This window comes from Janthinobacterium sp. 17J80-10 (assembly GCF_004114795.1).
Classification (GTDB): domain Bacteria; phylum Pseudomonadota; class Gammaproteobacteria; order Burkholderiales; family Burkholderiaceae_D; genus Paucimonas.
Genome location: NZ_CP035311.1, coordinates 1,994,228 through 2,106,109 on the forward strand (window position 1 = coordinate 1,994,228; position 111,882 = coordinate 2,106,109).

At 60.4% G+C, this 111,882-nt stretch carries 105 protein-coding genes and 4 tRNA genes (2 of these 109 only partly in view); 61 read left to right on the forward strand and 48 right to left on the reverse strand.

The window, feature by feature from the left end; genetic code table 11:
* The 20 genes from EKL02_RS09095 to modC form a co-directional block, all read left to right on the forward strand.
* Positions 1 to 183, forward strand: partial view of a response regulator gene (locus tag EKL02_RS09095; RefSeq protein WP_128901745.1) — the end only. Its footprint begins 183 nt before the window's first position; 183 of the gene's 366 nt are visible here — the last part of the coding sequence; its start codon lies beyond the left edge, outside the window; it ends in the stop codon at positions 181 to 183.
* Between the two features lie 66 nt (positions 184 to 249).
* Positions 250 to 2,511, forward strand: a complete 2,262-nt coding sequence (gene cheA, locus EKL02_RS09100; RefSeq protein WP_128901746.1) for a chemotaxis protein CheA — start codon at positions 250 to 252, stop codon at positions 2,509 to 2,511.
* Positions 2,512 to 2,521: 10 nt separating this feature from the next.
* On the forward strand, positions 2,522 to 3,034 hold the full coding sequence (locus EKL02_RS09105; RefSeq protein WP_241687846.1) for a chemotaxis protein CheW: 513 nt from the start codon (positions 2,522 to 2,524) through the stop codon (positions 3,032 to 3,034).
* Positions 3,035 to 3,099: 65 nt separating this feature from the next.
* Complete coding sequence (locus EKL02_RS18665; protein ID WP_128901747.1) at positions 3,100 to 4,833, forward strand: methyl-accepting chemotaxis protein; 1,734 nt, start codon at positions 3,100 to 3,102, stop codon at positions 4,831 to 4,833.
* 40 nt (positions 4,834 to 4,873) lie between these two features.
* Positions 4,874 to 5,776 carry a CheR family methyltransferase gene (locus EKL02_RS09115; RefSeq protein ID WP_128901748.1) on the forward strand — a complete coding sequence of 301 codons (903 nt, stop codon included), beginning with the start codon at positions 4,874 to 4,876 and terminating at the stop codon, positions 5,774 to 5,776.
* A 10-nt stretch (positions 5,777 to 5,786) separates the two neighbouring features.
* Positions 5,787 to 6,398, forward strand: a complete 612-nt coding sequence (gene cheD, locus EKL02_RS09120) for a chemoreceptor glutamine deamidase CheD (RefSeq protein WP_128901749.1) — start codon at positions 5,787 to 5,789, stop codon at positions 6,396 to 6,398.
* A gap of 38 nt (positions 6,399 to 6,436) precedes the next feature.
* Positions 6,437 to 7,513, forward strand: coding sequence for a chemotaxis response regulator protein-glutamate methylesterase (locus EKL02_RS09125; RefSeq protein WP_128901750.1), 1,077 nt, complete (start codon positions 6,437 to 6,439; stop codon positions 7,511 to 7,513).
* 157 nt (positions 7,514 to 7,670) lie between these two features.
* On the forward strand, positions 7,671 to 8,069 hold the full coding sequence (gene cheY, locus EKL02_RS09130; RefSeq protein WP_128901751.1) for a chemotaxis response regulator CheY: 399 nt from the start codon (positions 7,671 to 7,673) through the stop codon (positions 8,067 to 8,069).
* Between the two features lie 42 nt (positions 8,070 to 8,111).
* Complete coding sequence (locus EKL02_RS09135) at positions 8,112 to 9,317, forward strand: HDOD domain-containing protein (protein WP_128901752.1); 1,206 nt, start codon at positions 8,112 to 8,114, stop codon at positions 9,315 to 9,317.
* 158 nt (positions 9,318 to 9,475) lie between these two features.
* Complete coding sequence (gene flhB, locus EKL02_RS09140; RefSeq protein WP_128901753.1) at positions 9,476 to 10,654, forward strand: flagellar biosynthesis protein FlhB; 1,179 nt, start codon at positions 9,476 to 9,478, stop codon at positions 10,652 to 10,654.
* Positions 10,651 to 12,756 carry a flagellar biosynthesis protein FlhA gene (gene flhA / locus EKL02_RS09145; protein WP_128901754.1) on the forward strand — a complete coding sequence of 702 codons (2,106 nt, stop codon included), beginning with the start codon at positions 10,651 to 10,653 and terminating at the stop codon, positions 12,754 to 12,756. The genes flhB and flhA overlap by 4 nt, the downstream gene beginning before the upstream one ends.
* Positions 12,757 to 12,944: 188 nt before the next feature.
* Complete coding sequence (gene flhF, locus EKL02_RS09150; protein WP_128901755.1) at positions 12,945 to 14,246, forward strand: flagellar biosynthesis protein FlhF; 1,302 nt, start codon at positions 12,945 to 12,947, stop codon at positions 14,244 to 14,246.
* On the forward strand, positions 14,239 to 15,084 hold the full coding sequence (locus tag EKL02_RS09155; RefSeq protein ID WP_128901756.1) for an antiactivator of flagellar biosynthesis FleN protein: 846 nt from the start codon (positions 14,239 to 14,241) through the stop codon (positions 15,082 to 15,084). The genes flhF and EKL02_RS09155 overlap by 8 nt, the downstream gene beginning before the upstream one ends.
* Before the next feature lie 20 nt (positions 15,085 to 15,104).
* Positions 15,105 to 15,836 (forward strand): RNA polymerase sigma factor FliA, encoded by a 732-nt coding sequence (locus tag EKL02_RS09160; RefSeq protein ID WP_128901757.1) that lies wholly within the window; start codon positions 15,105 to 15,107, stop codon positions 15,834 to 15,836.
* Positions 15,818 to 16,558, forward strand: a complete 741-nt coding sequence (locus EKL02_RS09165) for a flagellar motor protein (RefSeq protein ID WP_128901758.1) — start codon at positions 15,818 to 15,820, stop codon at positions 16,556 to 16,558. The genes EKL02_RS09160 and EKL02_RS09165 overlap by 19 nt, the downstream gene beginning before the upstream one ends.
* A 30-nt stretch (positions 16,559 to 16,588) precedes the next feature.
* On the forward strand, positions 16,589 to 17,365 hold the full coding sequence (gene motD, locus EKL02_RS09170; RefSeq protein WP_128901759.1) for a flagellar motor protein MotD: 777 nt from the start codon (positions 16,589 to 16,591) through the stop codon (positions 17,363 to 17,365).
* Positions 17,366 to 17,382: 17 nt separating this feature from the next.
* The gene (locus EKL02_RS09175; RefSeq protein WP_128901760.1) at positions 17,383 to 17,733 is read left to right on the forward strand and encodes a winged helix-turn-helix domain-containing protein; all 351 of its coding nucleotides are present in this window, start codon (positions 17,383 to 17,385) and stop codon (positions 17,731 to 17,733) included.
* Between the two features lie 93 nt (positions 17,734 to 17,826).
* Complete coding sequence (gene modA, locus EKL02_RS09180) at positions 17,827 to 18,570, forward strand: molybdate ABC transporter substrate-binding protein (RefSeq protein WP_128901761.1); 744 nt, start codon at positions 17,827 to 17,829, stop codon at positions 18,568 to 18,570.
* A gap of 5 nt (positions 18,571 to 18,575) precedes the next feature.
* Entirely contained in the window at positions 18,576 to 19,250 is a 675-nt protein-coding gene (modB, locus tag EKL02_RS09185) for a molybdate ABC transporter permease subunit (protein WP_128901762.1), read from the forward strand.
* On the forward strand, positions 19,247 to 20,335 hold the full coding sequence (modC, locus tag EKL02_RS09190; RefSeq protein ID WP_128901763.1) for a molybdenum ABC transporter ATP-binding protein: 1,089 nt from the start codon (positions 19,247 to 19,249) through the stop codon (positions 20,333 to 20,335). The genes modB and modC overlap by 4 nt, the downstream gene beginning before the upstream one ends.
* Positions 20,336 to 20,391: 56 nt before the next feature.
* Here modC and EKL02_RS09195 read toward each other — a convergent pair whose 3' ends face one another.
* From EKL02_RS09195 to flgA, 3 genes are all read right to left on the reverse strand, one after another.
* Positions 20,392 to 20,865, reverse strand: coding sequence for a flagellar protein FlgN (locus EKL02_RS09195; RefSeq protein ID WP_128901764.1), 474 nt, complete (start codon positions 20,863 to 20,865; stop codon positions 20,392 to 20,394).
* 2 nt (positions 20,866 to 20,867) lie between these two features.
* Positions 20,868 to 21,176, reverse strand: coding sequence for a flagellar biosynthesis anti-sigma factor FlgM (flgM, locus tag EKL02_RS09200; RefSeq protein WP_128901765.1), 309 nt, complete (start codon positions 21,174 to 21,176; stop codon positions 20,868 to 20,870).
* Between the two features lie 127 nt (positions 21,177 to 21,303).
* Positions 21,304 to 22,008 carry a flagellar basal body P-ring formation chaperone FlgA gene (flgA, locus tag EKL02_RS09205; RefSeq protein WP_128901766.1) on the reverse strand — a complete coding sequence of 235 codons (705 nt, stop codon included), beginning with the start codon at positions 22,006 to 22,008 and terminating at the stop codon, positions 21,304 to 21,306.
* A 191-nt stretch (positions 22,009 to 22,199) separates the two neighbouring features.
* Between flgA and flgB the strand changes: the two genes are divergently transcribed.
* From flgB to EKL02_RS09265, 12 genes are all read left to right on the forward strand, one after another.
* The gene (gene flgB / locus EKL02_RS09210) at positions 22,200 to 22,613 is read left to right on the forward strand and encodes a flagellar basal body rod protein FlgB (RefSeq protein WP_128901767.1); all 414 of its coding nucleotides are present in this window, start codon (positions 22,200 to 22,202) and stop codon (positions 22,611 to 22,613) included.
* Positions 22,614 to 22,615: 2 nt separating this feature from the next.
* Complete coding sequence (gene flgC, locus EKL02_RS09215; RefSeq protein ID WP_128901768.1) at positions 22,616 to 23,020, forward strand: flagellar basal body rod protein FlgC; 405 nt, start codon at positions 22,616 to 22,618, stop codon at positions 23,018 to 23,020.
* A 14-nt stretch (positions 23,021 to 23,034) separates the two neighbouring features.
* Positions 23,035 to 23,712: a flagellar hook assembly protein FlgD gene (locus tag EKL02_RS09220; RefSeq protein ID WP_128901769.1), complete on the forward strand. Its 678-nt coding sequence runs from the start codon at positions 23,035 to 23,037 to the stop codon at positions 23,710 to 23,712.
* A 34-nt stretch (positions 23,713 to 23,746) separates the two neighbouring features.
* The gene (gene flgE, locus EKL02_RS09225) at positions 23,747 to 25,027 is read left to right on the forward strand and encodes a flagellar hook protein FlgE (protein ID WP_128901770.1); all 1,281 of its coding nucleotides are present in this window, start codon (positions 23,747 to 23,749) and stop codon (positions 25,025 to 25,027) included.
* A 41-nt stretch (positions 25,028 to 25,068) separates the two neighbouring features.
* Complete coding sequence (gene flgF, locus EKL02_RS09230) at positions 25,069 to 25,809, forward strand: flagellar basal-body rod protein FlgF (RefSeq protein ID WP_128901771.1); 741 nt, start codon at positions 25,069 to 25,071, stop codon at positions 25,807 to 25,809.
* A gap of 82 nt (positions 25,810 to 25,891) precedes the next feature.
* Positions 25,892 to 26,674: a flagellar basal-body rod protein FlgG gene (gene flgG, locus EKL02_RS09235; protein ID WP_128901772.1), complete on the forward strand. Its 783-nt coding sequence runs from the start codon at positions 25,892 to 25,894 to the stop codon at positions 26,672 to 26,674.
* A 22-nt stretch (positions 26,675 to 26,696) separates the two neighbouring features.
* Positions 26,697 to 27,368 carry a flagellar basal body L-ring protein FlgH gene (locus tag EKL02_RS09240; protein WP_128901773.1) on the forward strand — a complete coding sequence of 224 codons (672 nt, stop codon included), beginning with the start codon at positions 26,697 to 26,699 and terminating at the stop codon, positions 27,366 to 27,368.
* A 53-nt stretch (positions 27,369 to 27,421) separates the two neighbouring features.
* On the forward strand, positions 27,422 to 28,522 hold the full coding sequence (locus EKL02_RS09245) for a flagellar basal body P-ring protein FlgI (RefSeq protein WP_164932070.1): 1,101 nt from the start codon (positions 27,422 to 27,424) through the stop codon (positions 28,520 to 28,522).
* A gap of 10 nt (positions 28,523 to 28,532) precedes the next feature.
* Entirely contained in the window at positions 28,533 to 29,552 is a 1,020-nt protein-coding gene (gene flgJ, locus EKL02_RS09250) for a flagellar assembly peptidoglycan hydrolase FlgJ (protein ID WP_128901775.1), read from the forward strand.
* Positions 29,553 to 29,676: 124 nt separating this feature from the next.
* A complete protein-coding gene (gene flgK / locus EKL02_RS09255) occupies positions 29,677 to 32,238 on the forward strand; it encodes a flagellar hook-associated protein FlgK (RefSeq protein WP_128901776.1) in 2,562 nt (853 codons plus the stop codon).
* 11 nt (positions 32,239 to 32,249) lie between these two features.
* Positions 32,250 to 33,458, forward strand: coding sequence for a flagellar hook-associated protein FlgL (gene flgL, locus EKL02_RS09260; RefSeq protein ID WP_128901777.1), 1,209 nt, complete (start codon positions 32,250 to 32,252; stop codon positions 33,456 to 33,458).
* A gap of 198 nt (positions 33,459 to 33,656) precedes the next feature.
* Positions 33,657 to 34,946, forward strand: coding sequence for an HD domain-containing phosphohydrolase (locus tag EKL02_RS09265; RefSeq protein ID WP_164931992.1), 1,290 nt, complete (start codon positions 33,657 to 33,659; stop codon positions 34,944 to 34,946).
* A 10-nt stretch (positions 34,947 to 34,956) separates the two neighbouring features.
* On the opposite strand, the gene fliR is transcribed toward EKL02_RS09265, so the two are convergent.
* The 13 genes from fliR to fliF all read right to left on the reverse strand — a co-directional run bounded on the left by fliR (position 34,957) and on the right by fliF (position 45,883).
* Entirely contained in the window at positions 34,957 to 35,733 is a 777-nt protein-coding gene (fliR, locus tag EKL02_RS09270; RefSeq protein ID WP_128901779.1) for a flagellar biosynthetic protein FliR, read from the reverse strand.
* Between the two features lie 11 nt (positions 35,734 to 35,744).
* Positions 35,745 to 36,014, reverse strand: a complete 270-nt coding sequence (gene fliQ, locus EKL02_RS09275) for a flagellar biosynthesis protein FliQ (protein ID WP_128901780.1) — start codon at positions 36,012 to 36,014, stop codon at positions 35,745 to 35,747.
* Positions 36,015 to 36,024: 10 nt separating this feature from the next.
* Positions 36,025 to 36,837 (reverse strand): flagellar type III secretion system pore protein FliP, encoded by an 813-nt coding sequence (fliP, locus tag EKL02_RS09280; protein ID WP_128901781.1) that lies wholly within the window; start codon positions 36,835 to 36,837, stop codon positions 36,025 to 36,027.
* On the reverse strand, positions 36,827 to 37,309 hold the full coding sequence (gene fliO, locus EKL02_RS09285; RefSeq protein ID WP_128901782.1) for a flagellar biosynthetic protein FliO: 483 nt from the start codon (positions 37,307 to 37,309) through the stop codon (positions 36,827 to 36,829). Before fliO ends, fliP begins: the two co-directional genes overlap by 11 nt.
* Positions 37,306 to 37,719: a flagellar motor switch protein FliN gene (gene fliN, locus EKL02_RS09290; protein WP_128901783.1), complete on the reverse strand. Its 414-nt coding sequence runs from the start codon at positions 37,717 to 37,719 to the stop codon at positions 37,306 to 37,308. Before fliN ends, fliO begins: the two co-directional genes overlap by 4 nt.
* Positions 37,712 to 38,710 (reverse strand): flagellar motor switch protein FliM, encoded by a 999-nt coding sequence (gene fliM, locus EKL02_RS09295; RefSeq protein WP_128901784.1) that lies wholly within the window; start codon positions 38,708 to 38,710, stop codon positions 37,712 to 37,714. The genes fliN and fliM overlap by 8 nt, the downstream gene beginning before the upstream one ends.
* Positions 38,711 to 38,717: 7 nt before the next feature.
* Positions 38,718 to 39,257, reverse strand: a complete 540-nt coding sequence (gene fliL / locus EKL02_RS09300; protein WP_128901785.1) for a flagellar basal body-associated protein FliL — start codon at positions 39,255 to 39,257, stop codon at positions 38,718 to 38,720.
* Positions 39,258 to 39,504: 247 nt separating this feature from the next.
* The gene (locus EKL02_RS09305; RefSeq protein ID WP_128901786.1) at positions 39,505 to 40,677 is read right to left on the reverse strand and encodes a flagellar hook-length control protein FliK; all 1,173 of its coding nucleotides are present in this window, start codon (positions 40,675 to 40,677) and stop codon (positions 39,505 to 39,507) included.
* Positions 40,678 to 40,725: 48 nt separating this feature from the next.
* Positions 40,726 to 41,166 (reverse strand): flagellar export protein FliJ, encoded by a 441-nt coding sequence (gene fliJ, locus EKL02_RS09310; RefSeq protein WP_128901787.1) that lies wholly within the window; start codon positions 41,164 to 41,166, stop codon positions 40,726 to 40,728.
* A 33-nt stretch (positions 41,167 to 41,199) separates the two neighbouring features.
* The gene (gene fliI, locus EKL02_RS09315; RefSeq protein WP_128901788.1) at positions 41,200 to 42,603 is read right to left on the reverse strand and encodes a flagellar protein export ATPase FliI; all 1,404 of its coding nucleotides are present in this window, start codon (positions 42,601 to 42,603) and stop codon (positions 41,200 to 41,202) included.
* Entirely contained in the window at positions 42,603 to 43,256 is a 654-nt protein-coding gene (locus EKL02_RS09320; RefSeq protein ID WP_128901789.1) for a flagellar assembly protein FliH, read from the reverse strand. Before EKL02_RS09320 ends, fliI begins: the two co-directional genes overlap by 1 nt.
* Positions 43,249 to 44,244 carry a flagellar motor switch protein FliG gene (fliG, locus tag EKL02_RS09325; protein WP_128901790.1) on the reverse strand — a complete coding sequence of 332 codons (996 nt, stop codon included), beginning with the start codon at positions 44,242 to 44,244 and terminating at the stop codon, positions 43,249 to 43,251. The genes EKL02_RS09320 and fliG overlap by 8 nt, the downstream gene beginning before the upstream one ends.
* Positions 44,237 to 45,883, reverse strand: a complete 1,647-nt coding sequence (gene fliF / locus EKL02_RS09330) for a flagellar basal-body MS-ring/collar protein FliF (protein WP_128901791.1) — start codon at positions 45,881 to 45,883, stop codon at positions 44,237 to 44,239. The genes fliG and fliF overlap by 8 nt, the downstream gene beginning before the upstream one ends.
* Before the next feature lie 214 nt (positions 45,884 to 46,097).
* Here fliF and fliE point away from each other — a divergent pair, with 214 nt between their 5' ends.
* The gene (gene fliE, locus EKL02_RS09335) at positions 46,098 to 46,463 is read left to right on the forward strand and encodes a flagellar hook-basal body complex protein FliE (RefSeq protein WP_128901792.1); all 366 of its coding nucleotides are present in this window, start codon (positions 46,098 to 46,100) and stop codon (positions 46,461 to 46,463) included.
* Positions 46,464 to 46,484: 21 nt separating this feature from the next.
* On the opposite strand, the gene EKL02_RS09340 is transcribed toward fliE, so the two are convergent.
* From EKL02_RS09340 to EKL02_RS09400, 13 genes are all read right to left on the reverse strand, one after another.
* A complete protein-coding gene (locus EKL02_RS09340) occupies positions 46,485 to 47,255 on the reverse strand; it encodes a flagellar brake protein (RefSeq protein ID WP_128901793.1) in 771 nt (256 codons plus the stop codon).
* 61 nt (positions 47,256 to 47,316) lie between these two features.
* A complete protein-coding gene (locus EKL02_RS09345) occupies positions 47,317 to 47,607 on the reverse strand; it encodes an EscU/YscU/HrcU family type III secretion system export apparatus switch protein (protein ID WP_128901794.1) in 291 nt (96 codons plus the stop codon).
* On the reverse strand, positions 47,591 to 48,721 hold the full coding sequence (locus EKL02_RS09350) for a flagellar hook-length control protein FliK (protein WP_128901795.1): 1,131 nt from the start codon (positions 48,719 to 48,721) through the stop codon (positions 47,591 to 47,593). The genes EKL02_RS09345 and EKL02_RS09350 overlap by 17 nt, the downstream gene beginning before the upstream one ends.
* Positions 48,722 to 48,724: 3 nt before the next feature.
* Positions 48,725 to 49,063, reverse strand: coding sequence for a flagellar protein FliT (locus EKL02_RS09355; protein WP_128901796.1), 339 nt, complete (start codon positions 49,061 to 49,063; stop codon positions 48,725 to 48,727).
* A gap of 3 nt (positions 49,064 to 49,066) precedes the next feature.
* Positions 49,067 to 49,555: a flagellar export chaperone FliS gene (fliS, locus tag EKL02_RS09360; RefSeq protein WP_128901797.1), complete on the reverse strand. Its 489-nt coding sequence runs from the start codon at positions 49,553 to 49,555 to the stop codon at positions 49,067 to 49,069.
* Between the two features lie 13 nt (positions 49,556 to 49,568).
* Complete coding sequence (fliD, locus tag EKL02_RS09365; protein ID WP_206732371.1) at positions 49,569 to 51,011, reverse strand: flagellar filament capping protein FliD; 1,443 nt, start codon at positions 51,009 to 51,011, stop codon at positions 49,569 to 49,571.
* Positions 51,012 to 51,138: 127 nt separating this feature from the next.
* Positions 51,139 to 51,498, reverse strand: coding sequence for a flagellar protein FlaG (locus tag EKL02_RS09370; RefSeq protein WP_128901798.1), 360 nt, complete (start codon positions 51,496 to 51,498; stop codon positions 51,139 to 51,141).
* 79 nt (positions 51,499 to 51,577) lie between these two features.
* The gene (locus EKL02_RS18670) at positions 51,578 to 54,040 is read right to left on the reverse strand and encodes a flagellin (protein WP_128901799.1); all 2,463 of its coding nucleotides are present in this window, start codon (positions 54,038 to 54,040) and stop codon (positions 51,578 to 51,580) included.
* 396 nt (positions 54,041 to 54,436) lie between these two features.
* Entirely contained in the window at positions 54,437 to 56,077 is a 1,641-nt protein-coding gene (locus tag EKL02_RS09380; RefSeq protein WP_241687668.1) for a GGDEF domain-containing protein, read from the reverse strand.
* A 203-nt stretch (positions 56,078 to 56,280) separates the two neighbouring features.
* A complete protein-coding gene (locus EKL02_RS09385) occupies positions 56,281 to 56,931 on the reverse strand; it encodes a response regulator transcription factor (protein ID WP_128901800.1) in 651 nt (216 codons plus the stop codon).
* 31 nt (positions 56,932 to 56,962) lie between these two features.
* Positions 56,963 to 58,057: a sensor histidine kinase gene (locus EKL02_RS09390; RefSeq protein ID WP_128901801.1), complete on the reverse strand. Its 1,095-nt coding sequence runs from the start codon at positions 58,055 to 58,057 to the stop codon at positions 56,963 to 56,965.
* Between the two features lie 26 nt (positions 58,058 to 58,083).
* Positions 58,084 to 58,569, reverse strand: a complete 486-nt coding sequence (locus EKL02_RS09395) for a YbgC/FadM family acyl-CoA thioesterase (protein ID WP_128901802.1) — start codon at positions 58,567 to 58,569, stop codon at positions 58,084 to 58,086.
* A 243-nt stretch (positions 58,570 to 58,812) separates the two neighbouring features.
* Positions 58,813 to 58,889 (reverse strand) — tRNA-Arg (locus EKL02_RS09400).
* 239 nt (positions 58,890 to 59,128) lie between these two features.
* Here EKL02_RS09400 and EKL02_RS09405 point away from each other — a divergent pair.
* Genes EKL02_RS09405 through EKL02_RS09415 form a run of 3 tightly spaced genes read left to right on the forward strand, consistent with a single transcriptional unit; the run spans position 59,129 to position 63,230 of the window.
* Positions 59,129 to 61,381, forward strand: coding sequence for a trehalose-6-phosphate synthase (locus tag EKL02_RS09405; RefSeq protein ID WP_128901803.1), 2,253 nt, complete (start codon positions 59,129 to 59,131; stop codon positions 61,379 to 61,381).
* A gap of 2 nt (positions 61,382 to 61,383) precedes the next feature.
* Positions 61,384 to 62,247 carry a trehalose-phosphatase gene (gene otsB / locus EKL02_RS09410; protein WP_128901804.1) on the forward strand — a complete coding sequence of 288 codons (864 nt, stop codon included), beginning with the start codon at positions 61,384 to 61,386 and terminating at the stop codon, positions 62,245 to 62,247.
* Positions 62,244 to 63,230 carry an ROK family protein gene (locus tag EKL02_RS09415; RefSeq protein WP_128901805.1) on the forward strand — a complete coding sequence of 329 codons (987 nt, stop codon included), beginning with the start codon at positions 62,244 to 62,246 and terminating at the stop codon, positions 63,228 to 63,230. The genes otsB and EKL02_RS09415 overlap by 4 nt, the downstream gene beginning before the upstream one ends.
* 6 nt (positions 63,231 to 63,236) lie before the next feature.
* Here the strand turns inward: EKL02_RS09415 and EKL02_RS09420 are convergent, their stop codons facing one another.
* The gene (locus EKL02_RS09420) at positions 63,237 to 63,911 is read right to left on the reverse strand and encodes an OmpA family protein (RefSeq protein WP_128901806.1); all 675 of its coding nucleotides are present in this window, start codon (positions 63,909 to 63,911) and stop codon (positions 63,237 to 63,239) included.
* Between the two features lie 363 nt (positions 63,912 to 64,274).
* Here EKL02_RS09420 and EKL02_RS09425 point away from each other — a divergent pair, with 363 nt between their 5' ends.
* A complete protein-coding gene (locus tag EKL02_RS09425) occupies positions 64,275 to 64,796 on the forward strand; it encodes an ImmA/IrrE family metallo-endopeptidase (protein ID WP_128901807.1) in 522 nt (173 codons plus the stop codon).
* Positions 64,797 to 64,878: 82 nt separating this feature from the next.
* Here the strand turns inward: EKL02_RS09425 and EKL02_RS09430 are convergent, their stop codons facing one another.
* A complete protein-coding gene (locus EKL02_RS09430; protein ID WP_241687669.1) occupies positions 64,879 to 65,859 on the reverse strand; it encodes an AI-2E family transporter in 981 nt (326 codons plus the stop codon).
* Between the two features lie 497 nt (positions 65,860 to 66,356).
* Between EKL02_RS09430 and EKL02_RS09435 the strand changes: the two genes are divergently transcribed.
* On the forward strand, positions 66,357 to 67,652 hold the full coding sequence (locus tag EKL02_RS09435; RefSeq protein ID WP_164931993.1) for a GGDEF domain-containing protein: 1,296 nt from the start codon (positions 66,357 to 66,359) through the stop codon (positions 67,650 to 67,652).
* A gap of 118 nt (positions 67,653 to 67,770) precedes the next feature.
* The gene (locus tag EKL02_RS09440; protein WP_128901810.1) at positions 67,771 to 67,974 is read left to right on the forward strand and encodes a cold-shock protein; all 204 of its coding nucleotides are present in this window, start codon (positions 67,771 to 67,773) and stop codon (positions 67,972 to 67,974) included.
* Between the two features lie 58 nt (positions 67,975 to 68,032).
* Here the strand turns inward: EKL02_RS09440 and EKL02_RS09445 are convergent, their stop codons facing one another.
* The gene (locus tag EKL02_RS09445) at positions 68,033 to 68,953 is read right to left on the reverse strand and encodes a LysR family transcriptional regulator (protein WP_128901811.1); all 921 of its coding nucleotides are present in this window, start codon (positions 68,951 to 68,953) and stop codon (positions 68,033 to 68,035) included.
* A gap of 133 nt (positions 68,954 to 69,086) precedes the next feature.
* Between EKL02_RS09445 and EKL02_RS09450 the strand changes: the two genes are divergently transcribed.
* Positions 69,087 to 69,845 (forward strand): sulfite exporter TauE/SafE family protein, encoded by a 759-nt coding sequence (locus EKL02_RS09450; protein WP_128901812.1) that lies wholly within the window; start codon positions 69,087 to 69,089, stop codon positions 69,843 to 69,845.
* 58 nt (positions 69,846 to 69,903) lie between these two features.
* Here the strand turns inward: EKL02_RS09450 and EKL02_RS09455 are convergent, their stop codons facing one another.
* The gene (locus EKL02_RS09455) at positions 69,904 to 70,758 is read right to left on the reverse strand and encodes an SDR family NAD(P)-dependent oxidoreductase (protein WP_128901813.1); all 855 of its coding nucleotides are present in this window, start codon (positions 70,756 to 70,758) and stop codon (positions 69,904 to 69,906) included.
* Complete coding sequence (locus EKL02_RS09460) at positions 70,758 to 71,816, reverse strand: MerR family transcriptional regulator (protein ID WP_128901814.1); 1,059 nt, start codon at positions 71,814 to 71,816, stop codon at positions 70,758 to 70,760. The genes EKL02_RS09455 and EKL02_RS09460 overlap by 1 nt, the downstream gene beginning before the upstream one ends.
* A 182-nt stretch (positions 71,817 to 71,998) precedes the next feature.
* Between EKL02_RS09460 and EKL02_RS09465 the strand changes: the two genes are divergently transcribed.
* Both EKL02_RS09465 and EKL02_RS09470 read left to right on the forward strand, forming a co-directional pair.
* Positions 71,999 to 72,250 (forward strand): AbrB/MazE/SpoVT family DNA-binding domain-containing protein, encoded by a 252-nt coding sequence (locus EKL02_RS09465; protein ID WP_128901815.1) that lies wholly within the window; start codon positions 71,999 to 72,001, stop codon positions 72,248 to 72,250.
* Positions 72,247 to 72,660 carry a Fic family protein gene (locus tag EKL02_RS09470; protein ID WP_128901816.1) on the forward strand — a complete coding sequence of 138 codons (414 nt, stop codon included), beginning with the start codon at positions 72,247 to 72,249 and terminating at the stop codon, positions 72,658 to 72,660. Before EKL02_RS09465 ends, EKL02_RS09470 begins: the two co-directional genes overlap by 4 nt.
* A 6-nt stretch (positions 72,661 to 72,666) precedes the next feature.
* Here EKL02_RS09470 and EKL02_RS09475 read toward each other — a convergent pair whose 3' ends face one another.
* The 4 genes from EKL02_RS09475 to EKL02_RS09490 all read right to left on the reverse strand — a co-directional run bounded on the left by EKL02_RS09475 (position 72,667) and on the right by EKL02_RS09490 (position 76,193).
* Positions 72,667 to 73,512 carry a DUF4123 domain-containing protein gene (locus EKL02_RS09475; RefSeq protein ID WP_128901817.1) on the reverse strand — a complete coding sequence of 282 codons (846 nt, stop codon included), beginning with the start codon at positions 73,510 to 73,512 and terminating at the stop codon, positions 72,667 to 72,669.
* Between the two features lie 151 nt (positions 73,513 to 73,663).
* Positions 73,664 to 74,089: a thioredoxin family protein gene (locus EKL02_RS09480; protein ID WP_128901818.1), complete on the reverse strand. Its 426-nt coding sequence runs from the start codon at positions 74,087 to 74,089 to the stop codon at positions 73,664 to 73,666.
* 22 nt (positions 74,090 to 74,111) lie between these two features.
* Positions 74,112 to 75,464 carry a response regulator gene (locus EKL02_RS09485; protein ID WP_128901819.1) on the reverse strand — a complete coding sequence of 451 codons (1,353 nt, stop codon included), beginning with the start codon at positions 75,462 to 75,464 and terminating at the stop codon, positions 74,112 to 74,114.
* A gap of 39 nt (positions 75,465 to 75,503) precedes the next feature.
* Positions 75,504 to 76,193, reverse strand: coding sequence for a HAMP domain-containing sensor histidine kinase (locus EKL02_RS09490; RefSeq protein ID WP_128901820.1), 690 nt, complete (start codon positions 76,191 to 76,193; stop codon positions 75,504 to 75,506).
* A gap of 140 nt (positions 76,194 to 76,333) precedes the next feature.
* Here EKL02_RS09490 and tsaB point away from each other — a divergent pair, with 140 nt between their 5' ends.
* Genes tsaB through EKL02_RS09510 form a run of 4 tightly spaced genes read left to right on the forward strand, consistent with a single transcriptional unit; the run spans position 76,334 to position 79,341 of the window.
* A complete protein-coding gene (gene tsaB / locus EKL02_RS09495; RefSeq protein WP_128901821.1) occupies positions 76,334 to 77,029 on the forward strand; it encodes a tRNA (adenosine(37)-N6)-threonylcarbamoyltransferase complex dimerization subunit type 1 TsaB in 696 nt (231 codons plus the stop codon).
* Positions 77,026 to 77,517, forward strand: a complete 492-nt coding sequence (rimI, locus tag EKL02_RS09500; protein ID WP_241687670.1) for a ribosomal protein S18-alanine N-acetyltransferase — start codon at positions 77,026 to 77,028, stop codon at positions 77,515 to 77,517. Before tsaB ends, rimI begins: the two co-directional genes overlap by 4 nt.
* Positions 77,514 to 78,374 carry a uracil-DNA glycosylase gene (locus tag EKL02_RS09505; protein ID WP_128901822.1) on the forward strand — a complete coding sequence of 287 codons (861 nt, stop codon included), beginning with the start codon at positions 77,514 to 77,516 and terminating at the stop codon, positions 78,372 to 78,374. Before rimI ends, EKL02_RS09505 begins: the two co-directional genes overlap by 4 nt.
* On the forward strand, positions 78,358 to 79,341 hold the full coding sequence (locus tag EKL02_RS09510) for a DUF1853 family protein (protein WP_128901823.1): 984 nt from the start codon (positions 78,358 to 78,360) through the stop codon (positions 79,339 to 79,341). The genes EKL02_RS09505 and EKL02_RS09510 overlap by 17 nt, the downstream gene beginning before the upstream one ends.
* Here the strand turns inward: EKL02_RS09510 and lplT are convergent.
* A complete protein-coding gene (gene lplT, locus EKL02_RS09515) occupies positions 79,338 to 80,600 on the reverse strand; it encodes a lysophospholipid transporter LplT (RefSeq protein WP_128901824.1) in 1,263 nt (420 codons plus the stop codon). The two genes, EKL02_RS09510 and lplT, sit on opposite strands and share 4 nt — an antisense overlap.
* A gap of 152 nt (positions 80,601 to 80,752) precedes the next feature.
* Between lplT and alr the strand changes: the two genes are divergently transcribed.
* Entirely contained in the window at positions 80,753 to 81,853 is a 1,101-nt protein-coding gene (gene alr, locus EKL02_RS09520; protein WP_128901825.1) for an alanine racemase, read from the forward strand.
* Between the two features lie 25 nt (positions 81,854 to 81,878).
* Positions 81,879 to 83,252, forward strand: coding sequence for a DNA repair protein RadA (gene radA, locus EKL02_RS09525; protein WP_128901826.1), 1,374 nt, complete (start codon positions 81,879 to 81,881; stop codon positions 83,250 to 83,252).
* Between the two features lie 40 nt (positions 83,253 to 83,292).
* Here the strand turns inward: radA and EKL02_RS09530 are convergent, their stop codons facing one another.
* The 4 genes from EKL02_RS09530 to hpnC form a co-directional block, all read right to left on the reverse strand.
* Complete coding sequence (locus EKL02_RS09530; protein ID WP_128901827.1) at positions 83,293 to 84,465, reverse strand: MFS transporter; 1,173 nt, start codon at positions 84,463 to 84,465, stop codon at positions 83,293 to 83,295.
* 211 nt (positions 84,466 to 84,676) lie between these two features.
* A complete protein-coding gene (gene hpnE, locus EKL02_RS09535; protein ID WP_128901828.1) occupies positions 84,677 to 86,005 on the reverse strand; it encodes a hydroxysqualene dehydroxylase HpnE in 1,329 nt (442 codons plus the stop codon).
* Between the two features lie 12 nt (positions 86,006 to 86,017).
* Positions 86,018 to 86,851, reverse strand: coding sequence for a presqualene diphosphate synthase HpnD (hpnD, locus tag EKL02_RS09540; RefSeq protein WP_128901829.1), 834 nt, complete (start codon positions 86,849 to 86,851; stop codon positions 86,018 to 86,020).
* A 110-nt stretch (positions 86,852 to 86,961) separates the two neighbouring features.
* Positions 86,962 to 87,780: a squalene synthase HpnC gene (hpnC, locus tag EKL02_RS09545; RefSeq protein WP_128901830.1), complete on the reverse strand. Its 819-nt coding sequence runs from the start codon at positions 87,778 to 87,780 to the stop codon at positions 86,962 to 86,964.
* Between the two features lie 182 nt (positions 87,781 to 87,962).
* Between hpnC and EKL02_RS09550 the strand changes: the two genes are divergently transcribed.
* The 11 genes from EKL02_RS09550 (at position 87,963) to EKL02_RS09600 (ending at position 101,417) form a co-directional block, all read left to right on the forward strand.
* The gene (locus tag EKL02_RS09550; RefSeq protein WP_128903453.1) at positions 87,963 to 89,117 is read left to right on the forward strand and encodes an efflux RND transporter periplasmic adaptor subunit; all 1,155 of its coding nucleotides are present in this window, start codon (positions 87,963 to 87,965) and stop codon (positions 89,115 to 89,117) included.
* Positions 89,114 to 92,224 (forward strand): efflux RND transporter permease subunit, encoded by a 3,111-nt coding sequence (locus EKL02_RS09555; protein WP_128901831.1) that lies wholly within the window; start codon positions 89,114 to 89,116, stop codon positions 92,222 to 92,224. Before EKL02_RS09550 ends, EKL02_RS09555 begins: the two co-directional genes overlap by 4 nt.
* A gap of 132 nt (positions 92,225 to 92,356) precedes the next feature.
* Positions 92,357 to 92,443: transfer RNA gene (locus EKL02_RS09560), tRNA-Leu, on the forward strand.
* A 30-nt stretch (positions 92,444 to 92,473) separates the two neighbouring features.
* Entirely contained in the window at positions 92,474 to 93,823 is a 1,350-nt protein-coding gene (tig, locus tag EKL02_RS09565; protein WP_128901832.1) for a trigger factor, read from the forward strand.
* A 34-nt stretch (positions 93,824 to 93,857) separates the two neighbouring features.
* Positions 93,858 to 94,484, forward strand: coding sequence for an ATP-dependent Clp endopeptidase proteolytic subunit ClpP (gene clpP / locus EKL02_RS09570; RefSeq protein ID WP_128901833.1), 627 nt, complete (start codon positions 93,858 to 93,860; stop codon positions 94,482 to 94,484).
* A 166-nt stretch (positions 94,485 to 94,650) separates the two neighbouring features.
* Entirely contained in the window at positions 94,651 to 95,916 is a 1,266-nt protein-coding gene (gene clpX, locus EKL02_RS09575) for an ATP-dependent Clp protease ATP-binding subunit ClpX (RefSeq protein WP_128901834.1), read from the forward strand.
* A gap of 243 nt (positions 95,917 to 96,159) precedes the next feature.
* A complete protein-coding gene (gene lon, locus EKL02_RS09580; protein ID WP_128901835.1) occupies positions 96,160 to 98,568 on the forward strand; it encodes an endopeptidase La in 2,409 nt (802 codons plus the stop codon).
* A gap of 246 nt (positions 98,569 to 98,814) precedes the next feature.
* Positions 98,815 to 99,087: an HU family DNA-binding protein gene (locus EKL02_RS09585; RefSeq protein ID WP_128901836.1), complete on the forward strand. Its 273-nt coding sequence runs from the start codon at positions 98,815 to 98,817 to the stop codon at positions 99,085 to 99,087.
* A 133-nt stretch (positions 99,088 to 99,220) separates the two neighbouring features.
* Positions 99,221 to 99,296 (forward strand) — tRNA-Val (locus tag EKL02_RS09590).
* Between the two features lie 29 nt (positions 99,297 to 99,325).
* Positions 99,326 to 99,402 (forward strand) — tRNA-Asp (locus EKL02_RS09595).
* A gap of 98 nt (positions 99,403 to 99,500) precedes the next feature.
* Entirely contained in the window at positions 99,501 to 101,417 is a 1,917-nt protein-coding gene (locus EKL02_RS09600) for a SurA N-terminal domain-containing protein (protein ID WP_128901837.1), read from the forward strand.
* An 81-nt stretch (positions 101,418 to 101,498) separates the two neighbouring features.
* Here EKL02_RS09600 and mnmH read toward each other — a convergent pair whose 3' ends face one another.
* Positions 101,499 to 102,569, reverse strand: coding sequence for a tRNA 2-selenouridine(34) synthase MnmH (gene mnmH / locus EKL02_RS09605; protein ID WP_128901838.1), 1,071 nt, complete (start codon positions 102,567 to 102,569; stop codon positions 101,499 to 101,501).
* Between the two features lie 11 nt (positions 102,570 to 102,580).
* Positions 102,581 to 103,195 carry an arylesterase gene (locus tag EKL02_RS09610; RefSeq protein ID WP_241687860.1) on the reverse strand — a complete coding sequence of 205 codons (615 nt, stop codon included), beginning with the start codon at positions 103,193 to 103,195 and terminating at the stop codon, positions 102,581 to 102,583.
* Between the two features lie 37 nt (positions 103,196 to 103,232).
* Between EKL02_RS09610 and EKL02_RS09615 the strand changes: the two genes are divergently transcribed.
* The gene (locus EKL02_RS09615) at positions 103,233 to 103,916 is read left to right on the forward strand and encodes an ABC transporter ATP-binding protein (protein WP_241687671.1); all 684 of its coding nucleotides are present in this window, start codon (positions 103,233 to 103,235) and stop codon (positions 103,914 to 103,916) included.
* Positions 103,917 to 103,934: 18 nt separating this feature from the next.
* Here EKL02_RS09615 and EKL02_RS09620 read toward each other — a convergent pair whose 3' ends face one another.
* Entirely contained in the window at positions 103,935 to 105,440 is a 1,506-nt protein-coding gene (locus EKL02_RS09620) for an NAD(P)H-hydrate dehydratase (RefSeq protein ID WP_128901841.1), read from the reverse strand.
* 35 nt (positions 105,441 to 105,475) lie between these two features.
* The gene (locus EKL02_RS09625) at positions 105,476 to 106,741 is read right to left on the reverse strand and encodes a D-amino acid dehydrogenase (protein WP_128901842.1); all 1,266 of its coding nucleotides are present in this window, start codon (positions 106,739 to 106,741) and stop codon (positions 105,476 to 105,478) included.
* Positions 106,742 to 107,057: 316 nt separating this feature from the next.
* Between EKL02_RS09625 and purL the strand changes: the two genes are divergently transcribed.
* Entirely contained in the window at positions 107,058 to 111,068 is a 4,011-nt protein-coding gene (gene purL / locus EKL02_RS09630; protein ID WP_128901843.1) for a phosphoribosylformylglycinamidine synthase, read from the forward strand.
* A gap of 84 nt (positions 111,069 to 111,152) precedes the next feature.
* On the opposite strand, the gene EKL02_RS09635 is transcribed toward purL, so the two are convergent.
* A protein-coding gene (locus EKL02_RS09635) for a peptidylprolyl isomerase (RefSeq protein ID WP_128901844.1) crosses the window boundary here: on the reverse strand, positions 111,153 to 111,882 show its 3' portion. Its footprint extends 47 nt past the window's final position; only the last 730 of its 777 coding nucleotides appear in the window; the start codon falls outside the window, past its right edge; the stop codon is at positions 111,153 to 111,155.

Below are 111,882 nucleotides of genomic sequence, written 5' to 3' on the forward strand. Positions count from 1 at the left end.
CTGACCCTGATCCGTTCGCTGCGCACGCTGCCGGCCTACCAGTCCGTGCCGATCCTGATGCTGACCACCGAAGCCAGCGATGAAATGAAACAGAAGGGCCGGGCCGCCGGCGCCAATGGCTGGCTGGTCAAACCATTCGATCCACAGCGCCTGACCGAGGTGGTCAAGAAAGTCATTGGCTGAGTGATTTGGCAGGAATGATGGCGCAAAGCCTGCGGGGATGGTGCTAGTGAAAAATGGAGTCCGATAATGACTGTTGACATGAGCCAGTTCTACCAGGTGTTCTTCGAAGAGACCGAAGAGCTCCTGGCAGAAATGGAAAGGCTGCTCCTGGCCATCGACGTCGCACAGCCCGATTCGGAAGATCTGAATGCGATTTTCCGCGCCGCACATTCGATCAAGGGTGGCGCCAGTACGTTTGGCATCACCGACCTCACCGAAGTCACGCATGTCCTCGAAACGCTGCTCGACCGCATTCGCAAGGGCGAGATGGCACTCACCGGCGAGCATGTCGACGCTTTCCTTGCAGCCAAGGATGTCCTCAAGATGCAGCTCGATGGCCATCGGCACGGCGCTGCGGTGGACCGTGGCCAGGTAGATGAAATCCGCGCCTCGCTTCAGCGCATGGCGCAGCAGGGCGACGGCGGCAATGCTGCCAGGGCGCAGCCTCCAAAGTCAGGTGCTCACCGCGCCGCAGCGGCGGTTCCAACAGGAATACAGCGTTACCGCATCGAATTGCCGGCGCTGGAAGAGCGCGATGTCAAGGCGCTGGCGGGCGAAATCGGATTGCTCGGGGCGATCACCGAGTCGCGCCTGCCTGACGGCCGCGGCGTATTCGTGCTGGATACCGAAGACAGCGTCGACAATATTGTCGCGATCTGTTCGTTCATCATGGACGCGTCGGACCTGAAAATCACTGCCGAAGCAGCCGCCGGTGCGGGCGATGATCCGGGCTACGGATTTTTCGATCCGCTGCCAGGGCGCTCTGCCAGTACTGAAGATACGCAGGGTTACGGCTTTTTTGAGCCATTGCAGTCTGCCGTGCAGCAAAACGCCATCGAGAATGCGCAGGGCTATGGCTTCTTCGAGCCCATGCAATCGGCGGCAGCGCAAAATGCAATGGAAAATGCCCAGGGCTACGGTTTTTTTGCGCCATTCGTGCCAAACGGTATTGCCGCGCCTGGCAATGTGGAAGGGGTAAATGCCTTAGCATCAAGCACGGACGATACTGCGGCAGCGGCAGAGCCGGCTAATGCCGCTCCGGCGCGCAAGCCGCCACCGAAGCGCGATGCGGACAAGCCGGTTGCCGGCCATGTCGAGGCATCGACCTCGATTCGCGTCGGCATTGAAAAGGTCGACCAGTTGATCAACCTCGTTGGCGAGCTCGTGATCACGCAGGCCATGATCGAGCAACGCGTCGGCTCGCTCGACCCGATGCTGCACGAGCGCCTTCTCAACAGTGTCAGCCAGCTGACGCGTAATACACGCGATCTGCAGGAGGCGGTCATGTCAATCCGCATGATGCCGATGGATTACGTCTTTTCGCGATTTCCGCGCATGGTGCGCGACCTGGCCGGCAAGCTTGGCAAGAAGGTTGAATTTGTCACGCATGGCGCCGCAACCGAGCTGGACAAGGGCTTGATCGAACGCATTGTCGACCCGCTGACCCACCTGGTCAGAAACAGCATCGACCACGGCATTGAAATGCCCGATGTGCGCACAGCCGCCGGAAAGAACGAGACCGGGAGGCTGTCGCTGTCGGCGGCGCACCAGGGCGGCAACATCATCATCGAGGTCTCGGACGACGGCGGTGGGTTGAGCCGCGAGAGGATCCTCGACAAGGCGCGCCAGCAGGGCTTGCCTGTGGTGGACACCATGCCTGACACGGACGTCTGGCAGCTTATTTTTGCGCCGGGATTTTCAACGGCGGAGGTCGTGACCGATGTCTCCGGCCGCGGCGTGGGCATGGATGTCGTCAAACGCAACATCGAGTCCATGGGCGGCGTGGTGGAAATCCGCTCGTTGCGCGGCTTCGGCACGACCATCTCGATCTCGTTGCCGCTGACGCTGGCGATCCTGGATGGCATGTCGATCAAGGTTGGCCCGGAAATCTATATCCTGCCGCTGGCCTACGTTATCGAATCGCTGCAGCCACGTGTCGAGGATATCAAGGAAATCAGCGGCAGCGGTCGCGTGATCAAGGTGCGCGGCGAGTATCTGCAGCTGATCCCGCTGCACCAGATGTTCGGCATCGATTCCGCATGCACCGAGCCATCCGACGGCATCGTCGTCATACTGGAGTCCGACGGCAGGAAGGCGGCGCTGTTCGTCGATGAACTGGTCGGGCAGCAGCAGGTCGTGGTGAAAAATCTCGAATCGAATTATCGCAAGGTGGCCGGAATCTCCGGCGCGACCATTCTCGGCGACGGCGGCGTCTCCCTGATCGTCGACGTCGCCGCGCTGTTGCGCTCAAGCCGCCAACTGAATGACGAATCAATCTATACCGAATAAGGACAAGGCCATGCAGACACCAGACCATAACAAGGGATTTTCAAGCGGTGAAAAGGCCGCAGCGGAAATCGCCGGCAATGAATTTCTCGCCTTTACATTAGGCAAGGAAGAATATGGCATCGATATCCTCAAGGTGCAGGAAATCCGCGGATACGAGACGGTCACCCGCATCGCCAATGCGCCGGAATTCGTCAAGGGTGTGATCAACTTGCGCGGCATTATCGTGCCGATCGTGGATATGCGCATCAAGTTCAACCTGGGCGAGCCGACCTATGACCAGTTCACCGTGGTCATCATACTGAACATCGCCGGGCGCATCGTCGGCATGGTGGTGGACAGCGTTTCGGACGTGATTACCCTGAATGCCGGCCAGATCAAACCGGCGCCGGAAATGGGCACGGCATTCAATACGGACTATCTGATCGGCCTGGGCACGCTGGAAGAGCGCATGCTGATCCTGATCGATATCGACAAGCTGATGTCGAGTGCCGAAATGGGCCTGATCGACAAGATTGCCGCATAAAGTGTCATTGGCGGCGGCTTTCTGCCGCGCGTTTTGCACACCCTCAAGTAGCCCGGAGTAAGCACATGTTCAAGAATATATCCATACGTTCGCGCCTGATCTTTGTCATCGCATTTCTGTCGGTATCCCTGATCGGCGGCGGCATCGTTGGCCTGGGCAGCCTGCACCATTTCAATAACTCGCTCACCTCGATGTATCAGGATCGCCTGGTGCCCCTGGCGCAGCTGGACCTGATTGTGCGGGCGGTCGATCGCAACCGCCTGGCGCTGACCGAGGCTGTCAATGGCAGTCCGGAACTCGTTACCACGCGCCTGGCTGAAGTCGACAAGCGCATCGGCGAAATCACTGCCAGCTGGAGTGCCTACATTGCCAAGGTCAAGAATCCGGAAGAGCGTCGTCTGGCCGATCTCTTTGCCGAGTCGCGCGGCAAGTTCGTTCAGGAAGGTCTGAAGCCGGCGATTGCCGCATTGAGCAGCCAAAACCGGGCGCTGGCCATGGAAATCATGCAGGGGCCGCTGAGCCAGCATTACCAGCCGCTGGAGCAGAATGTCGACGCCCTCATCAAGCATAATCGCGACACAGCGGAAAGCGAGTTTGCCAGCGGCCAGGAGCTGTATGTGCTGGTGCGTAACGCTTCGCTGGTTTCGCTGGCTGGCGGCTTGCTGATCGGCCTGTTCATGGCTTACTGGCTGGTCGCTTCGATCTCGCGGCCGCTGGAAGAGGCGGTGCTGGTTGCCAAGAGCGTCGCCGACGGCGACCTGACACAATCTTTCGATACCGATGCCCGCGACGAGACCGGCCAGTTGCTGGTGGCATTGCGCGACATGAATGACAGCCTGGCGCACACGGTGGGCCAGGTCTTGACGGCGATCGAAACCATCGGCGTGGGCTCGCGCCAGATTGCCTCCGGCAATGCCGACCTGTCCGCGCGTACCGAATCGCAAGCCAGTTCGCTGGAAGAAACCGCGTCCTCGATGGAAGAGCTGACCACGACGGTCAAGCAAAATGCCGACAATGCCCGCCAGGCCAACCTGCTGGTGGTGTCGGCGTCGGATTATGCGGTCAAGGGTGGCCAGGTGGTGGGGCAGGTCGTGGAAACGATGGGCTCGATCAAGGAAAGCTCGCGCAAGATCGTCGATATCATCGGGGTGATCGACAGCATTGCCTTCCAGACGAATATCCTGGCGCTGAATGCCGCGGTGGAAGCGGCGCGCGCCGGCGAGCAGGGCCGCGGCTTTGCCGTGGTGGCGGCGGAAGTGCGCAGCCTGGCACAGCGTTCGGCAGGCGCCGCCAAGGAAATCAAGTCCCTGATCGGCGATTCGGTCGAACGCGTCGATGTCGGCGCAAGGCTGGTCGACGACGCCGGCAAGACCATGGATGAGATCGTTTCTTCAGTCAAGCACGTGGCCGACATCATGGCCGAAATCACGGCTGCCAGCCAGGAGCAAAGCAGCGGCATCGAAGAAGTCAACCGCGCCATCGCGCAAATGGATGAAATGACCCAGCAAAACGCCGCGCTGGTGGAGCAGGCTGCCGCAGCCGCGCAGAGCATGCAGGACCAGGCGGCTGCGCTGGCCAAGGCAGTGGCGATCTTCAAGCTGAAGCAGGGCAAGATGCACGGGCGCGCACGGGCGTTGCCGCCGGCGTCCCCGAGCACATCTGCCGCGCCGCGACCGGCCGCGCAATTGCCGGCAGCCAGGCCGGCAACGCGCGAGGTCGCCCCGAGGCCGGCGCAGCCTGCACCCAGAATCGCCAAGCCTGTCAATTCCGGCAATGGCGACGATTGGGAGGAGTTTTGATGTGCCCTGACGGAGTGACAAGCAAGCGATGAGCATGGCAATGTCAAAGAGTTCGTCCGGCATCCTGCTGACTGCAGCTGGCAGGCCGGAAGGCGTCAAGGAATTTGAATTCACTGCACGTGACTTCGAGCGCGTGCGCACGATGATTTACCGCAAGGCAGGAATCGCGCTGGCCGACAGCAAGCAGGAAATGGTTTACAGCCGCCTTGCACGGCGCCTGCGCGCCACCGGCGTGGGCACGTTTGCAGCGTATCTTGATGACCTTGACCGCCAGGCGGACAGCGCCGAGTGGGAGGCGTTCACCAATGCCCTGACCACCAACCTGACGTCGTTCTTCCGCGAAGCGCACCATTTTCCGCTCCTTGCCGAGCACGTCGCCGGCCGCAAGGAGCCCGTGACCATCTGGTGTTCGGCAGCTTCCACGGGGGAGGAGCCGTATTCGATCGCGATGACCCTGTGCGAGGCATTCGGCAGCATGACCCCGCCGGCGCGGGTGATTGCCACCGATATCGATACCAATGTGCTCGCGACCGGCGAGAAGGGCGTGTACGGCGTCGACCGCATCGAACGCATGGCGCCGGAGCGGGTCAAGCGTTTCTTTTTGAAGGGCAAGGGTGCCCAGGCCGGCATGGTGCGGGTGCGCGACGAATTGCGCGCGATGGTGACGTTCCAGCGCCTGAACCTGCTGGCGGATCACTGGCCGATTTCGGGACCTTTCGATGCGATTTTCTGTCGGAATGTCATGATTTATTTCGACAAGCCGACCCAGGGCAAGATACTGTCGCGGTTTGCGCCGCTGATGAAGCCTGACGCATTGCTGTTTGCCGGACACTCGGAAAACTTCCTCTACGTTTCCGACATGTTCAAGCTGCGTGGCAAGACCGTCTACGAGCTGTCCGACAAGAACACCGCTGCCAGCTCGCCGCTGGTGCGCAAAGCATGAGAAGCGAGAGATGAGTAGCGCAAGTGTCGAACAGTTGGCCAAGAATATCTATTACGATCGCACCTTCGATTGCGACGCGGCGAAGATTTTGCCAGGAGAGTATTTCGTCACGCCCAAGGACATGATGATTGTCACGGTGCTGGGTTCCTGCGTCGCCGCCTGTATTCGCGACCGCGTCACGGGTATCGGCGGGATGAATCATTTCATGCTGCCCGATAGCAGTACCGATGTTGACAGTCCGGTGTCAGCTTCCATGCGTTATGGCACCTATGCAATGGAAGTGTTGATCAATGAGTTGCTCAAGGCGGGTGCGCGGCGCGAAAATCTGGAGGCCAAAGTGTTTGGCGGCGGTAATGTCCTGCGCGGTTTCGTGGCGATCAACGTGGGCGAACGCAACGCCCAGTTTGTCCGTAATTATCTGAAAGCCGAAAGCATTCGTATCGTCGCCGAAGATTTGAATGATATACACCCGCGCAAGGTCTATTTTTTCCCGCGCAGCGGCAAGGTGCTTGTCAAGAAGCTCAAGCAACTCAACAACAATACCCTGGTCAATCGCGAACAGGACTACGCTCATCGTCTGCAATCCAAGCCGGTGGCTGGCGATATCGAACTGTTCTCTTGATACGGAGCAGCTGGGCACATGGTTCGGAGAATTAAGGCATGAAAACGAAAGTGTTGATTGTGGATGACTCGGCGCTGATTCGCAGCGTCATGAAGGAGATCATCAACAGCCAGCCCGACATGGAGGTGGTAGGGGCCGCGCCAGATCCGCTGGTGGCGCGTGAATTGATCAAGCAGACCAATCCGGACGTGCTGACGCTGGACGTGGAAATGCCGAAGATGGATGGCCTGGATTTTCTCGAAAAACTGATGCGGCTGCGTCCGATGCCGGTGGTCATGGTGTCGTCGCTGACCGAGCGCGGGTCGGAAATCACCATGCGTGCGCTGGAGCTTGGCGCAGTTGATTTTGTCACCAAGCCCAAGATCTCCATCCAGCATGGCATGCTGGAATATACGGAGTTGATTACCGAGAAGATCCGCACGGCCTCGCGCGCTCGCGTCAAGGCGGCGCCACCGCGTACTGCCACCAGCGGCATTCACGCTGCGGAAGGCTTGCCGCTGTTGCGCAATCCGCTTACCAGTAGTGAAAAGTTGATTATTATCGGCGCCTCCACCGGCGGTACCGAAGCGATCAAGGACTTTCTGATTCAAATGCCATCCGATTGTCCGGGTATCCTGATTACGCAGCATATGCCCGAAGGCTTTACGCGCTCGTTCGCCAAGCGGCTTGATTCGCTTTGCCGGATTGCCGTTTCGGAAGCGGCGGGAGATGAGCGTATCCTGCCGGGGCATGCCTATATTGCGCCGGGCCATTCGCATTTGCTGCTGGCGCGCAGCGGCGCCAACTATGTCACAAAACTCGACCAGGGGCCGCCGGTCAACCGGCACCGCCCATCGGTCGATGTGCTGTTCAGGTCTGCAGCCATTTGCGCCGGCAAGAATGCGGTGGGCGTGATCATGACGGGCATGGGTAAGGACGGTGCCCAGGGCATGCTGGAAATGAAGCATGCCGGGGCATTCAATTTTGCCCAGGACGAAGCCAGTTGCGTGGTGTTCGGCATGCCGCGCGAAGCCATTGCCATTGGTGCCGCCGACGAAGTCGGTCCGCTGAATGAATTGCCGGCGCGCGTGCTGCACTACCTGGCGAGCCAGGGCAGCCGTGCGCTGCGCGTGTAATAGGCAATCCGGCAATGGTTGATAATGCAATTAATATGCGGAATTTGTTGGGTATTAGTAATATTACTCATATTACCCATCAGCAATATGACTACTTCGGTGCATAATGGTGCCATGATCCTTTGGCTTGCTTTTTTAAAGAATTGATGGAGTAAACATGGTTAATCCGAATACCAAATTTCTGGTAGTTGACGATTTTTCGACGATGCGACGGATCGTGCGAAACCTGTTGAAGGAGTTGGGCTATACCAACGTCGATGAAGCCGAGGACGGTTCCATGGCTCTGACCAAGCTGCGCAGCGAGCAGTTTGATTTCGTCATTTCTGACTGGAACATGCCGATCATGGATGGCCTGACCATGCTGCAGAACATCCGCGCCGATGCCGCGCTGTCGAAGTTGCCAGTGCTGATGGTGACTGCCGAAGCCAAGAAGGAAAACATCATTGCCGCAGCCCAGGCTGGCGCCAATGGCTATGTGGTCAAGCCGTTTACCGCGGCGACCCTGGATGAAAAACTTTCCAAGATTTTCGAGAAAATGGACAAGGCCGGTGGCTGATTGCGCGTTGTTTTTTATTGATTCGATTGCCAGGTCCTTCCAATGCATGACGTGAATTTTCTGGTGCGCGAGCCATTGCTCGATCCAAAGCAGCGCATCCTCGGCTATGAGCTGAGCTGGGAAGCTCCTGCGGGCGAGCGCATCGAGGCGGCCGTGGACCTGGTGCGCTTTGCTGCCGAATCCCTGCATGACGGTGAAGGTAACTGGTTGCTGGGTGATGGTTTGCTCTTTCTGCAGGCAACGCCTGCTCTGCTGACAGAACCTGCCTTGCTTGCCTTGCCGCCGCAAAAAACGGTATTGAGCATGCTCTCGCACGACCTGGCAAATACCGAAACTGCCGCGGCGGTAAAGGAATTGCGCAGCGCCGGCTACAGTTTTTCGCTGCGCGATGCGGAGTCGCTGATACACGACAAGAACCTGCTCTTGCTGGTATCACACGTTGAAATCCGCTTCGGCGAGGCGGAATTCGCCTCCCAGGCAAGAATCTATGCCGGTCTGAAGCAATCGACCATCCGCATGGTCGGTCGCGGTATCAGCAACTGGAAGGAGTTTGACTCCTGCGCTTCGCTGGGGGTCGATGCCTTCGTCGGCAACCTGTATTGCACCGAACGCCCCGGCGTCCAGTCCACCGGACTGAACCCGGTGCAGAGCATGATCCTGCAACTCATGGACATGGTGCGCAAGAACACCGATGTGCGCCAGCTGGAAGCCGTCCTCAAGCGTGACGCCGCACTGTCCTACAAGCTGCTGACTTACATTAATTCCGCCGGATTTGGCCTGGGGACCGAGATCCAGTCATTGCGTCATGCGGTGACCATGCTGGGTTATTCGCCGTTGTATCGCTGGCTGTCGGTATTGCTGGCGACCGCAGGTACCAGCGCGCAGTCGCCGGTGCTGATGCAGACGGCCGTGGTGCGCGGGCGGTTTGTCGAACTGCTGGGCACGGGGCTGTTGCCGCGGAACGAAGCGGAAAATCTCTTCGTCGCTGGCATGTTCTCCCTGCTGGACCGCCTGGTCGGCATGCCGATGGAGCAGGTGCTGGAAAACATTCCCTTGTCGGAGCAGGTGACCGAGGCGCTGCTGCGCCGCCAGGGCATCTACGGGCCTTTCCTCACGCTGGCCGAGGCTTGCGAGCAGGGCAACCACACGGCGATCGGGCCCTTGGCGGATTCGCTTTTCGTCAGCGCCGAGCAGGTCAACCAGGCGCACATGGCTGCATTGACCTGGGCCAAGAGCCTGAAGCTGTAGGCGTCCCCATCCGGCGTCGCAGTCGGCAGGCAAATACAGGGGGTTTTCACCCCCTGTTTCATTGATGGTATCCCCTCCCTCTAAGCAATAATCTTGTCCAATGGCTGGTCAGTGCGTCATGTCGACCGCGCGGCACAGTCAGCAGGGGGATAGCGGCCATGGCCGACGACAGCGATCTCGAAAGAACCGAACCAGCCTCACCGCGGCGCCTGGAGCAGGCGCGCGAAGAGGGGGACGTTCCGCGTTCGCGCGAGCTGGCGACCTGTACCGTGCTGATGGCTGCCGGTGTCGGCCTCTGGGCGCTGGGCGACCATATGATGCGGCCGCTGCGGCGCTTGCTGGTTGCCGGCCTGTCTTTCGAGCGCGCCCAGGCTTTCGACCCGGAATTGCTGCTGGCGGCTCTGGCCGCCAAGCTGGGCGATGTCCTGCTCGCGTTCGCGCCGCTGGCTGGCCTGCTGATCCTGGTGGCGTTGGGATCGCCCCTGCTGATCGGCGGCTGGCTGTTTTCCACCAAGTCGCTGCAGCCGAATTTCGCCAAGCTCAATCCAATGACGGGCATTGGCAACATGTTCTCCGCCAACTCCGCCGTAGAACTGTTGAAGGCGATCGCCAAGACCCTGCTGGTTGGCGTGGTGGCCTGGAAGGTGGCTGCAAGCCAGATGGATGCAGTGATGGGCCTCGGCGTTGAATCGATCACCCAGGGCACGGCCCACCTCGGACATATTCTGATTGTCAGCTTCATTTCCATTGTTGGCGCGCTGGTGTTGATTGCCTTGATCGATGCGCCTTATCAGATGATTCATTACGCCAACAAGCTGAAAATGACGCGCGAGGAATTGCGCCAGGAAGCCAAGGAATCCGACGGTAACCCGGAAATCAAGGCCAAGATCCGCCAGCAGCAGCGCGAGATGGCGCGTCGCCGCATGATGAGCGAAATCCCCAGCGCTGACGTGGTGGTGACCAACCCGACGCACTATGCGGTGGCGCTGAAGTACACCGACGGCAAGATGCGCGCGCCGCAAGTCGTCGCCAAGGGTGCTGACGAAGTCGCTGCGAAAATCCGTGAAATCGCCCGGGAAAACAATGTGCCGCTGCTGGAAGCGCCGCCACTGGCGCGTGCCCTGTTCCGTCATGCCGAACTGGGCGACGAGATCCCGGAAGCCCTGTATACCGCTGTCGCCGAGGTACTGGCATATGTGTTCCAGTTGCGCGTCTACCGCCAGCAGGGCGGTTCCCGCCCCAGTGCGCCGACTGCTGTCGATGTGCCGCCAGAACTTGATCCGCTGAATCCCCTCAGCATGCCAGCGCAAGCCCCCAATAATGGAGTGATGCAATGAATAGCCTGAAGCTACCCATCTGGCTGTCCGGCCCGAATTCCAAGGCGCTGGCAGCGCCGATCCTGATCATCATGATGCTGGCGATGATGGTGCTGCCATTGCCCGCATTCGTGCTTGACATGTTTTTCAGCTTCAACCTGGCGCTGTCGATCATCATCCTGCTGACTTCCCTGTACACCATCAAGCCGCTCGATTTCATGGCGTTCCCGGCGGTGCTGCTGGTGTCGACCATGCTGCGGCTGTCGTTGAACGTGGCTTCCACACGTATCGTCCTGAGCGAGGGGCATACCGGCCCGGATGCTGCCGGCAAGGTGATCGAAGCTTTTGGCCATTTCCTGATCGGTGGTAACTACACGGTCGGTATCGTGGTCTTCGTCATCCTGACCATCATCAACTTCGTGGTGGTGACCAAGGGTGCCGGCCGTATCGCCGAGGTGGGTGCGCGTTTCGCCCTGGATGCGATGCCCGGCAAGCAGATGGCCATCGATGCCGACCTCAACGCCGGCCTGATCGGCGAAGCCGAGGCGCGCAGCCGTCGCCAGCAGGTATCGCAGGAAGCCGAATTTTACGGTTCGATGGACGGTGCCAGCAAATACGTCAAGGGCGATGCGATCGCCGGCATTATCGTTACGCTCGTCAACGTCGTCGGCGGCCTGATCGTCGGCGTCATCCAGCATGACATGGCCTTTGGCGATGCCCTGGAAAACTACACGCTGCTGGCAATCGGCGATGGCCTGGTCGCGCAGATCCCTTCGCTGGTGATTTCGGTGGCCGCCGGTATCATCGTCTCGCGCGTGGCCAGCGACGAGGACATCGGCACCCAGTTGATCAGCCAGCTTTTCGCCAAGCCGCAGGTCATGTACATCACGGCGGCGATTGTCGGCGGCATGGGCATCATCCCAGGCATGCCGCACCTGCCGTTCATTTTCCTGGCCTCGCTTCTGGCGGGCGGCGCCTATATGGTGTCGCAGCGCAAGCAACAGGCAGCGCAGGAAGCTCCGGAAGCGCCCGAAGCTGCCGCTGCCGCTGCAGCAGCAGTGGCGCAACCGGAAGGCGAGGAAGCGTCCTGGCAGGATATCGTGCCGGTCGATACGCTCGGCCTGGAAGTCGGCTATCGCCTGATTCCCTTGGTGGACAAAGGGCAGGGGGGGGAGCTGCTGCGCCGCATCAAGGGCATCCGCAAAAAATTCGCCCAGGAAGTCGGGTTCCTGTCACCGCCGGTGCACATCCGCGACAATCTCGAACTGAAGCCGTCGGCCTACCGGATCACCCTGAAGGGCGTGGAAGTGGGCAGCGGCGAGGCAAATGCCGGGCAGTTCTTGGCGATCAATCCGGGCATGGTGAGCGGCACCTTGCCGGGCGCCGCCACCACCGATCCGGCGTTCGGCCTGCCTGCAGTCTGGATCGATGCCGGCATGCGCGACCAGGCGCAATCCATGGGGTACACGGTTGTCGACGCTGGCACGGTGGTCGCTACCCATCTGAATCACCTGATTACGACCCACGCGGCCGAGTTGCTGGGCCGTCAGGAGGTGCAGCAACTGCTGGACCATCTCGGCAAGGATTCGCCGAAGCTGGTGGAAGACCTGGTGCCCAAGCTGCTGCCGATTTCGACCTTGCAGAAAGTGCTGCAGAACCTGTTGATCGAAGGCGTGCATATCCGCGACATGCGCACCATCATCGAGATCCTGGCGGAGTTCGCGCCGCAGTCGCAGGACCCGAACGAACTGACTGCGCAGGTGCGCATCGCGCTGGGTCGCGCCATTGTGCAGCAAATCTTTGCGGCGTCGAATGAGCTGGCCGTCATGACCCTGGATAACCGTCTCGAACGTCTGCTGATGCAGGCGTTGCAGACCAGCGGCCCGGACGGCGCCGGCATTGAGCCAGGCCTTGCCGACACGCTGGCAATGCAGACCGCGAACGCTGCGCGTCAGCAGGAGCAGATGGGGCTGACCCCGGTGCTGCTGGTGCCGGGGCCGCTGCGTCCGCTGCTGGCGCGCTTCCTGCGCCGGGCGATTCCGCAGTTGAAAGTGCTCTCGCATGCTGAAGTGCCGGAAACCAAAACGATCAAGGTCACCAGCCTGGTTGGCAATGTCGCCTGATAAGGAGGGGGAATACCCGGCTATTCCTTCGATCGGTACACTTCCTTCCGATCAATAATTCTACCAACACATATTGCAAAGTCCGGCAGTCCATTCGCAGTGCGGCACGAACGTGGCAGTCCTGCGAATCAGGTTCCGGATTTTGTAATCAGCACCATTGAAGTCATCTGCCTAGTTGGAGGCCAAGCATGAACGTAAGAAAATTCACCGCTACCACATCACGTGAGGCATTGCGCAAGGTGCGCGATGCACTCGGCGCGGACGCCGTGATCCTCTCCAACCGCAGCGTCGACGGCATGACTGAAATCCTGGCATTGGCGCCGGAAGACATGTCTGCGCTGGCCGAGCCAGTGGCTGATCTGCCTGCGGCAGCGCCGGCGCCAACTCCGGCAATTTCACAATCGACCCTGGCCGCGCTGGCGCCGCGCCACCTGGCAGAGAACAACCAGGCCGCGCGCCTGGCAGAATCTCTCAGCGCGGCGCGCGAGATGAATGTGGCAGCTGAACAGTCGGCCAGCAGTGAAATGGCCAAGATGATGGCCGAGATCCGCGCCATGCGCGGCATGCTCGAGTCGCAGCTGGCCGAGATTTCCTTCGGCAGCCAGCAGCAACGCGAACCGGCGAAATCGGCGGTGTTGCGTGAAATGCTGGCAGCGGGATTCTCCGCCAGCCTGGGCCGCTTCCTGACGGAGAAAATGCCCTCGGGCGCAACCGTGGATTCGGGCATGAGCTGGATCCGTATGATCCTGGCGCGCAATCTTGCCGCGCTCGACAATGAAAACGATATTCTCGACCAGGGCGGGGTCTTCGCCCTGGTAGGGCCGACCGGCGTCGGCAAGACCACTACGACGGCGAAACTGGCTGCGCGCTGCGTCATGCGCCATGGCGCCGGAAAGCTGGCGTTGATCACCACCGATGGCTACCGTATCGGCGGCTACGAGCAATTGCGCATCTACGGCAAGATCCTCGGCGTGATGGTGCATTCGGTCAAGGATGAAACCGATCTGAAGATTGCCCTGGCCGAACTGAGGAGCAAGCACATGGTCCTGATTGACACCGTTGGCATGAGCCAGCGCGACCAGATGGTGGCGGAGCAGATCGCCATGTTGTCGGGGACCGATACCCACGTCAAGCGCCTGTTGTGCATGTCTGCGACTTCGACCGGGGAAACGCTCAATGAAGTGGTGCGGGCGTACCAGGGCGGCGGCCTGTCCGGCTGCATCATGACCAAGCTGGACGAGGCGGCGACGGTGGGCGGCGTGCTGGATGTGGCGATTCGCCAGAAACTGAAACTGTATTATGTGGCCAATGGCCAGCGTGTGCCGGAAGACCTGCATGTGGCCAACAAGGATTACCTGGTCGATCGCGCCTTCAAGCTCAAGCGCGAAACTGCGCCGTTCCAATACCAGGATTCCGAGTTGCCGCTGGTGGTCGCCAATGCGGCGCGAGGCATGAATGACGCCAGCCTGCGCGAGGTGTCCCTTGGCTAATTTTCATAACGATCAGGCCGAAGGCCTGCGCCGCATGCTGGCCGGTCCCCGGCCACGGGTGTTTACCTTCCTGTCGGCGTTGCCAGACGAGGAAAAAAATGCGATGCTGACGAACCTTGGCGCCTCCCTTGTGCGTTCCGGCAGCGATGTGCTGATGCTGGATGCGCGCGCTGCTGCCGGCGGCATCGCCGCGCAACTGGATGCGCCGCGCCGGGCGAGCCTTCTGGATGTGGCCCGCCAGGAAGGCAGGATGAGCGAACTGGTCCAGAGCATGCCGCAGGGTTTTGGCGTGGCCAGGCTGGCGCATGCAACCGTGCAGGCACGATCGCAGTTGGAGGCCGCCGTCCAGGATGATTTGTTGATGCGCCGCCTGGGACAGGCGTTTGGTACGCTGGCCAGGGAGCACGACATCGTTGTGGTCGATGGCGAGCTTGGCGTCGATGACGGATTCGCGCTGCCGGCGCTGGCGGGTGGCGAGATCGTGGTGCAGGTGTCGAACAGTGCGGCATCCATCAAGGCAGCCTATTCGATGATCAAGCGCCTGACTTCGGCGCTCGGTCGCCGGCCCATCAGCGTCGTGGTGAGCGGCGTCGATGAACGGCAGGCAGGCGTGGTGCATGACAATATCGCCCAGGTGGCCAGCCGTTATCTGGCGACCCGGGTCGAATTGCTGGGGTCGGTGCCGGCGGACGAACATGTTGGCCGCGCGGCCCGCCTCGGGCGCAGTGTTGTCGAGGCGTTTCCGCTGGCCGGCGCGTCCCTGGCGTTTCGCAAGCTGGCGGGGCGCTGCTCGATGGCGGACCTGGCGCCGGCGGCCGGCATGCGGATGGCGGGTTAAATAAGGATAATGAAATATCGATGTATACCGCGCATGGAAAATCTGACAAGAATCACCTGCTGCAGGAACATGCGCCGCTGGTGAAGCGGCTTGCGCACCAGATGAAGGCCAAGCTGCCGCATAGCGTCGAGGTCGATGACCTCGTGCAGGCCGGCATGATCGGCCTGCTGGACGCAGTCAATCGCTATGAGGACAACCACGGCGCCCAGTTCGAGACGTACGCGGTGCAGCGCATACGCGGCGCCATGCTGGATGAATTGCGCAGCAGCGACTGGCTGCCGCGCAGCATTCGTCAGAACATGCGCAAGATCGAGGATGCCATGCACAAGCTGCAGCAGCGCCTCGGCCGTCCGCCGCTGGAAACAGAAGTAGCCAAGCAGCTCAAGATGTCGCTGGATGAATATCAGGATCTGCTGAGCGACAGTGGCGGCCACCAGCTGGTGTATTACGAGGATTTTCACGAGAGCGAAGACAACGACCATTTCCTCGACCGTTATTGCACGGACCAGTCCGAGGATCCGCTGCAGAGCCTGATGAATACCGGATTCCGCGATGCCGTCATTGATGCCATCGGCGCCTTGCCGGAGCGGGAAAAGATACTCATGGGCCTGTACTACGAGCAGGAAATGAACCTCAAGGAGATCGGCGCGGTGATGAATGTATCGGAATCGCGCGTGTCACAGCTGCATAGCCAGGCGATCGGGCGCCTGCGTACCTTTTTGCGGGAGCAGGCGTGGACTGGGCTAGCGTAGCCGGCATCGCGCTTGCGCTGGGCGGCCTTCTGGCCGGCCAGTTGCTGGAGGGCGGCCACCTGAGCTCGCTGCTGCAGCCGGCCGCTTTCATCATCGTCGGCGTTGGCACGGTGGGCGCCGTGCTGCTGCAAAGCGGCATGCCGGATTTCCTGCGCGGCGTACGCATGGCCAGAACGGTTTTCGTCGCGCAGCCCGATGCCGGCGCCGCACTTGAGCAACAGGTCATCACATGGAGTTCGCAGGCGCGGCGCGAAGGATTGCTGAGCCTGGAGCGCTATCTCAATGGCATCAGGGACCCGTTCAGGGCCAAGGGGTTGCGCATGCTCGTCGACGGGATCGATCCGTTCAAGCTCAAGGAAATCCTGGAAGCCGACGTCGACAGTTATGAACGCGCCGAACGGCGGGCCATCAAGGTCTGGGACGCTGCCGGGGGCTACGCTCCGACAGTCGGCATCATCGGCGCCGTGCTCGGGCTGATCCATGTCATGGAAAACCTTGCCGACCCCGCACAGCTCGGCAGCGGCATCGCAGTGGCATTCGTTGCCACGATTTATGGCGTGGGGCTGGCCAATCTCGTATTCCTGCCGATCGCCAACAAGCTTAAATCCCTGCTGGCGCAGGAGGTTGCGCAACGCGAGATGCTGATCGGCGCATTTTTCGGCATCGCCCTGGGCGACAACCCGCGCATCATCCAGGAGCGCATGAGCGCCCACCGGCGCTAGCGCTGGGCGAGCAGGCAAGGATACCACGGCATGGCGCGAAAAAAACAAGAGGAAGAACACGAAAATCACGAGCGCTGGCTGGTTTCCTACGCCGATTTCATCACGCTGCTGTTTGCTTTCTTCGTCGTGATGTACGCCATTTCTTCGGTCAACGAAGGAAAATACCGGGTATTGTCCAATTCGCTCGGCTCTGCCTTCGGTACCGGAGCAGCGGTTTCCGTCACCCAGGTTGCGCCGGAGCGGCAACAAGCTTTCCCGTTGGCGCGCCAGGCCCGGCCGGACCGCCAGCAGATCGAAGCCCTGCGCCAGAAACGCACGGCGATGACTGATATGGCGCGCAAGATCCAGGTGTCGCTGGCACCGCTGGTGCAACGCGGCATTGTGCGTGTGACCCAGACCAGCCGCGGCGTCAAGGTCGAAATCAATGCAAGCATCCTGTTTGCGCCAGGCGATGCCAGGTTGAGTACGACATCGGGCGAAGCCCTGACTGTCATCGCGGAAATCGTCAAGGATGACAGTCATGCCTTGCAGGTCGAGGGGCATACGGATAACGTGCCCATCAGTAATGCCTTATTTGCCTCCAACTGGGAATTGTCGAGCGCACGGGCCAGCAGCGTGGTACGCCTGTTTGCAGATAATGGGGTTGGCCAGCATCGCCTTACCGCGGTCGGCCATGCCGACAATGTACCGGTCGGCACGAACGCGACACCTGAAGGACGCTTGCGCAACAGGCGGGTGGAAGTTCTGATCCTGGCAGACTTGCCGGAAAAAGAGACCGAGGTGCCGATAACACCGGCTAATCCATAAAAGGGCATCACCACGTCATGGAAAACCGGCTCGATTTCAAGTTGCGGGTATTGCGAGGCGACGAAATCGCCCTGGGTCCGGGCAAGGTGGCGTTGCTGGAAGCCATTGCGGCATGTGGCTCCATCAGTGGTGCTGCACGCGCCATGGGTATGTCCTATCGCCGAGCCTGGTTGCTTGTCGATACGATGAACCGGAGTTTTTCAGAGCCCCTGGTGATTACGTCCCCTGGGGGGAGCAAGGGCGGCGGCGCTTCGGTGACGCAAACCGGCGAGTCCGTCATGGCGATTTACCGTGCCATGCAACGAAGATCAGAGGCGGCAATTCAGGACGATGCGCAGGCTATCCTAAAATTGCTGCACCCTCTCTGAGATTCATGACAGAAAAATAATGTAAATCGATCCATGGACGTGATTCGCTATATCTGGCAGTATATAGCGAATCAATTAACTTCTGACAAGGCGATGATACCGAATCTCATTGTACTGGCGGTCACGCTGCTTGCCGTGTCTGCTCAAGCTGGCGAAGTACAGGTTGCTGTCGCAGCCAACTTTACCGCGCCCATGCAAAAGATCGCCGCGCAGTTTGAGAAAGATACGGGTCATAAGGCAGTGCTGGCGTATGGCGCTACGGGCAAGTTTTACGCGCAAATAAGGAATGGCGCGCCGTTTGATGTCTTGCTGGCGGCAGACGACGAAACCCCGGCAAAGCTGGAAAAAGAAGGCGCCGCGGTGCCCGGCAGCCGCTTTACCTATGCCATCGGCAGGCTGGTGTTATGGAGCGCGAAGCCGGAACTGGTCGATGGCAAGGGCGACGTGCTGAAGAAAGGTGATTTCACCCATCTGTCGATCGCCAATCCCAAGATCGCCCCCTACGGCGCCGCCGCGGTCGAAATATTGAAGGCGCTCGGCTTGCTCGATGCCGTGCAGCCGAAATTTGTCCTGGGCGAGAGCATAGTCCAGGCTTACCAGTTTGTTTCCACCGGCAATGCGCCGCTCGGTTTTGTGGCCATGTCCCAGGTCTATGAAGACGGCAAGCTGAAATCCGGTTCGGCGTGGCTTGTGCCGCCCAATCTGCATAGCCCGATCCGGCAAGATGCCGTCATTCTTGAAAAAGGCAAGGGCAAGCCTGCGGCGGAGGCATTGATGCGCTTTCTGAAAAGCGATCAGGCAAGACAGATCATCCGTCCCTACGGCTACGACTTTTAAGCAAGATGCCTAGGCCGGAAGATTGGGGCGCGATTCTGCTGACGCTTAAGTTGGCAACGGTCGTCATGCTGCTTTTGCTGTTGCTTGGCACTCCCATTGCCTGGTGGCTGGCGCGCACCCGCTCGCGCTGGAAAGGCGTCATCGGCGCAATCGTGGCGCTGCCACTGGTATTGCCACCCACCGTGCTCGGCTTCTATTTGCTGGTAACAATGGGGCCGAATGGTCCGATCGGAAACCTGACACAGTCGCTCGGCATCGGTTTGCTGCCATTTAGCTTTCCCGGCCTGGTGATCGCATCAGTCTTCTACTCTTTACCGTTTGCCGTTCAGCCTTTGCAAAATGCCTTTGAGGCGATCGGCAATCGCCCGCTGGAAGTCGCCGCTTCGCTGCGCGCCAGCCCGCTCGATGCGTTTTTTACCGTGGCATTGCCGCTGGCAAAACCTGGCATCATCAGCGCGGCGATATTGAGTTTTGCCCATACCGTAGGCGAATTCGGCGTGGTGCTCATGATCGGTGGGAACATACCGGACAAGACACGGGTCGTTTCGGTACAAATTTACGATCATGTGGAGGCGCTGGAATACACGCAGGCGCACTGGCTGTCTGGTGGCATGCTGGTATTCAGCTTCCTGGTGCTGCTGGCGCTTTACACTTTCAACCCCTCCCGTAAATTGCAATGAGTACGCACGGCATCCACGCTGGCTTCACTATCCGCCGTGACGGCTTTTTCTTGCAGGCGGAACTGGCATTGCCCTCGCGGGGCGTCACGGCAATCGTAGGGCCGTCCGGATGCGGCAAGACCACGTTGCTTCGGGCTATCGCGGGGCTGGAACGGCATGCCGGTTATTTAAGCGTTAATGGCGAAACCTGGCAGGATGATGAAAATGGCATATTCGTGCCGATACATCTTCGCGGCGTCGGCTTCGTCTTTCAGGAAGCGAGCCTGTTGCCGCATCTGACGGTACGGCGCAATCTTGAGTTCGGCTGGAAGCGGACAGCGCCGCCGCTTCGCAAGCTCGAACAGGAACAGATGCTTTCCTTGCTTGGCATTGCACACTTGCTTGACCGGCATCCGGCGGGGCTCTCTGGCGGTGAGCGCCAGCGCGTCGCGATTGCGCGAACCTTGCTGACCAGTCCGAGCCTGTTGCTGATGGACGAGCCCATGGCCTCCCTTGACATGATGCGCAGGCACGAAGTCTTGCCCTATCTCGAGCGCATCCATGATGAACTGGCGATCCCCGTCATTTATGTCAGCCACGCGCCAGACGAAGTTGCACGCCTGGCTGACCACATCGTCGTGCTGGATTGCGGCAGGGTGGCGGCCAGCGGGCCGATTGCCGAAATCACGGCGCGGCTGGATTTGCCCATGGCGTTTGAAGACGATGCGGGTGTCGTCGTTACCGGGGTTGTCGAGTCTTATGATGAACAATATCAGCTGGCGTGCGTGCGCATTGCGGACGGCCTTATTCGGGTGGCACACCGCAGACTGCCTTTGGGCGCGTCGCTAAGGGTGCGCATACTGGCGCGTGATGTCGTGCTTAACCTGGGTCCCCATCAAGACACGTCGGCACTCAATCAGTTGCCGGCGGACGTAGTCGCGGAAATGCCGGCCAAGACGCAGATGCATGCGATTATCCGACTGGACGCCGCCGGGATACCATTGCTCGCCCGGATTACGCGGTTGTCCCGTGATTGCCTGCATATTGCAGCAGGTAAAAAAGTATGGGTACAGTTCAAGGCGACGGCGCTTCTAACGCCAAGTTGATTTGGGAATATTTCCCGTGATGCGCCCGTTCGCCGTTTGAAACCGGCGGATGGCGCCTAGCCGATTGCCAGGCCGCGTCCGCCGGCAGTCACCGAGGATTGCCCGTTGGGGCCGTAGAGTGCCTGGCCTTGCGGGCCACCCTTCAGAACGTTCAGGGCGCTTTGATTGCGGTTCAGGTGCTTGCCGATCAACAGGCCATTGCTGCGGTTGACTTCCTTGGCTGCCCTTGCCAGCTCCAGCAAATTCTGCCACGACTGGTGAATAACTTCTGGCTGGCGGCTTTCCAGCCAGGCTTGCATGCCTGCCTCGGTAGCGGCAAAACCTATGGCGGCCAGGGCCAGGTGGCGCTCGGCGGCAAGTTCGGACATGCGGGTCACCAGCCGGGTTTTTTCCTCGGTCAGGGCCGTCAGTGCATCGATATCGGCGGTAATCAGCTGGGCCTGTTCCTCTTTCAAGAGTTCGAGCAGGGTGCGCGCCGTGCGGAGTTCTTCTTGCAGTTGGTGCGCTGGGCTGGTGCCGGATGCGGTCATGTCTATGCCTTACGGGAATGAATCAAATCCTTGACGGAATCGAGCAAGCCATTGGCGACCTTTTCGGGATCAACCTGGAATCTGCCTTCGGCAATTGCCGCCTTGATTTCCGCCACTTTCTGGGTGTCGAATACGCCTTCGCCGCCGGCCAATGCCTGCAATTGCGAAGAAATCTGTACGCCTTGCTGCGCCGTGCCGGCAGAGCTTGCCTTGGCCGCACCGCCGGATTTTTCCGCGCCCTTGCTGCCGCGGGCTTCCGTCGTGCCGACCGGCAGGCTGCCGGTTTTCTTGATCGAGTTATCGATTTTCACGATAGTTCCTTGTCCGTTCGGGGTGGATTACCCCTGTCCATGCCCATATAACGGCATGGCGAGAATAAACTTTAGGAACCAATCTAACATTATTTAATGGGTGCGGCCAGAAAAATATTCCATGTTTTCAATAAGTTACTTCCACAATGCCACCGTTTTTTGCCACGCCGCTGACCACCTGGCCGCTGGGCGTACGGGCCTGGACGACTTGGCCGTCCGCCGCATTGTTCAAGGCCTTTGCCTCTGCCGAGATGCGGAAGCCCGCGCCGGCCGATGTCAGGCGCACGGTCTGGCCCTGCAGGACGGCGGCCTGGGCGCGCAGCGCATCGCTGCGCAAGGGCGCGCCGGCAGGCAGTGACACTGCAAGTGCGCGTCCGAGCGCTTGCGACGTTTCGGTCAGGATGCCGGCAGGCAGCTGGGTCAGGTCACCCCGGGCTTTCGCCAGGTGTTGCGGCATGACCACCTGTCCCTGGGCCAGTGGCGCAGCTGTCGTGAGGTATTCAGCCACGACCTTGATGGTTGCAGGAATATACACAGTCCAGGTAACCGGCACGGCGCACCGTACCCCGACCGTGGTGCGCCCCCACACCCGGCTGCCAGGCGGCATGAAGGCTTCCGGGGCGGCGCAGGCCGCGAGGTTGGCGCGCTCGTCCAGGGCGCTGGCGCTGATGCTGACTTGTCCGGGCAAGCCTGCGCTCTGGATGCGCAGGAATTGTTCAACCACCTTGCGGATGGTTTCCGGATCTTGCCTGGCGGGGGGCTGCTGTGCGATTGCCGTCCCGGCAAGCGTCAGGACGATGGCGAACAGGCTTGCCTTGATTGGCTGATGCATGGTTTTTGCGGGAAGATGTCTTGTGCTGCCCATGATAACGGCGTCACCTTCGGGCAAAGCAGGGAACAGGACGGGGTTTTGCGCGCTTATCTTCCGATCGGAGGCGGCATTGACTGCTTAATATCGAGCCTGTACAAAACCATTATCGGCCCAAAGCGCAATTTCTTTAGGCCGGTGTCGCGGAGGCGGGCATGATCGGAAAACTGGATGAATACCTGCGGTTCAATGAAACCGCCCTGAATTTGCGCGGGCAGCGCCAGCAATTGCTGGCGTCGAACATCGCCAATGCGGACACCCCGAATTTCAAGGCGCGCGACATCGATTTTAACAAGGCGCTGCAGGGGGCGATGGCCAAAGGTGGGCCGACCCAGGCGCCGGCGCTGGCGAAAACCTCTACGGTACACCTGAGTGCAGGCGCTGGCAATGCGGTGGGTGATGCGCCGCTCCTGTACCGCAAGGAACAGCAAGGCAATATCGACGGCAATACGGTCAACATGGATGTGGAGCGTAACCAGTTCACCGATAACGCCATCCGTTATGAAGCCGGCCTGACTCTCATTAACGCGCAAATCAGAAAAATGATGAGCGCCATCCAGGGGCAATGACCATGTCACTCTTTAATATTTTTAATGTCGCCGGCTCCGCCATGAGCGCGCAGTCGCAGCGGCTGAATGTGGTGGCCAGCAATATTGCCAATGCCGACAGCACCACCAGTTCGACCGGCCAAACCTACAAGGCCAAGCAGGTGGTATTCCAGGCCGTGCCGATGGCTGCGCCGGAAGCCGCCGGGGTGCGGGTGCAGAAAGTGGTGGAAGATGCTTCGCCGCCGAAAATGCTGTACGACCCGAAGCATCCGCAAGCCGATGAACAGGGTTATGTGGCCATGCCAAACGTGAATGTGGTGGAAGAGATGGTTAACATGATTTCGGCGTCGCGTTCCTACCAGACCAACGTCGACACCATGAATGCAGCCAAGACGCTGCTGATGAAAACACTGGCAATCGGTCAGTAAGAAAGGGAGTTCGCATGACGACCATACAAAGTAACAGCGGCGTGTCAACAAGCTTGATGGACGCGGTCAATGGCAACAGTTCGGCCAAGGCCAAGGATACGGTCGTGGAAGCGCAGGATCGCTTCATGACCCTGCTGGTGACGCAGATGCGCAACCAGGATCCGCTGAACCCGATGGACAATGCGCAGATGACCAGCCAGCTGGCGCAGCTGTCGACCGTCAGCGGTATTGAGAAATTGAATGCAGCGCTGGAGAACCTGATGGGCAGCTACCAGGCCAGCCAGACGCTGCAGGCGACCGGCATGATCGGCCACGGCGTACTGGCCACCGGTAACAGCGTGCAGCTGAGCGAAGGCGAGGCCCTGATGGGCGTCGAACTCGCCGGGCCGGCCGACAAGGTGCAGGTGACGATTCGCGACGCCAGCGGCACCGCGGTCCACAGTTTTGCGCTGGAGAACCAGGCCGCAGGCACCTATCCGCTGGCCTGGGATGGCAAGAACGATGCCGGCACTACGCTGCCCGACGGCAAATATACGTTTGACGTCAAGGCCACTGCAGGTGAGCAAAGCGTCACCGCCACCGCCCTGAGCTTCGGCCAGGTTGCCAGCGTTTCCACGGGAAGCGGGGGCATCAAGGTCAATGTACCGACCCTCGGCGCCCTGAATTTCGCCGATATTCGTCAGATTCTCTGACTGTTGCGCACACCATCGTTATAAGGGGAACATCATGAGTTTTCAGCAAGGTTTGAGCGGTCTGAGCGCAGCATCCAAAAGCCTGGACGCGATCGGCAACAATGTTGCCAACTCCAATACGGTCGGATTCAAGGCGTCGCAGGCGCAGTTTGCCGACGTCTATGCCAGTTCGCTGACGGGTGCCGGCACCGGCCAGGTGGGTATCGGCGTGCAAGTGGCTGCAGTTGCCCAGCAATTCACGCAAGGTAACATCACCGGCTCCAATAATCCGCTCGATGTCGCCATCAATGGCGGCGGGTTTTTCCGCATGAGCGATAACGGCACGATCAACTATGCGCGCAATGGCCAGTTCCAGCTCGACCAGAATGGCTTTATCGTCAGTTCCAGCGGTGCGCGGCTGACAGGCTACGTCGCCAATAACGTCGGTGTCCTGTCCACCGGCGCGCCGGCCGACCTGAATATCAACACCGCCGACTTGCCACCGAACGAGTCATCGGAAGTGAACGTTCTGCTCAACCTGGATTCCCGCAAGCCGGCAATCGACCAGACGGTCGATCCTTTCGACATCAACGATCCGGCGACCTACCACAATGCGACCTCGGTATCGGTGTTCGACAGCCTTGGCAATTCGCACGTGATGCAAACCTTTTTCGTGAAGACTTCGCCGTTGCCAGCCGATCCTCCGGGAACCCTGGCAACCTGGCAAGTATATGGTGCGGTCGATGGCGCGCTGCTGCCGGCGCCGGCTGGCGGCAATATCGGTTCGTTGACTTTTGCCTCTGACGGCAGCATCGACACGGCCGCAACCACACTGCCGCTGGCGAATATCCAGTTGCCGGTGTCCACCGGCGCAACCACGCCGATCGGCGGCGGTGCCGGCATCAGCGTTGATTTTACCGGCACGACGCAGTTTGGTTCGGCCTTCAGCGTCAATACGCTGAACCAGGATGGCTATGCTTCCGGGCGTTTATCCGGTTTCAACATCGGCGATGACGGCATCATCACCGGCCGCTATACCAACGGCAAATCAGCGACGCTTGGACAAGTGGTGCTGGCCAATTTCACCAACCCGAACGGCTTGCAACCACTCGGCAACAACGTCTGGGCATCGACCTCCACATCCGGCCCGGAACTGGTGGGCGGCCCCGGCTCGGGAAGCCTGGGATCGCTGCAATCGTCGGCAGTGGAAGACTCGAACGTCGACCTCACCGCCGAGCTGGTCAACATGATCACCGCGCAGCGCTTTTACCAGGCCAATGCGCAAACCATCAAGACCCAGGATCAGGTGATGCAGACGCTGGTCAATCTGCGCTAATGACGCCCATCGTTCGCAGCTGACAGGCCACAGGAGAAACCATGGACCGCATGATCTACACCGCCATGACTGGCGCCAAGCATATCCTGGAAAAGCAGGCCACCACTTCGCACAACCTGGCCAATGCCACGACCAATGGTTTTCGCGCCCAGCTGGACACCTTTCGCGCCGTGCCGGTGCAGGGCGCGGATCTGCCCACGCGCGCCTTCGTGGTCGATTCGACGGTAGGCGCGGATTTTCGCGCCGGGCCGATCCAGCAGACCGGGCGGGAACTGGATGTGGCGGTGCAGGGGCAGGGCTGGATCGCCGTGCAGCTCGAAGACGGCAGCGAAGCCTATACCCGCAACGGCAGCCTCAAGCTTAGCGAGAACGGCATCCTGCAGACGCAATCCGGCCTGAACGTGCAAGGCGACGGCGGCCCGATCACCGTGCCGCCGGATGCCGCCCTGGCGATCGCCAAGGATGGCACGGTGTCGGCGGTTTCCACGGCGACCAAGCCGGCGATCAATACCGTGCTCGGACGCATCAAGCTGGTCAATCCTGAGCAGGCTGAACTGGTGCGCGGCGACGATGGCCTGTTCCGCCTGAAAAGCGGCGAGCCGGCCGACAACGCAGAAAACGTCACCCTGATCGGCGCTTCGCTGGAGGGCAGCAACGTCAATGTGGTTGATGAAATGGTCAACATGATCAGCCTGGCGCGGCAGTTCGAGATGCACATGAATTTGTTGAAGAACGCCGAGAATAACGCCAACAAAGCCGCGCAGCTCCTCTCTTTGAGTTAGACCGGGGTGGCGGATAATTGAATTATGGGGTGTCTTCCCTGGAAGGCGCCGATGGACAGGCAGCAGTCAGCTGGAGAATGAAATGATACGCTCACTATGGATAGCCAAAACCGGTCTGGAAGCCCAGCAGACGCAGATGGATGTCATCTCCAATAACCTTGCCAACGTCGGCACCACCGGCTTCAAGCGTTCGCGCGCGGTATTCGAGGATTTGCTTTACCAGACCATTCGCCAGCCGGGCGCGCAGTCGTCGCAGCAAAGCCAGCTGCCGTCGGGCCTGCAACTGGGCACCGGCGTGCGCCCTGTTGCAACCGAGCGCATTCATACCCAGGGCAACCTGCAACAGACCGGCAACGCCAAGGATGTGGCAATCCAGGGCGCGGGCTTTTTCCAGGTATTGATGCCGGACGGCAGCGCCGCCTACACCCGCGACGGCTCTTTCCAGGTCGATAACCAGGGCCAGCTGGTGACTTCCAGCGGTTTCGTGCTGCAACCGGCGATTACCATTCCGGATAATGCCCAGTCCGTCACCATCGCCCGCGACGGCACGGTGTCAGTGCAGGTCTCGGGAGCAGCGGCGCCGACCGCGGTAGGCGCATTGCAGCTGACGACGTTCATCAATCCGGCCGGCCTGGAAAGCAAGGGCGAAAACCTGTATGCGGAAACCGGCGCATCGGGCACCCCGAACACCAATACGCCTGGCACCAACGGCGCCGGCACGCTGTTGCAGAGCTATACCGAAACTTCGAACGTCAACGTGGTCGAGGAACTGGTCAACATGATCCAGACCCAGCGCGCCTACGAAATCAACAGCAAGGCCATCAGCACCTCGGACCAGATGCTGCAGCGCCTGGGTCAGCTGTAATCGGCTTGCAGGAGATTCAGCCATGAAAAACGCATTCAGGGTATTTTTTTCCATTCTTGCCGCCGGCTATCTTGCTGGCTGCGCAATGACGCCTGATTCCATCGTGCAGGGACCGACCTCGGCAAGGCCCATGCCGCCGGTGGCGAGCGGCCAGGCCAATGGCGCGATTTTCCAGTCTGCTTCGTATCGGCCGATATTCGAAGACCGCCGCGCGCGCTTCGTCGGCGATATCCTGACCATGACCATCAGCGAAAAAACCAGCGCCAACAAGGCTGCCGGCAATTCCGGCAGCAAGAGCGGCAGCGTCGAGACAGGCGTGACTGCACTGTTCGGCGCCCCGGCTTCACTGCTGGGACGCACGAATGCGGCGGCGTCGTCCGCCAACGATTTCAGCGAAAAGGGCGCGACCAGTTCGAGCAACAATTTCACTGGCACCATTGGCGTCACGGTGGTTGATGTTCTCCCCAATGGCAACCTCGTGGTTAGCGGGGAAAAGCAGGTCGCGTTTGACAAGGGCACCGAATTCATCCGGGTTTCAGGCGTTGTCAATCCTGATCAAATCCGTCCTGGCAACAACATCCTGTCGAGCCAGGTCGCCGATGCACGCATCGAATACCGCACCAACAGCCATGTCGATGGCGCAGAAATGATGGGTATCCTGACGCGTTTCTTCCTGAGCGTTTTGCCGCTGTAATGCCAGGCCGCCCGGAGCTGACCATGAATATCCTGTCCAACATCTCTTCGCCGATGAAACGCAGCCTGGCGTTGCTGGTTGTCGCAGCCTGCATGGCGGCGTCGCCGGCGCATGCCGAGCGCCTCAAGGACCTGGCCAGCATCCAGGGGGTGCGCCAGAACCAGTTGCTCGGCTATGGCCTGGTGGTCGGCCTCGACGGCAGCGGCGACCAGACCACGCAAACGCCGTTTACCGTGCAAAGCGTCATGAGCATGCTGCAACAGATGGGCGTGAACCTGCCGCCGGCGTCGTCGCTGCAGCTGAAAAACGTCGCGGCAGTCATGGTGACAACGTCGCTGCCGGCCTTTGCCCGGCCGGGCCAGGCACTGGATGTGACGGTTTCCTCGATGGGCAATGCCAAGAGCCTGCGTGGCGGTACCCTCCTGATGACGCCGCTGAAGGGCGCCGATGGGCAAATTTACGGTATCGCGCAGGGCAATGTGCTGGTTGGTGGCGTCGGTGCGGCAGCCAGCGGCAGCAAGACCCAGGTCAACCACCTGAGTGTGGGCCGCATTTCGAATGGCGCCACCGTCGAGCGCGCCGTGCCAACCGTGCTGGGGCAGGGCGATTCGGTGTACCTGGAGTTGAACGATACGGATTTTTCCACTGCCAGCCGCGTGGTGGATGCTGTCAACCGGCGCTTCGGCGCGGAAACGGCGGCAGCGCAGGATGGCCGCGTGATCCGCGTGCGCGCGCCAGCGGACAGCAGCGCCCGCGTGGCTTTTCTCGGTGCGCTGGAAAGCATCGACCTGGCGCCGGCGCAATCTGCCGCCAAGGTCATCCTGAACGCCCGCACCGGTTCGGTTGTGATGAACCAGGCGGTAACACTGGAAAGTTGTGCCGTATCGCACGGTAACCTGTCGATCGTCATCAATACCGACTCGGCCGTCAGCCAGCCAGCCCCCCTGTCGGGTGGACAGACGGTGGTGACCCAGACTTCGCAGATCGATATCCGCAAGGAGCCAGGGCAAGTATTAATGCTCAAGGGAGGCGCGTCACTGGCGGAAGTGGTCAAGGCACTGAATGCGATTGGCGCCACGCCGCAGGACTTGCTGGCGATATTGCAAGCCATGAAGGCGGCAGGCTCACTGCGCGCCGAACTGGAAATCATCTAAGACCGGCACCATGAGCAATTCCGTCGATTTCTCCGGCAAGCTCGCCCTGGACTCCAGGGGGCTGGGTGCGTTGCGCGAGTCGGCGCGGCAGCAATCGCCGGAATCGATCAAGGCCGCCGCCAAGCAGTTCGAGGCGCTTTTCATGAACATGGTCATGAAAAGCATGCGCGAAGCCACGCCGCAGGATGGCATGTTCGACAACCAGCAAACCAAGATGTATACCTCCATGCTGGACCAGCAGCTGAGCCAGACACTGGCCAATCGCGGCGTCGGCCTGGCCGATGTGCTGGCGCGGCAGTTGTCGGCCAATCGCGGGTTGCCGCCTCCAGCGCCGGGCGAGGCGGGCGATGCCGGCAATGCCGCCACTGGTGGGGCCGCAGCCGATGGTATCTCCGGCATGGCGCCCGTGCGCCAGTTGAACCCGCAGCGGCAGGCCCAGATTGCTGCATTCCAGGAGCAGCTGCGGCTGCAAAATGAAGAGGGCGGCAGCGGCATGACCCCGGGTGGCATGCCTGGCCAGGCGGGTAGCGCAAGCGGCGTCGCCGAAGCCGGCAAGTCGAGGTCGCGCCATGCCCATGTGCGGGCGTTCGAGGACCGCCTTGCGCATCACGCCGATGAGGCCAGCCGCGCCACCGGCATTCCCGCCAAATTCATGCTGGGCCAGGCGGCGCTCGAGACCGGGTGGGGCAAGCGCGAGATTCGCGGCGCCGACGGCAGCAACAGCTTCAACCTGTTCGGCATCAAGGCGACAGGCGGCTGGAAGGGCAAGGTCGTCGAAGTGGCGACCACCGAGTACGTCAATGGCGCGCCGCAGATCAAGCGGGAAAAGTTCCGCGCTTACGATTCCTATGCCGACAGTTTCCGCGATTACGCCCGCCTGCTGGGGCAGAATCCGCGTTATGAAAATGTCATTGCCAATGCCCAGGATGCCAGTGGTTTTGCGCATGGCCTGCAACGCGCCGGCTACGCGACAGACCCGCAGTATGCAGCCAAACTGACGCGCATCATCCAGCAAACTCTGTCGGCGTGATCAGGCAGCGCCAAGCTGCGGCCACCAGGATGTTGTAAAAAATATATTGTTCTTTCGGCAGCGCGCTAAAGTTTGTCGAAAGTCTGCCGAAAACATAAGTAACGCGTTAATAGAAAAGACCATCATGGCGAACATTCTGAGTATTGGCCAATCAGCACTGAACGCGGCGCAGGTGGGACTGGCGACCACGGGCCACAATATCGCCAATGCCAGTACCGAGGGGTTCAGCCGCCAGGTGGTCGTGCAGAGTGCGCTGGCAGGCGCGCCAGCCAGTTTCGGCTCGCTTGGCAAGGGCACCGAAGTCCAGTCGGTCAAGCGCGTTTACAACGAATTCCTGACGAACCAGGTCCTGAATTCGCAAACGTCGCAGAACGGGCTCAGTTCGTATTACAGCCAGATCAAGCAGATCAATAACATGTTTGCCGATCCGACGGTCGGCGTGACTCCGGCGCTGCAGGAATTTTTCAAGGGCGTGCAAAACCTCGCCGCCAATCCCAGTTCCGGCGCGGCGCGGCAAACCGTGATTGCGTCGGCGCAAACCCTGGCGGGTCAATTCCAGGATGTCAGCGGCCGCCTCGATTCGCTGCGTGAAGGCGTCAACAGCGACATCAGGTCCGGCATCGACAGCATCAATTCGCTTGCCACCCAGATTGCCAAGCTCAACGATTCCATCAGCACGGTGCAGGCCAGTAACAGCGGCAAGGCGCCCAATGACTTGCTCGACCAGCGCGACAAGCTGGTATCGGATCTGAGCAAGGAAATCAAGGTTACTGTGGTCAAGCAGGGTACTGACTATAATATTTCGATCGGCAACGGCCAGTCCCTTATCGTCGGTGGCAAGACGTTTGAGCTGACCCCCGTGGTATCGGCCACCGATCCGTCGCGCATCCAGGTGGGCTACAAGAGCAACGGCAACACCATTTCGCTGGCGGAAGCCGCGCTTTCCGGCGGCAAGATGGGCGGCGTGCTGGAATTCCGCTCGCAAACACTGGACAAGGTGCAAAATGAACTTGGCCGGATCGCCATCGGCCTGGGTAGTGCATTCAATGATCAGCACCAGCTTGGCCAGGATTTGAACGGCGACCTCGGCGGCGATTTTTTCAAGGTGGCGGTGCCCCGGGTGAACTCGAGCTCGCTGAACACCGGCACTGCCCAGGTCGCGGCCAATATCACCAACCCGGGCGCGATGACCGCCAGCGATTACCGCTTTGAATTCATCGGTCCTGCCGAATATCGCGTAACCCGCATGACTGACGGCGCCCTGACTAGTTCCACCACGCTGCCGATCTCGATCGACGGGCTGGAGTTTCAGGTCGCCTCGGGCACCATGGCCGCCGGCGATGTCTTCATGGTCAAGCCGACGATCGATGGCGCCAGTGGATTTGGCGTGCTGATCAGCGATACTGCCAAGATCGCGGCGGCGGCGCCGGTTCGTACCGGCGCCAACAGCGTCAACGCCGGTTCAGGAAAGATCAGCGCCGGTTCGGTCGACGACAGCTATACCCTCGCCAGCGTGTCGCCGCCGATAACGCTGCAATATGACGCTGCAACCAATACCTTCAGCGGCTTCCCGGCTTCGACGAGCGTCACGGTGAGCAGTCCGCTGCAGGCAGATGGCAAGAACGTCGGCGGGGCGGCCAGCGCATTGGACTTCAGCATTGCTAATGTAAATGGCGGCCTGGGCTTCAACGACAGCGTCACAGTGACCGACTTCGACTACTCGGGCGGCGGCGCAAATATCGCACAGCTTGATATCGACGGCATGGGCATCACGCTGACGGCAAATTACGGCGACGCAGACGGCGTTGCAGCTGCAATCGAATCGCAACTCAATGCCACTGCAGGAACTGGTGCTTACACTGTCACTAATACTGCAGGAAACCTCAAGATCCAGAATAACAGCGCTGCCACCGCGGTTGCCATTACCAATACCGATGTCAACGCAGGTTTGGCTGGTTTCGCAAACGATACCGGTACGGCAGGTGTTGTCGGTACTCAAGCTACCTTCACGGTCGATGGCAGCCCGGTCAGCCTGACCGGCAATTACGCCGACCGCGATGCGCTGGCCGCGGCGATCCAAAGTCAGCTTTCCGGATATGCCGTGACAGCAGGCAGTGGCGGTGCGCTGACGATCACCCATACCGGCAATCAGCAGCCGGTTGCGGTGGCCGGATTGAGTGGCAACGAGCTCGCCAATCTTGGCTTGAGCAACTCGCCGGGCACCGGTTCGCTCAGCAGCTATGCGCCCGGCGCGCCGGTGAGCTTTGTCGAGGGCGCGACCATCAGTTTTGGCGGCGTCAGCTTTGCCATCACCGGCAACCCGGCCAACGGCGACCGCTTTACCATCGGCGCCAATACCAACGGCGTTGGCGACAATCGCAACGCCTTGCTGCTGGGCGCGCTGCAAACCGCGAAAACCCTGGCCAACGGCACCGCTACCCTGCAGGGCGCATTCGGCCAGATGGTAAACATGGTTGGCAACAAGACGCATGAGCTGGACGTCAACATGACTGCAGAAAATACCATGTTGGAGCAAGTCGTCGCGGCGCAGCAATCCGTCTCGGGCGTCAACCTGGATGAGGAAGCGGCCAACCTGTTGCGTTACCAGCAGGCGTACCAGGCCGCCGGCAAGGTGATGCAAACTGCCAGTAAAATGTTCGACGTGTTGCTGTCATTAGGACAGTAAGGGCCAATATCATGCGTATAAGTACCAGCACCTTGTATGAAACCAGCACATCGAAGCTAAGCGATCTGCAGGCCAGCCTGATGCGCACGCAGCAGCAGATTGCGACCGGCCGCCGGGTCATGACGCCGGCTGACGATCCAGTGGCTGCGGCGCGTGCCTATGACGTGAGCCAGGCGCGGGCCACCAACGACCAGTACGCCATCAACCGCCAGAACGTCAAGTCCTCGCTGGGACTGGAAGAGGGCGTGCTGGCCAGCGTAACGACCTTGCTGCAGGACGTTAAGACCCAGGTGGTCGCTGCTGGCAATGGCGCCTACAGCGACACCGAACGTCAATATCTTGCTACCGAGCTGAATGAACGCTTCCAGGAATTGATCGGACTGGCCAATTCCGGCGATGGTGTCGGCGGCTACCTGTTCGCCGGCTTTCAGAGCGGCACCCAGCCTTTTGCGCAAAGCGGCAATGGCGCTGTCTACAGCGGTGACCAGGGGCAGCGCATGCTGCAGGTTGCCGCTTCCCGGCAACTCGGCTTCAGCGATAACGGCAATGCCGTATTTGAGCAAATCAAGACCGGCAATGGCAGTTTCACTCTCGGCGCCGCAACTGGCAATGCCGGTACAGGGGTATTTTCGGCCGGTGTCGTGACAGATGCGTCGCTCCTCGATGGCCATGATTACAGCGTGACTTTTTCCGTGACTGGTGGCGTCACCACCTACGACGTGACCGATGTCACCACCGGCACAGCCCTGTCTACGGGTAATGCCTACGCCAGTGGCCAGGCCATTGCATTCAACGGCATCCAGTTCGACATCAAGGGTGCGCCGGCCAATGGCGACAGTTTTGCCATAGGTCCAAGCACCAACCAGAGCGTGTTTTCGACTTTGAAGGACTTGATCGGCGTCCTCAATGCCCCGGCCACTGGCGACGCGGGCAAGGCAAGGCTCAGCAATGGGTTGGTGGAAGCGCATTCCAACCTCGAGAATGCGCTGGACAATGTGTTGACGGTGCGTGCCTCGGTAGGGACGCGACTGAAGGAAATCGATTCGCTTGACAGTAGCGGGGAAGATGCAGATTTGCAGTTTGCCCAGACACTGTCGGATTTGCAGGATCTCGACTATACCAAGGCGATTTCCAGCCTCATGCAGCAACAGACGACGCTTTCTGCGGCGCAGCAATCCTTTGTAAAAATCAGCGGACTGTCGCTTTTTAACTTCCTTTAATCCGGCTAAATTCGGGAGAAGCCTGCAGCAACTGCTGCAGGCTTTTTGTTTTTCCGGCGGACGTCGTCGTGCCGCCACGTCCCGGTCTTTCGATTATTTTTTTCTTGGGTATTGTATCTACCCCATGGTAATGTTTTGCCATTATAAAAAATGGCAACGACAGGCAATTCACTGGCCTTCGGGACAAGAAAAAGACACATGACGGACGAGATTTCGATCAATCAGGTCAATCAGCATTACCTCGATAAGGTAATGAATCTGGCGCAGGAACGGGATGTCGAGGCAACCGAGGATATTTTCGATGCGCGCGGCATGAAACTGGTGGCCAAGGGGTCGCGCATTTCGAGCGGGATGCAGGAACGCCTGATCGTGCACAAGTTGCGCAAGCCGCTGGAGTCGAGCATCACGGTAGCGGATGGCATCGACAACAATATCATCGTAAGCGAGGCCAGGCGGCTGGCCGAAACATTGGCGCCGGTGGGGTCGATGCACCGCATCGTCGGCAGTAAGGGTGTATCGCCGCTGGATATCCTGCAACAGGCGCGGTTCGGCAAGGCCATGAGCCTGATGCTGACCATTACCGAGCGCGGCGGCACGAGCGCCTTGGCACACAGCGTCATGGTCAGCCTGGTGTCGGTTTGCCTGGCTAAAAAAATGGGCCTTGGAGAAACCGAGCAATCCACGGTCGCCCTGGCGGGCTTGCTGCATGACATAGGCGAGCTGTATATCGAGCCGGAATTTTTGGACAGCAAGCGCCGCCTGTTGCCGCACGAGTGGCGCCATGTGGTGGTACACCCACGCATCGGCCAGATGCTCATCAAGGAGCTTGAGAATTTCCCGCCGGCGGTGGCGCAGGCGGTATCGGAACACCATGAACGCTTCGATGGCGGCGGCTATCCGCGCCAGCTCAGCGGCAAGAATATCAGCATCGCCGGCCAGGTGGTTTCGGTGGCGGAAATGATTTCCGGCGTATTCATGCGGCAGGACCGACCGCTGGAGCGGGCGGAGCTGGCCATGAAAATCATTCCCGGTGAACATGCCCACGGGCTGGTTTCGGCAGTGTCGAGCGTGCTGCAACTCAGCGGCGAAGAGGATGGCTTGCAAGGCGCCGTCCGCAGCGAAAATATTTTTGGCGATGTGCAGGCCTTGCATGCCAAGATCAACGGGGCACTGGAACTTGGCCGTGAATTGATGGATTCGCCGTTTCTCGATTCGCGCGCAGGCAAGGACTTGTTGCTGCTGGCGCTGCAGCAGGCGCAAGCGGTCAAACGGGCATTCACCAGCACCGGGCTGGATATCTGCATGCAGGAAAGCATGGCAGACTTTGCCGGCCTCAACACTGAAATCCATTTTGAAGTCGCCGTGGCCAGCAAGGAAATCCAGTGGCGCTTGCGCGATATCGCGCGCAACATGGCGTTGCACTGCGTGGCGCTGGATCAACAGGAGGCAAAGCTGCTGCAGCCACTGATTGCGCTGCTCGACGAGTGACGTAACGCGCTCAGCGCGGCTTGACCAGCAGGGTCGCCATGTCGAGACCTTCCTGCAACAGCCGTTCCATGGGCACGGCGAGGTAAGGAATCGTCAGCGCGATCATGATGAAGCCGACGCCAATGGCGACCGGGAAGCCGATGCCGAAGATATTCAATTGCGGGGCGGCGCGTGTCAGGATACCCAGGGCGATATTGTTGATCAGCAGGGCGGCCACGATCGGCAGCGACAGCTGCACGCCCGCCGAAAAGATCCGCCCCCCCCAGGCAACCAGCTGCTCCATGCCAATGCCCAGGGATCCGGCGCCGATGGGCATGGTGGTGAAACTGTCGACCAGGACGGAAAGCAGCATCAGGTGAAAGTTCGCCGCCAGGTAAAGCATGAGCAAGATTAGCGACAGGAACTGGCTGATGGCGGATGTATGGGCCGCCGATTGCGGGTCATAGAACGTCGCAAAGCCCAGGCCCATGGTCATGCCGATAATTTCACCGGCCATTTCGATGGCGGCAAATACGATCCGCATCGCCATGCCCATCGCCAGGCCGATCAGCATCTGCTGCGCCAGGATCAGCAGGCCGGGAAGGGACATCGGGTCGATGGCAGCCTGCGCCGGCACTGCCGGCGCCACGATCAGGGCAAGCAAGACCCCCAGGGCGATCCTGGTGCGCGCCGGTATCTTCTGATTGTTGAACAGGGGGGCCGTGGCGATCAGGCCGAGGATGCGCGCGAGCGGCCACATCAGGCCGGCGATCCAGGCATTCAGTGCCGCGCTGGAGATGCTGATCATCCGCGTCCGGCTTAGCTGATCATGCCGGGAATGCCGGTGAACATTTGCCGCATGTAGTCGAGCATGACCGACAGCATCCACGGCCCGGCCAGGATCAGCGCAATGAATATGCCAAGCAGCTTGGGAATGAAGGACAGCGTGGTTTCATTGATCTGGGTCGCGGCCTGAAAGATACTGATCGCCAGGCCGACCACCAGTGCCACCAGCAGCATTGGTGCGGCGATCATCAGTGTAACTTCCATGGCCTGGCGGCCCATGGTCATGACGGTTTCCGGTGTCATTGCAGTTTCCCTAGTAAAAGCTCTGGGCCAGCGAGCCGATCAGCAATTGCCAGCCATCGACCAGCACGAACAGCATCAGCTTGAAGGGCAGCGCGACAATGGCCGGGGATACCATCATCATACCCATCGACATGAGCACGCTGGCAACCACCATGTCGATAATCAGAAAGGGAATGAAAATCGCGAAGCTGATCTGGAAGGCGGTCTTCAGCTCGCTGGTGATAAAAGCCGGCACCAGCACCCGCAGCGGCACCTGCTCGGGCCCCTGCAATGCTGGGGTGTTGGAAATCTTCACATACATCGCCAGGTCCGACTGGCGGGTCTGCTTGAGCATGAATTCCTTGAGCGGCGCGGCACCCTTGTCGAGCGCCTGCTGCATGGTGATCTTGTTTTCCGACAGCGGCAGATAGGCGTCCGTGTAGACCTTGTCCAGCACCGGGCCCATGACGAACAGCGTGAGAAACAGCGCCAGGCCGATCAGCACCTGGTTGGGCGGCGCGGATGGCGTGCCGAGCGCCTGACGCAGGAGGGACAGGACGATGACGATGCGGGTAAAGCTGGTCATCATCAAAAGCGCTGCCGGCAACATCGACAGTGCGGTCAGCAGCAGCAGGGTTTGCAGGCTCAGGGTGTAGGTTTGTCCGCCGCCTGGCGCAGGCGTACTGGTCAGCGCCGGCAGGCCGGCTTGCTGGGCAGTCGCCAGGAGCGGCAGGCCCAGCAGCAGCAATGGGCTCCAGCGCACTGCCTGGCGCGCGAAGCCCTTTGCCGCGGTAGTGAGCGCAGGCAGGGCGGGATTGCCGGAGGCGATAGGATTATTCGGCATTGCGTTTGTCGATTTTCTGCTTGAGCCAGGTTGCAAAATTTTCACCACCCTGCAGCGGCTTGTCCTGCTGCTGGATCGGCGCATTTTCCGGGCGCGCCAGTGTGGACAAGGCATTTACCTGTCCAGGTGCGACGCCGACCACAATCCACTGGTCGGCAACTTCCACGACAACCACGCGTTCGCGGTTGCCGACCGATACGCCGCCGACGATCTTGACAGGTGCATTGCCGGTGACGCGGGCAAGATTAAAACGCTTGAGCACCCACGCGATCGCAGCCAGCAAGGCCAGCACCAGCACAAGGCCCAGCAAGACCTGGAAAAAGCCGCCGGCCGAGGCAGTGGCAGCGCTCTGCGGCGCCGTTGCCTGGGTGCCCTGCGCAGCTTGTGCGGCGCAGGTCGCAGCAGCACCGAACGCCAGGCCAGCGGCGAGACAGGTTTTGAGGAAGGGGAGGAGCCGGCGTGCGTGGATCATCGGTTGAGCTTGCGGATGCGTTCCGAGGGAGAAATGATGTCGGTCAGGCGGATACCGAACTTGTCGTTGACCACCACGACCTCGCCCTGGGCGATCAGGCAGCCGTTGACCAGCACGTCCATCGGTTCCCCGGCAAGTCCGTCAAGCTCGACCACCGAGCCTTGCGCCAGTTGCAGCAGGTTCTTGATGGCGATTTTTGTGCGCCCCAGTTCGACCGTCAGCTGTACCGGGATGTCGAGAATGAAATCGATATCGTTGTGGGTTGCCGTTTTGGTGCCGCCGGCGAAGTCCTGGAATGTCGGTGCAGTCGGCTGTGCAGCTGCCGCGGCGGACTCGCTGCGCGTTTGTTCGGCAATTGCGGCGGCCCAATCGTCTTCGGCACTGGTCTGGTTATTGATGTCGTCAGCCATTTTCTTCTCCTTGCGCAAACTCGTTGCCGTGTGTCAGTAATTTTTCCACTCGCAATGCGTACTGGCCATTGAATTTGCCGTAGCTGCACTCCATCACCGGCACGCCATCCACTTCGGCGGCAATAGAGGAGGGAACCGTGAGCGGAATGATGTCGCCCACTTTCATGTTCAGGATGTCGCCAAAGGTGGCGCGGGCCGTGCCCATGTTGGCGACCAGTTCCACTTCGGCGGTCTGGATCTGTTGCGTCATCAGGCGCACCCAGCGCTTGTCCATTTCCAGCGTTTCACCCTGCAGGCTGGACGTCAGCAAGTCGCGGATCGGCTCGATCATCGAGTAGGGGACGCAGAAATGCAGTTCACCGGAGACTGGTCCGAGCTCGATGGTAAAGGTAGTGGACACCACCACTTCATTGGGGGTGGCGATATTGGCAAACTGGGTGTTCATCTCGGAACGGATGTACTCGAATTCAACCGGGTACACGGGCTCCCACGACTTGGCATAGTTTTCGAAGATGATGCCCAGCACGCGCTGGATGATGCGCTGCTCGGTCTGGGTAAAATCGCGTCCCTCGACCCGGGTATGGAAGCGGCCGTCGCCGCCGAACAGGTTATCGACCAGCAGGAATACCAGGTTGGGGTCGAGCACCATCAGCGCCGTGCCCCGCAGCGGCTTCATGTGGATCAGGTTCAGGTTGGTTGGCACCACCAGGTTGCGGATGAATTCGCTGTACTTGGAGACGCGCACCGGGCCGATCGATACTTCAGCGCTGCGGCGCAGGAAATTGAAAAGGCCGATGCGCAACAGGCGCGCAAAACGTTCATTGATGATTTCCAGGGTCGGCATGCGTCCACGGACGATGCGCTCCTGGGTCGCCAGGTTGTAGGGGCGGACTCCCGACACATCTTCCTGGGCCGGGGAATCGTCCAGGTCGCCGTTGACACCCCGGAGGAGGGCATCAACTTCTTCTTGTGAAAGGAAATTGTCAGCCATGGCGTCCTTACTGGATCACAAAGGAGGTAAAGAAGACATTGGCGGCATTTTGCGGTGCACCGTCCTGGATCAACGGCTGCCGTACCTGAGCCAGGATTTCATCGGCAAGCTTTTTCTTGCCCTCGACAGTGGAAATTTCCGAAGCCTTCTTGCCCGACAAGAGCAGCAGCAGGCGACTGCGTACCTGCGGCAAATACAACTTGATCGCCTCGACGTCTTTCGAGTCACCCACCTGCAGCGAAAAGGCAACTTGCAGGTATTGCTCGCCCTGGCCATCCGGCTGCAGGTTGACGGTAAAGGGATCCATCACCAGGAACACTGGTGGCTTGCCCGGATCAATCGTTTTTTTGGCATGCGTGCCTGGGGCGGCAGCGGGCTGACCGAGGAAGTACCAGGCAGCGGCGCCGCCGCCACCGGCCAGCAGCAAGATCATGAGAATCAGGATGAGCTTTTTGCCAGACTTTTTGGGCGCAACTGCGGGATGCTCCGCCGCTTCCGCGCCGCCTTTCGCGGGTGCTTTCTGAACTGCCTTGGGTGCTGTTGCCATGGGAATTCCTTGTGTACTGCCTAATCAGTTAATTGCATTATCGGGAAAAATACGTCGCCTGGATGCGTCGAACAGAGAGGGGAAGCGGGCGCATATTGCGGCTTTTAATCCGCCGTCTGCCTTACATTCCCCATGCGGTATCGCTGCCGGCAGCGTATGGTAAACGCAAACACGTGCCGTGGGGAACCCATGTGCAGATTCGTATCGAGAATGGGGAGCGCCCCGGCGCCTGGGCGCCGGTGGTGATTCAGGCGAAGGTATCGACCAGGCCCTGGCCGCCAATGACCCTGCCGACACGGGGCGCCGGCGCCGATACGGCCTCTGCGTCACCATTGCCAGCGCCGGCACCGGGTACGGACCTATGCGCGGCATGGCTGCCCGGCTGGTCATGCCGGTCGGGCATGCCTGCGCTGATCGAAGTCTGGCCCAGTGCCACTCCAGCCTCGCTCATCATGTCGCGCAAGCGGGGAAGCGCTGCTTCCAGTGCTTGCCGGACTTCGGGTTGCGCTGAGAAAAAGCTGGCGTCTGCCTGGCCGTTGCTGACGTTCAGTACGACCTGCAGCGGGCCAAGGTCTGGCGGATTGAGCGTCAGCGAAGCCGATTGCTGCGCACCGGCGACCATCCAGACGACTTTTTGCCCCAGTGCCTGATCCCACGCCGGGCTGCCGAAACGCGGTGCCAGGCGATCCGTGGCTTCGGCGCCGGCCGCTTGTGACGCGCTCAGGGCGGCAGGCTGCGTTGCGGCGCCAGTCGTGGCCAGGGTCGACGCATCCTGCAGGCTGGTTGCCGCCGATAATTCTGGCAATGCCTCGGTCATTTGCTCGTTGCCGCTGCCTGCCGCATCTGCAATGGCAGCTTGCAGCGGCGTGTCCTGCGGCTCGGCGGCCTGACGCAGCGCAGCCAGGAAATCGCCCTGATCGCCTGCAGTGGAACCTGGCAACTCCTTGCCTGGGGCAGCGCTGGCCAGCAAGCCTTGTTCGCGCGCCAGTGCCGCACCATTGACGGCAGCAATTGCATCGCCAGCGGTTGCACTTGCCTCTGCCGTGGCCTGTGGCAGCAGCAGATTCGCCGCCACCTGTGTCATCAATTCAGTTGCCGTTGGCGGAATGGCGGCGGTTTCGTCCGTTTGTTCCTCGGTTTCGCGCGATTTGGTACCGGCGCTGCTACCGGCGTTATTGGCGGCTTGAGACGATTCAGGCTGCTTGGCATTCGTTTGCTTCGTATCTGCCTGCTTGCTTTCGTTTTTGCCAGTTTGCCCAGCTCCACGGGGCTGCGCGGATTTGTCGGCCTCGCGCCGATCGGCAATCTGCTGCGACAGCATCTGGTTGAAGCCACCATTGGAGGCGCCTGCAGCAGGCTTGGTGGAGACGGCCTGGTTGCCTGCCGGGCTGGAAACATTCAGAATTGCTGGAGTTTGCATGCTGTCATCACCATTTCGTTGATCATGTCGCGGTGGCGTCGTGCCGCCCTAGCGCTTGAAATTTGCGCTACGTGCCGCGTACTCGTCCATCTGCTTCTGGTCGCGCTTGTTTTCCTTGTGCAGCCGTGCGGTCTCCGCCCGGCTTGCCAGCGTATCGTACGACATCCGCTTGCGCTCGCATTCCTGCCATGACTTGCGTTCGCTGTCGACACGGTGCCTGGCGTTTTGCACGATTGTTTCCTGACCGGTGATGGCGGTATCGAGCTTGTCGATGAAAAGCTGGAAATTGCGGTATTCCATCGCACTGATGCCATTCGCCTGGTTATTCTGGAAGCGGGCGGCATATTCATCGCGGTAGCCGAGCAGCATCGTCAGCTTCTTTTCGGTATCTTCCGCAGCGCGCAGCGCTTCGCCCAGCCGCTTGGCAGCCTCGTCGCTGTCCTTTACGGCGAGCTCAATCAGGGTCAACAGGGCGGATGGATTGGCCATATTGGTATATTAAACCAGGCAACCCCTCGTCAATCAGGGGAATAGCGTGGCAAGTTGCTGCAAGCTCTCGTTTATGCCCGCCCGCTCGGTGATGTCTTGTTGTAAAAATTTCTCTATTTTCGGGAAGAGCGCAATCGCCTGGTCCAGCACCGGGTCGCTGCCATGGGCATAGGCGCCGACACTGATCAGATCGCGGTTGCGCTGGTAGCGCGAAGTCAGCTGCTTGAGCTGCCGGGACAGTTTCTGGTGTTTGGCGTCGGTGATGTTGTGCATGGCGCGGCTGATCGATTGCTCGATGTCGATCGCCGGATAATGGCCGGCTTCGGCCAGCGTGCGGTTGAGGACGATATGGCCGTCAAGGATCGCCCGGGCCGAGTCGGCGATCGGATCCTGCTGGTCGTCGCCTTCGGTCAGTACGGTATAGAAGGCCGTGATCGAGCCGCCGCCGGGCTTGCCGTTGCCGGCGCGTTCTACCAGCGCCGGCAGCTTGGCAAAGACGGAGGGCGGATAGCCCTTGGTCGCCGGCGGCTCGCCGATGGCCAGGGCGATTTCACGCTGCGCCATGGCATAGCGGGTGAGCGAATCCATGATCAGCAAGACATGCTTGCCTTCGTCCCGGAAATGTTCGGCAATCGCCGTAGTGTAGGCGGCGCCCTGCAGGCGCATCAGCGGCGGGGTGTCGGCCGGCGCTGCCACTACAACGGAGCGCGCCAGGCCTTCCGGCCCGAGGATCTGCTCGATGAATTCCTTGACTTCGCGGCCGCGCTCGCCGATCAGGCCGACCACGATGACGTCCGCGGTGGTGTAGCGCGCCATCATCCCAAGCAATACCGATTTACCCACGCCCGAGCCGGCAAACAGGCCCATGCGCTGGCCGCGGCCGACCGTCAGCATGCTGTTAATGGCGCGCACGCCGACATCGAGAATATGGGAAATTGGCTCGCGCCCGAGCGGGTTGGCAGCGCGCACATTCAGAGGGGCCGAGTGCCGATGGTGCAGGGGGCCGAGATTGTCGAGCGGGCGCCCGGCGCCGTCCAGGACGCGCCCCAGCAATTCATCGCCGACCGGCAGATGGCGTCCACGGTCGCTTGGCCGTCGGCGCGGATGGTTGACTGCGCCAGCGCGCGGCAGCGATTGCACTGCTTCCACAGGAAATACCCGGCTACCGGGGATCACCCCCTCGACATCGCTTTGCGGCATCAGGAACAGCTTGTCATCGTTGAAGCCAACGACTTCCGCCTCGATTTTCGAGCCATTCGGCAGCGGGATGGTGCAGGCGCTGCCTACGGCAAGTTTGAGGCCGACGGCTTCCATGACCAGCCCCGCGACCCGGGTGACGCGGCCGGAAACCTGCATCGGCTCGGCGATTGCGGCCAGTTCGCCGCAATCACGCAGGAATGCTTGCCAGCGGCCGGTGCGCGTGGACAGGTCGCTCATTACACAAGCCACTCCGACTGCTTGCCGAGCGCTTCAGCCAGTCGCTGCCAGCGGGTATCGATGCCGGCATCGATCTGGTTCGTGGCAGTGTCGATGCGGCAGCCGCCGCGCTGGATGTGGCCATCCTCGACGATGCGCCAGCCGGCCTTTTCCAGTTCGTCGTGCATCTGCGCCTTGATGACAGCAGCATCCTGCGGGTTAAGCATCAGCAGGGCAGGCTGCTGCAGGCTCGGCAAGTAGCGGATCGCCTCGCTGACGATGGGCGCCACCAGTTCGGGACGCACTGTCAGCGCGGTTTTCAGCATGGCTTTGGCCAGGTCCAGCGCCAGTTCCAGCACATCGTTGGCAATTGCCTGGTCTGCGCGCGTGGCTTCCTCGCCCAGTTGCTCGGCAACCTGCCGCAAGTGCTTCATTTCTGCGGCAGCGGCGGCGCGGCCCTGCGCCAGGCCTTCTGCGCGGCCTTCCGCAAAACCCTCGGCGTGGCCGCGGGCGCGCGCCTCCTCGCGGATGGCGGCAATTTCCTCGACGCCGATCTTCGGCGGCGGCGGGGCAACCGGGACCGGCTGCGCTTCGGGCCGGGTATCGCCGAATGAGCGCATTTCCCAGCGTTCGAAGGCGGATTGCTGTTCCTTGGGCAGGATGGCATTAGACATACGCATCCTCGCCCTTTGCACCGAGGATGATCTGGCCTTCGTCGGCCAGGCGGCGGACGATCTGCAGGATTTCTTTCTGCTGGGCCTCGACTTCCGACAGGCGCACCGGCCCTTTCGATTCGAGGTCTTCGCGCATCATCTCGGCGGCGCGCTGCGACATGTTCTTGAAGAACTTCTCGCGCAAATCCTGGCTTGCGCCCTTCAGTGCAACGATCAGCGATTCCGACTGGACTTCGCGCAGCAGGATCTGGATGCCGCGGTCTTCAATATCGAGGATGTTATCGAATACGAACATCTCATCCATGATCTTTTGCGCCATGTCGGCATCGTAATTCTTCAGGTTGGAGAGGACGGATTGCTCGGTGTCGCTGGAGAGGAAGTTGAGAATCTCGGCCGCCGCGCGCACGCCGCCCATCGGTTTTTTCTTGATGCTCTCGTTGCCGGACAGGAGCTTGGTCAGCACTTCGTTCAATTCGCGCAAGGCGCTCGGCTGCACGCCGTCCAGCGTGGCAATGCGCAGCACCACGTCGTTGCGCAGCCGTTCCGTGAAATGGTCCAGCACTTCGCAGGCGTGGTAGCGCTCAAGGTGCACCAGGATGGTGGCAATAATCTGCGGATGTTCGTTGCGGATCAGTTCGGCCACCGATTGCGCATCCATCCACTTCAGGCTTTCGATGCCGGAGGAGTCGCGCGTGCCGAGAATGCGGTTGAGCAGTGAGGCCGCCTTGTCGTCGCCCAGCGCCTTGGTCAGCACCTGGCGGATGTATTCATCCGAATCCACGCCGAGCGCCGACGCCTGTTCGGTCTCGGTGCGGAAGTTTTCCAGAACTTCTTCCAGCCTGGCATTGGCGACGCCTTTCATACCGGACATGGCGGCGCCCAGCTTCTGCACCTCGCGCGGGCCCAGATACTTCATCACTTCGGCGGCTTCATCCTCGCCCAGTGCCAGCATCAGGATCGCGCCTTTTTCTATGCCTGCATCACTCATTTGTTCCCACCCAGGACTTGACTACGTTTGCGACCAGCTTCGGATCGTCGCGCGCCAGTTGCTTGGCGCGGTTCAGGTTATGCTCATAGCCGCGCGGCTGGATCTCAACGATGTCATCGTCAACCTCGACCGACTGCTCAAGGGCCGGCGGCGGAGGAGGCTGCAGGCTGGCGTCGATGCGCGCCCAGATTGGCTTGAGGATCTTAAAATACAGCAGCAGGAGCAGGACGATTCCGAGCAAATACCGGCCCACATCCTTGGCCAGTTGCAGCATCGTGTCCGGCTGTTTCCAGATCGGCAGCGGTTCGATCTTTTCCTTGTCCATGCCGGCGAACGGACTATTGACGACGTTCAGCGTGTCGCCGCGGTCGCGGTTGAAACCCATCGCTTCCTTGACCAGGTCGGCGATCTGGGTTTTTTCCGCCTCGGACAGCGGCTTCATCGTCACCTTGCCATCCTTGGCCACTTCGCGCTTGTAGTTCACCACCACCGCGACGGAAAGCCGCTTGACGCCGCCCATGGGCTGTTGCACGTAGCGCACCGTCTTGTCGACTTCGTAATTGACGGTGACATCCTTTTGCACGCTGGCGCCCGGGGCGATATTCGCGCCGGTTGTGCCGGCAGCACCTGAGGCCGGGACGGTGAGGGGGGCAGTGGCCGGTGCCGGCGGCTGGTTCGACAGCGCACCGGGGACGCCACCGGGGCCGCCCTGGGCGCCGTTGAGCGCTTCGCTGGATTGCTGGCTGCGCACCGTGCCGCTGTTGGGCTCCTGGTTGGGCTTGTAGATCTCGGCTGCCTGTTCGGTATGGCTGAAATCGACGTCCGCGGTGGCTTCGGCGCGCACATTGTCGGCGCCGACGATTGGCGTGATGATCGATTCGATGCGCTTGACAATGCTTTGCTGGAGTTCCTGCACATATTTCAGCTGGCTGGGATCGAGGCCGTTGGTATCACGCGGCTTGTCGTTTTGCGACAACAGGTTGCCGTTCTGGTCGATCACGCTGACGTTCTTGGGCGGTAATTCCGGCACGCTGCTGGCAACCAGGTGGACCACGGCGTTGACTTGCTGCTGGTCGAGGCTGCGGCCGGGATGCAGGTTGATCAGCACCGAGGCCGTCGGCTTCTGCTGGTCGCGCAGGAACACGGAAGCCTTTGGCAGGGCCAGGTGCACGCGCGCAGCGGCGACCTGGGCGATGGCCTGGATCGAGCGTGCCAGTTCGCCTTCCAGGGCGCGCTGGAAATTGACCTGTTCATGGAATTGCGACACGCCCAGTTTTTGGTTTTCCATCAGCTCGAAACCGACGTTGCCGCCCTTGGGCAAGCCTTGCGATGCCAGCTTCAGGCGGGCGTCATGCACCTGCGTTGCGGGCACCAGGATGGCGCCGCCGCCTTCGGCATACTTGTAGGGGATGTTCATCTGCTGCAGGGACGCGACGATGGCGCCACCGTCGCGGTCCGAGAAATTGGAAAACAGTACCCGGTAATCCGGTTGCTGGCTCCACATCCAGACGCCTGCCATGACAGCTACTGCGACTGCAGCGCCGACCATCAGGATAATGTTGCGTCCCGCCGCCGATTGCGCGAATCCTGCCATGCCGGTGGATGCGGGAGCCAGGGCGCCGTCGCCTGCTACTGCCATGATGTGCCTCCCTGTTTGCTGTTATTTACGATTGTATGCGTCACGGAATTCCCCAAATGCCAATCCCTTTTCGGGTTTTGGGTAATTGTCAGGGTGGACGGTAAGTTTTGATCCTTAGAATAGAGCAATATTTTCATAGCTTATCAGAGCGCCGGATCTTTGTGCGAATGCTAAGGTAGCGCTGTGAAAAAGTCGTACCCCAGAGGAGTATTCCATGAAAACCCAGATGATCGACACCGGCCGCATTGAAGCCATGATGGCCCAGCTGAAGGCGGCTGCCAGCCGGCCCCAGGGTGCCCAAGTCCCCCAGGGCATCAATGGCGCGGCCGCCGCCGGCGCCACCGCCTCGACCAAGAAGGTCGACTTCGGCGATGCCCTCAAGGCCTCGCTCGACCAGGTCAACCAGTCCCAGCAAAAAGCCGAACAGCTGGGACAAGCCTTCATGACCGGTGACGACAAGGTGAGTCTTTCTGATGTGATGATTTCGATGCAGAAGGCAAATATCAACTTCCAGGCCACGGTTCAGGTACGCAACAAGCTGGTTTCAGCTTATCAGGACATCATGAACATGCAGGTGTAAGCCGGCAGGGGCCGGCCGGCATCACTTCAGATTGCCGGTGATCTTGGCGTTTTGCTCGCGTTCCAGCTTGGTGATGTAGCGCTGGATCGCTGACAGCATGGAAGGGGGCAGTTCAATGAACAGGCAACCAATGCGGCGCACCGATTTCCCCGTCGGCAGGTTGATATCCTGCCAGTTGCGCACCTCGAGCGCAGTCACCACGACCGTATTGCCCGGTAAATGGATGCGGCAGTCGCGATAAATGGTGCCGAAAGTCGTATCCAGGGCTTTTTTCTCATCCACCAGCGCCACGCCGCCGCCGCTGACGTTTTGTAGCGTCAGAGTGACGGTTTCGACACCCAGTTCATGCTGAAGCGGGACGGTGCAGCGCACCGGATTGCTGATCGGGGTCGGTACGCGGTAGTATTCGCGCCGCTGCAAGCGGATTGCCGAGCCCGGAACGGCCAGGGAAAGCGCCGGCAAGCCCTCATACGTACATTCCTGCACGCTTTCAGAAAAAAACAGGATGCGGATCCGGTCGAGGACCGTTTCGAATGAAATGTTGTTGCTTTCGGCGATGCGCCGGTTCATCGTCGGGTTCGAGGCGCAATCGATGAACAGGGTATTGGTTTCCTCATCGACGCCCAGCACCGAAGTGATCACGGCTTCCGCACTGCCGTTGACCAGCATCGTGATCAACTGGCGTTGCTGTTCCAGCGAGCGCAGCAGGGTGACGATTTCCCGGCGCGAATGCACCTGATAGGGACTCAGTTCCTCTTCCCTGGGGTTGTCCGGATTGATGATGGTTCGCATCTAGCTTTTGTTATGTTGAATCTGGGCGGCGCGCCAGCCGTCTCCTGGCGCCGGTGGCGTATCATACCTCGTCATTGCGACGTTGCCCAGAGTCAAGATGATAAAGCCACGCCAGCAGTTCTGCAACGGCACGGTACAGGGCGGGCGGGATGTGGCTATCGAGATCCACCTGCATCAGCAGGGCCACCAATTCTTTCGATTGATGCACGAATACGCCGTTTTCGCGGGCGCGCCGGATGATTTCCTCGGCGATCAAGCCGCGCCCCTTGGCCAGCACCTTGGGGGCGGGTTCTCCCGCGAGATAGGCCAGGGCAACCGCGTTCTGCGGCCGCGGATCAGGTTTGCTCGTCATCGTTGACAATCAAGGCATCCAGGGGCGATCCGGCGGCATCCAGCGCCAGTGCCAGTTCGCCGCCGTGCGCACGCAACAGCGCCGCGCTATCCGGCGAGGCGGTACGCACCAGAATACTCACGCGTTCGCCGCTCAAATGGATGGTCGCGGAAACATCTCCCAGTTGCGGCAATTCGAATTTCACCGTGCTTTGCCAGTTCTCCTGTTGCTCCTCTGGCTGCCCGTGTCGGCCATCGGCAGCGTCGCGACTGACTTCCCATGCCATTTTCTGGCCTGGCCACAGCTCGCCTTGCCACATGAAGCGCTGGGTTTCCAGCGCATTGAGCTGGGCGTTGAGGATTTGCGCGGTTTGCGCCGTCTGCGGCGCCATGCTGTCGGCTTCGCCCAACAAGCCCAGCAGCGCGCCGGCATTGCCTGCGCGGGCTTCCAGTTCCTGCGCCAGTTCGGCGATGGGACGTCCGCTGTCAGTCCAGCGCTGGGCCAGATGGCGTAACAGCGCGGCGTCTGGCATGTTGTTTGTCGCCTGGCGTGCCAGGCTTTCTGTCGCTTGCGCCTGAGGCTCCTGCTGCAAGGCGGCGAGGGGGCGCGTGCCCTCTGCCCACTCGGCCAGGTGCGATTCGTAAAACAGGCCGCTGGCGCTCAGCGTATTTTGCAGCGCCGAGGCCAGCAAAGCCGGATTGGCGCCGGGGCCAGGCAATACCGGTGTGCTGCCCAGTGCCGCGGTGGACGTGCCGTTCTGCTGCGAGGATTGCAACAGCTGGTCGATCAGGCGGCCGGCTGAACTCAGGGTGGTGCGGGCGCCGCCGTTGGCAGCGGCATCCTGCCCCAGAATGAAGGTTGGACGGGGCTGGCGCGCCAGCAGCGTCATGGCGAGCGTGTCGCCGGTCTTGGTGCCTTCCGGCAGTGACATGCGCGCCGTGGTGTCGGCCAGGCGCACCATGAAGCTGCCGTCCGGCTGGCGTTCCAGTACCTTGGCCTGGACCTGCTGGCCAAGGTTGATCTGGTTCAGGCGGTGAAAGACCTCCTGGCGGGCATCGCCGCTGCCGCCCACCGGGATGGGCGCCTCGACATAGGCGACGGGCCGCGTGGCATTGAGGTCGGCCCGCGGCAACATGGCTTAGCCCGAATGGCTGGCGCCGTAGGCTTGCGAAAGCTTGCGTTCGTTGCCAGTGCTGTTGATGAGCTGGGACAGTTGGGCCATCCAGGGTTCGGTCAGATTACGGATCTCGCGGTCATCGGCAAGGATTTTCTTGATGATCTTGACCTTGCGTTCGCGATTGGCGCCGGTCAGGGGGACTGGCGGCTCGCCAGCCTTGAGCGTTTCAACATGGCTTGCGCAACGCGACTCGAGGGCCACCAACTCATCCCAGTCGCCGTTGCGCGCAGCGGCCAGCATCTGGTCGGTAATGACGGCAACGGTTTCGTACAGCGATATGACTTCTTGGGTGTTGAGCATGATTCAGGCACTCGCAAAAGTGGTTGAACGTGGCGCCAGAGCATCGTAGCCTGCCGGGGCTTGCGCTGCCTGCTGCGGCGCTTGTTGCTGCGCTGGCTGGCCGTTGGCGCCGATTTCACTCCATGCACCCTTGAGATCCTGCAGACGCAGCAAAACTTCCTGCAACATGCCCAGGTCATTGCGCAGGTTGGCAGTCAGCAGGCGGCGGCTCATGTATTCATACAGGGAATCCAGGTTCTCGGCAATTTGTCCGCCGACTTCCTTGTTCAGGCTGGCGCGCAAGCCGCTGTCGATGATCATGATTGCCTTGGAAATGGCATTGCCCTTGGCCTCGATATTACCAGCTTGCATGTAGTCGACTGCGTTCTTGACTGCCGTGATCGCGCCGTCGAACAGCATCACGATCAACTGGTGCGGGTTGGCGGCAACCACGCCTGTTTCGACGCCGACCTGGGCGTAAGCGTTGGCGCCCTTGGGGCTGGATCCAAACATTGTCATTCTCCTCTCAGGAATTATTCGCACTTAGCGCGTCGAGCTGTTGTGTCAGGAAGGTGCTGGTGCTCATCATGCGTGAAATGGCGGTGTCCAGCGCCGAGAACTGGGCGTTGTAACGTTTCTCAATGGTGGCCAGGCGAATGTTTTGCGCAGTCATCTGGCTGCCGATACTCTTGATCGAGGTATTGATGCCATCGATGCGGCCGTTCAATATGGCGTCAGAGCCAAAAATCATGCCGCTGACCAGGGTATTGAGGCGCGAGCCGATCCCCGTCACCGTATCGCTGCTGGTGAAGAGTTTGCTGATGTCTTTCAATGGATCGGCCAGGACCTTGTCAAGCTTGGCAGAGTCGAGCGACAGCGTGCCGTCTTTCTGAAAGCTGATGCCCACGTCCGACAGTACCGACATGCCCACCGGTGCCCCGGAAACTGCGCCGGACATGGCGTTGCGCAATTGCGCCTGGATCGAGCGCGTGGTGGCGTCGCCGGTCAGCACGCTGGAGCTGCCGGTCGCGCTGTTATAGGCAGTCGAGTCGGTGATCTGCTTGTTGACGGCGTTATAGGCCTTGACGAAATTATCGAGCGCAGACTTGACGGCGGCATTGTCCTGCGCCAGTGTCAGCTTGGTGGTGACATTGGCCTCGGTCTCCTTCGTCAAGGTCAGCGTCACGCCCTGGATCGCATCGGTAATCTTGTTGCCGGGCTTGGTGACGGTGATGCCGTCGACCTTGATGACGGCATCCTTTGCCTCGACGTTCTGGCTCATGTTCGAGGTGCCGCCGGTGCTGGCGTCATATGCCAGCTGCGCCAGTCCGGCGCCGCCGGTTTCTGCCACGCCGATACGCACGGCATTGGCCGTGCCGGTATCTTTCGAGGTCACCGACAGGCGAAAGCCTGCGCCGTCATTGATGATGGTGGCCGACACGCCCGAGTTGGCCTTGTTGATGGCGTCGCGCACGCCTTCCAGCGTGTTGTTGCCCGAATCGATCGTGATGCTGGTCGCGGTACTGCCGGACTTGGCGGTAAAGCTGACAGGATCCGGCGCAGTGCCGCTATAGGCGCCGATATCGATGGTCAGCGTGCCTTTGCCGACCACTGTACCGGATGCGGCATAGGATGACGAGATCAGCTTTTGCGATTGCGCCAGGCTCTTGACTTCAATGTTGTAGGTGCCTGCAGTAGCTGCCCCTGAGACGCTCGCGCCCATGATCGCCGAATCTGCGACGCTGGCTTTGACGGTCGAGTATGTCGTGGACAGGTTGAGGGTTTGCGCGGCCGACTGGAACGACGACAGGACGCTCTTGAGCGAGCCGAATGCCGACAGTTTCGCCTGGAAGCTTGCCTCCTTTTTGGCGAGCGCCGTGAGGGGCTGTTTTTCGACCGCCATCAGCTGGCTGACGATAGTCTTTACGTCCAGGTTTGAACCGACTCCGGGGGACGAGATCGTAGCCACTTGACCCTCCTAATGAAAACCACAATATACCTGTTTAACGGCGCATTTCATTGGGACTTTAGGGGGGGATTTACCCGTCAATTCCGCGCCCGCGGCGTTCGCCGGGGACGTCCGGCGCGAGTTTGCATCAGGCTTGTTGCTTGATCAGCAAGCCCTGGAACTGGTCGAGCACCTTCGCAATCGCGAGCGCTTCCTCGGAGGGCATTTGCCGCAGCACTTCCTTGGTCTGCTGGTCGACGACCTTGACGATGGTGCGCTTGCTCTCGTCATCGATGGAAAATTCAACGCCGCGCGCCTGCGATTCCATTGCCTTGTTGATTTTCTTCAGCGCGTCGCTGAGTTGTTCCAGGCCCGGGACCGACGCCGATTGTTGTACTGCATCGGGCAGTTCGACTGGCGCTGCAGTCTTGGGAGAGGGCGGTTGCGCTGCAGCTTCATTCAGCACGGGGTTGCTGGAAGCGGCATTACCCACTGATCGGATATCCATGATTGCTCCCTATAAGGAGAAAAACCCGGCCGGGAAATCCCGGCCGGGTGCTGCACTTACTTCAGTTTTAAGCCGGGGATCAGCCGCGCAGCAGGGCCAATACGCCGTTCGGCAGCGAGTTGGCCTGGGCCAGCATCGCGGTACCGGCTTGCTGCAGGATCTGGCCGCGGGTCAGGATCGCGGTTTCTGCGGCAAAGTCAGCATCCTGGATGCGGCTACGTGCAGCCGACAGGTTTTCGCTGGTCGAAGACAGGTTCGAAATCACCGACTCGAAACGGTTCTGGATCGCGCCGAAGGTGGAGCGCAGGCCATTCACCGAAGTCAGGGCGGCATCGACGCGCTGCAGGGTGCTCAGTGCGTCATCGACGGTCAGGGTGTTGGCATCATCCAGCGAGCCGTTGGAGGCGGCTGCGGTGGTCGAGGCAAAACCGAGGCTGCCAGTGGCTTGCGAACCGCCCAGTGTCAGGTCGGAAGACGAGGACAACACCAGCTTGCCGGCCGATTCCGAAGCATACACGCCCTGGACGTTCTTGTTGATCGACTCAGCCAGTTTTGCAGTGGCAGTCTTGCCGCCGGTGGCGCTGTCATCGGTGAAGTTGCCGGTGATGGCAGTGCCGTTGACGCTGAACTGGCCAGCTGTCAGGTTGATGCTGCCGCCTGCCACGCCTGCCACGCCGCTGCCGAAGGCGAAGCCGCCTGCGGTGGCATTGGTGTCAGCGCCGGTGATGTTGACTGCTGCAGCCGAACCGGTCTTGGCAATCGAGATCACGCCGGCGTTGTTGGTGGCGGTATAGCCGGTCAACTGGCTGGTAATGTCCGCTGCGAGAGCAGTCTGGTCAGCATAGTTTTGATCCAGCGTGACGGAGTTGCCATCGACAAAGAACGTGCCGTTGGTGGTGGAGACTGCGTTGGCGCCCGCATTGCCCGAAACCGATGCGCCGCTGAGCGCCAGGTCAGACTGTGCGTTTGCATCGGCGCCGGTGATGTTGATCGCCGTCGAGCCTGCACCAGTCGATGTCCGGGCGATGTTGATGGCGCCAGCGGTGTTGGTGACGTTGTAGTTGACGCCGAGTGCGGTCTGGAGTGCCGATTTCAGGCCATCGAAGCTCGTGTAGTTGGCATTCAGGTTCACCACGTTGCCGTCGATCGTCAGCGATGCCGGGTTGCCTGCTGCTGCGGCGGTACCGGCAGTACCGGTCGAGTTGGCGAAGCCTGCCGCAGATGCGAGTGCATCGACGTTGGTGATGGCCACCGCGGTGGTGTTGGTGCCGCCGGTGGCATTGGTGATGACGATATCGCCGTTGCCGTCGAGCCCTGCGCTGTAGCCTGCACCCAGAGCGGAGCCCTGCATCTTGGTGGTCAATTCCGCGGCAACCGCTGCGGCATTGGCGTGGTTGCCATTCAGGGTGATATTTTGGCCATCGATGGTCAAGGTGGCGTTGGTGGTGGCAACAGCGCCAGAACCAGCGGCACCGGCAGAGTTGGCAAAGCCAGCGGTTACGGCATTCGCATCAGCATTCGAGATCGCCACAGCGCTGGTCGAACCGGCATTCGTGAACGTGATGCCGGCGCCAGTACCCGACACGCTGATCGCGCTGCCGGCGGTGGTCAATTGCGAGTTGATCGCGGTGACCATTGCAGCTTCCGAGCCATAGTTGCCAGTGAGCGTGATCTGGTAGCTGTTGGTGCCGTCATTGAGATCGAACTGCGCCAGATCAGCACTGAAGTCATAGCTGGCTGCGCCGCCGGTAGTCGTGTTACCGGTTACAGCAGCCTGGACGTTCGTGCCATCGACCTGTGCAGCGCCTGCAGTGCTGAAGTTGTGCGCGCCGTTGACATCCTGCGCCGTCGACGTGCCGGCAGCATAAGGCGTTGCTGCGGAGAAGTTGAAGGTCGAGGCGGTAAAGCTGATGTTGCCTGAAGTGGCTGCGCTGCCAGCCGTGCCGTAGTTCAGGGCAGTCGAAGTGACATCGATATGGCCATTCGTGGCGCTGGCGCCCAGTGCAGCCGATTCGGTCGTGGCGATCTTGCCGATCGAGGCGTTACGCATGCTGGTGCCCAGGTCGATGCCGATGGTTTCGCCGGCATTGGCGCCAACCTGGAAATTAGCGGAGCCGAAGGAACCGTCGAGGATCTTCTGGCCGTTGAACGAGGTTTGCGACGAGGTGCGGTCGATTTCCTGGAGGCGCTGTTGCACTTCCTGGTTGATGGCGGCGCGGTCGGAAGACGAGTTGGTCGAGTTGGCTGCCTGCACTGCCAGTTCGCGGATACGCTGCAGGTTGTTGCCGATTTCGCCCAGAGCGCCTTCAGCGGTCTGCGACAGCGAGATGCCGTCGTTGGCGTTACGCACAGCCTGATTCAGGCCGCGGATCTGGGTCGAGAAGCGGTCTGCAATTGCCAGGCCGGCGGCGTCATCTTTTGCGCTATTGATACGCAGGCCGGAAGACAGACGCTGCAAGGAAGTTTGCAGGGCGCCCTGGGACGAGTTCAGATTGCGCTGAGCGTTCAGGGAAGAGATGTTGGTGTTGATAAAAGCAGCCATGTTGTTTCTCCTTTAAGGGTCCGATTTTTCCGGCTCGGGATACTGTCAATGCGGTTTGTTTCGTCTTGTGTCGCGAATCCAACCGTGTTGTTAGCTTTATCGGGCGGTACTGGAAAAAGTTTAGGTCTGGAAACAACTTTTATTTTTCCAGTCTCGCTCGAACATGAGCCAGACAACCCGTTGTCGGTGCCTTTTAGAAATTTCTTTAAGGTAATTACGTGGTTTTTCGAGAAATATATTTTTGTGTCTTTTTGTGAAATGGCCTCAAGATTTCCCGAAATGCGTCGTGTGAGGCGCGCTTTCAGGAGGGCTCCCGGCGCCTTCTTGTCATTCACACATAAAAAAACCCGCCGTCAAGGCGGGTTATCGGCGAGGGCGCGGAATACGCCGGAAAACTCATTCCGCGGGGACGACGCGATTCTTGCCAGCCCGTTTTGCCTGGTACAAGGCATCGTCGACGCGCTTGAACAGGTCTTCCTGGCTTTCATTATCCTTGCGCAGGGCGACCCCGGCGGAGAAAGTAATCAGAACGCGTTCATGCCGGTGCATGAAAATCTGCTTGGTCAGCTCGCGCTGCACGCGGGTCACGGTTTGCATGGCGGCCGGCAAGGCCGTATCCGGCAGCAGCAGCATGAACTCTTCGCCGCCGAAACGGCCGATCACGTCCATGGTGCGCAAGGTATCCTTGACGACTCGCACCAGGTGGATCAGCGCTTCATCGCCGGCCTGGTGGCCATGGGTGTCGTTGATGCGCTTGAAGTCGTCGAGGTCAAGCAGGGCGATGCACAGGGGCGCCTTGCGGCGGTCGGCGCGCGCCACCTCGCGCTCGAAGACATCGTCGAGGCCGCGGCGGTTAAGGCTGCCCGTCAACTGGTCTTCGCGCACCAGTTCGCTCATCTGTTCCAGTTCTGCCTGCAGCTTCTGGATGCGGCTTTCCGCTTCCTGCACCTGCGCGCGCGCGGCCAGCATTTCATCGCGCGAGCGCAAGGCTTCCAGCTGGGCATTGCGCGTATCGTGCATGACATCGCCCAGGATCGCGTTCAGCGACCGGATGTCGGTCGTCTGCGTGATCTTTTGCGAATATGCGCTCATTTTCGCGTGGTAGTCGCCCGTGCTATTGGCAACGGCGCTTAGTCTGTCGATAAACGTAATCATCATGTTTTTCACCGTCAGTTTAGCTTCGGCCAGGCTATGCTTGAGCATGCTCTGTTTATAAATGACTTCCTTCATGCTGCGCGTGGCATCGTGCAGGGCAGACGGGTTGATTGGCCCGGTCAGCAAGTTCTGCACGCTATCGATCTGGCCACGCAGCCAGCTATCGTCTTCCAGCAATTCGCCGATGTTTTCCAGCAAAAGCTTAAACAGTCGCAACAGCAACGCCTGTTGTTCGCCCAGGTCGGCGCTTTTCATCTCGATCTTGAAATACAGCTGCTTCAGTCGTCCTGCAATATCATCCAGTGCACCGTTATTCCTGGCGTCCTTGACTGCGTCGGCCAGTTGTTCCGTTTCGCTGCGCAATTCCGCATCGTTCTGCAAGAGCGAAACGACGGCAAAATTCAGTGTCCGCGCCAGCATCTCGCGCAGTGAATCTGCCTGCGCGTCTGCCTGCATGATGCGGGTAGTGCTTGTCGCCGGTACGGCGACTGCCGGCGCGGTCGCTGGCGCCGCAACTGCCGCGCCAGTGGCGCCTTCCAGGGCAGGGTGCGATACTTTTTCGCTCAACTGCACAAGATGGCGGCCGTAGTCTTCCCAATCCTTCGCTTCCACCGCGCGCCGCAACTGGTGGCCCAGGTCCGTCAGGTCCGGCGACAGGATCAGGCTTTCTGCAAATGACCCCAGCATTTCCGGCGCATCCGCCTTGCTGCCAACACCGGCAATCTCTTCGTAAATTTCCCGATACGCTTGCGGCGTCGGCGCCATGCGACGCATTCCTAGTTGCCGGATCGTCTCTCGGGCGATTTCCGCCGGATTTTGACTATTCGGCTTGTCGGATTGCGGCGGCATTGCAGCTTTGGCTTGAGCGGACCGGTCTTTCATATGCTTTTCCTGATAATAGGCGGGGCAACCTTGCAACGAAGGGCCGAAAAGGAACGGAAAGCAGGCTTACTTCGGGGCTTGGAAACGTCGCAGGGCTCCGGTCTTGCGACTGGAGCCCTGTGCGAGATTGCTATTTGGGCATTTTGCCAGAGATGATGGCAGAAAAGTTGGATTGTTGTATCGCAGCAAAAACTATTCTTGCCTTACTCTTCCACCAGGTGATTCTTGATCGCGTAATGGGTTAATTCCGCATTGTGACGAAGTTTCATCTTTTGCAGCAGGCGTGCCCGGTACATGCTGATAGTTTTTACTGACAAGACCAGTTCGCGGGCGATATCGCTGACGGTCTTGCCCGACGCGATCATGGTCAGCGTCTGGAATTCGCGGTCGGACAGCGTTTCATGCAAGGGGGCCTCGCGCTCTTCGTTGACCTGGTTGGCCAGTTCCTGCGCCAGCGTCGGACTGACGTATTTACGGCCAGCAGCAACTTGCCGTATGGCATTAACAAGTTCGACAGGGGCGCTTTGCTTGTTCAGGTAACCCGCCGCGCCTGCTTTCAGCGAGCGGATGGCGTACTGGTCTTCCCGGTGCATGGTCAGGATGAGGACGGCCACAGCAGGGTATTCCTTGCGTACCTGTTTGAGAACTTCAATGCCATTACGGTCAGGCAGGGAAATATCAAGTAACAGGACATCGCCTTTTCCCTGGCGCACCAGCTTGATTGCCTCCAGACCGCTATCAGCCTCTCCTGCGACGGCAATATCTTTCGTATCGGCAAGAATTTGTTTCAATCCTTCACGAACGATTGCATGATCGTCCGCGATCAAGACCTTAATGGTGTTCTTGGTGCTCATGCTCGCCATTATTGCCGATTGGCAGCATACGTCAAGGGATAGCCAGGGGGATTCGGATCCTTACAACACAACCGCGCGTGCTTTGATCGGCTTGCTGCAAATGCAATGTGCCGCCCAGGGCATGGGCGCGTTCGGTCATGCCGCGAATGCCAAAAGAGTGCGGCTTGCCCTGGTCATTCGAGGAAATGCCCTTGCCATTGTCGGCGACTTCCAGCAGGAGACTGTCGCTGTCGGCGGCCATCCTGACTTCGACCAGGGTGGCGCCGGCATGCTTGCTGATATTGGTCAGCGCTTCCTGGAAAATGCGGAAAAGCGCAGTGGATTGCTCCGCCGGCAGCGCGATGTCCCCGGCGTCCAGCATCAGCGCGCAGCCGATGCCGGTCTGTTTCTCGAACTCCCGCGCCTGCCATTCGATGGCGGCGACGATGCCGAAGTCGAGCACGCCGGGCCGCAAGTCCCCGGCGATGCGGTGGATCGATTCGAGTGTGCGGTCAACCAGCGTGTCGACATAGTGCGCCTTGTCTGTGAGGTCCTTGCCCGCGTCCGGTGGCAGGCGCCTGACCAGCAGCGCCAGCGCCATCTTGATGGCGGTAAGGTTGCCGCCCAGGTCATCGTGGATTTCGCGGGCGATGCGGGTGCGTTCCTCTTCCTTGACCTTGTCGACGTGCGCCGACAGTTCTGCCAGTTGCGCACGCGAGCGCTTGATTTCAGCTTCCTCGAGCTTGCTCTGGGTAATGTTGGATATGATGCCGTCCCATTGTGTCTCGGCGCCGGCGGGCAGGCGCGGGGTGCAGCGCAGGTTGATCCACTTGATATCGTTCCATTCAGCGATGCGGATGCGGCCTTCCCAGTTCCAGCTTTTTCCGCTCGCAGCCGATGACCTCATCGATGCATCGAATCCGGGACGGTCCTCCGCAAGCAGCAGTTCGTAAAAACGCACCGGGGCCTCATGCAGTTGTTGCGGAGTGAGGCCAAGCAGAGCGTGACAGCCTTCGCTCAGGTACGGGAAATCCAGCAGGCCATCCGGATGCAGGCGGCATTGGAATACCAGGCCAGGCGTGTTGGATACGATGGCCTGGAAGCGCGATTCCCAGTCGGCGGAATCAGGATTGTGTGGGCTGGCCATGAGGGGGGGACTGCTGCGCGCCGGCTCTAGACGGTTGCCTGCAGCGCGGCTTCGGGCAGCACGCGCCGCTCGAATTCGGCCTGGAATTTTTCACGCACCTCAGGCGGCATGGCCACCGGTTTGAGGCTTTTCAGGTCGACCCAGACTGCAGTGAGGTCGGCGCTGGCAAGAATGCCGTCACGTTCAATCGTATGCGCCCAGACCATCTTGGTGCGGCCGAGCGACTTGACGCGGATGCTTACTTTCAGCACATCGTCCAGATAGGCGGGGCTGAAACAATCCAGATGCAAGTCGCGTGCTACAAAAAACGCCCGGTAATGGCGCTCGACAAAGCGCTGGTTGAGTCCCAGATGATGAAACCATTCCGTGCGCGCCCGTTCCATGAAATTCATGTAATTGCCAACATAGACCATGCGGCCGGCATCGATATCCTGGTTATAAACCCGCAAGACAATTGAAAAGTGGCCAGGAGTAGAGGAAACATTAATGTTGGAAAGCGCAGAATTTTGCATGCTGGTTCGATCGGTTGCAGTCGGGGCCGGATTTTTTATGTTGCCACCGGGGCAGCGCGAAAGAGCCAGGTGGTTTGCTGCGATGCAATGATTATAGTCGGCCTTGCTTTGCCGAAGGAAACGCGCTGCGTGAATTCGAGGTAATTATGCAACGTGCTCGCCAGAACGACGGCATGGGAGCCTGGTGGCGAAAGAAATGAAAAAAGGCTTACGTCTTGTGAACGTAAGCCTTTTTTGTATTACTGGTGCGGCTGGCAGGAATCGAACCCACGACCCCTTGGTTCGTAGCCAAGTACTCTATCCAGCTGAGCTACAGCCGCGTTGAAGACGAAATTATAACGGCCTTTTGCAAAATTTGGAAGAGCTTTATTTCCAGAGAATAAAAAGGCGGGATTTTGCTCCTGCATGGTGGAACGTGATGCAGGACAAGTTGCCATGTTGAGGGAATGAACGCTGCCATGGCGTGTCTATCTTACTAATTGTTACAGACGGGATCGGGCCTGGCTGAGATCCCCGATGTTGGAAGAAGGTCGTCGAATTAATTTAACTTGGGGAAACCATGCAATCTGGATCATTTCGTCTTTCCCTGAAATTCATATTGCCCGTGGCGCTGGTATGGGCACTGCTGGCTTATGCGGTGGTGCCCTGGGTCGAGCGGCAGACATTGCAATGGTTTGTGCGCGACCTGGATACGCGCTCGCAAATGCTGGCCGCAGCCTTGCAGGAGCCGTTGCAGGAATATGTGCCGCAAAAATCGCAAAAAAAGATCGCCGAACTGTTCGATCGCGCGGTACAGGACGATCGCCTGTTTGCCCTGGCATTTTGCGATACCAATGGAAAATTGCTGTACCAGACACGTACCTACCCGCAATCGCTCGGATGCCAGGATGCCGGCTGGGGCCAGTCCCTGCGGCAAAGCATGGTGTCTTTGCCCCAGGGGTCGGTGCATGTCACCGAAAGTCCCCTGAAAGTCGACGGGGCAGACGAAGGCAAGCTGATCCTCGTGCATGACGCCAGTTTTATCGAGCGGCGCAGCGCCGACGCGCGCAAGTATGTACTGGCCCTGTTTGCCGTGCTCGCCGTGGTGATGGCGCTCCTGACCATCCTGATCGCCCACCTGAGCTGGCGCGGTGTCGTCAGCGCGCTCAAGGAAGTGTTGATCCGTGATGCCAGGCCTGCCGCCCGCCGCGGACCGAAGCCGCGAAACGAGCCTTTGGCAAGCGATTTGCGCTCATTGTTGAACGAATACACCATGGACCGGCGTGCACGCGATGACGGCTCCCGCCAGTGGACGCCGGAGAAGCTGCGCACCATCCTGCGCGAGGAACTGGCGGGCGATGAAATCCTGGTGGTTTCCAACCGCGAACCCTACATCCATGCGCAAACTCCCACTGGCCTGCAGGTCAGTCGTCCCGCCAGCGGCCTGGTGACGGCGGTAGAACCGGTCATGCGGGCCTGTTCCGGTACCTGGATCGCCCACGGCAGCGGCTCAGGCGACCGTATCGCAGTGGACAGCAACGATCGCGTCAAGGTGCCTCCTTCGCGCCCAAGCTATACCTTGAGGAGGGTCTGGCTCAGCAAGGAAGAAGAGCAGGGGTTTTACTATGGATTTGCCAACGAGGGCTTGTGGCCGCTCTGTCACATTGCCCATGTGCGCCCCGTTTTCCGCTCTGCCGACTGGCAGCGCTATGTCGAAGTCAACCAGCGCTTTGCGGATGCCGTGGTGCAGGAGGCGCACACGGACGATCCCGTGGTGCTGGTGCAGGATTACCACTTTGCGCTGTTGCCCCGCATGGTGCGGGAAGCCTTGCCGAAGGCGACGATCATCACGTTCTGGCACATCCCCTGGCCAAATCCGGAATCCTTCGGGATTTGCCCGTGGCGCGAGGAAATACTCGAAGGCCTGCTGGGGAGTACCATTCTCGGCTTTCATACCAGTTTCCATTGCAAGAATTTTCTTGAAACCGTGGACCGTTATCTTGAAGCGCGCATCGAACACGACATCTCGACGATTTCCTACGGCGGCAAGATGACCCAGGTGGAAAGCTATCCGATCTCGATCGCCTGGCCGGAAGCCGACAATGGCCAGCCGGATGTGGCCGCGTGCAAGCAGGCCGTGCGGCGGGAACTGTCCTTGCCTGAGAATCATTTGCTGGGACTGGGCGTGGACCGGCTTGACTACACCAAGGGCATCATCGAACGCTTCCAGGCAGTCGAGCGCATGCTGGAAGATTACCCGGCGCTGGTGGGCCGGTTTTCATTGCTGCAGATTGCCGCGCCAAGCCGTTCGTCGCTGGATGAATACCAGAATTTCGAATCCCGTGTACGTGGACTGGCGCAACGCATCAACAAGCGCTTCGGCAGCGGCGCCTATTTGCCAATTCTGCTGAAAATCGAGCACCATGATGCCGAGCAGGTCAATCGCCTGTACCGGGCCGCCGACGTCTGCGTCGTGACAAGCCTGCACGACGGCATGAACCTGGTTGCCAAGGAATTCATTGCCGCGCGCGAAGACGAGCGCGGCGTACTGGTCCTCTCCCAGTTTACGGGGGCTGCGCGCGAACTGCATGAGGCCCTTGTGGTCAATCCTTACCACATCGAACAAAGCGCCGAAGCCCTGTACCGGGCGCTGACCATGCCCGAGATCGAACAGCGAGAACGCATGCGCAGCATGCGTTCGCTGGTCAAGGATTTCAATGTCTACCGCTGGGCCGGACGCATGCTGCTCGACGCTGCGCGCCTGCGCCAGCGCGAGCGCATCATGACGAAGATCCATTCCCACAGCCGCACTTCGCTGCGCCGGGTAGTCTGACCATGCAGCCACTATTCTCCGACGCCGGGCGAGCGCGCCTGGAGCAGATCGTGCAGCCTGGCTTGCTGTGCGCGTTCGACTTCGACGGCACCCTGGCGCCGATCGTCACGGAGCCGGGCGCAGCGCATATGGATCCGGAAGTGTTGCAACGCCTGCTGCAGCTGGCAGAGCTTGCGCCGGTCGCCGTGCTTACCGGGCGTTCTCTCGAGGATATCCGCGCAAGGCTTGGCTTTTCTCCTGCCTACTTGATCGGCAACCATGGACTGGAGGGCATGGCGGACGAGTCCGAGCTTGTCCGCCATGAGCAAATCTGCCGTGCCTGGCATGCGCAGCTGACGCAGCAGCTTGGCAAGTTGCGCGATGCAGGTGCCGGGATCATTCTGGAAGACAAGCGCTATTCCCTGTCGCTGCATTACCGTGCGACGCCAGACCATGTTGCCAGTGCGGCGATGCTTGCTGCTCTGGCGGCCCGGCTGGATCCCGCGCCGCGCATTGTGGGCGGCAAGTGTGTCATCAACCTCCTGCCGCCGGGCGTGGCCGACAAGGGCAATGCGCTGCGTGAATTGTTGCGGCGAAGCGGCGCCCACGGCGCCATTTACGTCGGCGACGATATCACCGATGAGTCCGTGTTTCGCTTGCGGCACGCCGGTCTGCTGTCGGTGCGGGTCGAGTGCGCCGCCGGCAGCGCGGCAGAATTCTGCATACCCGGGCATGCGGATATCGGCCGCCTGCTCGACCAGCTGATCGGGCGGCTGCGCCGGCACGGCCCGCAACTTCGTGGTCCCGGCCTGGAGGAAGCGGACAAGACACGGTCCGGTCAGGCCGGCGCGGCGCCGCCGCACGGATACGGCATAATGAAATCATGAGCACAGACTATCTTGGCGCAATCGACATTGGCGGTACAAAACTGGCTGCCACCGTGGCGGACGCATCCGGCCCGCTGGCCCGCGCAGTAGCGCCGACCGTACGAACCGGCAGCGAGCGCGCCGTGGCCGACCAGGCGATTTCCCTGATCGATCAAGCCTGCGCCCGTGCCGGCATCGATCCACAGGCTATCCGGCGCGTCGGCGTCAGTTCGTGCGGACCCTTTATCGACGCCGATGGTGCCATTGCCCTGGCGACCCCGAACCTGTGCGGAGGGCTCACGGATACCTCCGATTTGCCGAACGACTGGCAGCGCATTCCTTTGGAAGCCGTCTTGCGTCAACGTTTTGACGAAGTCGTCATTCGCAACGATTGCATTGCCGCGCTGATCGGCGAGCGCAGTTTTGGCGCCTTGCAGAACCAGGACAATTGCGTCTACGTCACCTGGAGTACCGGTATCGGTTTCGGCCTGTGCGTCGACGGCCGGATTTTGCAGGGCAAGCATGGCAACGCCGGGCATGCCGGTCACATGCTATTGACGGAACAGTCAGACGCCCTGTGCGGTTGCGGCAATCGCGGCGATGTCGAAGCACTGGTTTCGGGGCGCAACCTTGGCCTGCGCAACGGCCGCAGCGCCGCCGATATTTTCATGGCGGCGCGGCAGGGCGGGGAGGCTGAGCGGCGCCTTGTGGAACAGGCTGCACAATGGTTTGGCAGGGCGTTGTACAACCTGACGGCAACGCTCGACACCCGCGTCTTTGCCATTGGCGGCAGTGTGTGGATGCACCATGGCGACAAGCTCGAAGCGCTGGTCCGCCACGAAATCGAATCCCGCTTGCCCGCCCTGACCGCCGGGGTGTCGCTCAGGTCGGCTGCACTGGGCGGGCTGGTGGCTGACATTGGCGCCCTGTGCCTGATCTTGCCGCAGGACTGGCACCGCCCATGGAGTCAAAGCCAGCCATGGCACGCGCTGGCGGAGCGGTGACCAGTCTTATCGGGTCACCGGCTGAGGCTGGCCCTGGGGGGCAGGTTCGGCGACATAAATTTCCACGCGGCGGTTTTGGGCGCGGCCTGCAACCGTAGCGTTATCGGCGACTGGTTCGTGCGAGCCGCGTCCTTCCACCGTGAACCGTGATGCCGACACGCCGCGCGCTGTCAGGTATTCGCGACTTTGCACGGCCCGGTTACGCGACAGCGGGTCGTTGATGGCGTCGCTCCCGGTGCTGTCGGTGTGACCGATGATGGTGACATTGGTGACGGGATTTTCTTTCAGGCCGGTCGCGAAACGATCGAGAATCGGGCGAAAATTCGGCTTGATGTCGGCGCGGTTGGTGTCGAACGAGATATCGCTGGGAATATCCAGTTTCAGCCGGTTATCGGCAGTCTGGCTGACTTCCACGCCGGTGCCCCGCGTGGCTTCCTCCATCTGTTTTTTCTGCATTTCCATGCGCGATGACCAGATGTTGCCCGCCAGGGCGCCTGCTGCGGCGCCCACAACAGCACCCGTCGCGGCATTCTTGCTATTGCCTGTCATGGCGCCAATGACGGCGCCACCCAAGGCACCCAGGCCCGCGCCTTGCGCCGTGCCGCGCTGGGTCGGCGACATGTCGGCACAACCGGTAATTGCAATGGAAACGGCGAGGGCGGAGAGCGTCAGTTTTTTCATGGATATGGTCCTTTGATTTGAGGGGGCAGGTTGGCAGAGTGGCGTCGCACACAAGAGCGATCCTGGTGCGGGATCTAGTCCAGTGCGCAATCCCAGTGCGAAAAACATGGTTAATAGACAGCAAAACTCACTAATAAGTTTCCAAATGGCTCATGCTGCGTTCCCTGAAGTATTGCTTTTCAGATCTAAACTGATGATTCTCAAGCATATTTTAATGCCGATAAGGCAATGACGACTTGCGCAAGAAATATGCAAATGAATATTGACATGGGGAAATATATTTTCTAGTATGTTGACACAGGGAAATAAAACCCCGTGTGGTTGCTCCGATTAACCCGCCCTTTCCTGAAGGAGAAAAAGCCCATGAACCAAGCTTCGATCCACCTGGATGCAAAAAAAGCTGCCTATCAGCTATTGGATTCGGTTTGGCGCGGGCGTGGTTTCCCGGTCGATCCGAAAGCCATCGCTGCGGAACTCGGCGTTACCGTACTGGAAGCCGAGCTGCCGGAAAATATCCTGGGCGGCTTGATCAAGGATGCCAACAAGGATGCGGTCGTGATGCTGAACCAGGGCGACAGCGTTGAGCACAACCGCTTCAACTGCGCGCAAAAGCTCGGTTACTTCACCGAGCAGAAAATCCGGCACGCAGAATGCTACAAATATGTCGAATTTCGGGTGCGTCAGGGTATTGATAATGGTGCCCCGGAGCTTTTTGCCGATTCTTTCGCCGCATCCCTGCTGATGCCGGACCTCGCAGTACGCCAGCTGGCCAGGAAAGGCATGGCCCTCAAAGGCATGGCGCAGCACTTTGGCGTGACCGCCGATGCGCTTGAATACCGTCTTAAACAACTTGGCATCGATCTGGAGCAGATCGTCGCCGCCTGATTTTGTATGTAGTTTTGTCTCCTGGGGAGTAAAGTGGTAACTTGATGGACCGGCGCTACAGGCTCCGGTCCATTTTTTTATCCTAGATCAGGCCCCGGGCAACCAATTCCTGCTTGAGATAGGCATAAAACACGGGGCCGGCGACAACACCCGGCAAGCCGAACATCGCTTCCATGACCAGCATGGCGATCAGCAATTCCCAGGGGCGCGCCTTGATATGCTGGCCGATGATTTTCGCATTCAGAAAGTATTCCAGTTTGTGGATGACGACCATGAACAGCAGCGATCCCATGGCGATCTGCAGCGAATGCGACAAGCCGGCGATCACCAGCACTGTGTTCGATACCAGATTTCCCACGACCGGCAAAAGACCCGCGAAAAAGGTGATGGCGACAATGCTTTTCGCCAAAGGCAAGTGCACGCCGAGGAGGGGCAGCACGACGAAGATATAGCCAGCCGTCAGCAATGCATTGATCGCGGCGATGCGTACCTGGGCAAACACGATTTGCCTGAAGGCCTCGCTCAGATGCAGGGCACGTTGACGCAGGGCGCGCGCCAGCGGGCGCGTGGCGTGCGCTTCCGTGCTGTCTTGCAAGGCGATCATGGCGCCGATGATCATCCCCAGGAGGACGTGGGCAACGGTACGGCCGGCCTCCTGTCCCGCAAGACGGGCTTCGGTGGCGTGCTGGCGCAACCATGCAGTCAGCATTTCGCGCAGCGCATGAGTGTCCCCTGGCAAGTATCCTGCCAGCCAGCGAGGGATCTGGCCGCGCGAGGCTTCCAGGATGTCTGCCAGTTTTTGCAGCAAGGTTTCAACGCTGCCGGCATCGCTGCTGAAAAATGCCACGCTGCCCCAGATCGCCAGGCTGAGCAAGCCGACGGTCAAGACCGAAAGGACAGCCACGGCGAGCAGGCGGGCACGCGCACTGCTGAATTTTCTGGCCAATATCGGCGCCAGCAAATGCACCAGTGCAAACACCAGCAAGCCGGAAAAGAGCGACGCCAACAAACCAAAGCGCATGACGCCCCACAGGCCCAGCGCGGCCAGCAGCCACGATGCCATGGTTATCGCCGTTGATTGATCATTGTGCCGCATGGATATTCTCAACTGGATGTGTCGCCGAATCGGCTTTGACTGGTTGCTCGTTTGAATGAAAAAATGCGGTTTCTATAGCGGTTTTGACATAAATCAATATGTTGCTCAGCGTAACACAACACCCTTCACTAGGTTTGAAATTGATAATCCGCAGATCGGATATTCCGCTCTGCCAGATAATGAAATGAACTTTTTCTGAGGATAAGAATCGTTGTCCCTTCTTTCTTTGGCAAGCAAATCCCCTTCGCTGTATGGCACGGCAAATGCATCGCTTTTAATACCCTGAATGCGTCCGGATGATGGTTCAGGGAAGGCGTGATGTCATGGCCGCTTATCGGAATTTATCAGGTTTGGGCTTTATGTTGATTGGTGGCCGTTTCAATTTAAATTCGTCGCCCTGCCTGAAGTCCTTGTTCCTCAGTGTGGTTGGTATTTTTGCATCTGGTTACGCCCGTTTCCTGAAAATGCTCCATCGCAAGGCGGGTTTGCGCACCAGGCAGGCCCAACTGCAGGCGGTCAATGATGCAATTCCTCTCGGATTGGTTTATACCACCTTGCGCGGCGATTGCAGCTACGTTAACCGCACCATGGAGCACATGTCGGGACGCTCCTTGGCCAGCTTGCGCGGAAAAGGCTGGCGCCATTGCGTGCATCCCCAGGATCGCTTGCGCTTGCATGCAGAACTTGTCAGCTGGCAATCTCAGGACGAGCAGGCGCCTTACACGGGCATTTGTCGCCTGCGCGGTGGCAAAAATGCGCTGGTGTGGGCCCGTCTCAAAGTGGTGCCGGTGCTGGTGGATGGCAAGCCGGTGGGATATGTCGGGAGCGTGGAAGACATCACGGAGCGCCGTGCGAACGAACTTGCACTGATCAAGAGCGAGCAGAGGCTGCGCCTGATTACCGATAACATTCCTGCCCTGGTGGCGTATGTCACTGCCGATGAGCGGGTCGCCTTTGCCAACCGGCGCTACGAAGAAGCCTATGGCATCCTCCAGGAGGAACTGGCCGGCATGCCCGCCAGCGAAGTACTGGGTCCGGAAGTGTATGCCCAGAGCCGCCCGTATATCCATCAGGCCCTGGCAGGCACGCCGGTGCTGTTCGAGCGCACCGTCAACTGTGAGGATGGCTTGCGCCATGAGCGCGTCAGCTATATTCCCGATATCGAGCCGCAAGGTGCGGTTACCGGCTACTTCGGCCTGGTCGAAGACATTACTTCCCTCAAGCGGGTCGAGACGCAGTTGCGCAAACTGGTGCGGATCGATGCGCTGACCGGCATCGCCAACCGCATCCAGTTCGAGGAACGGCTTGTCGATGCGGTGCGCTACAGCCGGCGCTACGGTACCCGCATGGCGCTGCTGTTCCTGGATATCGACCACTTCAAGGAAATCAACGACACCTGCGGCCACCAGGCGGGCGACAATGTCTTGCGCGAATTCGCGCAGCGCCTGCTGGGCTGCGTGCGCGACACGGATACGGTGGCGCGCCTGGCAGGCGATGAATTCGTGATCATCCTGGAAGGCCTGGGCGCAGCCGAGGAAGCGCCGGCAGTCGCGGCCAAGATCATCGGCGCCATGCAGACGCCGTTCGATGTATGCGGCCGACAGCGAACGGTTACCACCAGCATCGGGGTGGCGGTCCGTCGGCAGGATGAAGACGATGCGCAAGGCTTGCTGGGCCGTGCCGATGTAGCCCTATACCGGGCAAAATCGGCCGGACGCAACACGTTTGAAACAAACACGGATTCGATAGATGTTTTTTGAGTATAATGCGCCGGTCGTTGCGATTCGAGGTAGTGGTGCAGTATCAGTCTGTCATTCCTTCTTGCTTCAAACGATGTAACCGGGCGTAAGCCCAATTTAATTGTAAAAAGGAAATGAAATGGCAACTGGTACCGTAAAATGGTTCAATGATGCAAAAGGTTTTGGCTTCATCACTCCGGATGAAGGCGGCGAAGATCTGTTCGCTCACTTTTCCGCAATTCAGGGTAATGGCTTCAAGACCCTGAAGGAAAACCAGCGCGTGACTTTCGAAGTCACCACCGGCCCGAAAGGCAAGCAGGCTTCGAACATCAACGCCGCTTAAGCTGATTCAGGTTGGATACGAAATCCCCGGTTCGCCGGGGATTTTTTTTGCCCGGATGTCAGGGCAGGGCACGATCCGTCTTGCGCCAGTAATCCGGCGCGGCATAGGCGTGCCGCAGGAAGTCGACGAAGGCGCGGATGCGCAGCGGCGAGTGGCGGCGCTGGGCAAACACGGCGTAGATATCGTTGCCGGGGGCAGCGCAGTCATCCAGCACCGACACCAGTTTACCGGACGCGATTTCTCTACCGACTTCCCACAGCGAGCGCCATGCCAGGCCCTTGCCGGCCAGCGCCCAGTGGTGCAGTACCTCGCCGTCATTGCATTCCATGTTGCCCGATACCTTCAAGGTCACGACTTTGCCGCCCTGGCGAAAACTCCAGCCGCGCTGGCTGCCGTCGCTGCTGATGGCCAGGCAATTGTGGCGGGCCAGTTCGCCCAGATTTTGCGGCGTGCCGTGCCGTCTCAGATACTCGGGAGACGCCACCACCACGCGGCGGTTGTCAGCCAGCTTGACGCCGACCAGGTTGGAGTCGCTCAGGGCAGCAATGCGGATGGCGACATCGATGCCTTCGCCGATCAGGTCCACCACGCGGTCGTTCAGGCTCAGCGTCAGCGTCAGCTCGCGGTGCTCCGCCAGGAACGATGGCAGCAGCGGCGCCACGTGCCAGCGGCCGAAGCCGGCAGGCGCCGAAACCGTCAGGTGGCCGGACGCGCGTGCGCTGCGTTCGGATACGGCAGCTTCGGCATTCTCGAGGTCGGCAAGGATGCGCTGGCAATCTTCGAGGAAGGCCGTGCCTTCATCGGTCAGCGCCAGCCTGCGGGTCGTGCGTTGCAGCAGCTTGACGCCGAGGCGCTCTTCGAGCGCATCGAGGCGCCGGCTGACCATGGCCGGGGCAATGCCTTCGGCTCGCGCCGCCGCCGACAGGCTTCCCTTGGTGATCACCTCGACGAAGGTGGAGATCTGCTTGAACTGGTCCATTGCGGCCTGTGCTCCCGGAAAATTCTATTTTTAACTATAACGCAAAGATAAAGTGATTATTCTGTATGTTTATGCGAATTAAAAGTGAATATACTAAAAGCCATCAAAAACGCAAGCCTGCAGAATATATCTAATGGAACTTTGGCAAATCGCTCTGGTGGCAATCGCGGCATTTTTTGCCGGTGCGATGAATTCGGTCGCAGGTGGCGGCACTTTTTTTTCCTTTCCGGCCTTGCTCGCTGTTGGCGTGCCGCCGGTGGTGGCCAATGCCAGCAATTCGGTGGCGCTGTGGCCGGCGAGCCTGTCCGGCGCATGGGCCTACCGTGAAGAACTGGCGCGTTACAAGCGGTATCTGATCCCGTTGGGCATTACCTCCTTGCTGGGCGGTGCTGCCGGCGGCTTGCTCCTGTTAAATATCCAGGATGCGACCTTTTCGAAACTGATTCCCTGGCTCTTGTTGTTTGCCACCTTGCTGTTCGCTTTTTCCGCCAAAATTTCTGCCTGGTTGCGCGGCGCCCAGGGCGGGCAACCCCGCAACAGTGCGGTTGCACTCGCCGGGCATGCCGTGGTGTCGGTGTATGGCGGTTTTTTTGGCGCCGGCATGGGCATACTGATGCTGGCCAGCCTGGCGATTGCCGGACACGATGATGTGCATGAAATCAATGCCATCAAGAACCTGCTGTCGGCGGTCATTTACAGCGTGACTGTGCTGACTTTCATTATTGCCGGCGCAGTTGATTGGCCGTATACCGTGCTGATGGCGGCCACGGCAATTTTGGGAGGTTACCTCGGCGCGCGCTTTGCCCGCAGAATTCCTGCGCCTTGGCTGCGCCGGTTCATCATCGTGGTCGGCTTCGTCCTGACCGGGATTTATTTTTTCAAGATGTATTAAGCGTTCAAGCTGCGGCTGAAAACGGAAACGGCGCCGGATTTTTCCGGCGCCGTTTTTTTTATGCCCCCGCTGGCTGAAAACTGGGGTTGCGTTCCGCGAGGATGTTTTCCATGCGGGCGGCAATCTGCGGCCTGTGCTCCGGGTGCGTCATTACATAGAAACGCTTTTCCCTGATGGCGGAGAACGTTTGCTCCGCCACTTCGGCCGGGTCCATGCCGTTCTCGATCGCAGCCTTGAAGCGCTCATGCATGTCAATCTGTTGCGGCGTGGGCAGTGTGTTTGCCGGCGGGTTCGCCAATGCCTGCGGCCGGTTGCGCATGGATGCCATGATCTGGGTACGGACAAAGCCAGGGCAGAGGACCGACACGCCGACCGGCAGATTGGCTGCCTGCATTTCCATGTGAAGTGCTTCGGACAAGGCAACGACTGCGTGCTTGGTTGCCTGGTATACCCCGCCGCCGGGATAGGTGATCAGGCCCGCGATCGACGCCGTATTCACGACATGGCATGGTTCTCCCAGTTTTGCCATGCGCGGCACGAAACTGCGGATGCCGTGAATGACTCCCCACAGATTCACGCCGATCATCCACTCCCAATCGGCCAGCGTGCTGCTGGCGACTGATCCGCCACCGCCAACGCCGGCATTATTGATGAGCAGATGCACGCCGCCAAAATGTTCGAACGCGGCATTGGCGAGCGCCTCCACATCCTCGGCTTTCGAGACATCGGTCGGCATCACCAGGATTTGATCGGAAATGCGAGATAGCTCATCGCGCGCCGCTGCCAGCGTGCTTTCCCTTATGCCTGCCAGGACAACACACATTCCTTCTTCCAGGGCCCGTTTGGCCAATCCCAGGCCAATGCCGCTGGCGGCTCCCGTTACAACGGCTACTTTTCCTTTCAGATCTTTCATCATTTCACCTTTGCTCGTTGAAAATTCTTGTCACGCGATTTTGCTTTTTCCGGAAACAGGAAGGCCAGCAATGCCGCGTCGACGCCACGGGTGGCGCTCCATTCAGTCTCTTTATCCAGCGCAGCCGCCATCTTTTCTGCCAGTTGTGGATTGCCGTTGCCATAAGTTTTATGGAACAGGGCTTGCCATTCGGCTGCCAGCTGGCGAACCACGGGGGCTTGCGGGGAAGTGCCATTGTCGAATTCCTGGCGCACCCGGATCACCAGCATGGGCCAGGCGTCGAAGGCATGAAAAATATTGGCGCGAATCGCCGCGAGTTCTGCGCTGGCGAGGTATTTTTCGAATATCGCGAAACTGCCATGGATGAAGGCCCGCTTGAGGTAATCGAGCATTGCGGGCGAAGCGCCGCTCCGTTCCTGTAACGCCGGTTCGCTCTGATGCATTTGTCCCAGGCGCTGCATCATGAGGGCATCTCCGCCGGCCAGGCGATGGGCCCGTTCTATCCAGTCGCAGGCCAGTGCATAGGCGCGTGGATCGGTATGGGCAATGGCAGCCTGCATCAGTTGCCCCGCATTTGAAAACAACTGCTGCCAGCCGGCTTCGCTGAGCTCGCTTGCCTGCTGCTTGCGCGATCGCATGGCCTTGATCTCGTCGTTGGAGAAATACTTGCCATGCAATGCCATAAGTTCGAGGGTCGATAACCACACCGCGATAGTCGGCTCCTGTCCTGTTGCGATTTGTTCTTCGAGCAAAACCAGGCAATCGCGCAAACGCGCCGCATGTTCGATTTGCCGGTCGAGAAGGATGCGTTGTTGCCGTATCAGTTCAGGTCCGGAAATCTGGTTGCCCGCTAACATCTCGCGCACGTCGCTGAGTGAGAATCCCAACTGCTTGATCGCCTGGATCTGGTGCAGTCGAGCGACGTCGCTTAGGCTATAGAGGCGATAGCCGGTCTCCGAACGGACGGACGGGGATAGCAAACCAATCGCATCGTAATGATGCAGCGTACGGATTGTCAGCCCCGCGCGCTTGGCCAGTTCTCCTATTTTCAATTGCATCCTGGTTTCTCCATTGACATGGGAAGCAAGCGTAAACCCTGACGTTACGTTATTGTCAAACTATTTTTGATTTCCTGCGGTTTCTTGTCGCAATAAACCATGGCGCTGATTTTTCCGGGCTATGCAATTGCCGCCATCTTGGTTAGGATGGACTCGTCTATGGTTTATAACGGGGAGGGCATATGCACGCGCTCAGGCTTACGCGAATCGGCTCGCAACTGGCCATCGTCGTGCCTTTGGACGCCCTCATCCAGCATGATCTGAAGGAAGGCGACATGGTGTACCTGTCTCGCGTGCCGGGTGGCGCGGAACTGGCAGCGTCGCTTGAGGGCGCCGGGCCGTTTTCCGCCGATCCTGCAACAATCGAGCAATTACACGCCGGGCAAGAATTCATGCGCGACTTCCATGCGGCATTTCGGGCGCTCGCCAGATGAATTGCCATTCAATCGATTCCGCCGTGCTGGTGCTGCTGCACCATGAAGCGCTCAAGGCGTATGGCGGCAATGCCGGCGTGCGCGATGCGCAAATGCTGGATGCGGCACTGTGCTGGCCCATGCTGATGGTAATCGAGCGCGGCATGGATGGCATGGGCGATACGCCGCACGATGGCGGCGAAATGGATGTGGCGGACCTTGCAGCGTGTTATGCAACCGGTATCCTACGCCATGCACCTTTCAATGACGGCAACGAGCGTGCCGCCTTGCTGGCCATGGGTCTGTTTCTTTACATAAATGGCTGGCAATTAAGTGCGTCGGCACTGGAGACCGCGCAAATGATCCGGGCTGCCGCAGCGGGCGCTCTCAATGAGGTGCGCCTGGCGCACTGGATACGCGCCAATCTCTAAGCTGGTTTAGACGCCTTGCAGCGCAACGTAATTGCCGCCGGCTGAGCCGGCAAACTTCTGCAAGACCTGGGCAACCGGCAGCAGCCTGTCGAAATTGCGGCCGATACCCAACGCCAGCGAGCAGAACAGCGCGATTTCTTGCGTGGTACAGATGCCATACTGGCTGGTGGCTTTTTTTACCTGGTCGGCAATGAAGCCATAGCGCTGCGCATGCGGCATCGCGGCCAGGTCTGCATTGCCATTTTGTTCGAGGTATTCGAGGATGATGTCCGGCAGGGTGGCTTCCAGCAGCGCGCGTTCTTGCGTTACGGTCAATTGCAAGGTCCGCGCAACGGGCGCCTGTGCATGCGCATGGCCGAAGAGGGTGCATGGCAAGCCGTCGCGGTCAAGGTAAGTCCAGGAATTGACGGGGCCGAGCGCATGTGCTTCCTGTGCCGTGTCGAGCATCTGGTACCAAGCCGGCAGGATGCGGGTGTCATAGTAGCGCATTTCATAGCGGCTGCAGTCTGCTGCCTCGACGCGCGTCATGCTGCGCAAATGCTCCCGCATCGCACCCAGGCCAAGCGGGGAGTCGATCCAGCTCAGGCAGTGCAAACCCTTGGTGTGTTCTAGAAACCACGCAAGTGTCCTGGTCTGGTTGCTGGTGACGTGCAATAGAACCGGGGCGGAGGCGTTACCGTTATCCTCGTCAGCCAGGTTGGCCCAAGGCAAGCGACGAAAGCGGTATTGCAGGATACGCCAGATACCAGGATATTGGGCCGCGTCGATCAGCAAGAACAGGCTGTTGACGCCGGGCTGGCCGGAAGAATGTCCGACGGGTACTGCAGTGCCATTAAAAGCGGGAGCGGCCATTTTGTCTCTTTGGATTGAAGCAGAAAGCAAGATTGATTTACTTTCTGGATCGTTATTTTATTGTTAATAATAAAAAGATAATCCAAGATTAACTAAAATGCAACAAAACTTGCAGTCAAAATTGTAAGTTTTAGTGAACTGCAACATCCGGTCAGGAGTTTTCCAGAAGGCGCTGGCGCAGGTTGCACTCTTCTTGCCAGGTCTGGCGCTCGACGTTGCTTGCTGCTTCTGCGCGTAGCTCAGCGGCGGAGCGTTCCGCGTAAGCTGAAATGAGCCGCCGCGCGATGCCGATATCGGGTTGCACGGCGCCGAAAAAGGCGACCTGTTCACCACGCTGCAACAACAGGGTCGGAAAATTTTCAATATCAAAGTCACCCACCAGGTCGGCCTGGTCTTCGACATCGATCCACAGGAAGCGCTTGTCGGGATGCTGGCCAGCCAGGTCATCGAAGGCCGGGCGGTATGCCTTGCAAACGTCGCACCAGGCCGCGCACAGGCAAGCAACGACCCAGGCCTCGCCCTGTAGCTGGTCGATTATGGCGGCACGGCTGTCTGGTTCAAGGTTCAATGCGGTCATGCGCGTATTGTAGTGCTTTCGGTTAATTGCGTCCGCTGGCCAGGGCCACTAGCGTTGCCAGCAGGACGGGAGTGCGTTCTGCCCCGGGCGCCAGTTTTTCCGCCCTGGCCAGCACGGCGCGCGCTTCGTCGGCAGAAACGCCATTGTAGCCGTTGGTTTCCATGTAGCGGATCAGGGCTTCCGCGCGACGATGCAAGACCTGGACGGGAGCAAGTATGGCCGTTGCTGGTACGGCAGCCACAGCGGCACTGGCTGCCACTGCGGGAAGGGAGGGCGGCGGCACGGCTTTGTCGGCTTGGCCGGCATCCGCATAGGCCTGGCTTTCGGCGAGTTTGGCGCGCCGTTCGACCTCCGCTCCCGGGAAGTTTTGCCTGGCTTCTGCCAGCAGATCGAGTGCGGCTTGCAGGCGCCCATTTTTGCCATGCAGTCGCGCCAGGCCAAGGTGGGCGTCTGGCGACTTCATGACGGAATACTCGCCGACGGCAATGCTGGTACGGTACGCCTGTTCGGCAATGTCGGTTGCGCCAAGCTGGCTGGCGATATCGCCCAGGCTTTGCTGCCGCATGACGGAGTGGGGCGACAGGCGCGCCGCCTGCTGCAGCACGGCCAGCGCTTCAGCCGTTTCGCCCAGCTGTTGCAGCGTTTGCGCGAGCATGTCGTGCGCATCCAGGTACGATGGATAATCGCGCACGATTTCGCGCAGCCGGTTTTTAGCCGCGGCATGATGGCCTTCCAGCCTGTCGATGCGCGCCAGGCCAGCCTTGGCCCAAACCTGCTCGCGCATTGCCAGTGCCTGTTCATAGACCTGGCGGGCTGCCGGAACCTGGTTTGCCTTGAGCAGCAGGCTGGCCTTCATTCGCAACAAATCCATCGCATGCACCGGCGCCCGCGCCAGGGTCTGGTCGCACAGCGCTGCCGCCTGCAGGTAATCGCGCGCAGCATACGCACGCTCGATGGCGGTAAAGGATTGCTTGCGGTCCCAGGCGCGGTTCAGGCGCGCCAACAGCAGCGAGTCTGTCAGCGGCTTCAGGATGTAGCCGTCCGGCGCCATTTCGGCCGCGCCCATCACCGTTTCAACGGCTTTCTCCGAGCTGACCATGATCCAGATGCAGGTCAGGCCGACCAGGTCGCGGTGCCGGGCTTCTTCGAGGATTTGCTGGCCGTTCGGCCCCTCTGAAAAGTTATAGTCGCACAGCACCACATCGTAGCGTTTCGCGCGCAGCTGGGCGATGGCGTCGGCGCCATTCTTGACCGTATCGACAGTTCGCGCCCCCAGCTTGCGCAGCATGTCGCGCAGCATCCGGTGGACGATCGAGAAATCATCGATCACCAGGTAAGTCTTGCTGGACCAGTCAGGGAGTTCAAAATTGGGCATGGGAACGGCTGGAGTCGGGACGGTTCAATTCAATGCAAGTCAAGGCAACAATAGGATGAAGCAGCCGCCGCCGAGGGCGCCGCCATTTTCCAGCCTTACCGTGCCATGACGGTCGTGATGACGGTGCAGGGCGGCGACTTCCCTGGCGAAATAGAGTCCAAGTCCGGTGCTGCCGCTGCGGAAATCCACCCCCTGCGACGCTTCGGGTGCGGCCAGCAGCGTTTCCGGATAGCCTGCGCCATTGTCTTCCACGCGCATTTCCAGGCAGCCATCGCGCATCGCGAATGCCAGCCGGAGCTTGTCGTGGGTATAGCGGATGGCGTTATTGATTGCATGGTTGAGCACCCCGGCCACCAGGTCTTCGTCGAAATGCCAGATCAGGTCGGCAGGTGCATCGATATACAAGGTCATGCCGCGCGAGGCCAGCAGGCTGCGGTTCTGCGATTCCAGTTCCAGGGCCAGCTGGGCAATCGAGCAGGCTTGCGGATCAAAAGGATACAGGCGTTCGCCGAGCTTGTAGAGGGTCAGCAGTTGTGTCAGGTTGCCATTGACGCGCCTGACTTCGAAGAGCATGTGCGCCATTTCCTGGCAGGCGGCAGAAGCGTGCGGATCGACTTCTGCCAGCATCTTTTCGAGGGAAGCCGACAGCATGCTGACCGAATTCTTCATGTCGTGAACGGACGACGCCAGGAAAAGAGAGAGCACTGGTTCGTTCGGTGATTGGTCCATGGGGCAGTGATTCCGGGTCGCATGTAGGTTGGCATGGGCGCTGGCGCTGGCGACATGTTAACAGAGTTCTTGCCGGTAACCGCAACATCCTGCGCAACCACGACAACGCCATCTTGATGCTGGCGCGGTAAAATAACGCCATGCCTACCATTCTTGCCATTGAAACGTCCGCCGATGTCGCCTCGGTCGCCTTGCTGCGGGGCGAAAAGATCTACACCCGCCAGGCCGACGTCGCCAAAACGCATTCCGAGGCGATTTTGCCGCTGGTGCAAGGCGTGCTCGCAGAAGCCGGCACGCGCCTCGAAGAATGCGATGCCCTGGCCTTTGGCAGTGGGCCGGGATCGTTTACCGGCGTGCGCACGGCGGCAGGCGTGGTGCAGGGCCTTGCATTCGGCAGCGGGCGCATGGTAATTCCCGTCGTGACCTTGCAGGCGATGGCGCAGGCGTGCCACGCCCGCACGGGCGCAGCCGATGTCCTGGCAATACTGGACGCGCGCATGGGCGAGGTGTACTGGGCACAATATCGTTACGATAACGGCTGGCGGGAAGTGGTTGTGCCGACGTTGTCCGCTCCAGCAGCAGTGCGGCCACAAGGCGCCGTGCAGGCATGCGGCAATGGCTTGCTGGCCCATGCCGCAGCTTTTGCGGAGGAGGCCTTTGCTGCCGGTGCCCTGGTCGACGTCATGCCGCATGCCTTGCAGATCGCACAACTGGCGCGCACCGCCCATGCCCGCGGCGACATGCTCGCGGCGCACGATGCGCAACCGCTTTATTTGCGCAACAAGGTAGCCTTGACGACCAGCGAGCGACAGGCCAAAGCCGGAGCAGCTGCATGAGTGCGTTCCATGCCGCTGGCGCGCAGCTTGCCCCTGCGTCGCCACTCATCCTGGAGCCGATGCAGGAGGGCGATCTTGAGCAAGTGCTGTCAATCGAGAACATCGTCTACCCGTATCCCTGGACTCGCGGCAATTTTCTGGATTCCCTGGCCAGCGGCTACCTGTCCTGGGTGGCGCGCGAGCCGACATTTCGTCTGGCCGGGTATTTCCTGGCAATGCAGGTCGTCGACGAGATGCACTTGCTGAACATCAGCGTACGGGCCGACTTGCAGGGGCACGGGCTCGGCCGCATGCTGCTCGACCGGGTCTCCACGCTGGCGCGCGCCAACGGCATGACATCGATCCTGCTGGAAGTGCGGCCCTCCAACCTGCGCGCGTTGTCCGTTTATGAGCGGTACGGGTTTGTGCGGATCGGCTTGCGCCGCGGGTATTATCCTGCTGCCGGAAATACCCGGGAAGACGCCATCGTGATGAGGTTTTGCCTATGACATCCCCGGAAATCCGGCGTACCGCATTTTTACAGGAAATGGGTGTCGGCCCGGTCTGGCGCCTGCGCGAAGCTGTCGGGCAGCAAGCCGGCCCCGCAGCTGACGAGCTTATCCCGGCCGAGCCGGCGGCTGAGCCAGTCCGGCTCGCGCCGGTGCATTTGCCCCAGGCCGTCGACGAGGATCTCGGGGATGGGGCGGTACCCGCCTGGGTCATCGAGGAGGCGCCGTTCGAGCACGAAGTTGCGGTGGGCGGCAATACTGCGCCAGCTGCCGATATCGCGCGCATGGACTGGGACGCCCTGCAGGCTGCCGTCGCCGGCTGTACCAAATGCCGCCTGTGCGAAAATCGTACGCGTACCGTATTCGGCACTGGCGACCGCCAGGCGCGCTGGCTCTTTGTCGGCGAAGGTCCGGGTCACAACGAGGATTTGCAGGGCGAACCCTTCGTCGGGCCTGCCGGCAAGCTGCTCGACAACATGATGGGAGCGATGGGCTTGCGGCGCGGGGTAAATACCTACATCGCCAATATCGTCAAATGCCGGCCGATTGGCGAAAATGGCCGCGATCGCTCGCCCCTGCCCGACGAAAGTGCGACTTGCCTGCCATACCTGGAGCGGCAGATCGCACTGATCCGTCCAAGCGTCATCGTTGCCCTGGGCAAGAGCGCTGCACTGGCGCTGTTGAATGCCGGCCCGGACACGGCAGTGGCGAGCTTGCGCGGGCGCGTGCATCGCCACGCCGGTGTGCCGGTGGTCGTGACTTACCATCCGGCCTACCTGTTGCGCAAGCCGGAGGACAAGGGCCAGGCCTGGCGCGACCTCTGCCTTGCGATGGCAACCCATGCCGCCATTGACTGAATCGCTGGCGGCGACTTGCCAGCAGCGATTCCATCTGCGCTGGGGCCATTTGCACGATCCGCACGTGCGCGCCCTGGCCTGGTTGCTCGATTCTCCGGATTTGCTTGACCCCGCCGCGCCGCAATGGTCGGGGCAAGTTGCATCGCTGACGGCGCCGCTGCCGCCGGCCACGGTCGCATGGCTCGCTGCCCTGGACCAGGCCCCCGAGCCGCTGCACGACTATCTCGCCATCCAGCCTTTTACCCGTCTCGGCCGCTACGCCGAACGCCTGATGGCGTTTTATTTCACGGCGCAAGGCATCTTGCGCGCCCACGGCGTGCAAGTGCGCAGCGCCGCCAATGAAACCATCGGGGAATTTGATTTCCTGCTGCAGCAGGGCGAGGAATTGCTGCATTGGGAATTCGCCGTCAAGCTGTACCTGCTGGAGCCTACTGGCGCGGGGCAGGCCGCCGATTACTTCGTCGGCCCGAACCTGGCCGATACTCTCGGCAACAAGATGCACAAGATTTTTTCCCGGCAGTTGATGCTGTCGCAACATCCGGCGGCGCAATCCTGCCTGCCGCAACCAGTGGCGCGCGCGCAGGCGCTGCTGAAAGGCTGGCTGTTTTATCATCGCCACGCCGACGAAGCCTTTGCAGCGCAGGGGATTTCTGCCGGCCATTGCCGCGGGTTCTGGTGCGAACTGGCGGAAGTCGGATCGCTCGACGTGCAGCGTGCACTCATCCTGCCGCGGCTGCGCTGGCTGGCGCCAGTGAGCGTCGCGCCGCAGGAGACGCTGGACCGGGATGGCTTGCGTGCCGCCCTCGAGGAGCATTTTACCCATGACAGCATGCCGCAGCTGGTGGCGCTGCTGCAGGATGATGGCGAGGCGGCAATTGAAATTGCGCGTGGCTTCATCGTGCCCGACGACTGGCGGGCGCGGGCTGAACATCGGGTACTGCGTCCCCGCGCTATCGCTGGCGCCTAGTGTTTTGGTTCGCCGATCAGGGAAATTGAATCCTGCTTGCGCTGGTTGGCCGCATGCCAGCGCATGATCAGCAGCATGATCGCGGCAACGAAGCTGCCGAACAGCAGGATGACGACATTGGCGCTCAGGTTCAGGCTGATCATGAGCGCATACAGCAGCAACATGGATAGTACGGACAGGTTTTCATTGAAATTTTGCACGGCAATCGAGTGTCCGGCGCTCATCAAAACATGGCCGCGATGCTGCAGCAGGGCATTCATCGGCACCACGAAATAACCGGCGAGCGCGCCAACCAGGATCAGCAAGGGATAGGCAATCCAGACGGATTCGACCATCGTCATGGTCATTACCGTCACACCCATCGCAACACCCAGGGGCATGACGCTGAGCGATTTTTTCAGTGGCACGAAGTGCGCTGCGGCGACGGCGCCCAGGGCGATGCCGACCGCGACGACACCCTGCAACGCTGCCGCCTTGTCCAGATGCATATGCAGATTGTGCTCCGCCCATTTCAGGACAATGAATTGCAGGGTGGCACCGGCGCCCCAGAAGAGCGTCGTCACTGCCAGCGAGATCTGGCCCAGGCGGTCTTTCCAGAGCGTGGTGCAGCAGCCGGCGAAATCGGCAACCAGGCGGATCGGGTTGCGTTCCTGGTGCGGATAACGCGCACCGGTGTCGGGAATCTTGAAGTTGAACAGCGAAGCGCAAACGTAGGTCAGCATAATGACCACCAACGCCGCCTCCGCTGGCGTGTTGATGCCGGTATTAATCAACGGCACATCAATACCGAGCAACTGGCTGGAAATCCGGCTGTTGACCAGTGCGCCGCCGAGAACCGTACCCAGGATGATCGAGGAAACGGTCAAGCCTTCAATCCAGCCATTGGCCGCGACCAGTTTTTCCGGCGGCAGCAATTCCGTCAGGATGCCGTACTTGGCGGGTGAATACGCCGCCGCGCCGAGCCCGACGACGCCATAGGCGACCAGCGGGTGGACGTCCAAAAACATCAGCGCGCAGCCGAATACCTTGACCATATTGGTCACCAGCATGACACGCCCCTTGGGCATGGAATCGGCAAAAGCGCCGACGAAGGCCGCCAGCACGACATACGACAGCACAAAGAACAGCTTCAGCAACGGTGTCATCCATTCCGGTGCATTCATGGCTGTCAAAACTGCAATGGCTACGATCAGGAGGGCATTGTCGGCGAGCGAAGAAAAAAACTGCGCCGCCATGATGGTATAAAACCCGCGATTCATCCGCATTTCTAGACTGGTGGATTGTTTCTATCCAGCGTTTATACCATGAAAAGCGGCGCCAACCGTGAATTGGACGCCACCGGAATTTCTACGCTCCGGTAAAATGGACGCGATTTCGCCGTTATCCGTTGTTACCAATACCCATCGCATTCATGCCCCGTCCGCTGCTCGCCACCATCGACATTACCGCTTTAAGACATAACCTGGCAGTCGCCATGCGCTGCGCGCCGCGCTCGAAGGTCTGGGCAGTGGTCAAGGCCAATGCCTATGGCCATGGCCTGGCGCGCGGCATGCGCGGCTTTTCGGCGGCCGACGGCCTGGCGCTGATTGAAACCGAGGCGGCGGTGCAGTTGCGCGAGCTTGGTTGGCAAAAGCCCATCCTGTTGCTCGAAGGCGTCTTCGAGTTGGCGGATATGCATCTGGTGGCGCAGCACCGGCTCGATATCGCCATCCATTGCGAAGAACAGATCGCCATGCTGGAGCAATCCGGGTTGTCGAACCCCGTCGATGTGCACCTGAAACTCAACAGCGGCATGAACCGCCTTGGCTTCCGGCCTGATGCCTTTCGCGCCGCCTATGCGCGCCTGCGCGCCATTCCCGCCGTGCGCGAGATTGGCATGATGACCCATTTTGCCAATGCCGAGGCAGCTGATAATCCCGGCATGCCGCTGGCCGAGCAGGTGGCGCGTTTTGCGCGTGCCACGGAAGGCCTGGCCGGGCCGCGCAGCTTGTCCAATTCCGCCGGCGTGCTGTTGCACGAGGATGCGCAGGCTTTGTCGGACTGGATACGCCCCGGCATTATGCTGTACGGCGCCACGCCTGGGGCGCGCAGCGCGGCAGGCTTCGCATTGCGCCCGGCCATGACCCTGACCAGCCGCATCATCGGCGTGCAGCGCATCGGGGCCGGCGAAACGGTCGGCTACGGCAGCCGCTTTGCCGCCGCAGCTCCCATGATCGTCGGCGTGGTCGCCTGCGGTTATGCCGATGGTTATCCGCGCCATGCGCCCAGCGGCACGCCGGTCCTTGTGAATGGCGTGCGTACCCGCCTGCTGGGCACCGTGTCGATGGACATGATCAGCGTCGACCTGACCGATATTGACGGCGCCGGCGTCGGTAGTGCCGTCACCTTGTGGGGCGAGCACTTGCCGATCGACGAGGTGGCCAATGCCGCCGGCACCGTCGGTTATGAATTGATGTGCGCGCTGGCGCCGCGCGTGCGCGTCATCGAGCGCGACGGCGATCCTGCCCAATAACGCAATCGCGCAACGGACTATTGCCATGGCCAAGCCTAAAACCAATTACACCTGCACCGAATGCGGCGGCGTCTCTGCCAAGTGGGCGGGGCAGTGCCCGGCCTGCGGCCAGTGGAACACCCTGGTGGAAACCCTGGTCGAAACCGTCGGCAACCGCTATTCGACGCCGCAGCAGGGGCTGGCGCAAGCCACCCCGGTCCTGAGCCTGGCCGACATCGAGGCGATCGACGTGCCGCGTTTTACGACCGGCATCGAGGAATTCGACCGGGTGCTGGGCGGCGGGCTCGTCGCCGGTGGCGTGGTGCTGATCGGTGGCGACCCCGGCATCGGCAAGTCGACCCTGCTGCTGCAGGCGCTGGCCAATCTTTCCCGCGAGCGCAAGGTCCTTTACATCAGCGGCGAAGAATCCGGCGCCCAGATCGCCCTGCGCGCCAAGCGCCTGGCAGTCGATGCCCAGGAACTGAAGCTGCAGGCGGAAATCCAGCTGGAAAAGATCCTCGCCACGCTGGCCGAGCAAAAGCCCCAGGTGGCGGTCATCGATTCGATCCAGACCATGTATTCGGATGCGCTGACCTCGGCGCCGGGCTCTGTCGCCCAGGTGCGCGAATGCGCCGCGCAACTGACCCGGGTGGCCAAGCAGACCGGCATCACCATCATCATGGTCGGCCACGTCACCAAGGAAGGCGCGCTGGCAGGCCCGCGCGTGCTCGAGCACATCGTTGATACCGTGCTGTATTTCGAGGGCGACACGCATTCGAGCTTTCGCCTGGTGCGCGCCTTCAAGAACCGTTTCGGCGCGGTCAACGAACTGGGCGTGTTTGCCATGACGGAGAAGGGCTTGAAGGGGGTTTCCAATCCTTCGGCACTGTTCCTGTCGCAACATGATAGCCAGGTGGCGGGCTCCTGCGTGATGGTGACGCAGGAAGGCACGCGTCCGCTCCTCGTGGAAATCCAGGCGCTGGTCGATACCTCGCACGTGCCCAACGCGCGGCGGCTGTCGGTCGGCCTGGAGCAAAACCGCCTGGCCATGCTGCTGGCAGTGCTGCACCGGCATGCCGGCGTGGCCGCGTTCGACCAGGATGTCTTCATCAATGCGGTGGGCGGCGTCAAGATCACGGAGCCGGCGGCTGACCTGGCAGTCTTGCTGGCGATTCAATCATCCATGCGCAACAAGCCGCTGCCGCGCGGACTTGCGGTATTCGGCGAAGTCGGCCTGGCGGGTGAGATCCGCCCGGCGCCGCGCGGCCAGGAGCGCTTGCGCGAAGCCGCCAAGCTGGGTTTTTCGATCGCCATGATCCCGAAAGCCAATGCGCCGAAACAGAAGATCGAGGGCCTGACCATCATTGGCGTCGAGCGCATCGACGAGGCGCTCGACAAGATCCGCAATACCGACCTGTAGCGCCAAGGTACAAGGCGCAGGGCGACGGTTTTTGCGCCTGTCAGCCTTGCGGGTTGGCCAGTTTGTGCGTGCGCCAGCCGAGCACCGCCAATACGCTGGCAAGTGCGGCCATACACGTGCAAAACACCACCAGTGTCCGCGCCAGGCCAATGTGGTCGGATAGCCAGCCTACGCCCAGGATCGGCACGATGGTGCCGCAGTAACCAATCATCAGATAGGTTGAAATCAGGCCGGACCGGTTGGCCGGCGTGGAGATCTTGTTAACCAACATCATGCCAGCAAGGTTGCACAATCCGTGACTCAGTGCGGTGGTGAGTACGCACAACACAAACAGCAGCCCTGATCCGACGAAATTATTAATCAATAGCAGCAGATTACTCAGCGCCAGCGTTGCAAATCCCACGACCATAGCCGTCTTGGGATGCACGGTGCGGGCAAGGTGTTGAGAGGCAGCCGACAAAAACAGGATCACGCCGACCGACAGGCCCGAGACGGCCGGCCCGTGCCACGGCACCATGCGGTCCATGAAACTCGGCGCCAGCGACGCGTAGAGGCTGAAGATGCCGAAGGCGCAAAAGGCACCCATGCTGGCAATGGCAAAGTGGCGTGCAAAGCGCGGTTCTGGCAGCGTCACTTTGGGTAGCCATTCGCGCAGGCGCAACGGCACTGCTTCATGCGCGGCAGGCGCCTGCAGATGGGCAGGCAGGGACATTGTCCACAATGCCCAGATCGCCACGGCGCCCAGCAGCAGCGATGGCACATAGGCTGTCACCAATGGTGCTGGCGCCCACTGCGCGACGACACCCCCCACCACCGGCCCCAGACCGAATCCGAAGGCAATCATCAGGCTCGTGGTGGCCGAGGCGCGTTGCATGTCGCCTTTGTTGCCCACTTGCGTCAGCCCCAGTGAGGCCGAGGTTGTGATCAGCCCCGACGCCACACCGATCACCACGCGGCCTGCGATCAGCGAGGGAACATCCCATGCACACGCTGAAATCAGCACCCCCAAAGTGACAATCACCAGCCCGGCGCGCAGCACGGGCAGGAAGCCATAACGGTCATTAAGGCGCGCCAGCAATAACAGGCTTGCCAGCGCGGCGACCATATACGCCACAAAAACGATGGTGATGTGGCTTGGCTGCAAACCCCACGCTTGCTGATACAGAGGATACAGGGGGCTTGCAAGGGCAGTGCCCATGACACCCACGCACATGCAAAAACACAACCAAAGATAGGGTGAGGGTTTAATCGGCACAGAAAGGAACGCGGAAGCGGGAAGGTTGGATGATTTTCTCGCCCAGAGCGGCTTTGCTAAATGCAAATGCTATCGGCAGGGGCGAGTGTGCTGCATTGTAATCCAGCCGCAAGAAAGCTGCGGCAGGGTCAGGCGATCAATTTCGGTGCGTTCAGCGGGATCGTACGGTTCAGGCAGCGACCAGCCGGGCGGCTTCAACCCCGCTCCTGACCGCCGATTCCAGCGTCGCCGGATAATCGCTGGCGACATAATCGCCGGCCAAAAACAGATTGCCCAGCCCGGTGGCCGCCGCCGGTCGCGCCAATGCCGGCGTGCAGGAAAAGGTCGCGCGCTTTTCCGAAATGAGCTTGCTCCAGCGCGGCGCCAGCAATTCAGGCTGCTGCAAAGCCTGCGCCAATTGATGTGTCACAGCCGCAATCAGGGCCTCCTGTCCGGATTCGATCGCCGTGGCGGAAGTGCTGACCACCACCGCCAGCAAGCCCGACTGGTCAGCAGCCAGCTGGCCTCGGTCGAACACGAACTGTCCCCAGTGGCCGCGCGCCGCATCATCGATCAGCGCAAGGAAAGGTTGCGCCAGGCGGATGTGTGCATCGTACTGCAGGTAGCAGGTGGTGATCGGCTCATGCTCGAAGCCCGGCAAGGCTGGCGCGCCCGGGATGGCTGCCAGGAGTTCGGCGGCACGCCCGGGGTCGGTGGCGACAATGACGGCATCGAAATGCTGCAGGGCCGCGGCGCCATCGCCATTGGTGTGCAGCGTCCAGGCGCGATGCGCAGGGTCGCTGCCTGCCTGGATTGCCAGCACCGTGCAGCCGGCGGCGATGCTGCCGCCAGCCCGTTCTACATACGCGGCGGCGTGCTGCGGAAACAGCGCGGTCAGGTCAACCTTCGGGATCAGCATGTCGGAGGCGGCGCGGCGCGCCCCCAGGCTGTCGCGCAAGACATTCAGGAAGACTTGCGCCGAGGCCCGTTCTGGCACGGTGTTCAGCGCGGCGATGCAAAGCGGGCGCCACATCAGCTGCGTCAGGCGCTCGGTCTGGTCGAAGCGCTCCAGCAATTCCGTCACCGTGCAATCCTGGTGCAGCTGCCAGTCCATCCAGCGCGCCGTGCTGGAAAAGCGCGCCAGCGCCAGCTTGTCCGCGCGGGCCAGGCCCTTGGCGCGCAACAGCGCTGCCAGCAGATGCAGTGGCGCCGGCAGGCGCGGCGCGATGAAATCCATGCCGCCCGCATTTTTCGGGTAACGCATTTGCAACGGCAGGCGCAGGAAGGCGTCGGAGGCTTTCATGCCGACCGCCTGCATCAGGCGCAGCGACGCCGTGTATGCCCCAAGCAGGATGTGCTGGCCATTGTCGAGCAGCATGCCTTGCAGTTCGACTGCGCGGGCGCGCCCGCCCAAAGTGCGCGCGCGCTCGAATAGCGTGACCCGATGGCCGCGCGCGCTGGCTTCGACCGCGGCGGCGCAACCGGCCCAGCCGGCGCCGATTACGGCAACGTCAGCCATGCCCTGGCACCCTCAGCCGCGCACATAGGTTTTCCACGCCAGCCAGAGCTTGCGGATCGGCGTGAGCGAAATGCGCTGGTTCAGCACGTGGTAGCCATCACGCTCGATTTCGGTCAGCAGGGTACGGTAAATTGCCGCCATCATCAGGCCGGGACGCTGGGCGCGCCGGTCTGCCGCCGGCAGCAGGGCGAAGGCTTCGTCATAGACGGTCTGCGCGCGCTGCACCTGGAAGCGCATGAGCTTTTCGAAATTGTCGCTGTGGCGCGCATTGAGCAAGTCGGCAGCGGTTACATTGAATTGCTGCAGCTCGTTCACCGGTAGGTAGATGCGGCCGATGCGCGCATCTTCGCCGACATCGCGGATGATGTTGGTGAGCTGAAAAGCCAGTCCGAGCTTTTCCGCAAATTGCAGAGTCTGTGGCTGGGTATAGCCGAAAATGCTGGCGGAGAGGATGCCGACCACGCCCGCCACATGCCAGCAATAGCGCTGCAGCCCCGGATAATCGAGGTAGCGGGTCTGGTCCAGGTCCATTTCCATGCCATCGATAATCGCCAGCAGATGCTGGCCATCCAGAGCGAACGGCGCGAGGTGCGGTTGCAGGGCGAGGGTCACCGGATGGCTCGGGCTGCCGGCCAGCATCGCCGTGATCTCCTTGCGCCACCACATCAGCTTGTTGCGCGCCACCGAGACGTCGGTGCAGTCATCCACCGTGTCGTCCACCTCGCGGCAAAACGCATACAGGGCGGTTATCGCCCTGCGCCGCTCGGGCGGCAGGAACAGGAAGCTGTAATAAAAGCTCGAACCGCTTTTCGCGGCTTTTTCTTGGCAATATTCGTCTGGCGACATGGAAGCGTTCAAAGTGCTGCTTGGCAAAGGCGCTATGCTAGCCGAATTGGCCACTCCCGGCCAAATTGAATTTGCATGCGATGGCATTGCCCCACATCTTGCCGCGCTTTTCAATGCTCGCGCATCCACAGGCTGCGCCATGCCAGCACCAGCCAGTCCGCCTTGCCCAGTTTCGGCCGGTGTCGGTATACGTCGTAATCGGCTGCCTCGATCCGTTCCAGGATGCGCAAGCCACCCTGGACCACCATGCGCAATTCCCAGCCGATGCGCCCTGGCAGCCGCAGGGCCAGCGGCGCGCCGGATAGCATGAGGGCGCGCGCACGCTGTACCTCGAACGCCATCAGTTGCCGCCATGCCGCAGTGTCGCGCTGGGCAGCAATGTCACTTTCCGTGACGCCGAAGCGCTGCATGTCTTCCTGCGGCAGATAGATGCGGTTTTTGTCCCAATCGATCGCCACGTCTTGCCAGAAATTGATTAATTGCAGGGCGCTGCAGATGGCATCCGACTGCGTCACATTCCGACTATCTGTGGCACCGTACAGGTGCAGCATCAGCAGGCCCACCGGGTTGGCGGAACGGCGGCAATAATCCAGCAACGTGGTGAAATCGGCATAGCGCGGCGTCACCACATCCTGGCTGAAGGCCGACAGCAAGTCGCGCAAGGGTTGCACGGGCAGGGCGTATTCCGCCGCGACGCGCGCCAGCGCAGCAAACATCGGGTCCTCCACAGGCGTGCCATGATCGATGTGGTCCAGTTGGCGGGCATATGCGGCGAGGGCTGCAAGGCGCTCCTGCGGCTGCAGGTCGCCCTCATCGGCCAGGTCGTCGGCGCTGCGCGCAAAGGCATAGATTGCCGCGACAGCAGGTCTTAGTCGTTTTGGCAATAAAATCGAGGCGACCGGAAAATTTTCGTAATGATTGACTGACATTATTTTTTTAACTGACTAAAAAGTCATATGCAAACGAAGTGGCTGGACATATAATTAATAACTGACAAGTCAGTAATTAAATGTGCCGTGTGTACCCCACCGAATATTGCATACGGAATAACGAAGTTTTGAGTTCTTGCAACATTTCCATGCCGCATACTAAAGGAAAAATCGTGTCCCACATGATAAATCCCCGCACCGTCAGCGCGAGCCGCAGCAGGCTTGCATTCATTGGCATCGTCCTGACGGTGCTGCTCGGCGCCTGCTCGAAGCCGGTACCGAAAGCCGAGGATATTCGCCCGGTAAGGGTGCTGAAGCTGGCTGCTGGCCAGGTCACGGCGGTCGCCGAGTTCCCGGGAGAAGTCCGGCCGCGTATCGAGTCGCGCCTGGGCTTTCGCGTCGGTGGCAAGATCGTCGCCCGCAAGGTGGATGTTGGCGCCAGCGTGCGGCGTGGCCAGGTGCTGATGCAGCTTGACCCCCAGGATTTGCAACTGGCCCAGACCCAGGCACAGGCCGCCTTGAAAGCGGCCGAAAGCAACCAGCAACTGGCCAGGGCGGAACTGCTCCGCTACCAGGAATTGCGGGACAAGAATTTCGTCAGCCAGGCCGTACTCGATAGCAAGAGCACCACTTACCAGGCAGCCCGGGCAAGTTTCGAACAAGCCCAGGCAGCTTTTCGCAACCAGTCGAACCAGGCAGGCTATGCCAGCCTGGTGGCCGATGCGGATGGCGTGGTCACCGCCATCGAGGCGGAAGTCGGGCAAGTGGTCGCTGCCGGCAACCCGGTATTGCGCCTGGCCCAGCTCGGCGAAAAGGAAATTGTGATTGGCATTCCTGAAGATAAGGTTGATGCCCTGCGCCGTGTCACCGATGTCCAGGTGCGGGTATGGGCGAAGCCGGACGAGGTATTTGCCGGCAAGATCCGCGAGGTGGCGCCGATGGCCGATCCTGCGACGCGTACGTTCACTGCCAGGATCTCGCTTGCCGGGCCTTCGGCGGATATCAAGCTGGGGATGACTGCCTATGTCAGCTTCGCCGCAGCCAGCCCGCATCCGATGCTGAAGGTACCGCTGACCGCAGTATTCCAGAACAAGTCCGAAAGCGCAGTATGGGTGGTGGAGAATAATGCTGTGAAACTTGTCCCGGTTCGGCTCGCCGGTCCGGCCGGCAACGATGTCCTGATCGCCGCCGGCCTTGCGCCAGGCCAGACGGTTGTGACTGCTGGCGTGAATTTTTTGCGCGCCGGCCAGAAAGTCAGGATTCTGGACGAACAGTCACAGGCGGGTAGCAGTGCGGTTGCCGCCACGTCCGGCAAAGCAACCGAGGCAGCCAAATGAAAGGCGGATTCAATTTGTCGCGCTGGGCGCTGGAGCACATACCGCTGACACGGTATCTGATCGTCGTGCTCTTGCTGGGGGGCGTGCTGGGCTACAGCCAGCTGGGCCAGGACGAGGATCCGCCATTCACTTTCCGGGCCATGGTGGTGCGGGCTTACTGGCCGGGCGCCAGCGCCTTGCAGGTAGCCGAGCAAGTCACTGACAAGCTCGAAAAGAAGCTCCAGGAAACGCCCTACATCGACAAGATCCGCAGCTACTCCAAGCCGGGCGAGACCCTGATCATCCTGCAGCTGCGCGAATCCACGCCACCCAAGGAAACCTCGGCGGCTTGGTACCAGGTGCGCAAGAAGATCGGCGATATTCGCGGCACCTTGCCCGCCGGCGTGTCCGGGCCTTTCTTCAATGATGAATTCGGCGACACCTTCGGCAGCATCTTTGCGCTCTCCGGCGACGGCTTTTCATATGCGGAAGTGAAGGAGTATGCTGACTTCGTGCGCCAGCAATTGCTCAAGGTGCCCGCGGTGGCCAAGGTCGAGCTGTATGGCGTGCAGGATGAAAAGATCAATATCGAGTTTTCGCACAAGAAGTTTGCGCAGCTTGGTATCCCGTTCGACGCCATCGTGGCGCAACTGAATGCGCAAAACGTCGTCGAGGCCACTGGCGTGCTGGCCACGCCATCGGACAACCTGCAGGTGCGCGTGAGCGGTGCCCTGGCGACGGTACAGGATCTTGAGAACCTTGAATTGCGCGCCAATGGCAATACTTTCCGCCTCGGCGATATCGCCGTTATCAAGCGGACGTACAAGGATCCGCCGCAAGACAAGATGCGCTTCAATGGCAAGGAGGTGATCGGCCTGGGCGTCTCCATGGAAAAAGGCGGCGATATCATCCGGCTGGGGCGCAACCTGGAATCCACCGTCGGGCAGATCCAGGCCAAGCTGCCGGTCGGCATTGAACTGGAGCGGGTCTCCAACCAGCCGGAAATCGTCGCTTCTTCGGTCAACGAATTCCTCAAGGTCCTGACCGAAGCCGTGCTGATCGTGCTGGCCGTCAGCTTCATTGCGCTCGGCCTGCATACCAAGCCATGGCGTATCGACGTGCGCCCAGGCCTGGTCGTGGCGCTGACCATTCCGCTGGTGCTGGCAGTAACCTTCCTGTTCATGAGTATTTTGCGCATCGACTTGCACAAGATTTCCCTGGGGGCGCTGATCATCGCCCTGGGCTTGCTGGTCGACGACGCCATCATCGCGGTAGAAATGATGGTGCGCAAGATGGAAGAGGGCATGTCGCGCTTCGATGCGGCGACATTTGCGTATACCTCCACAGCAATGCCGATGCTGACCGGGACACTGATTACCGCGGCCGGGTTTTTGCCGATCGGTATGGCCAAATCGGCGGCGGGGGAATACACCTTCTCGATGTTTTCGGTGAACGCTCTGGCCTTGATCATTTCCTGGTTCGTGGCCGTGCTGTTTACGCCCTACATCGGCTACGTGTTATTGAAGGTAAAGCCTTCGGGTGCTGGCCACCATGAATTGTTCGATACGCCTTTCTATACGCGTTTTCGCGCCCTGGTTAACTGGTGCGTGGAATGGCGCAAGACCACCATTGCGCTGACCCTGATCGTGTTTGCACTGGGCGTATTCGGCTTTCGCATCATCGAGCAGCAATTTTTCCCGGATTCGAGCCGGCCGGAGTTGCTGGTGGAGATGTGGCTGCCGGAAGGCTCCTCCTTCCAGGCCACCGAAGCCCAGGCGAAGAAATTTGAAGCGGTCGTGTTGCGGCAGCAAGGCGTCAAGAATGTCACCAGTTATGTCGGCACGGGGAGCCCGCGCTTTTACCTGCCGCTCGACCAGATATTCCCGCAGTCGAATGTCACGCAATTCGTCGTGCTGGCGGCAGACCTGCAGGCGCGTGAAGCCTTGCGCCTGAAACTCGGAGATGTTTTCAAAAGCGATTTCCCCGAAGTGCGCGGACGCGTAAAGCTCTTGCCCAACGGACCGCCAGTGCCGTACCCGGTGCAATTCCGCGTGACTGGCGACGAGGTTGCCAAGGTGCGCGTCATCGCCGACCAGGTCAAGGAAGTCATGCGCGCCAACCCGAATGCCATCGGTGTCAATGACAACTGGAATGAATCAGTCAAGGTGCTGCGCCTGGATCTCGACCAGGACCGCATGCGCGCGCTTGGCATCAGTTCGCAGACGGTCATGCGTGCCGCCAACACCATCCTGTCCGGCAGTACGGTGGGCCAGTTCCGCGAAGGTGACCGGTTGATCGATATCGTTGCCCGCCAGCCTTTTGAGGAGCGCGCCACCATCAGCGCCTTCAATGAAGCCAACCTGCAGACCGGCAGCGGCAGGACGGTGCCGCTGTCGCAGCTGGCGCGCCCGCGCTTTGTCTGGGAGCCGGGCGTGGTCTGGCGCGAGGGCAGGGAATGGGCCATTACGGTCCAGTCCGACGTGGTGGATGGTATCCAGGGGCCGACGGTATCTGGCCAGATTGATCCGAAGCTGGAGGGGCTGCGCGCGCAGTTGCCACCTGGCTACCATATTGAGCTGGCCGGCGCCGCTGCCGACAGTGGCAAGGCGCAGGATTCCATTGCCGCCAATGTGCCACTGGTTATCTTCATTATCTTTACGCTGCTGATGTTGCAATTGCACAGTTTTTCACGGTCGCTGCTGGTGTTCCTGACCGGGCCGCTTGGCGTGGCGGGTGCAGCCATGGCGCTGCTGGCATTGCAACGGCCCTTCGGTTTTGTCGCGCAGCTAGGGGTGATCGCCCTGTTCGGCATGATCATCCGCAACTCGGTCATCCTGATCGACCAGATCGAGCAGGACATTGCTGCCGGCAGCGCGCCCTGGGAGGCGATTGTCGAAGCAGCGGTGCGGCGTTTCCGGCCCATCATCCTGACGGCCGCCGCCGCCGTGCTGGCGATGATTCCCTTGTCGCGCTCGGTATTCTGGGGGCCGATGGCGGTGGCGATCATGGGGGGGCTGATCATTGCCACCGGGCTAACACTGCTGTTCTTGCCAGCCTTGTATGCGGCCTGGTTCCGTGTGAAAAAGCCGGCTCTCAAAAGTCAGGCAACCGCCGGAAAAATCCAGTAGAATGGCGGGTTGAAGTTGAAGAGCCATTAACAAAGGCTATGAGACTGCGGCGATAGTTGCAGGCTCCGACGGGGCGACCAGGGTTAACTTCACGGTCGCCCCTAGTTTTTGGGCTTTGCGAAAGAACATCGCGCGAGGATGGCGAAATTGGTAGACGCACCAGGTTTAGGTCCTGACGCCAGCAATGGTGTGGGGGTTCGAGTCCCCCTCCTCGCACCACAGTATTAATTTATTTATTGGACGATTCACATGGCAACTGCAGTCGAAACCCTGGAAAAACTCGAACGCCGCATCACCCTGACCGTTCCCGTCGAGGACGTCAAACAGGAAGTGGAAAAGCGCCTGAAGGTGCGCGCACGTACTGCCAAGGCCCCTGGCTTCCGCCCGGGCAAGGTTCCCATGAAGATGGTTGCAGCCCAGTATGGTTACCAGGTTGAAACCGAAGTCCTGAACGACAAGGTCGGCCGCGCTTTCAACGATGCTGCCAATGCCAATAACCTGCGCGTTGCCGGTTTCCCGCGTATCGAGCCAAAGGGCAGCGAAGGCGTGCCGGATGGCCAGATCGCCTTCGACGCAACCTTTGAAGTGTATCCGGAAGTCAAGTTCAGCGACCTGACTGCGGCGGAAGTCGAAAAAGTGGTTTCCGAAGTCAGCGAAGCTGAAATCGACAAGACCATCGATATCCTGCGCAAGCAGCGCGTCCATTACCATGTCAAGGGTGAGCAGGGCGCGCACGGCGACGGCGGCGCGGACCAGTCGGCCCAGAATGGCGACCGCGTGACCATCGATTTCGTCGGCAAGATTGACGGCGTTGAATTTGCCGGCGGCAAGGCTGAAGACTATCCGTTCGTGCTTGGCGAAGGCCGCATGCTGCCGGAATTCGAAGCCGCCACCGTTGGCCTGAAAGTCGGCGAAGCCAAGACCTTCCCGCTGAATTTCCCTGAGGATTACCACGGCAAGGATGTCGCCGGCAAGACTGCCGAATTCACCGTGACCCTGAAAAAGCTGGAATGGGCGCACCTGCCGGAAGTCGATGCGGAATTTGCCAAGTCGCTCGGGGTGGCCGATGGCGACCTGGGCAAGATGCGCGCCGACATCAAGGCCAACCTGGAGCGCGAAGTCAGTGGCCGCGCCAAGGCCAAGACCAAGGACAGCGTGATGGACGCGCTGATCAAGATCACCGAACTGGAAGTGCCGAACGCGCTGCTGGACCAGGAAGTCGAGCGCCTGTCGGAAATGACCCGCCAGGACATGGCCCAGCGCGGCATGCAAGTCGGTAACGTGCCTTTCCCGCCAGAACTGTTCAAGCCGCAAGCCGAGCGCCGCGTGCGCCTCGGCCTGATCCTGGCTGAACTGGTCAAGGCCAATAACCTGCAAGCAACTTCCGAACAGGTCAAGGCGCAAGTCGAAGATTTCGCCCAGAGTTATGAAGATCCGCAGCAAGTGGTGAAGTACTACTTCAGCGACCGCCGCCGTCTGGCCGAAGTCGAAGCCCTTGTTTTGGAAGAAAACGTCGTCAACTATGTACTGGGTAAGGCCAAGGTCAGCGACAAGGCCGTTGCATTCGACGAACTGATGGGCAACAACGCGCAAGCGTAATAACGCGGACCGCGCTCTCCATAAAGGAAGCTAGATGACACGCATGAATGGAAATTCCGCACTCGAACCCCAGATGCTGGGCATGGTGCCGATGGTGATCGAGCAAAGCGGGCGCGGCGAACGTGCCTACGATATCTACTCGCGCCTGTTGAAGGAGCGCGTGATTTTCATGGTGGGCCCGGTCAATGACCAGATGGCCAACCTGATCGTGGCGCAGATGCTGTTCCTGGAGAGCGAGAATCCGGACAAGGATATTTCCTTGTACATCAATTCTCCGGGCGGTTCGGTCTCGGCCGGCATGGCGATCTTCGATACCATGCAGTTCATCAAGCCGGACGTGTCGACCCTGTGCACGGGCCTGGCGGCGTCGATGGGCGCCTTCCTGCTGGCTGCAGGCGCCAAGGGCAAGCGTTTTTCCCTGCCGAACTCGCGCATCATGATCCATCAGCCGCTGGGCGGCGCTCAAGGCCAGGCCACCGATATCGAAATCCAGGCGCGCGAAATCCTGTATTTGCGGGATCGTCTCAATCATATCCTGTCGCAACAAACCGGCCAGAGCATCGAGCAAATCCGCAAGGATACCGAGCGTGATAATTTCATGTCGGCAGACCAGGCGGTGGACTACGGCATGATTGACAAGGTACTCACCAGCCGGGCTTGATGCGGTATCGTTCGTGCTTTTCAACAACGCCCGGCCCAAACACAGTCCGGGCGTTTTTGTTTTACTATGCCAAAAAGCCTCTCGCAGGCGGTTTTTTTGCGCTGTCTCGTGACGGATTTTGAATTCACGGGTAATATCGATCCACCATTGCTACCTACTTAGCCTTATGTCTGACAAAAAATCCTCCAGTGGCGAGAAACTCCTGTATTGCTCGTTCTGCGGCAAGAGCCAACACGAGGTGAAAAAACTGATCGCGGGACCTTCGGTCTTCATTTGCGACGAGTGTATCGACCTGTGCAACGACATCATCCGTGACGAGGCTGCCAGCGTCGAAGCGGTGGGCGAGCATCGTTCGGACTTGCCTACGCCCCAGGAAATCTGCGAGATGCTCGATCAGTACGTGATCGGCCAGGAAGCGGCCAAGCGCATCCTTTCGGTGGCGGTGTATAACCATTACAAACGCTTGAAGCATCTCGGCAAAAAAGACGATGTGGAATTGGCGAAGAGCAACATCTTGCTGGTCGGTCCAACCGGATCTGGCAAGACGCTGCTGGCGCAGACTCTTGCGCGCATGCTCAATGTGCCCTTCGTGATCGCGGATGCGACAACGCTGACGGAAGCCGGCTACGTCGGTGAGGATGTGGAAAACATCATCCAGAAGCTTTTGCAGAACTGCAATTACGAAGTCGAGAAGGCGCAGAAGGGGATTGTCTACATCGACGAGATCGACAAGATTTCGCGCAAGTCCGACAATCCCTCGATCACGCGAGACGTCTCCGGCGAGGGCGTGCAGCAAGCGCTGCTGAAGCTCATCGAAGGCACGATGGCATCGGTGCCGCCGCAAGGCGGGCGCAAGCACCCGAACCAGGATTTCGTGCAGATCGATACCACCAATATCATGTTCATCTGCGGTGGCGCTTTCGATGGTCTCGCCAAGATCATTTCCAATCGCTCCGAAAAGAGTGGCATCGGTTTCGGCGCCTCGGTCAAGAGCCAGAGCGAACGCAATGCCAGCGAAACGCTGATGGATACCGAGCCGGAAGACCTGGTCAAGTTTGGCCTGATCCCGGAACTGGTCGGTCGTTTGCCGGTAGTGGCAACGCTGAAGGAATTGAACGAGGAAGCGCTGATCCAGATCTTGCTTGAACCAAAGAATGCCTTGATCAAGCAATATGCCAAATTGCTTGAAATGGAGGGCGCTGAACTGGAGATCCGTCCTGCCGCACTGCATGCGATCGCTAAAAAAGCGCTGGCGCGCAAGACCGGCGCACGTGGCTTGCGCTCCATCCTGGAACATGCCTTGCTTGATGTGATGTATGAATTGCCCAATCAGCAGAATGTCTCCAAGGTGGTCGTGGATGAAAATACCATTACCAACGGGGCCAAACCATTACTGATTTACCATGAACAACCCAAAGTGTCGGGCGCATAATGAGGCTGCTGTTGGAAAAACCTTGAAAATTTACGGTTTTCAAACCTTTTTTGCCCAAAAGCAGTACAATTTATTGAAACAACAATCACTCAGGCTTCCATCGCAAAGCCACTCGAGGGCAAGCTCTCGTGTGGCTTTTTTTATTGATGTGTTTCCCAATTTAAAGTGATGATTATTGACGCAGGGGCTTGTCTTTTGCCCGATCGTGCCAACATCAATTAAACATTCTTGATAAGGCTCGCCATGACGACAACCAATCAAACCGAACACACCCAGTTGCCGCTGTTGCCTTTGCGTGACGTGGTCGTATTCCCGCACATGGTGATTCCCCTCTTTGTCGGCCGTCCAAAGTCGATCAAGGCCCTGGAAGCCGCGATGGAGCAGGGCAAGAGCATCATGCTGGCAGCCCAGAAAGCCGCCGCCAAGGATGAGCCTTCCGCCGACGATATCTACGAGATCGGCTGTATCGCCAATATCCTGCAAATGCTGAAATTGCCTGATGGCACCGTCAAGGTGCTGGTTGAAGGCGCCCAGCGTGCGCGCATCCATGAAATTCGCGAGCTGGAAACCCATTTCATGTCGACGCTGTCCCCGGTCGAATCCGAGATCGGCGACGAGTCCGAAGTCGAGGCGATGCGCCGCGCGATCGTCCAGCAGTTCGACCAGTACGTCAAACTCAACAAGAAGATTCCGCCGGAAATCCTGACTTCGCTGGCCGGCATTGACGATGCGGGCCGCCTGGCCGATACCATTGCCGCGCATCTGCCGCTGAAGCTCGAGCAGAAACAGGTCATCCTCGAAATTTTCAATGTCGCCAAGCGCTACGAGCACCTGCTCGGCCAGCTTGAAGGCGAACTCGATATCCTGCAGGTGGAAAAGCGCATCCGCGGCCGCGTCAAGCGCCAGATGGAAAAGTCGCAGCGCGAGTATTACCTGAACGAGCAGGTCAAGGCGATCCAGAAGGAACTCGGTGAAGGCGAGGAGGGCGCCGACCTCGAAGAACTCGAGAAGCGCATCATCGCGGCCAAGATGCCCAAGGAAGCCCGCGACAAGGCCGCGAGCGAATTGAAGAAGCTGAAGATGATGTCGCCGATGTCGGCGGAAGCTACCGTCGTGCGCAACTATATCGACACGCTCATCAACCTGCCGTGGAAAAAGAAATCCAAGGTCAACAACGATCTCGCCAATGCCGAGAAGGTGCTGGAAGACGAGCACTATGGCCTGGACAAGGTCAAGGAACGCATCCTCGAATATCTCGCCGTGCAGCAGCGTGTCGATAAGCTGAAAGCGCCGATCCTGTGCTTCGTCGGCCCCCCGGGCGTCGGCAAGACATCGCTCGGCCAGTCGATTGCGCGTGCCACCAACCGCAAGTATGTGCGCATGGCGCTGGGCGGCGTGCGTGATGAAGCCGAGATTCGCGGCCATCGCCGCACCTACATTGGTTCGATGCCGGGCAAGATCCTGCAGAGCCTGACCAAGGTCGGCGTACGTAATCCGCTGTTCCTGCTCGACGAGATCGACAAGCTGGGCATGGACTTCCGTGGCGACCCGTCTTCGGCATTGCTGGAAGTGCTGGACCCGGAACAGAACCATACCTTTTCCGACCATTACATCGAAGTCGATTTCGACTTGTCCGACGTGATGTTCGTGGCGACGTCGAACTCCTTCAATATTCCGCCGGCCCTGCTGGACCGCATGGAAGTCATCCGCCTGTCCGGTTACACGGAAGACGAGAAGACCAACATCGCCCAGCGCTACCTGCTGCCCAAGCAGGTCAAGACCAACGGCTTGAAGGAAGAAGAGATCAGCGTGTCCGAAGGCGCGCTCCGCGACATCATCCGTTACTACACGCGTGAGGCCGGCGTGCGTTCGCTGGAACGCGAAGTTTCAAAGATTTGCCGCAAGGTCGTGAAGATGCTGCTGCTGAAAAAGCAGGAGAAAAAGATCTCGGTGACGCCGAAAAATCTCGACAAGTTCCTCGGCGTGCGCCGCTTCGATTTCGGCATGGCTGAAAAAGAAAACCAGATCGGCCAGGTGGTGGGTCTTGCCTGGACCGAGGTCGGCGGCGAACTGCTGACCATCGAGGCGATGAGCATGCCCGGCAAGGGCGGCGTGATCCGTACCGGCACCCTGGGCGACGTGATGAAGGAATCGATCGAGGCGGCGCGCACCGTGGTGCGCAGCCGCGCCAAGTCGCTCGGCATCAAGAACGATGTGTTCGACAAGAACGATATCCACATCCACGTGCCGGAAGGCGCAACGCCCAAGGATGGTCCGTCTGCGGGTATTGCCATGACGACGGCGCTGGTATCGGTGTTCACAGGCATCCCTGTGCGCGCGGACGTGGCCATGACGGGCGAGATCACGCTGCGCGGTGAAGTTTTGCCGATCGGTGGCCTGAAGGAGAAACTGCTGGCGGCGCATCGCGGCGGCATCAAGACCGCACTGATTCCGGAGCAGAACGTCAAGGACCTTGCCGACATTCCTGACAACGTCAAGAACAAGCTGGAAATCGTGCCGGTGCGCTGGATCGACAAGGTGCTGGAGATTGCCCTGGAACGTCAGCCAGTGCCGTTGCCTGACGAAGAGCCTGCGGTCGCGGCGGCTGCCAAGGGTGCCGAGGCGACTGACTCGACCGTGGTCACGCATTGAATCTGTGCGTACCTGAAATGCAGCGCTCAAATCGCTGCACAAAAAAAAGCGCTCTTCGGAGCGCTTTTTTTGTGCGCACGTTGAAAATGAAACGTTGTAGCTCGTGATCGGAATGTAAATCCCTTGACACAATTCGTGGCGACTTGTTTAATACGTGCTTCCGGTTTTTCGTACTCCGCAGCAAGTGTGGGTCCATCAATCAAGGGCACACATGGTTGCGGCAATTAATCTACTCAGGGGGCGTAAGTGAATAAATCCGAATTAATCGATCACATTGCCGAATCTGCCGATCTGTCCAAGGCCGATGCAGGTCGTGCGCTGGATGCGCTGGTCGATGCAGTCAAGATCACGTTGAAAAAGAACGGTACTGTGACCCTGGTGGGCTTTGGTACTTTCTCGGTAGGCAAGCGCGCTGCGCGCACCGGCCGCAATCCGCAAACTGGCGCGGCGATCAAGATCAAGGCAGCCAAGGTGCCGAAGTTTAAGCCGGGCAAAGGCCTGAAAGACGCCGTCAACTAATTGGCTTCTCATCACTGGTAAAAAACGCAAAAAAACGAAATTTACCAGTGGCAGGATTCGGAATTTTGTATATAATGTTGTTCTTCGCAGCGTGGTGATAAACGCTGTAGTTTGACTGGTTAGGCAGTGTATCGGGTGCTTAGCTCAGTTGGTAGAGCGGCGCCCTTACAAGGCGTAGGTCGGGAGTTCGAGCCTCTCAGCACCCACCAGACGCGGTCAAACAACGATGCAGTAAATTGGAGCGGTAGTTCAGTTGGTTAGAATACCGGCCTGTCACGCCGGGGGTCGCGGGTTCGAGTCCCGTCCGCTCCGCCAACACTAAAAAGGCGAACGCAAGTTCGCCTTTTTTCTTATGCGAAACGCGATACGCAATTTACGTTTAGGCGTCGTAATCTGTACTGGATAGGTTGAACATGTTTGATTTCGTCCGCACCCACCAACGGCTGATGCAGTTCATCCTGCTGTTGTTCATTTTTCCTTCCTTTGCTTTTTTTGGCCTGGAAAGCTATACGCGTTTCCAGCAAGGTGACAATGCCGTTGCGAAAGTCGCCGGCCAGTCGATTACCCAGGCTGAATTCGATGAGGCGCAGCGCCGGCAGACGGAGCAGTACCGCCAGATGCTGGGCGGGCAATTCGATCCCAAGTTGTTCGATACGCCGCAGCAGCGCAAAACGATTCTCGACGGCCTGATCGCCCAGCGCGCGCTGGCCGCCGAGGCTGCGCGCAACAACCTGCTCGCCTCCGACCAGGCCTTGCAGCAAGCGATCCTTGGCATGGAAGGCCTGACCGCAGCTGACGGCAAGTTCGACCATGACCGCTACAAATCGCTGCTGGCAATGCAGGGGATGACGCCAGTGATGTTTGAAACCAGCTTGCGGCGCGACCTCGCCGTGCAGCAGGTAAATGCCGCCGTGCAGAGCACTGCCTTCGTGCCAAAGTCTGTTGCTGCCCGCATTTCCGATTTCAGTCAGCAGCAACGCGAAGTGCAGCTCTTGCTGTTCAAGGCTGGCGATTACGTTTCCCAGGTGAAGGTGAGCGACCAGCAGCTGCAAGACTTTTACACCAAGAACGTTGCCCAGTTCGCCATTCCGGAACAGGCCACGATCGAGTATGTCGTGTTGAATGCGGCTACGATCGAAGCGCGGATCCAGGTTTCCGACGATGATGTCAAGGCTTACTACGAGCAGAACAAGCAGCGTTATTCTGTGCAGGAGCAGCGCCGTGCCAGCCATATCCTGGTCGGCATGAAGAAGGATGGCGCGGACAAGGAGGCAGCGCGCGCCAAGGCAGAGAAGCTGCTTGCGCAACTGCGCCAGACGCCGGGGGATTTTGCCAAACTGGCCAAGGAAAATTCCGACGACCCGGGTTCGGGCGAAAAGGGCGGCGACCTGGGCTTTTTTGGCCCCGGTGCAATGGTCAAGCCGTTCGAGGAAGCTGCCAACAAGCTGAAGCAAGGCGAGATCAGCGGCCTGGTGCAAACCGATTTCGGCTTCCACATCATTCAGCTGACTGGCATCAAGCCGGGGTCGGTGAAGCCGCTGGATGAAGTCAAGGCCGAGATCGCTGCCGATATCAAGAAGCAGCAGTTTGCCAAAAAATATGCCGAGCTAGCGGAAGTGTTCACCGATACCGTGTACGAGCAGGCCGACAGTCTCAAGCCGGTTGCCGACAAGCTCAAGCTGAAGATCGAAACTGCCGCGAATCTGACGCGCCAGCCCAACCCGGCAGCCGCGCCGAATGTGCCTTTCAACAACCAGAAATTCCTGGCCGTGCTGTTTTCCGACGACGTGGTCAAGAACAAGCGCAATACCGAGGCGGTGGAAGTTGCGCCGAATACCTTGATTGCCGGCCGCGTGGTCGAGCACAAGCCGGCCTCGAAGCGCCCGCTGGAAGAAGTCAAGGCCGGCATCCGCGAGCGCGTTATCCAGGAAGAAGCGGCCAAGCTGGCGCGCCAGACTGGCGAAGCCAAACTGGCTGCACTGAAAGCCAAGGACGATGGCGCCGTCTTTGGCGCGGCCCAGGTGGTTTCGCGCAGCAAGCGTGAAGGCATCGAGGGTGTCGCGCTGGAAGCCGTGATGAAGGCCGATGTCACCAAGCTGCCCGCCTACGCTGGCGTGGAAGTGCCGCAGCAGGGCTATGCCGTGTACCGCATCACCAAGGTGACGCAACCTGCTGCTGCCGATGCGGCACGCCGCCAGGCGGAAGAGCAGCAAATTGCCGGCATCGTGGCGCAGCAGGAAGCTGCCGCCTATGTCGAGGCACTGAAACAGAAAGCCAAGGTGAAGCTGCTGAAGCCGGTGGATCAAGCCAAGGCGCCTGCCGAACAGTAAGCGCGTCGCTTCAAATGAAAAACCGCTCTTGTCGAGCGGTTTTTTTATGGCGGGACGAAATTTATTGCTGGCAGGGTCACCTCAATCGAGTGCGGCGCTGGCAAGCAATTGTTGCGCGGCGACCTGGAAACTCCGGACTGAGATGTCGCTGAGCGCCAGCTTCCGGGCATTTGGAAAGAGGGCAAAGTTTTTGCCAATCGAGCGCAGATAGGCTGGATCGTAGTGCTGGGCGAGCAACTCTCCCACCAGCAGCGGCATTGTGCCGCTTTGCGCCATTGCCTGCCAGCGACCCACCTTTTCCCTGCCATGCAAGGGCAGCAGGCAATCGAGCTGGCGGTTCAACATGGAAGGGTCAGCGACGAAGTGGGCGTATTCGCGCATCAGCAGTGCCACGCGGTCGGCGACTGACAAGCTCAGGGCGATGCAGGGCGAGCTGCGCATTTTTTCCATCAATGCATCGGGTACGCGCAGGTTACCGACTTTCTTGCTCTCGGACTCGACAAAGACAGGCAGTGCCGGGTCGAAGCGCCGCAAGGCTTGCCAGATGCTGCTTTCGAATGCTTTCTGGCTGGGCTGCGGCTCTGCAGGAATATTGCCCAGCACGGAACCGCGATGCGAAGCGAGCTGTTCGAGGTCGAGCACCTGCGCGCCTTGCTGCGCCAGCGTACGCAGCAGTTCGCTCTTGCCGCTGCCGGTCGGGCCGCCGATCACGCGGTAGGAAAAGTGCGACGGCAGTTCCGCCAGCGCGGCATTGACGTGCCGCCGGTATTCCTTGTAGCCGCCATCGAGTTGCATCACAGGCCAGCCGATCTTGGCCAGGATGTGCGCCATCGAGCCGCTGCGGTTGCCGCCCCGCCAGCAGTACACCAGGGGTTTCCATTCACGAGGCTTGTCGGCAAACAGCGCATTGATATGCGTGGCGATATTGCGCGCCACCAGCGCGGCGCCGACTTTCTTGGCTTCGAAGGCGCCGACTTGCTTGTACAGGGTGCCGACGCGAATGCGCTCGTCATTGTCCAGGACCGGGCAATTGATGGCGCCGGGAATGTGGTCTTCGGCATACTCGGCTTCGCTGCGGGCATCGATGATGGTGTCGAATTCTTCCAGCAGCGGCAGCACTGCGTCAAACGTCAGCAGGGCGGGGTATTTCATGTGCTTGATTTTTACAGGAGAGGTTTCAGGACTGGCCAGACATTGTCCAGCATGACGGGATGCGCCGCAGCCGCCGGATGGATGCGGTCGGGCTGGAACAGCTCCGCGCGATCGGCTACCCCAGCCAGCAAGAACGGCACCAGTGCCGTCCGGCTTTCCCGCGCCAGCTTGCCGTACAGTGCGTAAAAATTTTCGGTATAGGTCGCGCCATAGTTTGGCGGCAGGCGCATGCCGAGCAACAGTACTTTGGCGCCGGCATCCTGGCCTGCCTTGATCATGGTGCGCAGATTGGATTCCGTGGCAGCCAGAGACAGGCCGCGCAAGCCGTCGTTGCCGCCCAGTTCGATGATGAGGATATCCGGCCGGTGTTTTTTTAGCAGGGCCGGCAAGCGGCTGGCGCCGCCGCTGGTGGTGTCGCCGCTGATGCTGGCGTTGACGACGGTGGCATTGCGTTTCTCGGCGTGCAGGCGGTTTTGCAGCAGGCTGACCCACCCGCTGCCGCGCGCGAGGCCGTACTCGGCAGACAGGCTGTCGCCGAGCACGACGACGGTTTTTGATGCAGAATAGGCGCTCGACGCAAATAGCGCCAACGCCAATAACATCAGGGCAAGCAGCCCACGCCGCATTAGCAAGCGCGGCGCCCATGGACAAAAATCAAAGCGCATGACTGAACCTTCCAATTTGCAGTATGCCATCGAGGTAAGCCACTTGTGCAAACGCGTGGCAGATGCGACAGGTGAACTGACGATACTTGATGATATCCATTTTACCGTGCAAGCCGGGGCCACGCTGGCCATCGTCGGCGCTTCCGGATCGGGCAAGTCCACCCTGCTGGGTTTGCTGGCGGGGCTGGATACGCCGACGTCAGGCAGCGTGAAAATCGATGGCACCGATATTTTTGCCCTCGACGAGGATGGCCGCGCGCACTTGCGCAAGGACAAGCTCGGCTTCGTATTCCAGTCCTTCCAGCTGGTCGGGCACATGAACGCGCTTGAGAATGTCATGCTGCCGCTGGAGCTGCGCGGCGACCGTGACGCGCGCCCCAGGGCGGAGGCCATGCTGGAGCGGGTCGGCCTGGCCAGCCGTCTGAAGCATTATCCAAAATACCTGTCCGGCGGTGAACAGCAGCGCGTGGCGCTGGCGCGTGCCTTCGTGACCGAGCCGCCGCTGCTGCTGGCGGATGAGCCGACCGGGAGTCTCGATGCCGCCACCGGCGACGCTGTGATCCGTCTCATGTTCGAACTGAACCAGGAGCGCGGTTCGACCCTGGTCCTGGTAACCCATGATCCCTCGATCGCGGCGCGCTGCTCCCGTACCATCACGATTGCGGCAGGCCGGCTGGCTTGAATCGCGGTAGCCGCTGGCTCAACAATCCGTGAAGGTATTGCGGGCGGCACGGATTGCCGGGATGAGTTCGCCAGCGGTCAGTCCAATCGGACCGATGCCTGCCTCAACGAGCCGGTCGGCTGCATGGCCATGCAGCCAGACCGCCGCCAGCGCTGCTTCCCATGCCGGCATGCCCTGCGCCAGCAGTGCGCCGCAGAGCCCGGCGAGCACGTCGCCTGTGCCGGCGGTGGCGAGCGCCGGGTTGCCATTCGGGTTGATCGCCGCCATGCCATCCGGTCGGGCAATCACGCTGCCGGAACCTTTTAACACCACCACGGCCTGAAAACGCGCTGCCAGCTGGCGTGCGGCAGCCAGCCGGTCGGCCTGCACTACGCCCACCGAGACCGCCAGCAGGCGCGCCGCCTCCAGCGGATGCGGCGTCAATAAGGCCGGGCCGGCGCGTGCGGCCAGGCGCTGCTGCAGGGCGGCATCGGCGGCGACCAGGTTGAGGCCGTCCGCATCCAGCACCACGGGCGCAGCGAGTGCAATGACGCCTGCCAGCAATTCGGCTGCGCGCCGGCCGCCTCCCGCACCGGGTCCGGCGACCACGGTGGCGTGGGCAAAATCAAAGTCGCCGGCGTGGCGGCACATCAGCTCCGGCTGCACCGGGTCAAATCCGGGCGCTTCGTCGATGAAGCAGGCAAAGATCCGTCCGGCGCCGCCGTACAGGGCGGCGCGCGCCGCCAGCAGCGGGGCGCCTTGCATGCCGTGGGCGCCGCCCAGCACGGCAACGTCGCCGAAGCTGCCCTTGTGGGAATTGTGCGGACGCGGCTGCAGCGCGCAGGCAAACATTGCGGGCCCGTTCAGGTGCGCCTGCGCGGCTGGAAACAGGGTCGCATCGATATCGAGCGGCGCGACGCTGACCCTGCCGGCATGGTCGCGGCCATGGCAGGTGTGCAGCCCCGGCTTGTCGGCGATGAAGGTGATGGTATGGCTTGCGCGCACGGCAATGCCGCCAGGGCCGACGATATCGCCGGTATCCGCGTCTAGGCCGCTGGGCACGTCCAGCGCCAGCACCGGACAGTCGAGGGCATTGACGAATTCGACCATGGCACGCATGACGCCGCCAATCGGTCGGGCCAGGCCGATGCCGAGCAGGCCATCGATGACCAGGTCCCAGTGGGATGCCTGCAGTACCGCCATGGCAGCAGGCTCGGCCGGTTCAATAAACGTTGCCTGGCTCGATTGCGCGCGCGACAGCGCGTCGCGGGCATCCTGCGGCCGGGTACCGGCAACGGCAAAGAGTGCGACGCTCACGTCGATGCCGCCGTGCGCCAGGCGGGCAGCAACGTCAAGCGCATCGCCGCCATTGTTGCCGGGGCCGGCCAGGACCAGTATGCGCTGTGCGGCGACGGTGCCCGGCAATTCCAGCGCCAGTTGCGCGGCAGCGGCGCCGGCGCGCTGCATGAGCGTGCCGGTCGGCAGCGCGGCCAGCGCTGCCTGTTCGATTTGGCGGATTTCCGTGACGGTATAGAGCTCGTTCATGGCGCCGGCTGACAAGTAAAAGGGATTAACGGATATTACGGTAAGCGCGCGTAGCGTGCCAGTGTCAGGCCTTCCATGTCGATCTCCGGCGTGCGTCCCGAAATGACATCGGCCAACACCATGCCGCAGCCGGCGGCCATGGCCCAGCCGGTCGAGCCATGGCCGATGTTGACGTAGAGATTGCGGATCGGCGTGGCGCCCAACACCGGCGGCCCATCCGGCAGCATCGGGCGGATGCCGCTCCAGTAGCTGGCATTGCTGTAATTGGCGGCATCCGGGAACCAGTCTTCGCCAACCTTGGCCAGGGTGCGCAGCGCGACTTCATGCAGGTCGGTGCTGACCGAACCGAGTTCCGCCAGGCCGGCAATGCGGATGCGGCTGCCCATGCGGGTGATCGCGACCTTGTAGGATTCATCCATCAGCGCGGCTTGCGGCGCTTCGTCGAAATTGCGGATCGATGCCGTGGCTGAATAGCCCTTGATCGGATACAGGGGCAGGCGAATGCCCAGCGGCGCCAGCAGACGGGCGCTGTCGATGCCGGCGGCGACCACCACGGCGTCGGCGCTGAACTCGCGCTCATCGATGCGCATGCCGATACGTTTGCCTTGCACTTCCAGCGCCGTCACGGTTTTGCTGAAGTGGAATTCCACCCCCATGTCCTGGGCAATGGTTTTCAGCTGCTTGGTGAAAAGCGGGCAATTGCCTGCTTCGTCGTCCGGAAGGTGCAGGCCGCCGGCCAGGGGCGTTGCGGCAGACAATGCCGGCTCGATGGCACGCGCCTGCTCCGCATCGACCAGCTGGTGCGCGATGCCATGCTCGGCGAGCAGGCCGAGCGAGGGTTGCGCGAGCGCTATATCGCGCTCGCTGCGGAACAATTGCAGATACCCTCTGGTTTGCTCATAGTCGAGTTGATGGTGATCCCGCAACTGCTGCAGGATGTCGCGGCTGTAAAGGGCAATCCTTTGCATGCGCGCCTTGTTGATGCGAAATCGCTCCAGTTCGCATTCGGCCAGCCACATCCGGACCCAGCGCCACAAGGCGCGGTCGAGCGTCGGCTTGAGCAGCACCGGGCTTTCGGGGCGGAAAAGCGTCGACAGTAATTTCTTTGGCATTCCCGGCGCAGCCCAGGGCGTCACGTAGCCTGGCGCTACGACGCCGGCATTGCCGAAACTGGCTTTCTCGGCGACGTTGCCCAGGCGCTCGATGACCACGACTTGATAGCCGGCCTCGGCCAGGAAATAGGCGGTGCAGACGCCGATGACGCCGCCCCCGATTACTGCGATCTGCTGTTGATGTGGCATGGATTGACTGGTGATGCGTGCGCTTGTCCGCAGCCCGAAAAGAGCAGCGAATATAGCATGCCGGCGGCGTCCTTTTGTGGCGATTGCCGGCTTAATTTATCGGATTGAAGCCGACGTGGACATTGTGACAGCCCCGCCCGCCCCACCGGCAAATCCATGGACAGCAAGAAATTGCTTTGGTTCTACTCCTGAGCGGTGGGCAAATTCACTGGCATGGCAGCAGCCACCATTGCCGAATCCGGGGCAATAGCGGCGAATCGGCACGGCATCAAGGTATAATCATGGATTCCGCTTAACCCCCAACTTTGCTCTCGCCATGCTGATTCTGCCGGGCTCCAATGCCCTGTCTGCCTTCCGTAGCCAACGACTGTTATCCAAACTGCAAGAAATCGATCCGGCCATTGTCGGCATCAGCGGCCGTTATCTGCATTTCATCGATGCGGCGACCGCGCCCTCGCAAGAAGACGTGGGCCGCCTGCAAGCCTTGCTGACCTATGGCGACATCTTCGATGGCAGGGATGAAGGTGACCGCTTTGTCGTGATTCCGCGCTTTGGCACCATTTCGCCCTGGGCCAGCAAGGCCACCGATATCGCCCGCAATTGCGGCATGGCGCAGATCCACCGCATCGAGCGCGGCGTGGCGTATTACGTCCAGGTCAAGTCCGGCCTGCTGGGCGGCACCAAGAAGCTGTCCGACCCGGACGCCGTGGCCGCGCTGCTGCATGACCGCATGACCGAGAATGTCTTGCGCAATCCCGAGGATGCCGCCGGCCTGTTTGGCGAACTCGAAGCCAGGCCGCTGGCGTTCGTCGATGTGCTTGGCGGGGGCAAGGCGGCACTGGAGCAGGCCAATACCGAACTGGGCCTGGCCATGTCGGATGATGAAATCGACTACCTGGTCAAGGCCTTTACCCAGGCGCAGCGCAATCCGACCGACGTCGAGTTGATGATGTTTGCGCAAGCCAACAGCGAACATTGCCGCCACAAGATTTTCAATGCCGACTGGACCATCGATGGCGTGCAGCAGGATAAATCCCTGTTTGCCATGATCAAGAATACCCACCAGCTGCAGCCCAGGGGCACCGTGGTGGCGTACAGCGACAATTCCTCGGTCATCGAAGGCGCCAGCATTGCGCGCTTCTATCCGCGCGGCGCTGCCGAAGGCAATGTGTATGCCGCATCGGAAGAACTGACCCACATCCTGATGAAGGTCGAGACGCACAACCACCCGACGGCGATTTCGCCTTTCCCGGGCGCTTCCACCGGCGCCGGCGGCGAAATTCGCGACGAAGGGGCAACCGGCCGCGGCGCCAAGCCCAAGGCAGGGCTGACCGGCTTTACCGTCTCCAACCTGATGATCACCCATGCGGTGCAGCCGTGGGAAAACGCCCGCGACGTCACGCTGCCGGCCGACCAGCGCGCGCCCGGCGCAGCAACCATCTACGGCAAGCCCGACCGCATCGCCTCGCCCCTGCAGATCATGATCGACGGGCCGATTGGCGGCGCGGCGTTCAACAATGAATTCGGCCGGCCCAACCTGGGCGGTTACTTCCGCACCTACGAGCAGAATGTCGGCGGCCATGTGGCCGGTTACCACAAGCCCATCATGATTGCCGGCGGCATGGGCAATATTTCGGCGAAACACACCAAGAAGAACGATTTGCCGGTGGGCAGCCTGCTGATCCAGCTGGGCGGCCCGGGCATGCGCATCGGCATGGGCGGCAGCGCCGCTTCGTCGATGGCGACCGGCACCAATACGGCTGACCTGGATTTCGATTCGGTCCAGCGCGGCAACCCGGAAATGGAGCGGCGCGCACAGGAAGTCATCAATGCCTGCTGGGCGATGGGCGATACCAACCCGATCCTGTCGATCCATGACGTCGGCGCCGGCGGCCTGTCCAATGCTTTCCCGGAAATCACCAACGATGCGAAGCGCGGGGCGATCTTCGACTTGCGCCGCGTACCGCTGGAAGAGTCCGGCCTAGCGCCCAAGGAAATCTGGAGCAATGAATCGCAGGAGCGCTATGTGCTGGCGATCGCGCCGGAATCGCTGCCGCTGTTCGAATACTTCTGCCAGCGCGAGCGTGCGCCCTTTGCCGTGGTCGGCACCGCGACCGAAGAACGCCAGTTGAAGGTGATTGATCCAGAGCAGGGCAATAACCCTGTCGACATGCCGATGGATGTGTTGCTCGGCAAGCCGCCCAAGATGCACCGCGAGGTGACGCACATTGTGCGCGAATTGCCGCCGCTGGACCTGACCGGCATCGACTTGCTGGAAGCCTCATTGCGCGTCCTGCGCCTGCCGACCGTGGCCGACAAGTCGTTCCTGATCACCATTGGCGACCGCACCGTCGGCGCCATGACCGTGCGCGATCAGATGGTCGGCCCATGGCAAGTGCCGGTGGCCGATTGCGCGGTGACGGCGATGGGTTACGAGGGGTATCTTGGCGAAGCCATGGCGATGGGCGAACGCACCCCGTTGGCAGTGATCGATGCCGCCGCCTCCGGCCGCATGGCCGTGGGCGAGGCAATCACCAATATCGCGGCAGCACCAATCGCCGATATTTCCGACATCAAGCTCTCCGCCAACTGGATGGCGGCCTGTGGCCAGCCCGGCCAGGATGCCGCGCTGTTTGACACCGTCAAGGCGGTGGGCATGGAGCTGTGCCCGGCGCTGGGCGTATCCATCCCCGTGGGCAAGGATTCGCTGTCGATGCGCACCACCTGGAAGGATGAAGAGGGCGCCAAGGCGGTGACCTCGCCCGTGTCGCTGATCGTCTCTTCCTTTGCGCCGGTGGCCGATATCCGCCGCGTGCTCACGCCGCAGATCAAGAAGGACGTCGGCGACACCGTGCTGATCGCCATCGACCTTGGCCGCGGCAAGAACCGCCTGGGCGCCTCCTGCCTTGCGCAGGTGATGCAGCAGATCGGTTGCGATGCGCCGGATGTCGACAGCGCCGACGACCTGAAGGCATTCTTCAATGCGGTCCAGCAGCTGAACCGCGAAGGCAAGCTGCTGGCCTACCATGACCGTTCCGATGGCGGCCTGTTTGCCACCTTGTGCGAAATGGCTTTCGCCGGCCGCAGCGGCCTGTCGCTCAATGTCGATATCCTCGCCATGGATAACGGCCACGCTGCCGACAGCGGCGAAGCCAAGAACTGGACAACCCAAGTGGGCGAGCGCCGCAATGACCTGACCCTGCGCGCACTGTTCAACGAAGAGCTGGGCGCGGTGATCCAGGTGAAGGCAGCGCAGAAATCCGAAGTCATGGACGTGCTGCGCGCCTTCAATCTGGGCGCCTGCAGCCATATCATCGGCAAGCCGAACGAAACCGACGTCATCGAGATCATGCGCGATGCCAGGACCATCTACAGCCAGCCGCGCAGCGAACTGCAGCGCGCCTGGAGCGAGACATCCTGGCGCATTGCCCGCCTGCGCGACAACCCGGCTTGCGCCGACGCCGAATACGACCGCATCCTCGATACGCAAGACCCTGGCATCTCGCCGAAAATTTCCTTCGATGCGCAGCAGGACATCGCCGCGCCTTTCATCGCCAGCGGCGTGCGGCCCAAGGTCGCCATCCTGCGCGAGCAGGGCGTCAATTCGCAGATCGAGACGGCTTATGTAATGCACAAGGCAGGCTTTACCGCCGTCGACGTGCACATGAGCGACCTGATCGCCGGTCGTGCACGGCTGTCCGACTTCAAGGGCATGATTGCCGTCGGCGGCTTCTCCTACGGTGACGTGCTGGGCGCGGGCGAAGGCTGGGCCAAGACCATCCTGTTCAACGCCAAGCTTGCGGAGGAGTTTGCCGTGTTCTTCCAGCGCGAAGATACGTTCGGCCTGGGCATTTGCAACGGCTGCCAGATGATGAGTAATCTGAAAGCGATCATTCCAGGCGCACGCGACTGGCCGAAGTTCACGCGCAACAAGTCGGAGCAGTTCGAGGCACGCTTTGCGATGGTGGAACTGACGGATTCGCCGTCGATCTTTTTCGATGGCATGGCCGGCACGCAAACCCCGATCGCAGTGGCGCACGGCGAGGGCTTCGCCGACTTTTCGCAGACCGGTGACATCGATCGCGCGATCGTCGCAATGCGCTATGTCGACAACCGCGGCCAGGCCAGCGAAACCTATCCGTACAACCCGAACGGCTCGCCCAACGGCGTCACCGCGGTGACAACGGCTGACGGCCGCTTCACTGTCATGATGCCGCACGCCGAACGCGTCTTCCGCAGCGCCGTCAATTCGTGGCATCCCGAGGGCTGGGGCGAGGATGCGCCGTGGATGCGCATGTTCCGCAACGCCCGCAAGTGGGTGGGATAAACAGAGGGGGCGGGTTGCGACCCGCCATGAAAAACGGCGCTCCGAGGAGCGCCGTTTTTATTTGCCTGACGTCGAACAGCTGACTTACTTGACGCTGGCCTTGTCGCGCAGGTCTTTCTGGAAAGCCTGCAATTTCTTTTGCTGCAGCGATTCGGCGATCTGCGGCTTGACTTCTTCGATTGCCGGTACCTTGGCGGCGCGCACGTCTTCCAGCTTGATGACGTGGTAGCCGAACTGGGTCTTGACCGGCGTCTCGGTGACCTGGCCTTTGGACAGGCCGACCATGGCGTCGGAGAAGGGCTTCACGAAAGCCGAGGGCGAGGCCCAGTCGAGGCTGCCGCCGTTGGAAGCCGAACCCGGATCCTTGGATTGCTTGGCCAGTTCTTCGAACTTGGTGCCGCTCTTGAGTTTGGCGATGATGGCCTTGGCGTCTTCTTCCTTTTCGACCAGGATGTGGCGCGCCAGGTATTCCTTGTCGCCTGCCTGCGACTTGAACTTGTCGTATTCAGCCTTGATTTCAGCGTCGGAAACCGGGTTCTTCTTCAGGAAGTCGCCGATCAGGGCACGGATCACGATGGCCTGGCGGGCGATGTCGAGCTGGTTCTTGACGTCGGTGCTGTTGGACAGGCCTTTCTTGTCGGCTTCCTGCATCAGGATTTCACGGTTGATCAATTCTTCCTTGATCATCGCGCGCAGTTCCGGCGTGTCCTTCTGGCCTTGGGAGGCCATTTGCTTGGCCATGGTTTCAACGCGTGAAGAGGGGATCGCCTTGCCGTTGACGACAGCGACGTTCTGCGCCATGACGGGCAGTGCG

Excerpts from the sequence above, each read along its gene's own strand:
- motD (WP_128901759.1), top strand. The coding sequence starts at position 16,589 with ATGGCGCGAAAAAAACAAGAGGAAGAACACGAAAATCACGAGCGCTGG.
- EKL02_RS18670 (WP_128901799.1), bottom strand. The coding sequence starts at position 54,040 with ATGGCTGCTTTTATCAACACCAACATCTCTTCCCTGAACGCTCAGCGC.
- flhB (WP_128901753.1), top strand. The coding sequence starts at position 9,476 with ATGGCCGACGACAGCGATCTCGAAAGAACCGAACCAGCCTCACCGCGG.
- mnmH (WP_128901838.1), bottom strand. The coding sequence starts at position 102,569 with ATGAAATACCCCGCCCTGCTGACGTTTGACGCAGTGCTGCCGCTGCTG.
- EKL02_RS09450 (WP_128901812.1), top strand. The coding sequence starts at position 69,087 with ATGGAACTTTGGCAAATCGCTCTGGTGGCAATCGCGGCATTTTTTGCC.
- purL (WP_128901843.1), top strand. The coding sequence starts at position 107,058 with ATGCTGATTCTGCCGGGCTCCAATGCCCTGTCTGCCTTCCGTAGCCAA.
- flgK (WP_128901776.1), top strand. The coding sequence starts at position 29,677 with ATGGCGAACATTCTGAGTATTGGCCAATCAGCACTGAACGCGGCGCAG.
- EKL02_RS09345 (WP_128901794.1), bottom strand. The coding sequence starts at position 47,607 with ATGACGAGCAAACCTGATCCGCGGCCGCAGAACGCGGTTGCCCTGGCC.
- EKL02_RS09550 (WP_128903453.1), top strand. The coding sequence starts at position 87,963 with ATGATAAATCCCCGCACCGTCAGCGCGAGCCGCAGCAGGCTTGCATTC.
- EKL02_RS09445 (WP_128901811.1), bottom strand. The coding sequence starts at position 68,953 with ATGGACCAGTTCAAGCAGATCTCCACCTTCGTCGAGGTGATCACCAAG.
- EKL02_RS09455 (WP_128901813.1), bottom strand. The coding sequence starts at position 70,758 with ATGAAAGATCTGAAAGGAAAAGTAGCCGTTGTAACGGGAGCCGCCAGC.
- flgA (WP_128901766.1), bottom strand. The coding sequence starts at position 22,008 with ATGCATCAGCCAATCAAGGCAAGCCTGTTCGCCATCGTCCTGACGCTT.
- EKL02_RS09245 (WP_164932070.1), top strand. The coding sequence starts at position 27,422 with ATGAAACGCAGCCTGGCGTTGCTGGTTGTCGCAGCCTGCATGGCGGCG.
- EKL02_RS09350 (WP_128901795.1), bottom strand. The coding sequence starts at position 48,721 with ATGTTGCCGCGGGCCGACCTCAATGCCACGCGGCCCGTCGCCTATGTC.
- EKL02_RS09395 (WP_128901802.1), bottom strand. The coding sequence starts at position 58,569 with ATGCAAAATTCTGCGCTTTCCAACATTAATGTTTCCTCTACTCCTGGC.
- EKL02_RS09440 (WP_128901810.1), top strand. The coding sequence starts at position 67,771 with ATGGCAACTGGTACCGTAAAATGGTTCAATGATGCAAAAGGTTTTGGC.
- EKL02_RS09615 (WP_241687671.1), top strand. The coding sequence starts at position 103,233 with ATGACTGAACCTTCCAATTTGCAGTATGCCATCGAGGTAAGCCACTTG.
- clpP (WP_128901833.1), top strand. The coding sequence starts at position 93,858 with ATGACACGCATGAATGGAAATTCCGCACTCGAACCCCAGATGCTGGGC.
- EKL02_RS09135 (WP_128901752.1), top strand. The coding sequence starts at position 8,112 with ATGCATGACGTGAATTTTCTGGTGCGCGAGCCATTGCTCGATCCAAAG.
- alr (WP_128901825.1), top strand. The coding sequence starts at position 80,753 with ATGCCCCGTCCGCTGCTCGCCACCATCGACATTACCGCTTTAAGACAT.
- EKL02_RS09305 (WP_128901786.1), bottom strand. The coding sequence starts at position 40,677 with ATGCAAACTCCAGCAATTCTGAATGTTTCCAGCCCGGCAGGCAACCAG.
- EKL02_RS09510 (WP_128901823.1), top strand. The coding sequence starts at position 78,358 with ATGCCGCCATTGACTGAATCGCTGGCGGCGACTTGCCAGCAGCGATTC.
- flgJ (WP_128901775.1), top strand. The coding sequence starts at position 28,533 with ATGAGCAATTCCGTCGATTTCTCCGGCAAGCTCGCCCTGGACTCCAGG.
- tig (WP_128901832.1), top strand. The coding sequence starts at position 92,474 with ATGGCAACTGCAGTCGAAACCCTGGAAAAACTCGAACGCCGCATCACC.
- EKL02_RS09370 (WP_128901798.1), bottom strand. The coding sequence starts at position 51,498 with ATGGATATCCGATCAGTGGGTAATGCCGCTTCCAGCAACCCCGTGCTG.
- modC (WP_128901763.1), top strand. The coding sequence starts at position 19,247 with ATGAGTACGCACGGCATCCACGCTGGCTTCACTATCCGCCGTGACGGC.
- EKL02_RS09430 (WP_241687669.1), bottom strand. The coding sequence starts at position 65,859 with ATGGCATCGTGGCTGCTGGCCGCGCTGGGCCTGTGGGGCGTCATGCGC.
- EKL02_RS09195 (WP_128901764.1), bottom strand. The coding sequence starts at position 20,865 with ATGACCGCATCCGGCACCAGCCCAGCGCACCAACTGCAAGAAGAACTC.
- fliJ (WP_128901787.1), bottom strand. The coding sequence starts at position 41,166 with ATGGCCAATCCATCCGCCCTGTTGACCCTGATTGAGCTCGCCGTAAAG.
- cheD (WP_128901749.1), top strand. The coding sequence starts at position 5,787 with ATGAGTAGCGCAAGTGTCGAACAGTTGGCCAAGAATATCTATTACGAT.
- EKL02_RS09505 (WP_128901822.1), top strand. The coding sequence starts at position 77,514 with ATGACATCCCCGGAAATCCGGCGTACCGCATTTTTACAGGAAATGGGT.
- EKL02_RS09265 (WP_164931992.1), top strand. The coding sequence starts at position 33,657 with ATGACGGACGAGATTTCGATCAATCAGGTCAATCAGCATTACCTCGAT.
- flgB (WP_128901767.1), top strand. The coding sequence starts at position 22,200 with ATGATCGGAAAACTGGATGAATACCTGCGGTTCAATGAAACCGCCCTG.
- EKL02_RS09355 (WP_128901796.1), bottom strand. The coding sequence starts at position 49,063 with ATGCTCAACACCCAAGAAGTCATATCGCTGTACGAAACCGTTGCCGTC.
- EKL02_RS09425 (WP_128901807.1), top strand. The coding sequence starts at position 64,275 with ATGAACCAAGCTTCGATCCACCTGGATGCAAAAAAAGCTGCCTATCAG.
- fliF (WP_128901791.1), bottom strand. The coding sequence starts at position 45,883 with ATGGCAGTAGCAGGCGACGGCGCCCTGGCTCCCGCATCCACCGGCATG.
- hpnD (WP_128901829.1), bottom strand. The coding sequence starts at position 86,851 with ATGTCGCCAGACGAATATTGCCAAGAAAAAGCCGCGAAAAGCGGTTCG.
- rimI (WP_241687670.1), top strand. The coding sequence starts at position 77,026 with ATGAGTGCGTTCCATGCCGCTGGCGCGCAGCTTGCCCCTGCGTCGCCA.
- EKL02_RS09420 (WP_128901806.1), bottom strand. The coding sequence starts at position 63,911 with ATGAAAAAACTGACGCTCTCCGCCCTCGCCGTTTCCATTGCAATTACC.
- fliS (WP_128901797.1), bottom strand. The coding sequence starts at position 49,555 with ATGTTTGGATCCAGCCCCAAGGGCGCCAACGCTTACGCCCAGGTCGGC.
- EKL02_RS09530 (WP_128901827.1), bottom strand. The coding sequence starts at position 84,465 with ATGTGCGTGGGTGTCATGGGCACTGCCCTTGCAAGCCCCCTGTATCCT.
- flgF (WP_128901771.1), top strand. The coding sequence starts at position 25,069 with ATGGACCGCATGATCTACACCGCCATGACTGGCGCCAAGCATATCCTG.
- clpX (WP_128901834.1), top strand. The coding sequence starts at position 94,651 with ATGTCTGACAAAAAATCCTCCAGTGGCGAGAAACTCCTGTATTGCTCG.
- flgG (WP_128901772.1), top strand. The coding sequence starts at position 25,892 with ATGATACGCTCACTATGGATAGCCAAAACCGGTCTGGAAGCCCAGCAG.
- flhF (WP_128901755.1), top strand. The coding sequence starts at position 12,945 with ATGAACGTAAGAAAATTCACCGCTACCACATCACGTGAGGCATTGCGC.
- hpnE (WP_128901828.1), bottom strand. The coding sequence starts at position 86,005 with ATGGCTGACGTTGCCGTAATCGGCGCCGGCTGGGCCGGTTGCGCCGCC.
- EKL02_RS18665 (WP_128901747.1), top strand. The coding sequence starts at position 3,100 with ATGTTCAAGAATATATCCATACGTTCGCGCCTGATCTTTGTCATCGCA.
- EKL02_RS09555 (WP_128901831.1), top strand. The coding sequence starts at position 89,114 with ATGAAAGGCGGATTCAATTTGTCGCGCTGGGCGCTGGAGCACATACCG.
- EKL02_RS09385 (WP_128901800.1), bottom strand. The coding sequence starts at position 56,931 with ATGAGCACCAAGAACACCATTAAGGTCTTGATCGCGGACGATCATGCA.
- lplT (WP_128901824.1), bottom strand. The coding sequence starts at position 80,600 with ATGAATCGCGGGTTTTATACCATCATGGCGGCGCAGTTTTTTTCTTCG.
- EKL02_RS09105 (WP_241687846.1), top strand. The coding sequence starts at position 2,522 with ATGCAGACACCAGACCATAACAAGGGATTTTCAAGCGGTGAAAAGGCC.
- lon (WP_128901835.1), top strand. The coding sequence starts at position 96,160 with ATGACGACAACCAATCAAACCGAACACACCCAGTTGCCGCTGTTGCCT.
- EKL02_RS09405 (WP_128901803.1), top strand. The coding sequence starts at position 59,129 with ATGCAATCTGGATCATTTCGTCTTTCCCTGAAATTCATATTGCCCGTG.
- modA (WP_128901761.1), top strand. The coding sequence starts at position 17,827 with ATGATACCGAATCTCATTGTACTGGCGGTCACGCTGCTTGCCGTGTCT.
- flgE (WP_128901770.1), top strand. The coding sequence starts at position 23,747 with ATGAGTTTTCAGCAAGGTTTGAGCGGTCTGAGCGCAGCATCCAAAAGC.
- flgC (WP_128901768.1), top strand. The coding sequence starts at position 22,616 with ATGTCACTCTTTAATATTTTTAATGTCGCCGGCTCCGCCATGAGCGCG.
- EKL02_RS09475 (WP_128901817.1), bottom strand. The coding sequence starts at position 73,512 with ATGGCCGCTCCCGCTTTTAATGGCACTGCAGTACCCGTCGGACATTCT.
- EKL02_RS09625 (WP_128901842.1), bottom strand. The coding sequence starts at position 106,741 with ATGCCACATCAACAGCAGATCGCAGTAATCGGGGGCGGCGTCATCGGC.
- EKL02_RS09460 (WP_128901814.1), bottom strand. The coding sequence starts at position 71,816 with ATGCAATTGAAAATAGGAGAACTGGCCAAGCGCGCGGGGCTGACAATC.
- fliG (WP_128901790.1), bottom strand. The coding sequence starts at position 44,244 with ATGAGTGATGCAGGCATAGAAAAAGGCGCGATCCTGATGCTGGCACTG.
- EKL02_RS09160 (WP_128901757.1), top strand. The coding sequence starts at position 15,105 with ATGTATACCGCGCATGGAAAATCTGACAAGAATCACCTGCTGCAGGAA.
- flgL (WP_128901777.1), top strand. The coding sequence starts at position 32,250 with ATGCGTATAAGTACCAGCACCTTGTATGAAACCAGCACATCGAAGCTA.
- EKL02_RS09390 (WP_128901801.1), bottom strand. The coding sequence starts at position 58,057 with ATGGCCAGCCCACACAATCCTGATTCCGCCGACTGGGAATCGCGCTTC.
- fliE (WP_128901792.1), top strand. The coding sequence starts at position 46,098 with ATGAAAACCCAGATGATCGACACCGGCCGCATTGAAGCCATGATGGCC.
- EKL02_RS09470 (WP_128901816.1), top strand. The coding sequence starts at position 72,247 with ATGAATTGCCATTCAATCGATTCCGCCGTGCTGGTGCTGCTGCACCAT.
- EKL02_RS09490 (WP_128901820.1), bottom strand. The coding sequence starts at position 76,193 with ATGGACCAATCACCGAACGAACCAGTGCTCTCTCTTTTCCTGGCGTCG.
- EKL02_RS09320 (WP_128901789.1), bottom strand. The coding sequence starts at position 43,256 with ATGTCTAATGCCATCCTGCCCAAGGAACAGCAATCCGCCTTCGAACGC.
- EKL02_RS09340 (WP_128901793.1), bottom strand. The coding sequence starts at position 47,255 with ATGCGAACCATCATCAATCCGGACAACCCCAGGGAAGAGGAACTGAGT.
- fliQ (WP_128901780.1), bottom strand. The coding sequence starts at position 36,014 with ATGACACCGGAAACCGTCATGACCATGGGCCGCCAGGCCATGGAAGTT.
- EKL02_RS09125 (WP_128901750.1), top strand. The coding sequence starts at position 6,437 with ATGAAAACGAAAGTGTTGATTGTGGATGACTCGGCGCTGATTCGCAGC.
- fliL (WP_128901785.1), bottom strand. The coding sequence starts at position 39,257 with ATGGCAACAGCACCCAAGGCAGTTCAGAAAGCACCCGCGAAAGGCGGC.
- cheA (WP_128901746.1), top strand. The coding sequence starts at position 250 with ATGACTGTTGACATGAGCCAGTTCTACCAGGTGTTCTTCGAAGAGACC.
- fliN (WP_128901783.1), bottom strand. The coding sequence starts at position 37,719 with ATGGCTGACGACATCAATAACCAGACCAGTGCCGAAGACGATTGGGCC.
- cheY (WP_128901751.1), top strand. The coding sequence starts at position 7,671 with ATGGTTAATCCGAATACCAAATTTCTGGTAGTTGACGATTTTTCGACG.
- fliP (WP_128901781.1), bottom strand. The coding sequence starts at position 36,837 with ATGCCGAATAATCCTATCGCCTCCGGCAATCCCGCCCTGCCTGCGCTC.
- EKL02_RS09240 (WP_128901773.1), top strand. The coding sequence starts at position 26,697 with ATGAAAAACGCATTCAGGGTATTTTTTTCCATTCTTGCCGCCGGCTAT.
- EKL02_RS09465 (WP_128901815.1), top strand. The coding sequence starts at position 71,999 with ATGCACGCGCTCAGGCTTACGCGAATCGGCTCGCAACTGGCCATCGTC.
- EKL02_RS09435 (WP_164931993.1), top strand. The coding sequence starts at position 66,357 with ATGCTCCATCGCAAGGCGGGTTTGCGCACCAGGCAGGCCCAACTGCAG.
- tsaB (WP_128901821.1), top strand. The coding sequence starts at position 76,334 with ATGCCTACCATTCTTGCCATTGAAACGTCCGCCGATGTCGCCTCGGTC.
- EKL02_RS09115 (WP_128901748.1), top strand. The coding sequence starts at position 4,874 with ATGTCAAAGAGTTCGTCCGGCATCCTGCTGACTGCAGCTGGCAGGCCG.
- EKL02_RS09415 (WP_128901805.1), top strand. The coding sequence starts at position 62,244 with ATGAGCACAGACTATCTTGGCGCAATCGACATTGGCGGTACAAAACTG.
- flhA (WP_128901754.1), top strand. The coding sequence starts at position 10,651 with ATGAATAGCCTGAAGCTACCCATCTGGCTGTCCGGCCCGAATTCCAAG.
- EKL02_RS09175 (WP_128901760.1), top strand. The coding sequence starts at position 17,383 with ATGGAAAACCGGCTCGATTTCAAGTTGCGGGTATTGCGAGGCGACGAA.
- fliI (WP_128901788.1), bottom strand. The coding sequence starts at position 42,603 with ATGAGCGACCTGTCCACGCGCACCGGCCGCTGGCAAGCATTCCTGCGT.
- EKL02_RS09480 (WP_128901818.1), bottom strand. The coding sequence starts at position 74,089 with ATGACCGCATTGAACCTTGAACCAGACAGCCGTGCCGCCATAATCGAC.
- fliR (WP_128901779.1), bottom strand. The coding sequence starts at position 35,733 with ATGATCAGCATCTCCAGCGCGGCACTGAATGCCTGGATCGCCGGCCTG.
- fliM (WP_128901784.1), bottom strand. The coding sequence starts at position 38,710 with ATGGCTGACAATTTCCTTTCACAAGAAGAAGTTGATGCCCTCCTCCGG.
- EKL02_RS09485 (WP_128901819.1), bottom strand. The coding sequence starts at position 75,464 with ATGCCCAATTTTGAACTCCCTGACTGGTCCAGCAAGACTTACCTGGTG.
- EKL02_RS09380 (WP_241687668.1), bottom strand. The coding sequence starts at position 56,077 with ATGAAAGACCGGTCCGCTCAAGCCAAAGCTGCAATGCCGCCGCAATCC.
- hpnC (WP_128901830.1), bottom strand. The coding sequence starts at position 87,780 with ATGTCAGTCAATCATTACGAAAATTTTCCGGTCGCCTCGATTTTATTG.
- fliO (WP_128901782.1), bottom strand. The coding sequence starts at position 37,309 with ATGATCCACGCACGCCGGCTCCTCCCCTTCCTCAAAACCTGTCTCGCC.
- EKL02_RS09220 (WP_128901769.1), top strand. The coding sequence starts at position 23,035 with ATGACGACCATACAAAGTAACAGCGGCGTGTCAACAAGCTTGATGGAC.
- EKL02_RS09610 (WP_241687860.1), bottom strand. The coding sequence starts at position 103,195 with ATGCGGCGTGGGCTGCTTGCCCTGATGTTATTGGCGTTGGCGCTATTT.
- EKL02_RS09600 (WP_128901837.1), top strand. The coding sequence starts at position 99,501 with ATGTTTGATTTCGTCCGCACCCACCAACGGCTGATGCAGTTCATCCTG.
- modB (WP_128901762.1), top strand. The coding sequence starts at position 18,576 with ATGCCTAGGCCGGAAGATTGGGGCGCGATTCTGCTGACGCTTAAGTTG.
- otsB (WP_128901804.1), top strand. The coding sequence starts at position 61,384 with ATGCAGCCACTATTCTCCGACGCCGGGCGAGCGCGCCTGGAGCAGATC.
- EKL02_RS09620 (WP_128901841.1), bottom strand. The coding sequence starts at position 105,440 with ATGAACGAGCTCTATACCGTCACGGAAATCCGCCAAATCGAACAGGCA.
- radA (WP_128901826.1), top strand. The coding sequence starts at position 81,879 with ATGGCCAAGCCTAAAACCAATTACACCTGCACCGAATGCGGCGGCGTC.